Genomic DNA, 111,769 nt, shown 5'->3' with positions numbered 1-111,769 from the left:
TGACTGTCGGTAACGAGATATAATCAATTTTGACGCTAATTTACGTGCTTGTACATGCAGACTGTGGCATGAGCCGAGCATGGGCCGGCTTTGCCGGAGATTATGGTTGCAGGTTCGCCTGCCATAGCGCTGCGCCTCGGTTCGAGGGCTATGCGCCAAGACCGCGCCATCAGGGCGCGATGACGAAGGAGCTTATATGACACGTCGCTATTTCGGTACCGACGGCATCCGCGGACATTCCAATGTTTTCCCGATGACGCCCGATCTCGCCATGCGCGTGGGGATTGCCGTCGGCACGATCTTCAGGAACGGAAGTCATCGGCATCGGGTGGTGATCGGCAAGGATACCCGACTTTCGGGCTACATGCTCGAAAACGCCATGGTCGCGGGTTTTACCGCAGCCGGGCTCGATGTCTTCCTGCTGGGGCCGATCCCGACGCCGGCCGTCGCCATGCTCACCCGCTCGTTGCGCGCCGATGTGGGCGTGATGATCTCGGCCTCGCATAATCCATACGAGGATAACGGCATCAAGCTTTTCGGCCCGGACGGCTACAAGCTTTCCGACGAGCTGGAAATGCAGATCGAGGAACTGCTCGACAAGGATATGTACACCCAGCTTGCCAAATCCGCAGATATYGGCCGGGCGAAGCGCGTCGAGGGTGACATCTACCGCTACATCGAGCATGCCAAGCGCACGCTGCCGCGCGATGTCACCCTGCATGGGCTGAGGATCGCGATCGATTGCGCCAACGGCGCAGCCTACAAGGTGGCGCCGCTCGCTCTGTGGGAACTCGGAGCCGACGTGGTGACGATCGGCAACGAGCCGAACGGCACGAACATCAATCTCGATTGCGGTTCGACCAGCCCCTCGGCGCTRCAGAGGAAGGTGCATGAGGTGCGGGCCGATATCGGGATCGCCCTTGATGGAGATGCGGACCGCGTCATCATCGTTGACGAGCGCGGCGAGATCATCGATGGCGACCAGCTCATGGCGGCGATTGCCGAAAGCTGGGCCGAGGACGGCAAGCTGCGGGGCGACGGCATCGTGGCGACGATCATGTCCAATCTCGGCCTCGAGCGCTTCCTGGATGGGAAGGGGCTCCAGCTCGCCCGCACCAAGGTCGGTGACCGTTATGTCGTCGAGCATATGCGCAATCACGATTTCAACGTGGGTGGCGAGCAATCCGGGCATATCGTGCTGTCCGATTTCGGCACGACCGGCGACGGGCTCGTCGCGGCCCTGCAGATCCTTGCCCGCGTCAAGCGGCTCGACCTGCCGGTCAGCGAGGTCTGCCGGCGCTTCGAGCCGGTGCCGCAGATCCTGAAGAACGTGCGCTATGCGGGCGGCAAGCCGCTGGAGGACATCATCGTGCGGCAGGCGATCGCCGATGCGGAGCAGGAGCTTTCCGGCAAGGGCCGGCTGGTGATCCGTCCCTCCGGCACCGAGCCGCTGATCCGGGTGATGGCCGAGGGCGACGATCGCGACCAGATCGAGCGCATCGTCGGCGAACTCATCGGCGTTATCTCCAACGTGCGCAGCGCGGCCTGAATAACCTCAAGTCCTTTTGAGGAAAGCCGGCCGCAAGCGGCCGGCTTTCCTGTCTATCCTGCATTTTTACTGGTAAACGGACATGGTTAAGCGGGGCTTAACCTTTCTCCTTCATTATCCATGCCGGATAAACCCGTTGATAGGCGCGTCGCCGTTCAATGAGATGGATCTTGGAGATGGAACCATGAAGAAGAGTCTGATCGGCGCGGCCTTGCTGGCGCTGGCAGGAAGTGCAGCCTATTCCGCCGATTTATACGAGCCTCAGCCCGAGCCGATCATCGACGCGCCGGAAGTGGAAATTCAGGAAGCCAGCGGCTGGTATCTGCGCGGTGATGTGGGCTATTCCTTCAACCACATGCGCGGGGCCGAATATTTCCAGGGCTCCAACGCCTTCCTGGCCGATTTCGATCGCACGACCTTGAAGGACAGCTTCGTGGTCGGCGCCGGTGTCGGTTACCAGGTCAACAACTATCTTCGCACCGACCTCACCTTCGACTACCTGGGCAAGTCGGATTTCCGCGGCAGCACGACCGGCTGGTGCGGCTCGGTGATGTGCTCCTCCCGCGACGAGGCGGAGATGCGCGCCTATTCGCTGATGGCGAACGTCTATGTCGATCTCGGCACCTATGGCCGCGTCACGCCTTATGTCGGCGCCGGCATCGGCGGCAGCTACGTGAAATGGGGCAAGCTGCGCAACAGGATCTGCGACGATCCTTCCATGCCGGGCTGCTACGGCAGCGATCACGAAGGCAAGGGAAGCTGGCGCTTCAGCTACGCTCTCATGGCGGGTGCCACGATCGACCTTACCTGCAACCTCAAGGCCGATGTCGGTTACCGCTTCCGCCATATCTCTGGCGGCGACATGTTCGGTTATGTCGACAATGGCGGGCCGGGCCGCGACAAGGGCTTCGACATGCATGAGGCCCGGATCGGCGCCCGCTATGTCTTCAACGGTTGCGACACGCCGGTCGCCTACGAGCCGCCCCCCGAGCCGATCGTCTACAAATAATTCACGGACCGCCGGAGGCCGCCCATCGGGCGGCTTCTTTCTAAGGGCCTGTTTGCCGTTAACGATGGAACAGGTTTGCGCTTCAAGCCTGACCCCTCAGTTGGTATCGGAACGCCGCACATCGCGACAGGGCATTCGATGAAGCCGCAATTCAGGATTTCCGTTTTCCATGGCCTGGACGACGTCTCCGCCGACTGGCCGAGCGGCGCGACGGATTCCCATGGCGCCCGCTATCATCCGTTTCAGACGGTCACGTTTCTTCGCGTGTGGCTCGACAGTTTCGGCCGTTCGGGGAAGTGCAGCCTGCATTTCATTGAAGTGCGGAACGGGGAGGGCGTGCCCATCCTCTTCCTGCCGCTCTGTATTGCGCGCCGCAAGGGCGCGCGCATTTTGGAATTCATTGACGCCGAGGCCGCGGATTACAATGCGCCGGTGCTGTTTCCGACGGAGATCACCTGGGACCGCGAGATCGTGGACGCTCTTTGGCGGCAGATCGTCAGCGCATTGCCGCCCTTCGACTTCCTGTCGCTCAGCAAGATGCCGCGCGATATCGATGGCATTTCCAATCCGCTATCGCTTCTCGGTGACCGGCCGAACGAGATCTCCTGTCACGGAAACGATCTGCGGCGGCCTTGGGTCGAGGTGGAGGCCGGGGTGCCGCAGCGCAAGACGCTCATGCGCAAGATAAGGAATCTCGAAAAGCTGGCGCCGCTCGTCTTCGGGCTTGCGGAAGACGAGCCCGAGCGCCGGGAGGCGACGGCGGCCTTCATCCGCCAGAAGCAGTGGCGCTTCGAGCAGACGCTGGTTCCGGGCTTCGATGTCGACCTGGACAAGCGCGATTTCTTCGACAAGGGCACCGAGGTCTTCGCCCGCGAGGGAATGCTGAAGCTTTTCTATCTTAAATCGGGCGAAACGATCATCGCCACGATATGGGGGCTTACCGCCGGCAGGCGGTATTACGCCGTCATGCTTTCCTTCGAGGCGGGCGATTGGGCGAAATTCTCTCCCGGCAGCGTGCTTTACTACCGAACTTTGCAATGGCTGCACGAGCATGGTTTCGAGTGGCTGGACCTCGGGATCGGCGATGAGCCGTGGAAGCTCGAAAGTTGCGAGACGACGTTTCCGCTCACGGCCAGGCAATCCGCCATTACGGCAAGGGGCCGTCTCTTCGACGCAAGAACGCGGTTGATCGCGGCTCTGCGGGCGACGGCGTTGTGGCAGGCGCTGCGCCCGCTCAAGTGGAAAATCCTTCGGGGCGTGCGGTAAGGCGCCGGTTAGCGGCTGCGGCAAAGAATTATCTCAGAGCGACATAACCCGCTTGACTATGAAGCCGGACAGGAATACTCACGGCGGCGGGACACCTCTCCCCAACGAGAGGCTTTCTATCTGAGAGGATAGCTTATCATGACGAAGACCGTCACCCCGCCGGACGTGCGTCCGAACAATACCCATTTCTCTTCTGGCCCTTGCTCGAAGCGCCCCGGTTGGTCGCTCGAAGCGCTTTCCGATGCCCCGCTCGGTCGTTCGCACCGTGCCAAGATCGGCAAGGCGAAGCTCAAGCAAGCCATCGATCTTACCCGTGAAATTCTGAACGTGCCGGCGGATTACCGCATCGGCATCGTGCCGGCTTCCGATACCGGCGCCGTCGAAATGGCGCTCTGGTCGCTGCTCGGCGAGCGTGGCGTCGATATGCTCGCCTGGGAAAGCTTCGGCGCAGGCTGGGTCACCGACGTCGTCAAGCAGCTGAAGCTCAAGGACGTCCGCAAGTTCGAGGCCGATTACGGCCTTCTGCCGAACCTTGCCGAAGTCGATTTCGACCGCGACGTCGTCTTTACCTGGAACGGCACGACGTCCGGCGTGCGCGTGCCGAATGCCGATTTCATTCCGGCTGACCGCAAGGGCCTGACCATCTGCGATGCGACCTCCGCGGCCTTCGCCCAGGACATGGATTTCTCCAAGCTCGACGTCGTCACCTTCTCCTGGCAGAAGGTGCTGGGCGGCGAGGGCGGCCACGGCATGCTGATCCTTTCGCCTCGCGCCGTCGAGCGCCTGGAAAGCTATGTCCCGGCCTGGCCGCTGCCGAAGATCTTCCGCATGACCAAGGGCGGCAAGCTGATCGAAGGCATCTTCACCGGCGAGACCATCAATACGCCCTCCATGCTCTGCGTCGAGGACTATATCGATGCACTCAACTGGGCGAAGTCGGCCGGCGGCCTCAAGGCTCTGATCGCCCGTGCTGATGCGAACGCCAAGGTGATCTTCGATTTCGTTGCCGCTAACGACTGGATCGAGAACCTCGCGGTCGATCCGGCCACGCGTTCGAACACCTCCGTCTGCCTCAAGATCGTCGATCCGGCCGTCACCGCGCTCGATGCCGATGCGCAGGCCGCATTCGCCAAGGGCATCGTGTCGATCCTGGAGAAGGAAGGCGTTGCGCTCGATATCGGTGCCTATCGCGATGCCCCTTCGGGCCTGCGCATCTGGGCCGGCGCGACCATCGAGGAAGCCGACATGAAGGCTCTGATGCCGTGGCTCTCCTATGCCTTCGAGACGCAGAAGGCTGCGCTCGCCAAGGCGGCCGCCTGATTTGATTGCCGGTGCCGCGATGGCGGCACCGTTTCACCCGCTTTCAGTGATTACACCCTTTCAAGGAGCCCGTGACCAATGGCACCTCGCGTTCTCGTATCCGACGAACTTTCCGAAACCGCCGTCCAGATCTTTCGCGACCGCGGCGTTGAAGTCGATTTCCAGCCGAAACTCGGCAAGGACAAGGAAAAGCTCGCCGAGATCATCGGCAATTATGATGGCCTTGCCATCCGCTCGGCCACGAAGGCAACGGAAAAGCTGATCGCGGCCGCGACCAATCTCAAGGTCATCGGCCGCGCCGGCATCGGCGTCGACAATGTCGATATCCCGGCCGCATCACGCCGCGGCATCATCGTCATGAATACGCCCTTCGGCAACTCGATCACCACCGCCGAGCATGCGATCGCGCTGATGTTCGCGGTCGCCCGCCAGCTTCCGGCCGCTGACGTTTCCACCCAGTCGGGCAAGTGGGAGAAGTCGCGCTTCATGGGCGTCGAGATCACCGGCAAGACGCTCGGCGTCATCGGCGCCGGCAATATCGGCGGCATCGTTTGCAAGAAGGCGATCGGGCTGGGCATGCATGTGCTTGCCTATGACCCCTTCCTTTCCAAGGAGCGCGCCGAGGAGATGGGCGTGGTCAAGGTCGAACTCGATGAGCTGCTTGAGCGTGCCGACTTCATCACCCTGCACGTACCGCTGACCGATAAGACCCGCAACATCATCAGCAAGGAAGCGCTGGCCAAGACCAAGAAAGGCGTTCGCATCATCAACTGCGCCCGCGGCGGTCTGGTCGATGAAGCAGCCCTTGCCGAGGCCATCAAGTCCGGCCACGTCGCCGGAGCTGGCTTCGACGTCTTCGAGGTGGAGCCCGCCACCGAAAGCCCGCTGTTCGGCCTGGAAAACGTGGTCTGCACGCCACATCTCGGCGCTTCCACGACGGAAGCCCAGGAGAACGTGGCTCTGCAGGTTGCCGAGCAGATGTCTGACTATCTCATCAAGGGCGCCGTCTCCAACGCGATCAACATGCCCTCGATCACCGCCGAGGAAGCGCCGCGGCTGAAGCCCTTCATCCGCCTTGCCGACGTTCTCGGCTCCTTCGTGGGTCAGGTGCAGGAAAGCCCGACCAAGGAAATCGAGATCCTTTATGATGGCGCCACCGCCAACATGAACACCAAGGCCCTGACGAGCGCGCTTCTGGCCGGGTTGATCCGCAGCCAGGTTGCCGATGTCAACATGGTCTCGGCGCCGATCATGGTGAAGGAAAAGGGCATCATTCTTTCCGAGGTCAAGCGAGACAAGTCGGGCGTCTATGACGGCTACATCAAGCTGACAGTCAAGACCGAGAACCAGGTTCGGTCGGTGGCCGGCACGGTGTTCTCCGACGGCAAGCCGCGCTTCATCCAGATCAAGGGCATCAACATGGATGCGGATGTCGGCGCCCACATGATCTACATCACCAATACCGACGTGCCGGGCATGATCGGCTTCATGGGCACCACGCTCGGTAATGCCGGCGTCAACATTGCCAACTTCCAGCTCGGCCGCGAGAAGGAAGGCGGGGACGCGATCGCGCTGCTCTATGTGGACGGTCCGGTTTCCGAAGAGGTGCTGGACCAGCTTCGCGCCAACCCGGCGATCCGGCAGGCCAAGCCGCTCGTCTTCAACGTGGATTGAGAATCCGCGGCTTCAAATACTGCCCCTCACCCTAACCCTCTCCCCGCGCGCGGGGAGAGGAGACTTGCCTCGCTGGAGGCTGAAGATTGTCTCGACGGCACAGCATACCCCTTCTCCCCGCGAGCGGGGAGAAGGTCGCGGCAGCGGGATGAGGGGCAAACTCCAGGTTTTCAAGTTTCCGAACAAAGCCCGGTGCATCTCGCGCCGGGCTTTTTCAGTCGCCTGCGACCATTCGCACCATCATCTTTCCTTATAGGTTGTATTTTTGGCGCTTGGCTCCCGTTTCAAACTTCGATATCTACCACAACGTGAAAAATGCGATGGCGGGACTCAAATCATGAGCACCCCGTCGCTATATGAACCGGGAACGGCCGCATTCTGCGGCTCAAGAGGAGAAAGTTGATGTTTTCATCCCTTCGGCGTTTCAAGCACCTGTTCGCGGTTGCCGCGCTCGGGCTCGCGGTCTCGCTGACAGCTGTGGATTTCGCGGAAGCCCGTCGCGGCGGCGGTGGCTTCGGCAGCCGCGGCACCCGCACGTATTCAGCGCCTCCGGCTACGAACACCGCACCCGGTCCCGCAACCGGCATCGAGCGTTCCATGACGCCGCGCCCGCAGGGCACGACGCAGAACGCTGCGCGTCCCAACGCAACCCAGCAGCAGCGTCCCGGCGGCCTTTTCGGCGGTCTCGCAGGCGGCCTGATGGGCGGTCTCCTGATGGGCGGCCTGCTCGGCATGATGTTCGGCGGCGGTTTCGGCGGCATGGCCGGCTTCCTTGGCATGCTTCTGCAGATTGCGGTCATCGCCGGTCTCGCCATGCTCGCCTTCCGCTTCTTTGGTCGTCGGCAGCAGCAGCCGGCTGGTCCTTCCGGCAATTACGGCCAGCAGCGCAACGCCTATGAAGCGCCGCAGCAGGGCAATTCCGGCTTCCAGATCCCGAAGATCGGCTCGCTCGGCGGTGCCGCTGCGGGCGGGGCAGGCGGATATGCCGCTGCACCGCGCCAGGCGGGTCCTGAAACGGACGAGATCGGCATCACCAATCGCGACCTCGACCATTTCGAGAAGCTGCTGAAGGACGTCCAGGCGGCCTATGCCGAGGAGGACTACGGCAAGCTGCGCAATCTCACCACGCCGGAGGCGATGTCCTACCTCGCTGAAGAACTTGGCGAAAACGCCACCAACGGGCTCAAGAACGAGGTGAAGGACGTCCAGCTGCTGCAGGGTGACCTGGCGGAAGCCTGGCGCGAGAACGGTCAGGATTATGCGACGGTGGCGATGCGCTATTCCAGCATCGACTACATGCGCGACCGCAATACCGGCGCTGTGGCCGAGGGTGACCCCGACCATGCCTCGGAAACGGTCGAAGTCTGGACCTTCGTGCGCAAGCCCGCCAATGACTGGAAGCTTTCGGCCATTCAGTCGGCCGCCTGATTTTCCAGGAGCGCGATCGTTCTTTCATCGCGTTCGCCTGCGTAAAACTGCTCAAGGGCTCGCTCGAAAGGCGAGCCCTTTTCGCTGACGGCCGCAAACAGCGTCATCGAACTTCTGAATTTCATGTCGTCCGGCGAGCCGAGGATTTCGTGGGCCGAGCGGTCCTTGTGGGCCAGCATCGCCTCCACGCATTCGTTCAGCCGTGGGCCGAGAACCGGATGCGAAAGATAGGCGCGCGCCTCCGTTTTCGATCCGATCGCGTATTTCTGCGACATCGCCGAAAAGCCGAGGCCCTCCAGCTGAGGAAAGACGAACCACATCCAGTGCGAGCGCTTGCGGCCGCCGCGAAGCTCCCGCAGCGCCTGTTCGTATATCGGACCTTGCGCCTCCACGAAGCGTTCGAGATCGAGTTCGTTCCCGCTCGCCATAGTCTGGCTCCTCCACTCCATCCCTCTCAAGGGTAGGGCAGGGACCGGTTTTGGGGAGCATAGGCGGGCGAATTTCCCCTTTTGATCTTTACGCTGCTGCGATGCACCCTAGGTCAGGCCGCATGGAACGCTTCATCGAGGAATTCCGCAGCGACTTCGCCTGGCTGCCCGACTGGGCGGTTTCTATTGCGATGCTTGCCGCAGCCTTCGGACTCGGACTCTTCATCCAGCGCCTCGGCTTTCGCATCCTGACCCGGCTGGTGGAGAACAAGGATCTCTTCTGGCGCTCGCTCGTCGCCCGCACGCGCCGGCCGATGCGGCTTGCGATCCTGACCTGGGCGCTTTCCTTCGGAGCGGCCATAGCGCCGCTTACGGATTACCAGGCTTCGGCATTGCGCCACATTCTCCTCATCGGCTTCATCATCGTCGTCGGCTGGATGGCGAAGATCGCGCTGCACATCTGGATGACGGTCTATCTGCGCCGCTTCAAGCTCGACGCGGAAGACAACCTGCTTGCCCGCAAGCATGTCACGCAGTCCCGCATCATGGAGCGGATCGCCAGCATCGCCATCATCGCGATTACGCTTGCGGCCATCCTCATGACCTTTCCGGCCGTGCAGCAATATGGGGTGAGCCTGCTTGCCTCGGCCGGTGTCGCCGGCATCGTGCTCGGCCTTGCGCTGCAGCCGGTGCTGAAGAACCTGTTCGCCGGCATTCAGCTCGCAATCACGCAGCCGATCCGCATCGACGATGCGCTGATCGTCGAGGGCGAATGGGGGAATGTCGAGGAGATCACCTCCACCTATGTCGTGGTGAAACTCTGGGACTGGCGCCGGTTGGTCCTGCCGCTCAGCTATTTCATCGAAAAGCCCTTCCAGAACTGGACGCGCGAAGGTTCCGCCTTGATCGGCACGGTGATGATCTATCTCGATTACAGCGTGCCGGTGGCCGCCGTCCGCCGCAAGGTGGAGGAGATCGCTGCCGCCTCGAAGCTGTGGGATCGCAGGGTGGTCGCGGTGCAGGTCACGGATTTCCGGGAAAACGTCATGGAAATCCGCATTCTGGTTTCGGCCAACAATGCGCCGAAGACCTTCGATCTGCGCTGCGAGATGCGCGAAAAGATCATCGATTTCATCCAGCGGGAATATCCGTCCGCCCTGCCGCGTGTACGGGCGGAAGGGGCAGCCAATGGCAATGCGGCTGTCGCCGGCGAGGCGGCGCGGCACCAGTCGCTGCAGTCGTGATCGGCTCCTCCTTGCACCGAAGCCCAATCCTTTCTATATCCGGAGCCAATTGCCTGACGGGCGGCCGATACCGTCGCAGGCTCGAGGTTCCGCCTGAATGCGCTGCATCGGCGGCAGAGATATCGAGAGAGTTCCGTGAACACGCTGGATTTTGACAAGAGGCCGGAAGACACGCGCGTTGTCGTCGCCATGTCGGGGGGAGTGGATTCCTCCGTGGTGGCCGGCCTGCTCAAACGCCAGGGCTATGATGTGCTCGGCATCACGCTGCAGCTTTACGACCATGGCGCGGCCGTGCATCGCGCCGGTTCCTGCTGCGCGGGCCAGGACATCGAGGATGCGCGCCGCGTTTCCGAAACGCTCGGCATTCCGCATTACGTGCTCGATTACGAGAAGCGGTTCCGCGAAACGGTGATCAATCCGTTTGCGGAAGCCTATGCGATGGGCGAAACGCCGATCCCTTGCGTGGCCTGCAACCAGACCGTCAAGTTCGCAGATCTCCTGGCGACGGCCAGGGAACTCGGGGCGGACGCGCTGGCGACCGGCCACTACATCCGCTCGACTTCCAATCCGACGGCCGACAATCCGAACCGCCGCGCGCTGTTCCGTCCCGTCGATGCCGACCGCGACCAGAGCTGGTTCCTCTTCGCGACCACGCAGGAGCAGATCGATTACCTGCGCTTTCCGCTCGGCGGCATGTCCAAGGCGGAGGTGAGGGCGCTTGCGGAGGAAATGGGCCTCGTCGTCGCCAAGAAGGCCGACAGCCAGGACATCTGTTTCGTACCGCAGGGCAAATATACGGACATCATCAACAAGCTGAAGCCGAATGCGGCGCTTTCCGGCCAGATCGTGCATCTCGACGGGCGCGTGCTCGGCCGGCACGAAGGCATCGTCAATTACACGATCGGCCAGCGCAAGGGGCTGGGGGTCGCGACCGGCGAGCCGCTCTACGTCGTCTTTCTCGACGCCCGCTCACGCCGGGTGATCGTCGGGCCGAAGGAAGCTCTCGATACGCACCGCGTCTATCTGCGCGACATGAACTGGATCGGCGACAGCTCACTGGAAAACGACGCGAAAGACGGTTTTGCCTGCTTCGCCAAGGTGCGCTCGACCCGGCCGCCGACGCCCGCCACCCTCCATTGCGATGACCGCGGCGTCTATGTCGACCTGCTGGTCGGCGAGGCGGGCGTCGCTCCCGGCCAGGCCTGTGTTCTCTATTCGGCGGAGGGTGCGGATGCGCGCGTCTATGGCGGCGGCTTCATCGAGCGCTCGGAACGCGCGGCGGAGGCGGAAGCCTCGCTGAAGGCGCTTCTTTCGGCGCCGGTAGCGGCCTGAAACCAGCCGTTCCGGCAGGTTTCAGATAGGGGCGGTTTTTCTCCCATCATGTGCTTGACACAAAGCGGGGAGCGACCTTATAAGCCCCCCATCCCACGGGATCGACGCTTTGCGGACGACTCCGTTGACCCTGTGGCGGGGTAGCTCAGGTGGTTAGAGCAGCGGAATCATAATCCGCGTGTCGGGGGTTCAAGTCCCTCTCCCGCTACCATCCATCCCCCCGATTTGGGCGGGCGTTGACCAGTTTTCTTCCTCTGCGACATTTCCCAGAAAATCCATCCCGCAAGGCCTCACCCGAGGTCCGGATCCTCGAAGAGATTGATCCGCACCGTGCTTTCCGGTCCGCAGAAGATTCCGCGGTTGCGGGTCACCATGTAGAACACGCGGGCGGCACCCCAGAGCTTCTGGGATTTGAGAATCGGGCGGACCTTGGAATGATAGGGCCCGACGAGAAATTCGACGCCGTTGGCGATATCCTGCCGGGTCACGCGTTTCTCGTCCGCAAATTCGGTTCCCGGAATATTCCTGCCGCCGAGCCAAAGATCGTCATGGGCGACCCAGAGAAGCGTCACGACGTCGCCGGGGCGCATCGTCTCATAGGGCGGAACGACGATGCGCACCCCATCCTTGGCTCCATGGTAGCGCAGCCAGCCGCTGGTGTTTCTGGCCGGGAACTGGGCTTCCTGCAATACCCTGGAAAGATCGGTCGAGAGCCCTCTGTCGAACTGTCTCGCTCCAACGGCGGCGGCGGCTTCCGGGCGCGGCGCGCGCGAAAACCGCCTTCTCCACATTTCCCAGGCGATCTCCGCAAGGCCGCGCAATTTGGCATCGGCGGCATAGAAAGCACGTATCCGGTCCATGGACCGATCCTCCTCTTCGACAGGGTCGGGATATGTCGTTCACGGTGCCGACCAGGCGGCGCGAGCAATCGGCTGGGCTCCCGGCTACGCATTCTTGGCTTGCCGCGCCCGCCGCCATGGACATTCCTCCCTCGCGGGCCTGGTCGACAAGGGAAGGTTAGTTGCATTCAGATCGGATTGCAACAATAAATTGAATATTGCGGTGGTACGGCCAATGGTTGCGGTTGGGGGGCGAAGGCGCGCGCTTCCGGCGACTACCACAATATCGGCATCGGCGGGCAGATCGAGGTCGGCCGCCATATCGCCGGACCGGACAATTGGTTCTTCGAACCCTTCGCGCAGATCGCCGCCGTCAGGGCCGGTTCCAAGGACTACTGGCTGAGCAACGGCATGTATGGCGATGCCGACGCGATGAAGTCCTTCGTCGGACGTCTCGGGGTGAACATCGGCCTCAACCATGAACTGGCCGACGGCGGCGTGTTCCAGCCCTATCTGAAGCTGGTGGCGCACGAGTTCGCCAAGGACAATGTGGTGCATGTCAACGGAGAGCGGTTCAGCAATGACCTGTCGGGCCTGCGCTACGCGTTCTGATCTGCGCGTGAGAAAGCCCGGAGCTGCCGGAGGCCGCTCCGATCCGGGGCGCCTTTTTCGCGTGCGGGCGGTGCTATCCCTTCGGGCGTGGCGGACGGCGAGGGGATGGACCGTTCCCGTCCAAGCGATCGGAGGGCGAGGGGGCTGCCCTTTTCTCAGCCGAGGCAGGCCGTGAAGCCCCGCGCGCCGGAAGTCCAAGGACCCGACTCCACTCCTTTCGGCAGATCGCCTCCAATTTCTCCTCGACTGTCATGTTCCCGCTCTGTGTTTTGGTTTTCTAATTAGATACTGCTAATTCATTCCATTCAATTCACCCAAAGGATTGAGGTGGCTTCAATCGTCACGGAATTCGATGATGTGACGGCTGACGAGTTTCAGCGATCGGTCCGGCTGAATGATGTAGGTCTCCTCCGCCGGCCGGCCGAGCTCGTCGTTCAGCCGGTTGGTCACGGTGCTGCCGACCGGAGCCTTCGTGAGTTTCGTCCGCGGCTGCCCGCTATAGGTGATGCTGCCGGGAATCGGCTCCAGCTCCGCCTCACTCGCGGCGCAGCCGGCGAGAACGAGGATGAGGGATATACTCACGAAAATGCCGCGCATGTCTCCTCCATGGCTCCAAACTAGGGGCCGGATTGCGAACATCAATCTCCAAGGATGCCGGCAGTAGCCTATTTCATCGAAGCGCTGTTCCAAAAGTCACACTCCGGCCTATATCGATACCATCTGCCGGCGGAGGATTACGACTTGAAGAACGCCATCATCATAGCAGGCCTTGCAATTGCGCTTTCCGGCTGTACGGCCGGTGCGGTTACCTACGGAGCAGGGCCGGACTTGGAGCCGATCCCCGGCAGCATCACCTATGGCGGGCAGCCGCGCTCGCGCCTTATCCGGTCGCCGATCGGCAGCGTCGTCAACCACGAATTCCGCAACGAGTTCGGCCAGCGGGTCGAGGAGAGATATATCCTTCAGCCGGATCGCAGCCTCAGGCTCGTCAGCCGCCGGGTCTATCGCGGGCCGTTATGGGACGACGACTGAGGCCGGTCGCGGGCTCACGCCGGTTTGTGCTGATCCGGTTCGGCCATCTTGCGGTGCTGCTCGGCCAGCATCTCGGAGGGCGTGACGTTGGCGATCACCGATTGAAGCTTGTTTTTCCAGCCGCTCACGACGTCACCTTCCCCTTCCATCATGGCGTCGAAGCCGATGCGGGCTACGAATGCCGGGTCGTCCTTCTTCATCTCACCGAGCGGAGTGTCGGCGATGTCGGCGCGCTCGAAGAATTCGGTATCGGTCGGACCGGGCATCAGACAGGTGACCGTCACTCCGCTGTCCTTCAGCTCGTTGCGAAGCGCGAAGGAGAAGTTGTTCAGGAAGGCCTTCGATGCGTTGTAGACCGCCTGGAAGCTGCCGGGAACGAAGCCGGCGATCGAGCCGGTGATGAGGATGCGGCCGCGGCCTCGGGCACGCATCTGCATGCCGATCCTGTGAAGCACGTCGAGCGTGCCGGTGATGTTTGTATGGAGGACGTGCTCGATCTCCTTGAAGTCCCGGTCGAGAAATCCCTCGCCGAGACCGCTGCCGGCATTGGCAAACAGAAGTTCGACCGGTCGACTATCGGCATCGATCGCGGCCATCAACTTGTCGACACCGGATTTTTCCGCGAGATCGGCTTCGACTGCGGTGATGCGCGTGCCCTCGGCTGCGAGCTTTTCGGCCGCGGTGTGGATTTCCGGCTCGTTTGCCACCGTGATAATGTCATAGCCTTCGATGACGCAAAGCTTCGCCAGTTCGAAGCCTATGCCCGAGGAGGCGCCTGTCACCACAGCGAGTTCGCGGATTGTGTTCATTTCAGTCCTCCCCGTGCCGGGTCGGCGCTCCGTATCGATCTCCCTTCGTCGGGATTTCTCAAACGATGTACAGGGTTTGAACGGAGGGCGGTTAAAATGGTTCCAGGAAGTAGTTCCAGTGGGGAACCGGCGCGCCGCGGGCGCGGCAGAGTGAAGCATGGCCATGGAACCGCTTGCCGCCGAGGAGGATTGAGCGATATCGCGGGCATGAATTTATAACGTCGGGCACGAAAGGCGGACGTCATGGCAGATGAAGCGAAATGGGCGCCGCTCTCGCCCTACAGCACCGGCATGCGAGGACGCTGCCCGCGCTGTGGCCAGGGACATCTTTTCGACGGCTTCCTAAAGCTGCGCCCCCGGTGCGAAGCCTGCGGGCTCGACTATTCCTTCGCCGATCCCGCCGATGGGCCGGCCTTCTTCGTGCTGTGCTTCGCCTGCGTGCCGAGTATGGCGCTCGCGGTATGGCTGGAGCTGGCGTTTCAGCCGCCTTTCTGGGTTCATCTGCTGATCTCGGTGCCGTTCATGCTGGCGACCTGCATCCTGCCCTTGAGACCCTTGAAAGGATGGCTGGTGGCGAGCCAGTATTTCTACAAGGCCGAGCAGGGCAAGCTCGATCTCGGCCCGAAGGCCGCCGGCGACGAGACGCGTCCTCCGGCAAACCGTAGCTGACGGGAGCAGCGACCCGGCTGGAACATTCCCCGGTGCGAGAGGGTTGGTAAGCCATCCGTCAACACAGGAGGATGCCGCCATGGCGAACTATCCCAGCCCGCCCTTTCCCGAACAGCAGCAGCCGATGCCGGGCTTTACCGGTCGGATGGACCCGGTGCCGGACCACGGCGAGCTTTCCTATCGCGGATCGGGCAGGCTTGCCGGCAAGAAGGCGGTAATCACCGGCGGCGACAGCGGCATCGGTCGGGCGGTCGCGATCGCCTATGCGCGCGAGGGCGCGGATCTGCTGATCTCCTATCTTGATGAGGATGAGGACGCCGAGGATACCAAGCGTGTGGTCGAGGAGGCGGGCCGCAAGGCGGTGCTCGTACGGGGTGACATCCAAGACCCGGCCCATTGCCGCGCGATCGTTGACAAGGCCGTGAAGGAACTCGGCGGCATCGATGTCCTCGTCAACAACGCGGCCCATCAGGCGACATTCAAGTCGATCGGGGATATCAGCGACGAGGAGTGGGAGCTGACCTTCAAGGTGAACATCCATGCGATGTTCTATCTCACCAAGGCCGCCGTGCCGCACATGAAGCCCGGAGCCGCGATCATCAATACGGCGTCGATCAATTCCGACACTCCGAACCCGACGCTGCTTGCCTATGCGACCACCAAAGGCGCCATCCAGAACTTCACGGCGGGGCTTGCGCAGCTCCTGGCGGAGAAGGGCATCCGCGCCAATGCGGTCGCTCCCGGACCGATCTGGACGCCGCTCATCCCTTCCACAATGCCGGAAGACACGGTTACCAATTTCGGCAAGCAGGTGCCGATGAAGAGGCCGGGCCAGCCGGCGGAACTCGCAACCGCCTATGTGATGCTGGCTGATCCGCTGTCGAGCTACGTGTCCGGAGCGACCATCGCGGTCACTGGCGGGAAGCCGATCCTCTGAGACGAAATGGGTTCGCCGGCGTGAAAAAACCTTGCGCCGCCGTTACGTCCGCCGGCCGATTTCCCTCGCCAGAGGTTCGAACTGACAGTCGCCGCCCTTTTCCGCCATTTCGTTGGCGAGCATCAGGAAGCGTATCGGGAAGGCGACTGCCTTCTGGTGCGAGGCGGAGATGGTCAGTTGTCCGGCATCGGAAAGGACGGTCTGCTCCGCGCCCTGCAGCGCATGGTGAATATCCTGATGGGTGGCGAGCCCCTTTGCCACCAGCAGGCGGTTGATGGCGGCGACCGCGAGATAAAGGCCTTCGAGCTGCGGGTTTGCTGTGTTCATGTCTCGGTCCTTTGCGTGGAAGACGGCACGAAGGATGCGGCGTTTTCATCGATCAGACGGGCGCCGCGCTGGCGGCTGACATAGCGCCAGGCCCATTGAGTGCTGACGAGCAGGCGTTTTTCGAAATTGACCAGCAGATAGACGTGGACGAGCGCCCACAGATACCAGGCGATCCTTCCCTTGAGCCGCCAGGTTCCGAAGTCGAAGATCGCCGCCTTGTGGCCGACGACGGCAGTATTGCCGCGGTTGTTGAAGCGGAAGGGTGGACTGTCCTTCCGCTCGAGGAGCTTGCGCCGCAAAGCCTTGCCTATATAGCCTCCCTGCTGCTTGGCGACCTGGGCGAGCGCCGGCAGGGGCTTGCCGTCGTCGCTCAGGCCGAGGGCGGTATCGCCGATCGCATAGATTTCCGGGTGACCGGCAATGGATAGGTCGGGCTCGACGGGAATGCGCCCGCCAGCCTTCCCCTCTATGCCGAGCCAGCTCGCCGCAGGTGAGGCCTTCACGCCGGCGCCCCATATGACGCAGCCTGTGCGGATGCGGTGTGGACCGGCGAGCACCTCATCCTTCGCGATGGATTCGACGGGCGTGTTGGTCATTATCTCCACGCCCATTCCTTCAAGGGAACGCTGCGCATAATTCATAAGCCCTTCCGGAAAGGCAGAGAGAATACGCGGCCCGGCTTCGATCAGCAGAACCCGCAGATGGTCCGGCTCCAGCTTGCGGAAATCGCGCGTGATCATGAAGCGGCCCAGCTCGGCAATGGCACCGGCCATTTCGACACCGGTCGGGCCGCCGCCGATAATGACGCTGGTCAGAAGCGCCTTCTTCTCCTCCGGATCCTGGCTGAGTTCGGCCTTTTCGAAGGCGAGAAGCAAGCGTTGCCGGATCAGCCGCGCCTCGTGGATGGTCTTCAGCCCGGGTGCGGCGGCGCGCCAGTCCTCGTGGCCGAAATAGTTGTATTCCGAGCCGGTGGCGATGATGAGCCAGTCGTAGGGCACGTCGGCGCCGTAATCGAGATGAACCGTCTTGGCGGCGGTATCTATGCCCGTCACCTCGGCCAGCATGACCTTGATGTTGCGGAAGCGGCCGAGGGTGCGCCGGATAGGCTCGGAAATATCGGCCGGTGAAAGGGCGGCGGTCGCGACCTGATAGAGCAGCGGCTGAAAGAGATTGTGGTTGCGGCGGTCGATGACCGTGACGTCGATATTGGTATTGCCGAGCTCTCGGGCTGCGGCGAGCCCGCCGAAGCCCGCCCCGACGATCACTACCCGCGGGGCGCCGGTCTTTTCGTCCGGTTTATCGAGTGTCTCGATGGTCGCGATCTCGCCAGTCATCCTGTCCCCGCGTCGAGCACGGCATCGCCCGTGATGCCCTTTCAACATTCCACTCTGGCTAAAAGTTCCGTTCACCTCAAGCCCGGAACCTTTCGTTGGCCCCGCCGTTCATTCCCACAACAGGCAAGGAGAGAGAGATGAACAGTATCGTCTGGTTGGTTGGCGCGATCGTCATCGTCATTGCGATCCTGAACCTGGTCGGCTTCGCATGAGGCCGAAACCCGTAGGTGCCAGGTCCGTCGCCCACGAACCTTTTGGATAGAAAGGAGGCAGCCATGAACAGCATCATCTGGCTCGTCGGAGCCGTGGTTATCGTTCTCGCAGTTCTGTCGTTGCTTGGCTTCGGCTGATAGGCTGGCTGCCAGAGGAGGAAGATGGGGCGCCGGTTCCTCGATCGGCGCCTTTTTCATTCTGAATTCCCGTTTCATTTTGAATTTACTGGGCGGCGAGGATGGCGAATGGGTGCTGGCTGAAGGCAAGACCGATGGTGATCGGCACTGCGGCGGCAAATTCCTCGCCTGTGAATATCTCCCGGTAAGATCGGATCGTAAGCTGCGGAGGAAGCRCAATCTGCGTATCCGCCCAATAGCCGGGTTGCGGCAAACCCTCATGAAAGGCCGCAAAGATCAAATGGGGAAGGATCACGATCAGCGCGTCCGTTTCGTCCGCTCTCGCGAATGCGACGATGTTTGCCTCCCGCGCTCCGGATGGCCGCAGGGGCAGGTAAGCTCCCTCCAGGAAGAGCCGCGATTTCTCCTGTCGGAACCGCAGTAGCGTCGCAATGACATGCTGCTTGAGCCTGCCGTTTCGCCAATCGTCTTCCTCGGCGAAGCCTGGTGCGTCGTTCGCCGTCAACCAGGTTTCCAATCTCCGAAAATCCGGTTCGCGACGGTTGTCCGGATCGACGAGGCTGAAGTCCAGCCCTTCGCTTCCCTGATAGATATCCGGTACGCCGGGTGCGGTGAGCTTGATGATAGCCTGGCCGAGGCTATTCACAAGGCCGGCACGGATGAAGGGCTGCAGCGTGCCGGCGAAATCCGCAAGAAAAACCTTCGAGGTGAAAAGTCCCTGAGCGTAGCCGGTCACCACCTGCTCATATTCCGGATCGATATCGTTCCAGCTCGTACGCAGCTTTCCCTCGCGCAGGGCCTTTTCGACATAGGCGAGGAAGCGCTCCTCAAGTGCTTGCAATTGCTCGGATTCATCCATCGGCAGGTCCGCTGGCCAGACGCCGGCAAGCGCCTGATAGAGCATCCATTCCGTTTCCGGCTCGGGAGCGGGACCGCCCTTCATCTCCCGCACGAGATGCCGGTTCATGCCGCGCCATCGCTCTACGGCCTTGGCCCAGACCTCCGGTGCTTCGCTGATGGCATAGAGACGCGCGCGGGCGTCCTCTCCGCGCTTGGTGTCGTGCGTGGAGGTTGCCGAAAATGCATACGGCACTCGTTCCCGCGTGGTCTCCATGCGGCGGTGGAAGTGTTCGAGGCCGGAGGATCTGGGAAGCGGCTCGCTTCCCACCTCGTTCAGCGCCAGCAGCCGATGGTGGCGGAAGAAGAGCGTGTCTTCCACCGATTTCGCCATCAGCGGGCCGGTCAATTGCTGAAACCGGGTGCGGAAGAGAGCGGCCTTTCCGGCAAGCGGAGGCTCGACGTCGCCGATCAAAATGCGCTCCAGGAAGGCGAGCGCGTTACGGCAAGTGGTGATCGAGCGGGTCCTGACGCGATCCAGGACCTTCGCAAGCAGCTTGCGATCGGCCGGCGAGAGGCCGGCCTTCGTGCCATAGGTGCGATAGACGGGAAAGGCGACCAGAAGCTCGCGCAATGCAGTTTCCAAACTATCCTCGGCAAGCGGCGCTTCCCAGTCCTCTGCCCGCTGGATCTGTACGGCCATGCGCAGCAAAGAGGCAAATTCCCCGGCAAAATTGTGGTTCACCATCAGCAGTTTGGCTTGGYGAAGCTCCTCCGCCACATCAATGGACCGCCCTGCGGTGTGGGCATAGGCATCCGTCAGCTTTCCGGCCTTGCGGGTATCTACGAAAACATTGGCAAGGGCGGAAATGAATTCATATCCCGTCGCGCCGGATACCGGCCAGTCGTCGGGCAGATGTTCGCCTTCGCCGAGGATTTTTTCGACCGCGATATAGGTATCCGGCCCCACCTCGTGCCGCAGCCGTTCGAGATAGGCCTTGGGATCGGCAAGGCCGTCCACATGGTCGATGCGCAGGCCATCGACACGGCCGGTGCGGACGAGTTCCAGCACGGTGTGGTGCATGTCGTCGAACACGCGGCCATCCTCCACCCGCATGCCCACGAGGCCGGTGATCTCGAAGAAACGGCGATAGCTGAGTTCGCGCGGCGCATCGCGCCACGGAATGAGGCGCCAAGGCTGCAGATCGTGCAAAGCGGCGATGGCGGCGGGCGCGGTGCTCGCCAGCACTTCCGCCTCCCTGCCTTCGTAGCTCGACGGCGTCAGCGGATAGCAGGTGCCTTGATAGGCAAGCGCCGGCTTGCCCGTCCTCGGATCGGGCCTCACCGAGAGATCGCCCTTTTCCAGCACGGTTTCGAACGTCTCGGCCAGGAAGGGCAGCGTGAGCCGCCGGCTCCAGTCGATATCGAAATGGCGGGCATACGGGCTCGCCTCGCCGAATTCCAAGACACTGCGCCACCAGGGGTTTTCGAGCGAGGCGGCCATATGGTTCGGCACGATATCGAGGATGAGGCCGAGACCGGCGGCCTTCAGCGCATCCGAAAGCCGATCGAACCCATTGCGACTGCCGATGGCGGGATCGATCTCGTTCGCATCCGTCACGTCATAGCCGTGGGTCGAGCCGCCGATGGCCGAGAAGATGGGCGAGGCGTAGAGATGGCTGATGCCGAGGCGCTTCAGGTAAGGCACCAGGGCGGCCGCACGGTCGAAGGTCATACCGTTGCGAAACTGGATGCGGTAGGTGGCGAGCGGGATTTTCACGATCTGTCTCCGTCCGCTTCGAGGCGGACGAGCGTCGCGTTCGGCGGCACCGCTCCGCCATCGGCCGGTTCGCCCCATATGAGCTCACCCTTGAGGCCGGGTGCGGCGCGGGCCTCCTCACCGAGATTGAGCGCCATGTGCAGCCTGCCGGTCGGGAAGCTCCATGAGACGGCGACGAACCGGCTGGCGGTGGCGAGAATGCGGCCGCTATTGCCTGACGCCGAACCGATGAGCGGCAGGATAAACCTGCTGCGGGCGGAAAGGAGTTCGCGGGTGAATTTCAGCCACTCGCGGCCCTCGTCGCTTTCCGCCTTGCTCCAGTCGAGCCTGGAACTGAGAAAGGTCTTCTTCGCATTCGGGTCCGGAACGGTCTCTTCTCCATGGCCGTTCTGGCCCTCGAATTCCTTCTGCCTTCCTTCGCGCACGGCTTTGGCGAGATCGCCGTGGAAATCGGTGAAGAAGAGGAAAGGGGCCGTTTCGCCGTATTCCTCGCCCATGAACATGAGCGGGATGTGCGGCGAGAGGAGAAGGGTGGCCGTCAGCGCCTTCACCTTGTCCTTGCCGGCAAGGGAAAGAAGACGCTCGCCATGCGCCCGATTGCCGACCTGGTCGTGATTCTGGATGAAATCCACGAAAGCGGTCACCGGCTGCGCCGCACTCGGCACGCCGCGGGGTTTTCCGGTCCGGATCGTGACTTCGCCCTGGTAGGCGAAACCCTCGGCGAGCGCGCGTGCTGCGAGCTTTTCCGGGCTGTCGGCGAAATCGCGGTAATAGCCGTCCGTCTCGTCGGTCGCGAGCACGTGCATGGCGTTGTGGAAGTCGTCGTTCCACTCGCCCGTGAAGAGCTTCACGCGCCCTTGCTCATCCCGCTCATGGAGGAAGGTGAGATTGCGCGAATCTTCAGTGACCAAATGGATGTGGCGGTCTTCGCCGAACTCGTCGCGGACGTGTTCGGCGATCTCGACCAATATATGCTCCTCGGACGGGTCCTCGATCTGGTCGATCGCATCGAAGCGCAGCCCATCGAGGTGGAATTCTTCCAGCCAATAGAGGGCATTCTCCACGAAGAAGCGGCGCACCGGATCGTTCTCGTAGGCGATAGCCGCGCCCCAGGGCGTGTGCTTTTCGGGATGGAAGAAATCGGGAGCCAGAAGCGGCAGGAAATTTCCTTCCGGTCCGAAATGGTTATGGACGACGTCGAGCAGGACCATCAGCCCATGTCCGTGGGCGGCATCGACGAAAGCCTTGAAATCCTCCGGTGTGCCGTAAGCAGCATGCGGGGCATAGATGAGCGCGCCATCGTAACCCCAACCGCGCGCGCCGGCGAAATGGGCGACCGGCATCACTTCGATGGCGGTGATGCCGAGCGCGGCCAAGTGCGGCAGGCGCTCGATCGCCGCGCGGAAGGTGCCCTCCTGCGTAAAGGCGCCGACATGCAGTTCGTAGATCACCGCCTCTTCCCAGGGCCGACCCTGCCAGTCAAGGTTCCGCCATTGATAGGAGGTGGGGTCGATAACCAGGGACGGGCCGGTCACGCTCTCCTTCTGGCCGCGCGAGGCGGGGTCGGGAAGCGCCATTCCGCTGGGAAGCACATAGGCATATTCCGTTCCGGGCTCGATACCGGCCGCGAGCAGTTCGAACCAGCCGTCATCGCTGCGGGTCATCGGCGTTTCGCGGTCGTTGATGCGCAGATAGAGCGCTTCCTGACCGGGCGCCCATAGCCGGAAGGCGGCTTCGCCCGCGGCGACGAACTCGCAGCCCCATGTCTTCGGAAAGGCCCGGAATTCGCTGACGGTGCGTATTGCAGACATCATTGGCCAGCCCCATCGTCTCACGTGAGGGCCAAACGGCTCATGGCGGTTTGTGGTTCCATCTGCCTGAAGCGGCGATTCGGCATGCAAAAAGGGCAAAGAGGGATAGGCGAAAGAAAATTGCTCAACCGCGCAATTATTCGCAAGTAGACATCAGGCAAGCAAATTGCCGGAAAGCACAACCCGTCCTAGATTAAAAACAGGTGCTTTCGAGGAGTAAGCGCTTCATTTCATCGGTTCTTTGGGAGGAGAAACGCATGAGAGATGGACAGAGGCTCAGCCTGCATGTGCCGGAGCCGGAGGTGCGTCCGGGCGACAAGCCCGATTTTTCCAAGGTCACCATTCCAAAGGCCGGTTCGGTGCGTCGGCCAGAGGTCGATGCCGACCCGGAAACCATCCGCGATCTCGCCTTTTCCATCATCCGCGTGCTGAACCGGGAAGGGGAGGCTGTCGGCCCCTGGGCTGGCACGCTCACCACGGAGGAACTTCTGGAAGGGCTGAAGCATATGATGCTTTTGCGCGCCTTCGACGCGCGGATGCTGACGGCGCAGCGGCAGGGCAAGACCTCCTTCTACATGCAGCATCTGGGCGAAGAAGCGGTTTCCTGCGCCTTCCAGCGGGCGCTTCTTCCGGGGGACATGAATTTCCCGACCTATCGGCAAGCGGGGCTGCTGATTGCCGGCGGCTACCCGATGGTCGACATGATGAACCAGATCTATTCCAACGATGCCGACCCGCTGAAAGGGCGGCAGTTGCCGGTTCTCTATTCAGCCAGGGATCATGGTTTCTTCACCGTCTCGGGCAATCTCGCGACCCAATATATCCAGGCGGTTGGCTGGGCCATGGCATCCGCCATTAAGCAAGACACCAAGATCGCGGCCGGCTGGATCGGCGACGGCTCGACGGCCGAATCGGATTTCCACACCGCGCTGGTCTTCGCCTCCACTTACCGCGCGCCGGTCATCCTCAACGTGGTCAACAACCAATGGGCCATCTCCACTTTCCAGGGCGTGGCGCGTGGCGGTTCCGGCACCTTCGCCGCAAGAGGCCTCGGCTATGGTCTGCCTTCTCTGCGGGTGGATGGCAACGACTATCTCGCCGTGCACGCGGTCGCCAAATGGGCGGCGGAGCGGGCGCGGCAGAATATCGGCCCGACGCTGATCGAATACGTGACCTACCGCGTCGGGGCGCATTCCACCTCCGACGATCCCTCCGCCTACCGCCCCAAGGAGGAGTCGGAGGCCTGGCCGCTTGGCGATCCGGTCATCAGGCTCAAGAACCACCTGATCCGCATCGGCGCCTGGAGCGAAGAACGCCACAAACAGGCCGAGGCGGAAATTCGCGATACCGTTGTGGCCGCTCAGAAGGAGGCGGAGCGGCATGGCACGCTGCATTCCGGCGGCAGGCCCTCGATGCGCGACATGTTCGAGGGCGTCTATGCCGAAATGCCGGCGCACTTGAAGCGCCAGCGCCAGCAGGCGGGGGTGTGATTATGGTAAAGTTTGTTTTTGATTTCGGGCGGCGCCTCTTGCCGATCTCCCCCCTTGAGGGGGAGATGCCCGGCAGGGCAGAGGGGGGTATCCTCTCGTCTTACCAACCCTCTCCCTTGTCTCAACCTAGCCACCCCCCTCTGTCATCTTCGATGACATCTCCCCCTCAAGGGGGGAGATTGGAGGAGTTTGCCGCACCGCCTGCAGGCAGACGATGCCGGCAGGCCAGAAGGGGTCTTTCTTCTTCTCTTTTTGGCATCGACTTTTCCATGGAGGTCGCCCCATGCCGCGCATGACGATGATCGAGGCCATCCGCAGCGCTATCGACGTTTCGATGGGACGGGACGATAACGTGGTCGTGTTCGGAGAAGACGTCGGCTATTTCGGCGGGGTCTTCCGCTGCACACAGGGGCTCCAGCAGAAATACGGCAAGACCCGCTGCTTCGATGCGCCGATTTCCGAATCCGGCATTGTTGGCGCGGCGATCGGCATGGCGGCCTACGGGTTGAAGCCCTGTATCGAGATCCAGTTCGCCGACTACATGTATCCGGCCTATGACCAGCTCACCCAGGAGGCGGCGCGGCTGCGCTACCGCTCCAATGGCGAATTCACCTGCCCGATGGTGGTGCGCATGCCGACCGGCGGCGGCATTTTCGGCGGGCAGACGCACAGCCAGAGCCCGGAAGCGCTCTTCACCCACGTCTGCGGCCTGCAGGTGGTGGTGCCCTCCAATCCATACGACGCCAAGGGCCTGCTGATTTCGGCGATCGAGAACCCAGATCCGGTGATCTTCCTGGAGCCGAAGCGGCTCTATAACGGCCCGTTCGACGGGCACCACGACCGCCCCGTCACTTCCTGGGCCGGGCATCCGCTCGGCGAGGTGCCGGAGGACCACTATGCCGTGCCGCTCGGCAAGGCGGTGGTGCGGCGCGAGGGCTCGGCCGTCACCGTGCTCGCCTATGGAACCATGGTGCATGTGGCGCAGGCGACGGCTGAGGAGACGAGCATCGACGCCGAGGTGATCGATCTTCGGACCCTTCTGCCGCTCGATCTCGAAACCATCGTGCAATCGGTGAAGAAGACCGGGCGCTGCATGGTCGTGCACGAGGCGACGCTCACCTCCGGCTACGGTGCCGAACTGGTGTCGCTGGTGCAGGAGCACTGCTTCTTCCACCTGGAGGCGCCGGTCATCCGCGTCGCCGGCTGGGATACGCCTTACCCGCATGCGCAGGAATGGGATTATTTTCCGGGGCCGGCACGTGTGGGGCAGGCTCTTCGCGAAATGATGGAGGCCTGAGATATGGCTGAGAAAATCATCAAGCTGCCGGATGTCGGCGAAGGCGTGGCGGAAGCCGAACTCGTGGAGTGGCACGTCAACGTCGGTGACATCGTGCGCGAGGACATGGTTCTCGCCGCGGTCATGACCGGCAAGGCGACGGTCGAAATCCCCTCGCCGGTGGAAGGGGAGGTCACCTTCCGTCATGGTGAGATCGGCGATGTGATCGCAACCGGCACCGTGATCCTCAAGATCAGGACTTCGGGCGAGGCCGGAGAGGAGGGGGCGGAGCTTCCCTCGGCGGAATTGGCGCCGAAGGCCGAGCCGGAAAGAACATCTCCTCCGCCGGTGGAAAAGCCGAAGCCGGCAGCGGAGATCATTCCGCCCAGGCCGGTAGCAGGCGGAGCGGTGAAAAGCGCGAATGGCGGGCAAGCTGCGCCGCGGGCGGAGGGCGAAAGGCCTCTGGCGCCGCCGGCGGTCCGCCTGCGGGCGAAGGAAGCAGGCATCGATCTCAGACAGGTGCCGGGCAGCGGCCCCGCAGGCCGCATCACCCATGAGGATATCGACGCCTTCCTGAGCCGCGAGGGCGGCGCAGGTATCGCCCCCGGCTTGCAGCCCAACAAGAAGATCGAGGAGATCAAGGTCGTCGGCCTGCGACGCCGCATCGCCGAGAAGATGGCGCTCGCCAAGTCGCGCATCCCCCATATCACCTATGTGGAGGAGGTGGACATGACGGCACTGGAGGAGCTTCGCGGCCGCCTCAACGGCAATCTGAAACCGGGAAAGCCGAAGCTCACCATCCTGCCTTTCCTGATGCGTGCCATGGTGAAGGCGATTGCCGAACAGCCGGCCATCAACGCCCATTACGACGACGAAGCCGGCATTGTCCGCCAATATGGCGGCGTGCATATCGGCATTGCGGCACAGACGTCGGCCGGCCTCATGGTGCCCGTCGTGYGACATGCGGAGGCGCGCGATATCTTCGATTGCGCCCGCGAGGTGAGCCGCCTCAGCGATGCCRCCAAGAACGGCACGGCGCTGCGCGAGGAGCTTTCCGGCTCCACCATCACCATCAGCTCGCTCGGTGCCATGGGCGGTATCGTCTCTACGCCGGTCATCAACCATCCGGAAGTGGCGATCATCGGCGTCAACAAGATGGCAATCCGGCCCCACTGGGATGGAACGCAGTTCGTGCCGCGCAAGATGATGAACCTTTCGTCCAGCTTCGATCACCGGGTGATCGACGGCTGGGATGCGGCGACCTTCGTTCAGCGTCTCAAGGCGCTTCTGGAAACGCCTGCGCTGATCTTCGTCAGCGAATAGGCCCGAAAATCGGTTCCGATTTTCGGAAAGCACTATTCGCTGATTCAAAAGGTAGAGCGTCCTTTGTGCATCCGGAGGATGCACGGCGCTCTATGAATGAGGTGAGAGAATAAGATGAAGGAAATCACCTGCAAGCTCCTCGTCATCGGTGCCGGTCCGGGCGGTTACGTATGCGCCATCCGGGCCGGCCAGCTCGGGGTCGATACGGTCATCGTGGAAATGGCCAAGCCCGGCGGCACCTGCCTCAACATCGGCTGCATTCCCTCCAAGGCGATCATCCATGCGGCGGATGATTACGCACGGACTGTGGCCATGGCCGCCGGCCGGACCGCCATGGGTATCAAGGCGGAAAGCCCGTCGATCGATCTGGCGAAGACCATGGCCTGGAAGGACGGCATCACCGGCCGCCTGACCATGGGGGTTACGAACCTCTTGAAGAAGGCGGGTGTGAAGATCGTCATGGGCCGCGCGAAGTTCCGCGATGGCAAGACCGTGGAGGTGGAAACCGAAACCGGCCAGCAGGTCATCCGGGCTGAAAACATCGTGATCGCCACCGGTTCGGCGCCGGTCGAACTGCCGGCATTGCCTTTCGGCGGCAGGGTGATCTCGTCCACGGAGGCGCTGTCGCTCAGGGAGGTGCCGCAGAGGCTGGCGGTGGTCGGCGCCGGCTATATCGGCCTCGAACTCGGCATCGCCTTTGCCAAGCTCGGCGCGAAGGTGACGATCGTGGAGGCGCTCGACCGCATCCTGCCGCTTTATGATGCGCAGCTCACCCAGCCGGTCGCCAGGCGGCTTGCCGCCCTCGGCATCGAGGTTTTTACGGGCACGAAAGTGAAGGGGCTGTCTTCCAATGGAGAAGCCCTGCTGGCCGAGAACGGAGATGGGCAGGAAAAACGCATCGCGGCCGACAAGGTGCTTGTGACCGTGGGGCGCAAGCCGGTCACCGAAGGCTGGGGCCGCGAGGAGCTGGAACTCGATCTGGACGGCCGGTTCCTTAAGATCGACGATCAGTGCCGTACCTCCATGCGGGGCATTTACGCGATCGGCGACGTGACCGGCGAGCCGATGTTGGCGCACAGGGCCATGGCGCAGGGCGAGATGGTGGCGGAAATCGTCGCGGGCAATCGCCGGAGCTGGGATAAGCGGGCGATCCCCGCCGTCTGCTTCACCGATCCCGAAATCGTCTCGGTGGGGCTCTCGCCGGAGGCGGCGAGGGAGGATGGCCGCGAGGTCAAGATCGGTCAGTTCCCGTTCACCGCCAATGGTCGCGCCATGACGCTGGGCTCCGAGGACGGTTTCGTGCGCGTCGTGGCGCGGGCGGATAACCATCTGGTTCTCGGCATCCAGGCCGTGGGTGCCGGCGTTTCGGAACTTTCTGCGGCCTTCTCGCTGGCCATCGAGATGGGCGCGCGGCTGGAGGACATCGCCGGTACGATCCATGCGCATCCGACCCAATCGGAGGCATTTGCCGAGGCGGCGCTGAAGAGTTTGGGGCACGCGTTGCATATGTGACCCCCCTCATCCGGTCCTTTGGACCACCTTCTCCCTGAGGGGAGAAGGTAGGAGCATGCCGCACCGTCGCCGCTCTCCTCTTCCCTTGGGGAGAGGGCCGCCGAGCGAAGCGGAGGCGGGGTGAGGGGGCGTTAAGCGACAGCTACAACTCGATCAGCGCATAGGGCTTGCCGGTCGGTTTCTCCACATGCGAGGCGACGTTGTAGACGGGTGCTCCGCCAGGCGTCTTGCCGGCATATTTGCCGCGATGAGCATGGCCGTGCACCACGGCCGATACGGGGAACCGATCGATGGTTTCGGCAAGCCGCGAGGAACCTAGAAAGCAGTAGATTTCCTTGGGTTCGCCCTCCACCGTCTCGACGATCGGCGCGTAATGCAGAACCACCATGGCGCGCTCGGAGCGCACCTGCCGGAGCGCGTTTTCAAGTCGCATGGTCTCTTCGACGCTTTCCGCCACCATGGCCTTGATGGCCGGTTCGCCGAAGGACCCCAGCATGTGGCGGCCGAAGCCGCCGGCGAAACCCTTCACGCCGGCAAAGCCGACGCCGTTGATTTCCACGGCCTGTCCTTCGAGAAGGTGCATGCCGGCATCCTTGATGATCGCCGTCACTTCATCGACATGGCCGCATTCGTAATCGTGGTTGCCGAGCACGCCCACCACGGGGATCGAGCAGGAGCGCAGATCGGCGGCAAGCATTTCCGCCTCCTTCGGCTTGCCGAGATCGGTGAGATCGCCGGTCAGAACGAGAATGTCGGCGGCCTGCGAGATTTCGCTGAAGAGCTCCTTGTAGGAATTGCCGCCATGTTCCTTGATATGCAGGTCGCCCATGGCGGCGATCTTCAGCTTTCCGTTAGCCTTTTTCGTTCCGCTCGCTTCCGGTTTAGCGGTTTCGCTCTTGGTTTCCGTGGGGTTCTTCATGCGAGCGTTCCTTCCAGGTCTTCACGCAGGTCACCCTCGCCGCCGACATCGGCAAAACCCCATTCCTTCACGTCGATCTCGAAATCCACCCGGCTGAACATGCGGCCGCGGCATATCTTCATCTGCGGCAGGGGCAATTCGCGCTGTGCTTTCAGGCGGTCGAGGAGTTCGTCGAGCAGCCAGTCGGGCACCTTGTCGCGCTCGGTCGGGTAGATCCAGCGGAAGTTCAGGAGGTGGATGAGAAGCACTTCCCAATGCACTTCCATGTGGTTGAGCAGCCGCTCCCAGTCAATCTGGTCGTGCGCGCGCAAGATCATGTGCACCACGTCTCCGCCGTCATAGCGATGGCGAAGCTGCACGAAGCATTTCGACCAGATGAGCTCGGTCGGTGCGATAATGCGCACCTTGTGCCCGTTCATGTCGATCTGACGGGCGTTTTCGAACCAGGCGTCGCTGATCGGCATGGTGCCGTTGGAGCCGGCGAAGATCACGTCGAAGAAGTGGCGGCCCCGCTTGACCTTGCCGAGCCACCGGTCGTCCTCCACCTCGATCTCGTAGCCCTTCTCCTTGAAGTGGGCGAGGATGCGGGCGTAATCGCCCGCCTTGCAGAAGATATCGAGATCCTTGGTCTGCCGGGTGATGCCCGTATAGGCGCTGATCGCGAAAGTGCCGGCGAGCAGGAAGGGGATGTGGCAATTGGCCAAGTCCTCCACAGCCTGGGCCACGAAGGCCTCGGCTTCCGCGTCGATGAGGGTCGGCGCGGCCTTCACCTCCATGCCGGGCATGGTATCCACCGGATGCGTTACGCTCTCCCGAGGCAGGTTCTGTGCTGCGTTGACTTCGGCATTCATCGGCAATCTCCGAAACTTTGGCTCCGAAACTCTGGTCCGCGCAGATGAACACCTTGGGAAGGTCGGAGGTTCCGTGCCCGGCCGATTCCCTTTGACGCGAGGAAAGCCCAACGGCCTTCAATCCTTCGGGTTGTCGGCATTCGTCATCGGGCTTGGGCGGCCGTCTGGCTGGTCTTGGTCTTCCCGCTGATCCCGCTCATCGAGATCGGCCTCGACAAGATAGGTATCGCCGCCACCGAGTTCGGAAGCTTCCTTCTGCGCCTGGTGATTGGTCATGTCCGTCTGCGCGTGAAGCTCATCGTCCACCCGCTGACGATCCTTCTGCTCGAAGCGATTGTTCTCGCGATCATCGTTTGCCTTGCGTTCCATGATCCCATGCCTTTCTTCGGTTTCCTGCCGCGTTCCGGTGACCGCGACTATCACCAGAACCTTCCGCACTGGCGTGTGGTTCCGGCCATCCCGGAACCATCTGGCCGCTCGCCTGTTGGAATCCCTGCAAATTATCCGAGGAGGCAGACATGCCAGCGAAATCCAAGGCACAGCAGAAGGCGGCCGGTGCTGCGCTCGCCGCCAAACGCGGCGATATCAAGAAGAGCGAGCTCAAGGGCGCTTCGAAAGGCATGGAGAAATCCATGAGCGAAAAGGAGCTGCACGACATGGCTTCGACCAAGCGCAAGGGCAAGCCGGAACACAGCGCTCATCATTGAGCGCAGCCGGAACCTTCATGAAAGGGCGAGCGTTACGAAGGCGCTCGCCCTTTCCGTGTTCCAGGACTTAGCCATGCCCGCAAATTCAGGCGAAACGCCGCAAGTTCATGACCTCGAACCTCGCAAGGGAAGTCCGAGCCCCCGCCTCGACGAAGCCGAGTTCAAGCGCCGCTTTCTCAACCAGTTTCAGGACAAGGCCTATGATCCGCTCTCAGCGGAACTCGGGCGGATCGCGGATGCCGCCTGGGATGCCTACTACAATTCCCGCAAGAGCCCGAAGACCCGCAAAGCGGGTCCGGAATTCGCCGATCCCGATTACGATCTTGCCATCGACTGGCTAAATGCCCGCGATGCCATTCAGGCGGCCACGGCTCGACACGAGGATGCGAACGGACCTCGCCGTTTCCTTCTTGTCAGTGGTTCGTCGCGCAGCGAGCACACCTGTCCCGGCGAACTTTCGAAGACCTACCGCCTGGTGAAAGTGGCGGAGGAGGTCTTCAGACAGTCTGAGAACGTTTCGGTCGAAGTGCTTGATTTGAGCCGGCTTGCTTCCGAATATGGACGCCATATCCACCCCTGCAAGGCCTGTTTTTCAACTTCTCCGGCGCTCTGTCACTGGCCCTGTTCCTGCTACCCGAATCATTCGCTCGGGCAGGTGCACGACTGGATGAACGAGATCTATCCGCTCTGGGTGGAGGCGCACGGCATCATGGTCATCACCCCGGTCAACTGGTACCAGGTTTCCTCGCCGGTGAAGCTGATGATGGATCGGCTCGTCTGCGCCGACGGCGGCAATCCCGATCCCACGACCACGCATGGCAAGCATGCCAAGGAAGCCAAGGAAATCGAGATGCGCGGTTGGGATTATCCCCGGCATCTCGAAGGGAGGCTATATTCGGTCATCAGCCATGGAGACGTCGAAGGCGCGGAAAATGCCCGCCGCAGCCTTTCCGACTGGTTGCGTTTCATGCACCTGATGCCGGCGGGACCGCTTGCGGAACTGGACCGCTATATCGGATACTGGGAACCCTATGCCACCAGCCATGAGGCGCTCGACCGCGACAAGGCGGTGCAGGACGAGGTGCGCAACGCCGCGCATACGCTGCTGGAGGCGGTATTGGCCAAACAGGCGGGGCACAAGATCGGCGCCGGTACGGGGCTGAAGGAGCCGCGTTCGAAATAAACGAGGAGGGATTATCATGCCGCCGGATGAACTCGAAGCGACACTGACGGCGCTGCCCTTGCGGGTCGGCGTCTATATTCCCGACGATCTTCTCGAGGACTGGTTTGCGCCAGGGACCGGAATGAAACCCGTGAGCGAGAACGCACTCAAGGCGGCGGCAATCTATGGCCGGCGCTTCGAATGCGAGTTCAAATATTATCCGGATCGAATGGAAGGCGTCTTCTGGAAATGGGTGCCGGCGATCTGAGCAGAAGCGAAAAGCTCGCCGCGCCACTCAAGATCGCCTTCCTCGTTCGGCGCGGGGAGGGCGAACGTCCGCCAGTGGCGCGGCGGCATGGTTCAGGTTTTTCGGCCCAGGAGAAAAACGTCTTGGGCCGGTTCCTTTCAAAGCGTGGCGTAACGGTCGCGCAGGCCCTCGAACTTCGCAAGCTGTTCGGCGATCAGTTCGCGGTTCTCGTCGCGGCGGACGAAGACCTTGAACATGGCCGATCCCTTTTCGTTCATGAACCAGACGGAACAGGAGCGGCGGCCGTGGAAAGGCCGGTCCACGAAGGTCACCGAGGCGCAGTTGTCCTTCCTGATGTGGCCGCCGATCGGGCTGTCGCCGTGGATGTTGAACCAGCCATGGGCCTCGGAACCTGCCGGCAGGCTGCCTTCGGCTTCCAGTACGATATCGTCCGTATGGACGATGAAGAGCACTTCGCCCCAGTTGGTCAGTTCCGACCAGATGTCTACGAAAGCCTCCTTCGACGCGATCACGGCCGCGCCCTTGGGCAGGATCTCCAGAATCTCGGCCGGGGTGACTTCGGCTGCGGAGGCAATCGTCTCCACGACGCCGTCCGGCTTGGCGGCGAGGGCTTCGAGCGCACGGGCGCGCCGGTCGGGGTTGATAGGATCCGGTTTGATGTCAGCGACTGCGTTCATCTCTATCAACCTCAAGCGGCGTCGGCGCGGCGAACGCCCTTGCTGTCCTCGTGAATGATAACCTCGAAACCCTCGAAGTGCGGACCGGAGAGATATTCGACCTTGCCGCGGTTTTCACCCGCCTTGGCGTGGGCGGCGCGGAACTGCTCGGATTGCGTCCATGCGACGAAATGCTCGTAGGTTTCCCAAACCGTGTGGGATGCATAGAGGGTGTGATCCTCCGCCTTCGGGCCCTTCAGCATATGGAATTCGATATAGCCCGGAAGCTCGGCCAGCCGGCCTTCGCGGCTGCGCCAGATGGTTTCGAAGGCTTCCTCGTAACCCGGCACGACGCGGAAACGGTTCATGGCAATGTACATTGGATCGATCCCTCACATATGTTTCATTTTCGGCTCAAGATATCTGCGGCCGGTGCTCTTGAAAAGCCGAAAAAACTTGCGTAGTCAACTCAAGTTATTGGTGCCATCGCGGATGGCAAGCACGGCCGAACGTGCTTCGAACGGGTGAGAAAGGGGCAGAAATCATGAGGTCTTCCTTCGCATTTCGCGGGCTGTTCGCAGCCATCGTCCTGACRGGAGGCATGCTGTCCCATAACGCTTTTGCCGCGGAAAAGGGCAATCCGGAGGCCCGGCGCATCGTTTCCGTCGGCGGCACGGCAACCGAAATCCTCTATGCTCTCGGCGCGCAGGACCGCATCGTCGCGGTGGATTCGACGAGCCTCTATCCCCCCGAAGCAAGCTCCAAGCCGGATGTCGGCTACATGCGCGCCCTTTCCGCCGAAGGCATTCTCGGCCAGCAGCCGGATCTGCTCCTCATCGAGGAAGGCTCCGGTCCGCCGCCCGTCCTCGATATCCTCAAGGCCAGCGAAGTTGCGATGGTGACGATCCCAACGCCGCCGAAAGCCGAAGCCATTCCCCAGAAGATCAGGGATGTCGGCGCGGCGGTCGGCCTTTCCGACAAGGCGGAGGTCCTTGCGAGCGAGACGGAGGCAGGCCTGAAGAGGCTTGCGGAAGACGTCGCGAAGCTCGGCGCGGAGAAGAAGCGGGTGCTCTTCGTGCTCTCCGTCTCCAATGGCCGCATCATGGCCGGCGGCGCCGATACGGAGGCCGGGGCTATTATCGAAATGGCCGGCGGCATCAATGCCGCCCCGACGATCAACGGCTACAAGCCGCTTTCCGACGAGGCGGTGATCGCGGCAAAGCCGGATGTCATCCTCTCCATGTCCCGCGGCGACCATCAGCTCAAGCCGGAGGAAGTCTTCGCGCTGCCTTCGATGCAGACGACGCCGGCAGCCGCCAACAAGGCGCTGGTTTCCATGGATGGATTGCTGCTGCTGGGCTTCGGCCCGCGCACGCCCGAGGCCGCCCGCACGCTTGCCGCAAAGCTCTATCCGGGCGCGATAAACTGATGAAGACGCTGGCGATGCCCTTTCGGCTGGCTGCCGATGGAGACCGGACGCACCAGGGAGCGATCGTCCTCCTGCTGCTCGTCCTTCTGTTGATCGCCGCCTGCCTCATCTCGCTCGGCAGCGGCCCGACCGGAGTGGGCCTCTCCGAACTCTGGGCCTATCTCACCGGCAATACGGCGAGCCTTTCGGATCAGGAGCGGGTGGTGCTGGAGGCGGTGCGCCTGCCGCGCACCGCCCTCGGGCTTCTGGTCGGCGCAGGGCTTGCGGTCTCCGGCGCGATGATGCAGGGGCTCTTCCGCAACCCGCTCGCAGACCCCGGCATCGTCGGCGTCACTTCGGGAGCCGGGCTTTTCGCCGTCATCGCGATCGTCCTCGGCGGCACGCTTCTGGCCCCGCTTGCAGCTCTGTTCGGCAGCTATTTCCTGCCGCTGATGGCCTTTTTCGGCGGGCTTCTGAATACCTGGCTGCTTTATGTCATCGCAACTCGCGACGGGCAGACCTCCACCACCGCGCTCATTCTTTCCGGCATCGCGATCGGTGCCTTTGCCGCGGCCTTCATGGGGCTGCTGATCTTCATCGCCGACGATCGGCAATTGCGCGATATCACCTTCTGGAGCCTCGGTTCGCTCGGCGGGGCGACCTCCGGACGCGTGCTGTCCATCCTGCCATTCATCGTTCTGGTGATGGCGATCATTCCCTTCGTGGCGCGCGGTCTCGACGCGCTGGTGCTCGGCGATGCCGCCGCCTTCCACATGGGCATTCCCGTGCAGAGGCTGAAGAAGATCGTGATCGTGGCGGTCGCGGCCGCCTGCGGCTCTACGGTGGCGGTCGCCGGCTCGATCGGCTTCGTGGGCATCGTGGTGCCGCATCTGCTGCGTCTCGTGATGGGGCCGTCGCACCGTTTCCTGCTGCCGGGTTCGGCGCTTGGCGGCGGCGCGCTGCTGCTCATCGCTGACAGTGTTGCCAGAACCGTTGCCGCGCCGGCGGAATTGCCGATAGGCGTCATTACCGCGCTCTTTGGAGCGCCGGTCTTCCTCTTCCTGCTGCTCGGCAGGCGAGGTGGTCTCGGCACGAGGGATATGCCATGATTTCCGCGGAACACGTTACCGTCACGCGAGCCGGCCGCAAGCTGGTGGACAACATTAACCTCGAGCTGAAACCCGGCCAGTTCACCGTTGTGATCGGGCCGAACGGGGCCGGAAAATCCACGCTGATGAAGGTGGTTTCCGGCGAGATGGAGCCGGATCACGGGGGCGTCGCCTATCATGGAACCGATGTCCGTCTTCACAAGCCGGCCGATCTCGCCCGGCGAAGGGCGGTCCTACCGCAGGCGGTGCAGCTCGCATTTCCCTTCACGGCGCTTGAGATCGTCCGCATGGGGGCGGTGGCGCAAGGCTCGCTGAACCCGACCGAACAGGCACGGCAGGCGCTTTCCCGCGTCGGGCTGCGYGGCTTCGAGAGCCGACCCTATCCCTCGCTGTCCGGCGGCGAACAGCAGCGCGTTCAATTCGCAAGGGCGCTGGCGCAGGTGCCGCAGCCGGTCGTGGATGGTCTGCCGTGCGCACTCTTTCTCGACGAGCCTACCGCAAGCCTCGATATCGGCCATCAGATCGCGGTGCTGGAGATCGCCCGCGATTTCGCGAGCGCCGGAGGCATAGTCTTCGCGATCCTGCACGATCTCAACCTCGCGGCCGAGTTCGCCGATCATCTCGTGGTGCTGAACCACGGCCGGGTGGTGGCGGAAGGCCCGTGCCTTGAGACCGTCAACGATGACATCATCGCCAGCGTCTACGGCATTGCCGGCGCGGTCGGCCGGCTTCCGGCAAAACACATCCCCTACATCCTGCCGCAATCGCGGGAGCGCTAGTTACTCGGTTCCGGCCGCGTGACCACGAAGATTGCCGGAACGATCATTACGGCCGCGACCAGCATCGCCCGCCAGAGGGAAGGCGACGTGCCGAACCAGAAGAGCGCATAGCTTGCAGCCATCAGCGTGACCGTGGCGATCTTCGCCCTTCTGCTGATCGCGCCTTCCCTGCGCCAGTTCTTGAGGGGCGGGCCGAACTTCGGATGCTCCATCAGCCAAGCCTCCAGCCGCGGGGAGGAGCGTGCGAAGCAGGCGACCGCCAGAAGCAGGAAGGGCGTCGTCGGCAAAACGGGCAGGAACGCACCCACCACGCCGAGCGCGACGAAAAGCCAGCCGAGACAGAGAAACAGGAGGCGCATGAAGAACTCATCGAAAATCCTGAGCATGATAGACAGGTTCTAGAAAGTCGTCCTGCATAAAATTGCCGCTGGGTGCTCATGCGAGCGGTAGAGATTGGAGATCGCTCCGCACCGCAGCATCTGCCCTTCCCATTTGATCCCTGCTCGCTATAGTGCCGCCGACTTCAACAACCACAGGAGCGATGATGTCGAAGAAGAAAGTGCTCGTGGTCGGCGGGGCCGGCTATATCGGTTCCCACACGTGTCTGGTGCTGGCGGAACGGGGTTATGAACCCGTCGTCTTCGACAATCTCTCCAACGGTCATTCGGAATTCGTGCGGTGGGGGCCCTTCGAGCAGGGGGATATCCGCGATCGCGCGCGCCTCGACGAAGTCTTCGCCAAGCACAAGCCGGATGCGGTGCTGCATTTCGCGGCGCTGATCGAAGTCGGCGAGTCGGTCAAGAACCCCGTCGGTTTCTACGATAACAACGTTATCGGAGCGTTGACGCTTCTGGCCGCCGCGATCGATGCCGGCGTCGAAGCCTTCGTCTTCTCCTCGACTTGCGCCACCTATGGTCTGCCGGACCGGGTGCCGATGGACGAGACGCACAAGCAGGCGCCGATCAATCCTTACGGCCGCACCAAATGGGTCATCGAGCAGGCGCTCAAGGATTACGGCACCTACAAGGGCCTGCGCTCGGTGATGCTGCGCTATTTCAACGCCGCCGGCGCGGATTTCGAAGGCCGGATCGGCGAGTGGCACACGCCGGAAACCCATGCGATCCCGCTTGCGATCGAAGCTGCGCTCGGCCGCCGGCAGGGCTTCAAGGTGTTCGGCGACGATTACGACACGCGCGACGGCACCTGCGTGCGTGATTATATCCATGTGCTGGACCTCGCGGATGCGCATGTTCGTGCCGTCGATTACCTGCTCGATGGCGGGGAGACGGTTGAACTCAACCTCGGAACCGGAACAGGCACGACGGTCAAGGAGTTGCTGGCGGCAATCTCCGAGGTTTCGGGCAAGCCCTTCCCGGTGGAATATGTCGGCCGGCGCGATGGCGATTCCACCTCGCTCGTCGCCAACAACGACAAGGCGCGGGCGGTGCTTGGCTGGGAGCCGAAATATAACCTTAACGATATCATCCGCTCCGCCTGGGACTGGCATTCGCGCAGCAATCACATACTGGAATAAAGATTATCATGGCCAAAATGATCCACTCGATGATCCGCGTGTTGGAGGAGGCGCGGTCGGTTGAATTCTATCGACAGGCCTTCGGGCTCGAGGTGGCGCAGCGCGTTCCCTTCGACGGTTTCACGCTGATCTATCTTTCCAATCCGGAGACCGGTTTCGAACTGGAGCTGACGGTGAATGCCGGCCGGGGGGAGCCCTATGAACCCGGCAATGGCTATGGTCACCTAGCCGTTTCCGTTGAAGACCTCGATGCCGAACACGAGCGCTTTACCGGGCTTGGACTGCCGGTCGGAAAGCTTGTGGATATGCAGCACGGCGGGAAGCCTTTCGCGCGTTTCTTCTTCGTCACCGATCCGGATGGCTACAAGATCGAGGTGATACAAAGGGGCGGGCGGTTTCAGTAAGGGAGCGGAAAATGACGGAGGGTGTGAAGCTCGAGGAAAGCTGGAAGCGGGTGCTCGGACCGGAATTCGCAAACCCCTATATGAGCGAGCTCCGCCGCTTCCTGGTGGCCGAAAAGGAGGCGGGCAAGCACGTCTTTCCGAAGGGCTCGGAATATTTCCGGGCTCTCGACCTGACGCCGCTCGACAAGGTCAAGGTGGTGATCCTTGGGCAGGACCCCTATCATGGCTACGGGCAGGCGCACGGCCTCTGCTTCAGCGTGAGGCCTGGCGTGCGCATCCCGCCCTCGCTCGTCAACATCTACAAGGAAATGGAAGCCGATCTCGGCATTCCGCCCGCCAATCACGGTTTCCTCGAACACTGGGCGGAGCAGGGCGTGCTGCTTCTCAACAGCGTGCTGACAGTGGAGGAGGCGAGGGCGGCTTCGCATCAGGGTCGCGGCTGGGAACGCTTCACCGATGCCGTCATTCGAGCGGTCAACGAGGAATGCGACGGCGTCGTCTTCATGCTTTGGGGCTCCTATGCGCAGAAGAAAGCGGCCTTCGTGGACACGAAAAAGCATCTCGTGCTGCGCGCTCCGCATCCTTCGCCGCTTTCGGCCCATAGCGGCTTTTTCGGCTGCCGCCATTTCTCCAAGGCGAACGAATTCCTTGCCTCGCGCGGCAAGGAACAGGTGGCGTGGCAGCTTCCCGAACGCGTCTAATTCAGTAAACGATATTGCTGCAGTGATATCCGTTCAGTGAACAATGCGTTCGGGGTCGGGACCCTATCCAGTTAGGACCCAATCGACCACATTTGCCCCAGAAAGAAGGCTTTTAGAGCCGGAAAGGGGTTTCAAATGCTCGATCAGATCAAGGGTCTCCATCACGTCACCTCGATGGCGGCCAGCGCCAGCACCAACAACAGGTTCTTCACCGATACGCTCGGGCTTCGCCGGGTCAAGAAGACCGTCAATTTCGACGCACCGGATGTCTATCATCTCTATTACGGCGACGAAGTCGGCACGCCGGGGTCGGTGATGACCTATTTCCCGTTCCCGCATATCGCTCGCGGCCGCCCCGGCACGGGCGAAGTCGGAACCACGCTTTTCTCCGTGCCGCAAGGCTCCTTCGGCTTCTGGACCGACCGCCTGACGAAGGCCGGCGTCGAAGGCATCAAGGCCGATAGCGCCTTCGGCGAAAACCGGCTGCACTTCGCAGGCCCGGACGGCGACGGGTTCGCGCTCGTGGAGGTAAAGGACGATCCGCGCGCACCGTGGACCGGCAACGGCGTTTCCGAAGACCATGCGATCCGCGGCTTCCATTCCGCTTCGCTGAGACTTCGCGACGACGGCGCCACCGCCGAACTCCTGAAGTTCATGGGCTATGAACAGGTGGATGCGAAGGACGGCGTCACGAGGCTCGGTATTCCGGGCGGCAATGGTGCCGACGTCATCGACATCGAGACGATGCCGAACATCAGCGGCGCGCGCCTCGGGGCCGGTTCCGTGCATCACATCGCTTTCGCGGTCGAGAATCGCGAAAAGCAGCTCGAAGTCCGCAAGGCATTGATGGATACCGGCTATCAGGTAACGCCTGTCATCGACCGGGACTACTTCTGGGCGATCTATTTCCGCACGCCCGGCGGCGTGCTGTTCGAGGTCGCCACCAACGAGCCCGGCTTCGATCGCGACGAGGATACCGCCCATCTCGGCGAAGCGCTGAAGCTGCCGACGCAGCACGAACATCTGAGAAGCGCCCTCGAGCAGCATCTCGAACCGATCGCATAGCGGTTTCGGGATCAGGAGAACAGACATGAGTTACGACAGCTACGTGCACCGGGCGAGACCCGGTGCACCCGGAGCGCCGATCCTGTTCGTCTTTCACGGCACGGGCGGCGACGAGAACCAGTTCTTCGAGTTCGGCGGCCGGCTGCTGCCGAACGCCACGGTGATCTCGCCGCGCGGCGATGTTTCCGAACACGGCGCAGCGCGCTTCTTCCGGCGCAAGGCCGAAGGCGTCTATGATTTGGACGATCTTGTCAGGGCAACCGAGCGGATGGGCGAGTTCGTGGCGGCGAACCGCGGCCGCTACGCCTCCTCGACCGTGCTTGGCCTTGGCTTTTCGAACGGCGCGAACATTCTTGCCAACATGATGATCGAGAAGCCCGGCCTCTTTGATGCGGGCGTTTTGATGCACCCGCTGATCCCGTTTGCGCCGAAGGACCGCAAGACCAATGCCGAGGCGCGTGTGCTGATCACCGCCGGGCAATACGACCCGATCTGCGCGGTCTCCGAGACGCAGGCGCTTTCGGAGTATTTCCAGCGTCAGGGCGACCATGTGACGGTGGAATGGCATGGCGGCGGTCACGAAATCCGCCCCAACGAGATCGAGGCTGTGAGGACGTTCTTTGCGCCTTATGGTGGGTGAGTTCTGCTTGCAGCAGRCATGACCATGGCCGATAGTATCCGGGTCATGCCTGTTCGATCGGAGGTCTCCCATGAGCAACCATCTGAAATTCTTCATCGACGGCGCGTGGGTCGAGCCCGTAATCCCGGTCGCTCTCGATGTGATCGATCCCTCCACGGAAGAGGCTTACACGCAGATCGCCCTTGGCTCGAAGGAGGATGTGGACAAGGCGGTGGCGGCTGCGAAGGCTGCGTTCCCCGCCTTTTCTGTCTGGCCGAAAGAGGAGCGGCTGAAGCTCCTGCGACGCATCCTCGCCGAATACGAGAAACGCTACGAAGACATTGCCACAGCGGTCTCGCGGGAAATGGGGGCGCCGCTCAGCTTTGCCCGCAATTCGCAGGCTGCCGCCGGCAAGGGACACCTCATCGCTACGATCGAAGCCTTCGAGGCTTACGAGTTTATTGAAAAACGTGGGACGACCACCATCGTCAAGGAGCCGATTGGTGTTTGCGCCCTCATCACCCCGTGGAACTGGCCGCTCAACCAGATCGTCTGCAAGGTGGCGCCCGCGATCGCCGCTGGCTGCACCATGGTTCTGAAGCCTTCCGAGATCGCGCCGATCAGCGGCATCATCTTCGCCGAGGTGATGGAGGCGGCCGGCACACCTAAGGGCGTCTTCAATCTGGTGAACGGCACCGGTCCCGATGTCGGGCAGGTGATGRCCGGCCATCCGGATGTCGACATGGTCTCCTTCACCGGCTCGACGCGCGCCGGCATCATCGTCGCCAAGACGGCGGCCGATACGGTCAAACGGGTGGCGCAGGAGCTCGGCGGAAAGTCTCCCAACATCATCCTTCCCGGCGCCGATCTCGAACATGCGGTTTTCGAAGGGGTCACTTCCTGCTTCGGCAATTCCGGCCAGTCTTGCGATGCGCCGACACGCATGCTGGTGCCGGCCGGGCGGCACGACGAGGCGCTTATGATCGCCAGGGCAGCGGCTGAGAAACTGAAGACCGGCGATCCGCAGGCTGAGGATACCGATCTCGGCCCGGTCGTCAGCAAGGTACAGTTCGACAAGATCCAGCGGCTGATCCAGGCCGGCATCGAGGAGGGCGCAACGCTCGTCACCGGCGGGCCAGGCAGGCCGGAAAACCTTAACCGCGGCTACTATGTGCGGCCGACGGTGTTCGGCAACGTCACCAATGACATGACCATTGCCCGCGAGGAAATCTTCGGTCCGGTTCTGTCGATCCTGCCTTACAGGGACGAGGAACAGGCGATCGAGATCGCCAACGACACGCCCTATGGGCTGGCGGCCTATGTTCAGTCGGGCGATATCGACCATGCTCGAAGGGTGGCGGCGCGGCTGAGGGCCGGTTCGGTCTACATCAACTATCCGGATTGGGACACGAAGGCGCCCTTCGGCGGCTACAAGCAATCCGGCAACGGGCGCGAATACGCCGATTGGGCCATTCACGATTTTCTCGAAATCAAAGGCATCGTGGGGTATGGCGCTTAGGACTCTCAATCTTCCGTCCGTTCGCCGGCGAGCCTGGCGGCGGCGAAGGCGCTTTGAGGGCAAGGTCGAATTCGGGGCGGCCTAGAAATCGATTGCCGAGACAATCCGGCCGGGCTGCGCAGCCGTGATGCGAGGCGGGGCCGGCGCACGGAAGGCGCGGTCCTTCTCCTCGGGCGCTATGTCAGGAAAGGCCGCGTCGATTTCCGCGCGATGCTCATTCGAGATTTTGCCGCGAGCGCAGGCCCCCTGTTCATTCCAGACCCTCTTCGCGATCGCTCCGTTGACGGCCGATGTGATCGCATTGCCGGCGAGATCGTTGCGATCTACCTTGTTCTGGACGATCAGCGCCTGAATGGCTTCTCCCAGAATTTTCGCGGAGTCATCGAAAGTCACCTGGCGGAGGCCCTCGAAACGAGGATCGTCTTCATTGTCGACGAGGCAATGCCGCGCTTCGAACAGCCAGTCGTGGATCATGTAGGCCGGCGCATAACCCCAAGGCGAGAGGCCCTTGAATATCTGCGCGCCTCTCGGGACGGAGCCGCCGTCGGTGTACATGATGCCAGGCCTTATGACCGTGGCTGGCTGATTGCCATTCGGGCGGGTGAAGGTCAGCGGTGCATCCGGCCGCGGAACGAAGACGAATTTTCCATCGCCGCTCGGGCCGCCTTCGCCGACCCACATGACGACAAGGCTGCCGCTGAACCTGCCCGGCGGTTGATCGTGATAGTAGATCGAGCCGCAGCCGGCTAGCGCCAGTACCGATGCGATGATGCCCTTCAAGCGAGCCCTCATGACGTTCCCCCAGGCTCGACGGGAACTTAGGGGAGAGGAGACGGAATTCAATTATCGCCAGGGCGCGGTTCTTAGTATCCGCAGTTCCTCAATTGCGCCTCGTATTTCGATGCCATGGCGGCGGAGCGCTGGGCGGCCTTCCGGACGCCGGAACCGAACTGGCCCTTGGAATAGCCGGCATGGCCGGAATAATAGGCGAGATAGAGTCTGTACCCGTCGTTGAGCGGAATGCCGTTCCGCAAGTGGCTGCGGTTATGATACCAGCCGACGAAGTGGATCGCGTCGGTGAAATCGGTGCGGCTGGCGCTCCAGCGGCCGGTGGCGCGCTTGTATTCGAGCCAGGTGCCGTCGAGCGCCTGGGCATAGCCATAGGCAGAGGAGGGGYGCTTCCACGGAATGAAGCCGAGCAGCTTGGTGCGGGGCGGCCGTGCATTGGAGCGGAAGCCGGATTCCGTATAGATCGTCGCCATCATGATGGGTACCGGTACGCCGAATTCACGTTCGGCTGCCCTGGCATCGCGTGCCCAGTTGTTGAAAAGCCCATCCCGCTGCTCGAAGATCGCACAGGCATTCGTGATCCGGTTGGGAGCGGAAGCACAGGCGGAAAGCAGCAGCAGGAGAGCGATGGTGAACGCAATACGCATCGCCTAGTCTCTCTCGGTTTCGAGAGATTAATGACCGGTAAAATTTAAGGAAAAGTTTAGGAATTGGAATGTCGCGCCGGCAGCGTTCCCCAGGCGGCGTCCCATTGCGGGAAAAAGCGCGATTTCATTAAAATTGCAGATATCGGCTTAAGCGTACCGAAAACCTGCCGTCCTAGGCTGAGTTCATCGAGAAAAGAGACGGCGGGCTGGCCGTCCGAAGAAACAGGGTTCAGGCAATGGTCAAGAAGCTCCTCATCTCCGCGATCGTTCTGACGGTTCTCATCGCCGGCAAGGAAGCGGATGCTGCCGGACCGGCCGGCATCGTCCGCGATTTTGCCGCCTCGCCCTCGATGCAATTCGACGGCGCCGAAGGCGATCTCGGCACGCTGGATGCGCTGGACGGCTATTTCGACCTGTTTGCGGAAGACGCCGAGATGCCAGCCTGATCGCCGGCGGAGGCCGGTTTTCCGAGTTCGGCGATAGCGATGCCGCCGAGCGCCAGCGCGAGCGCGAGGATGTGGAAGAGCTGCAGGTCTTCGCCGAGGACGGCGACCGATAGCAGCGTGCCGAAGACGGGCACGAGGTTGATGAAGAGGCCGGCGCGGTTGGCGCCGATGCTTTCCACGCCCCTGATATAGAAGATCTGCGCGATGAGCGAAGCGAAGATCGCCGTATAAAGGCCGATGACCCAGCCTTCGGTATCCGGCCATACGAGGGCATCGCGGGAATATTCCCATGCGACCAGCGGCGCGGTGGCCAGCATCGCGAACAATGCCGGGAAGGCCATCAGCGTGCGCCAGTCGACGCGCGGCTTCCAGCGCAGCGCGATCGTATAGACGGCATAGACCACGACGGCGATGATCATGATCGCGTCGCCGAAATTGACCCCGAGATGGATGAGGCTTCCGAGGTCGCCATGGGCGGCGGTCAGCGCGACCCCCACCAGCGTCAGCGAAAAGCCGGCGATTTGCGCGAACGATACCCGCGTCCTGAACAGGAGGAAGTTGAGGACGAATATCAGCATCGGAATGCCGGCCTGTTCGATCGTCACATTGATCGCCGTCGTATAATTGACGGCGGTGTAGAGCGCGGCGTTGAAAACGGTGTAGCCGATGATGCCGTAGAAAATGAAGATCGGCAGGTTCTTCCTGACGATCGGCCAATCCCTGACGAGCTGCGGAACCGAAATCGTGAAGATGATGGCGGTTGCGAAGAACCAGCGCCAGAAGGTGAGCATCATCGGGCTCACATGGCCGATTGCGAGCTTGCCCGCCACCGCATTGCCGCCCCAGCAGAGCGCCGCCGTGGCGAGGTAGAAATAGGCCATCTTGCGCAAGATATTCTCCTTCGTCGGCGCAAAAGCCCTCGGACCTTTGGCGACAGGGCGAAATAGCGTGCGATCCGGTGATTTGTCACGCAAAAACCATGGCATGGCCACAAACAGGTCGCTTTCCTCCCGCCAAGGCAGTATAGATGCGGCCGTTTGCAGCGCGTTTGCCGTGTACGACAGACAAAACGCTGTGGGAATTCGGATCGGCGCATGTCCCTTCCATGGATCATTTCGATCTATGGGGTTATGCGCGTATGGACGTTTGGGCTTTGCCCGGAAAACAGGAAGCGAAAAATGACGAATGTCGTGGTGATCGGTTCGCAGTGGGGCGACGAAGGCAAGGGCAAGATTGTCGACTGGCTTTCGGAACGCGCCGATATCGTCGTGCGCTTCCAGGGCGGGCACAATGCCGGCCATACGCTGGTGATCGACGGCACGAGCTATAAGCTTTCCCTGCTGCCCTCCGGCGTCGTGCGTCCCGGCAAGCTGGCGGTCATCGGCAACGGCGTGGTGGTCGATCCGCATGCGCTGGTCGCCGAGATCGATAAGCTTGAAAAGCAGGGCGTCAAGATTGCGCCCGAGAACCTGCGCATCGCCGACAATGCGACGCTGATTCTCTCGCTGCACCGCGAACTGGACGGCATGCGCGAGGACGCGGCCTCCAACAGCGGCACCAAGATCGGCACGACACGGCGCGGCATCGGCCCGGCCTACGAGGACAAGGTTGGCCGGCGCGCCATCCGCGTCATGGACCTTGCCGATCCGGAAGCGCTTTCGGCCAAGGTCGACCGCATCCTCACCCATCACAACGCGCTGCGTCGCGGCTTCGGCGTTTCGGAAGTTTCGCATGAGACCATCATGCAGGAGCTCATGTCGGTTGCCGAGCGGGTCCTGCCTTACCGCGAAACCGTCTGGGAGCTTCTGGACAAGGAGCGCCGCAAGGGTTCGCGCATCCTGTTCGAAGGTGCCCAGGGTTCACTGCTCGATATCGATCACGGCACCTATCCCTTCGTCACCTCGTCCAACACGGTCGCCGGTCAGGCGGCCGCTGGTTCCGGCATGGGTCCCGGTGCGCTTGGCTATATCCTCGGCATCACCAAGGCCTACACGACCCGCGTCGGCGAGGGACCGTTCCCGACGGAACTCAACGACGAGATCGGCCAGTTCCTGGGCGAGCGTGGCCATGAGTTCGGCACGGTAACGGGCCGCAAGCGCCGCTGCGGCTGGTTCGATGCCGCGCTGGTGCGTCAGTCGGTGGCGACCAATGGAATCACCGGCATCGCGCTGACCAAGCTCGACGTGCTCGATGGTCTCGACGAGCTGAAAATCTGCGTCGGCTACATGCTCGATGGAGAGCGGATCGATCACCTGCCGGCAAGCCAGGGCGCCCAGGCTCGCGTCGAGCCGGTCTACATCACGCTCGAAGGCTGGAAGGAATCCACTGTCGGCGCCCGCAAATGGGCGGATCTGCCGGCTCAGGCGATCAAATATGTCCGCCAGGTGGAAGAATTGATCGGCGCGCCCGTCGCGCTACTTTCGACCAGTCCGGAGCGCGAGGACACCATACTTGTGACTGATCCGTTTGAAGACTAATGTCTCAAAATGGTTACCTTTCATCCGGCGTTAAGCCGATGAACGTGAGAAAGTGCTGATGGCTGATTTTGTAGCGGTTATCCGCCGCGCCGTGGACGGTCTGGCGAACAATACGCCCGAAATGCGGACGAAGGTCTACGACAAGGCTCGTAGCGCGGTCCAGCGGCAGCTAGAGAACATGAAGCCGCGTCCCTCGGACGACATGCTGCGCCGGCAGATGGAAAAGCTGGAAGCGGCGATCGTCGAGGTGGAGGGCGAGCACGCCGAGGCCCTGCCGCCGATCGAAGAGCCGGCGCTTGCCGAGGAGCCGGTCTCCTATCCGGCGGAGACCGAGGAGGCTCTTGCCGAGGAGCCGGCTGCCCAGGAGGAGCCGGATACCTACGAGGAGCAGGCCGAGCAGGAGACCGTTGCGGCCGAAGAGCCTGTCGCGGAGGAAGCCGAGGCGCATGAGCCGGAGCCGCAGGCTGAAAGCGAAGCCTATGCGGAAAGCACTCCCGCCTATCCGGAGGAGGAAGCGGAGCAGGTAGCGGCCGCGCCTGAAGAGCAGGAGCCCTCGGGCGAAGAACCCCAGCGTTACGGCGACTGGCGCGACGAGATACCGGAAGAGGATACGATTCGGGCTTCCGCTTCGCCGGACGAGGCGCCTTACGAGACGATCCCGCGCTTGGAGGATACCTCGGACAGGCTTGCCGAGGAACCGGCGCCGTCCTCCGAATATTCCGCCAACGGTTACCATCCCGCGCATGAGGAAGAGCCGGTTGCAGCCGGCCAGCCGCAGGAGCCCGCTTGGGAGCATGAATCGGCGGCCGCCGCGCAGCGTCCGGAAGAGGAGTGGGGCTGGAACGAGCCCGCCGAAACGCGGCAGGCCGCGGAAGCCGAATCGGCATGGAATGACGTTCCGGATCTTTCCTTGCCGACCCGCAAGGGGGAGGAGGCCGACAGCCACGCCGCCGCGGCGGAGCCGATCGACGCCCGTTTCGTTCAGGAAACGAATGTCGCGGCCGATTCGGTACGGATGCCTTCCGTCTCCGATCTTCCCGAGTTCGGGGCAAAGTCTTCGGCCGAGGATCGGCAGGCGGACGGTACCCGCAAGGAGGAAAGCGATCCCTGGGCCGACTTGGAAGAGCTGATCGGCTACAACAAGGACGCGCCCTTCACTGGCACGACGCGTGATCCGCTCGCGGCCGAAAGCGCGAAGGACGATGCGCCCGTCGCCAAGACCTATCGCGTCACTCCCGAAAAGAAGCGCAGCTATACCGGTGTGGTTCTCGGCTTGCTGGGCCTCGTCGTCGTTCTCGGCGGCGGCTATGGCCTCTGGCTGAACCGGGAGGCTTTGACGGAAATGGTCAGCGCCTTCGTGGAGCCAGGCCCGCCCGGAACGGAGACGCCTTCCGCGGAGACGACGCCCGCCACGCCGCAGACGCCTCCCGCGCAGCCGTCGAACGGCAATGGAAATGGTGCCGCAGCTCCGACCCCGGACGATGGGTCGGTCGCCGGCAGCAAGTTCACGCAGCGTCTGCTGCCGGACGGTACGGAAGTGGACGAGGGACCGGGCGGCGCGCCCGCCGGCGGTGCCGAAGGCCAGTCCGTCGCTTCGCTGAATTCGCCGCCGGCGCCTGCCGCTTCCGAGCCACCCGCTCAGGGAACGACGCCTGCCGCCACCGGCGAGCAGGGCGCAGAGGCCGCCGGCAATCAGCCCGCGCCGACCGCCAATCCGTCGGATGCGCCGGCGCTGGCAGGCGAGAAGATGTTCCTCTACGAGGAGCGGCTCGGCCAGACGGCTCCGACCGCGATCGAAGGAGCGGTTTCCTGGTCGCTCCAGCGCGAACCGGGCGAAAACGGCGCACAGGAGCCGGTAGTGCAGGGACGCATCGCCGTTCCGGGCCGCGGGCTGACCGCGCTCATCACCGTCAAGCGCAATGCCGACCCGTCGCTGCCGGCAAGCCATCTGATCGAGATCGTCTTCTCGGTTCCGCCGGATTTCGAGGGCGGAGCGATCGACAGCGTTCAGCGCATAGCGATGAAGCAGACTGAGCAGGATCGGGGCAATGCGCTGATCGCCGTTCCGGCGAAGATCACGGATGACTTCCACATGATCGCGCTGAACGACTTCCCCGATGCGCGGACCACCAATCTGGAGCTGTTGCGCAGCCGCGACTGGATGGATATTCCGGTGGCTTACCGGAATGGCCGCCGCGCCCTGCTCACGCTGCAGAAGGGCCCGGCCGGGGTGCAGGCGTTCAACGAGGCGATCCGGGAATGGGCCGCGCTCGGGAACTCCGCCAGCAGCCAGTAAGGCGAACTGAATTTCGCTGCGGCGCGTTGAAGGTCAACGTGCCGCAGTGACAAGCGGCGGCTTGCCGGGGCATGTGAAGTCATGCGCGACATCAGGCGGATTATCGGCGATGCAATGAGCGGCGGGGTTCTCGCCGCCCTGATTGCCGTCATGCTCACGCTGCAGGGCGCGATCGGCGCTTATGCGCAGGCATCGATGGCATCGGCTGAAACCGATCCGATGCTCGTTATCTGCGCGACCCACGGCACGGAGACGCTGCCGCAAAAGCATTCCCCCGACGCTTCATGGCCGGATTGCTGCTCGGCGGCGTGTCAGATCGCGTGTTCGATCGGGCATGGCTTTCCGCCGGAAAGCTTCGTTCTCAACGATCACCGACCGCATGCGGCACACCAATCCTTTGAGACAGTTTTCGCTGTTCTTGCTCCGCGCGCCCTCGGGCTTACGGGGGAAGCACGTGCTCCTCCTGCATTCTCCATCTGACGTTCGACCACTCGATCCGGCGTGAAGCGCACGCCGCCCATACGTCCTTGGAGGAAACCATGTTCAACCTTCCGCAGGCGCGGCTTGTCTTGCCGCCGGTTGCCTTGTCCGTTTCACCACCCTTGTCCGGTTCTCGGGCGGGCCTTTCCGCGAGGGGGGTGGCATGTCTATTGATGTGAACCCGCGTTCCGAAGCCCGCGATCAGGACGGAGCGATGAAGCTCTTCATCCTGAGACTGCATTTCTATGTCGGCCTCTTCGTCGGCCCCTTCATTCTCGCCGCGGCGTTTTCCGGCGTCCTCTACGTCGTGACGCCGCAGATCGAAACCTGGCTCTATCGCGACCAGCTCTACGCTGCGACGGCAGGCAGCCCTCAGCCGCTTGCCGCGCAGGCGGAGGCGGCGCGCGGGTTCATAGGCGAGGGGCCGAGGCTCTTCGCGATCCGTCCCGCGCCCGAAGAGGGCATGACCACGCAGGTGATGTTCAGCGAGCCCGGTCTCGGCGAATCCGAAAGCCGGGCCATCTTCGTCGATCCGGTATCCCTGAAAATTCAGGGGGATTTGGTGGTCTATGGGACCAGCGGCATCCTGCCGTTTCGAACGACCCTCGATTATCTTCACCGCAACCTGCTTCTCGGCGAACCCGGCCGCTATTACAGCGAGCTTGCCGCCTCCTGGCTCTGGTTGGCGGTGCTCGGCGGCGTTCTACTCTGGTTCTGGCGGCGCAAGGCCGTTCGGCCCACCGCCGAAAAGGCGCGCCAAGCCTTCGCGATGCGCCGTCTCCATAGCCTGATCGGCCTCTGGATCGCAGTGGGGCTTCTGTTCCTTTCGGCAACGGGGCTGACATGGTCCCGCTGGGCCGGAGATCGTATCGACCGGTTCCGGTCCGAGGTGGGCTGGGTCACGCCTTCGGTTTCGCTGGCGCTCGACGGCGCGTCTCCCTCGGCTCCGCAGGGGGAGCACACCCATCACGGCAGCGGGGAAGGGCATGGTCATATGGCCATGCATGAAGTGGCCGTCGATCCGGTGGCGCAACTCGATCGGGTTCTGGCCATATCGCGGGAGGCCGGAATCGATTCCGGCATGCTCGAACTCCGTCCGCCGCGGGCTGATGGCCAGGCCTGGCTGGTGCGTGAATATGATCGGCAATGGCCGACTCAGGTGGATACGATCGCCATCGATCCGCAAACCCTTCAGGTGACCAGTCGGGCCGATTTTGAGACCTTTCCGATCGTGGCGAAGCTGATCCGCTGGGGGATCGATGCGCATATGGGCATACTCTTCGGCGCCGCCAACCAGATCGTCATGGCGGCGCTCGGCACCGCGCTGATCGTGATGATCGTCTACGGCTACCGGATCTGGTGGACGAGGAGGCCGGCTCCCGGCGCTGTACCGCGTACGCTGACCCGCGCCTGGACCTATCTTTCCCCACCGGCGAAGATCGGCGCAATCCTCATTGCCGCCGCGCTCAGCTGGGCGCTGCCGGTAATGGGGGCAAGCCTGGTGGCGTTTCTGGCCGTGGATATCGTCCGATGGAAGCTCTCGGGCCGGAAGGGCGTGAGCGGCGTCAAGGCGCCGGCAGAGTAGTTGCCGGGTCTTCGGCGCGCAAAGAAAAGGGCTGCCGAGGCAGCCCTTTTTCATGTTCGGTTTTGCGCGGGTTCAGGCATCGACGACGCGCAGAGCCTGCGCCTGGGCGAGCGCTTCCTTGCGGACGGCTTCCTGCACTTTCTCGAAGGCGCGAACCTCGATCTGGCGCACGCGTTCGCGGCTGATGTCGAACTCGGCCGAAAGCTCTTCCAGGGTCACCGGTTCATCGGCAAGGCGGCGGGCTTCGAAAATGCGGCGCTCGCGCTCGTTCAGCACGCTCAGGGCCTTGGCAAGCATGCGGCGGCGAGTATCGAGCTCGTCCTGCTCGATCAGCACTTCTTCCTGGCTGTCGTTTTCGTCCACCAGCCAATCCTGCCACTGGCCGGCTTCGCCTTCCGCGGCACGGATCGGCGCATTCAGCGAAGCATCGCCGGAAAGGCGGCGGTTCATGGAAACCACTTCCTCTTCGGAGACGTTCAGCTTCGTGGCGATTTCCTTGACGTGCTCCGGCTTCAGGTCGCCGTCATCGATCGCCTGGATGCGGCCCTTGAGCCGGCGCAGGTTGAAGAACAGGCGCTTCTGGTTGGCGGTCGTGCCCATCTTCACGAGGGACCAGGACCGCAGGATGTATTCCTGGATGGAAGCCTTGATCCACCACATGGCATAGGTAGCCAGGCGGAAACCGCGCTCCGGATCGAACTTCTTGACGGCCTGCATGAGACCGACATTTCCTTCCGAGACGACTTCACCGATCGKCAGGCCGTAGCCGCGATAGCCCATGGCGATCTTCGCCACGAGACGCAGGTGGCTGGTCACGAGCTTGTGGGCCGCATCGCGGTCGCCATGTTCGGCATAGCGTTTCGCGAGCATGTATTCCTGCTGCGGCTCCAGCATCGGGAACTTACGGATTTCGTCGAGATATCGATTGAGACCGGCTTCGCCGGCGGTAATGGACGGCAATGTATTGCGGGCCATAGAGCACCCCCTTGTGATCGTATTTTCCGGCTCCCTCTTGGATTTAGCCCAACGGCCGAAGGCGAGCCGCGGATGCGGGTCATTTCCGACCCCGCACCAACCCAGCTAACAAATAAGTAGGGCGAAACGGTGATTCAAGTGTTCACAGAAGCGTTATATCATTACAGTTTGGTAATGTATGTTCATGGAGATTTACGCTCCAGAGCGTGAGAGGCATCTCGCCGGTAACGGCTGTATCCGCCATATGTTTCGCTTCTGGAAAGACCAATATCCTTCAACTGATCCTCGGTCAATTCTAGGAGCGCCAGCCGCGTGCGCCGCCGGCGAAACCTTTGCACGAGGAAGGCGAAAAGATGGCGAAACAGGCCCAGTGGCCCACGCTGTTCCGGAGCGTTGGTGAATGCTTCCTCTTCTTCTGCCAGCGGAATTGGCGGAAGCGGAAACTCGAAAGTGAGGTCGTGCTTTTCCGACCCTCGGTCGAAGACCGTTGGCGCTTCGTTCTTCATGGTGGTTCTCCGGGAAAGATGCCGGCTCACCGGAAGCCGGCATCATCGGGTGCTTAGGGGCTGTTACTTTCGGGATGCCAGGGCGGTGCGGGTCGCGGCTTCGGCTTCTCTCAGCACCTCGGCGCATTCCTCGCAGCAGACCTCGACCGTCTTGCCGCCGATCTTCACGGCAATCCGCGTCTCGTCGAGTTCGCAATCGCAGGCAGCACAGGTGTTCGCTTTCATGATTTCATCTCCCGAATGGATGGTTGCAGGCGAAGGAAAACACTTTTGCTATGGGCGGCGCTGTCAGAATCTTTAGCGATTTTTATCGCAGGCCGGCGAAGTGCTGGAATTCCGCGGGCGTTCGGCCATAAGCCTGGCGGAAGGCGGCCGAGAAATGGCTGTGGCTGGAAAAGCCGAGATCGAGCCCGAGCCGGGTCAGGTCGTCATAACTGCCGAGCAGGTCGAGTGCGCGGGCGAGCCGCAGACGGAGCTGATAGCGGTAGAGCGGCGTTCCCTCCACCTGCTGGAAAGCCTGGGTGAGATAGACGGGCGAAACGCCGGTCTCCCTGGCGATCTCCGCCAAGGTCCAGCGCTTCGCAAGATCGGAGGAGAGGGCGAGCTTTGCCCGGTCCACCAGCTTCTGCCGGCCGGCGCTGGAAGCAGCTGCATGCGCCGTGCGCTCTCCCACCGCCCTACGGATCAGGGTCATGGCAAGGGTTTCGCCCTCGAGCGTCTCGGCGCTGCCGCGGCTCAGGCTATGGCGCAGCAGCGCGACCAGCGCCTGCGCGCGGGCATCGATCCTCAGACGCTGTTTGTTGAAGACGAAGTGCGCGCCCTTGGGATTGCGGTGCGTTTGCGGAACGAGTTCTTCCAGCATCTCTTCCGGCACATCCACGCTGAGACAGGCATCGCCGCCCTCGACAGGATGGCTGATCCGGTAGCCCTGGTCACGGTTGAAGAACAGAACCTGGTTCGCCTCGGCAACCGCGTCGTCGTGGCCGACATGGCGCAGGAAGACGCCGCGATAGGGAAAGACGAGGCTCGTGGCATGGGCGCATTCCTCGTCGCTCCTATGCCGGCATTCGCCGCTGCATACGACATCGCGGGCGGTGACCAGTTCCGTGCAGAGAAGTTTCGTGACCGTAAACTGGCTCATGGAATGTCCCGGTAGGTTGAGCAGGTGCTTTATACGCCTGCCCGAGCCCACCTACCACCCGTTTCATGCCCGAAAGGCTTCCACCAGTTCCAGCATGTCGTCCGGCATGGGGGCCTCGAATTCCATCACCTCGCCGGTACGGGGATGTTCGAAGGCGAGCAGGAAGGCATGAAGCGCCTGGCGCGGGAAGCGGCCGACCACGCTCTTTGCCGGTTCGGGCAGGAGGTTCGCCTTGGTGCGAAAACCGGCGCTGTAATCGAGATCGCCGACGAGGGGATGGCCGATATGGGCCATGTGGACCCTGATCTGGTGCGTCCTGCCGGTTTCCAGCCGGCACTCCACCAGCGAGGCGAGCGCGGTCGCATCCGGCTTCTCATGGAAGCGTTCGAGAACCTCGTAGTGGGTGATCGCCTCGCGGGCATCCTCGCTGTCCTCGCGTTTGACGGCCCGCTTGGTGCGGTCGCCCGTCGCCCGGCCGAGCGGAGCGTCGATCGTGCCGTGGAGCTGTCCCGGACGGCCCCATACGATGGCCTGATATGCCCGCTCCAGCGAGCCCGTGCGGCCATGGTCTGCGAACTGGTCGGCAAGGTGGCGATGGGCGATGTCGTTCTTGGCGATCACCATGACGCCGCTCGTATCCTTGTCGAGGCGGTGGACGATGCCCGGCCGCCTCACGCCGCCGATGCCGGAAAGGCTGGCGCCGCAATGGTGGATCAGGGCATTGACGAGCGTGCCGGTCCAATTGCCGGCGCCGGGATGAACGACGAGGCCGGCGGGCTTGGCGATGACGATCAGATCATCATCCTCGTAGAGCACCTCGAGCGGGATGTTCTCGCCCTTCGGCTCCGGATCCTCCGGTTCGGGAAGAGCGATCTCGACCGTGTCGCCGGGGGCGATCTTCTTCTTCGGCTCGGTGCAGGCCTTCCCGTTCAGGTAGACCGCTCCCTGCTCGATCAGCGCCTTTATCCGGCTGCGGGAAAACTCCCCTTCCAGCACGGCGGTCAGCCAGGCGTCGAGGCGGCCTTCGGCTTCATCGGCGGCTTTCAGGACTTTCCTTGGCGGCTCGCCTTGTTTAAAGGGGTCGTTCATTCATTCATCCAATGGCATTTGCCGGCACAAGGACACCCCATGTCGCAACCCGAAATCGAGGAACAGGAAGAGCCGCTTGATCCGGCAATGGAGAGAATCCGCCGGAAAATGGTGCTTCTGCAACTGGTCTCGGGCGGGATCATGTTCGTCTGCTTTATGGCCGTCCTCGCTGCCGTTGTCTACAAGGTGTCGCAAAGCCCGGACGAAGCCCCGGCTGCCGCCAGCGGCGGCTTTGCTGTCCCCGCCGACCAGCCGCTTGCCGCGACAGCCGCGCTTCCGGCCGGCTTCACGGTGGAGTCCACCTCGCTCTCCGGCAGCCAGATACTCTTCTACGGATCGCTTGGAACCGAGCGGAAGGCCTTCGTCTTCGATCTTTCGGTCGGCCGCATCGTCGCCGATGTGACGGTCGGTGCTGCTCCGTGACACGGCGGCGGATATCGCCTCCGATCCGGATCGATGATCCGGACGATCCGCGCATAGCGGAGTTCCGGCATATCCGCGAACGCGACCTGACTGGGCGGGAAGGGCGCTTCATCGCCGAGGGCACCGTCGTGCTGCGGATGCTCGCCGCCGCCCATGGGACGGGGCGAGGTTTCAGCGCCGAAAAGGTACTGCTGCTCGAAAACCGCGTGCAGGGCGTCGAGGAAATGCTGGCCGAGTTTCCGGAAGACGTGCCGGTCTTCGTGGCTTCCGCCGCTGTTCTCGACGCGATCGCGGGCTTTCACCTGCATCGCGGCGTGCTGGCGCTCGGGCGCCGTGGAGAGAATAAAACCGCGGAAGGGCTGATCGCCGGCCTTCCGCGAAAGGCGCTCGTCGTCGCGGCCTTCGGGATCTCCAACCATGACAATATCGGGTCGATTTTCCGCAACGCGGCAGCCTTCGGGGCGGATGCGGTACTGCTCGACGCCACGTCATGCGACCCGCTCTACCGCAAGGCCCTGCGGGTTTCGGTGGGTTCCGTGCTTTCGGTGCCCTATGCGCGGGGCGGATCGGCGCTCGATATCATCGGTGCGCTGATGGAGGGGGACTTTTCCGTCTGGGGGCTTTCGCCGTCCGGCGAGGCCGAGATCCGGTCGATTGCCGCGGCCGGTCGCATGGCGCTGATAACAGGTACCGAGGGGGAAGGGCTGCCGCCCGAAATCCTGTCCAGGGTGCGCACCGCCCGGATCGCGCAGTCGCCCGGGCTCGACAGCCTCAACGCGGCGACGGCGACCGGAATTGCGCTTTACGAGATCGCGATGGCGCAGGGCAGGCTCTAACCCGAACGGCCTCGAAACCGCGGGGCATCAGTTGCCGTGCAGGCTTTCGAGCTTTTCCTTCGCTCTGGCCGCAAGGCTCCGGCGATCCTTCTTGCCGAGGCCGGACTTGCCGGACAGCATGGGATGGATCGGCGAGGCGGAGCCTTCGACATCGGCGGTCAGCGCCACCATGTCGGCGGCGATCGAGGCGATCTCCTCCCGCAGCGCTTCGTCGTTGGCGCTGGAGGCTGCATTCAGCAATCTTTCCGACACGGCCGTGGCATGGTTGCGGACATCTTCCGCGAGGGCCGCGGTTGCCGGATCGAGTTCGCCATCCTGCAGCCTTGCGGTCAAGGGTTGGAAGGAGCTTTCCATCGTCCGGTCCTCGCTGGTCTTGCGCTTCGGAGCAGGCGTCTTTCCTGGTTTCATCGGTGCGCCGTCACGCAATGCACGGTTCGCCTCGCGCGCTTCGGCATTGGCCGCCTTCACCTTTTCGCGAAGGCGGATGATTTCCTGGGAGCGGCGCTCTAGCGCATTTTCCTTGTCGGTGCGCTCGGAAATCTCGCGGGCGAGCTTGTCGTCCAGGCGCATCGACCGGCTTTCCTCCTGGGCGAGCCGCGTTTCGGCATCCTTGGCGCGGTTGGTCTGGAGCTTCACGTCGTTTCGCAGCGTATCACGCTCCTCGCGCAGAGCGTTTATCCGGAACTTGAGGTTTTCCACTTCGGTATCGCGAGTGGAAAGATCGATCTTCAGATTGTCGGCATCGGCCGCAAGCTTCGCCACCCGCTTCTGAAGCGTTTCGATCTCCAGCTCCTTGCCGATGCCTGCCTCCTCCGCTCCGTCCATTGCAGCCTTCAATTGCTGAATATGGCTTTCCTCGTGGCGCAGCTTCGATCGCGCCTCGGCGGCTTCGACGTCCAGATCGTTGATCTGCATATGCAGGTCGTGGTTCTCGCCGTGCAGGCGCTTGGCTTCCTCGGCGAGCGCGTCGTAGCGAAGCTGCAGGGCGGTCAGCCTGTCGCGCTCCTCCGTCAGCTCCTGTTTCGTGCGGGCATTTTCGGCGGCATAGACGGCGCGCGCCATATCGCGCTGGGCGCGCACTTCCTGCGGGCTGATCGGCAGCGTCGCCTTCAGCCGGTTCTCGGTATAGCGGACGATAYGGCCGTGAATGGCCGGCGCGATCAGCATCGCCAGAAGCGTTGCGCTCAGGAAACCCAGGCCGAACAGGAGAGCGAATTCGATCACGTCAGAGCCAAGCTGAAATCGTATAGGAGGTCTTTGCCTCCGTTAAAACATGGGGCGCGTCGCCCGGCAAGCATCGCTTGCAGTGGGGCAGGAATAATCGCCAGGCTCAGAAAGGGTTCCAGGTCGGAGAGCGGGTCAGCTTCAGATATCCGACATTGACGCCGAGGCGTGCGCCGAGGCCGGTGCGGATCGGCACCAGCAGCATATTGTTGTTCTTGAGCACCGTCATGCCGACGCCGGCGACCACGAAGGCGGAGCCGGAAACGCCGCCGAAGCGGGCATAGAGGCTGTCGACCGAAGGCAAGTCATAGACGAGCATCATGGCGCGGGTGCCCTGTCCGCCGTAATCGATACCGAGCGAAGGGCCCTGCCAGAAGACCGGGTGCTGGCCGGCATTCTTGGTATAGAGTTCGCCTTCGCCATAGGTGAGGCCGGCTATAAATGCACCGGAACCTTCCTGCCCGAGGATATAGCCGTTCGGGAGGCCATATTTTTGAAAGGCGTTCTCGACGACCTTCGCAAGCCCGCCGCTGGTGGAGCCGAAGAAGCTGTGGCCGGCGTCAACGATCTCCTGCGCCGTGTACTGGCTTTCGTTCTGTGCCTGCGCTCGGGCCGGCTGAACCGTGAGCCATGCCGCCGCCGTTACGGCAGCGAGAGTGGTCAGAAGGCGGGTGAGGGCGGAGATTTGAAGCAAGCGCATCGTCGGATCCGTCGATTGTGTCGTACAGGCGCCGATCATCGGCATACCCATTTTGCTTGGTTGGCCTTAATAATCGGTTTACCAAATATGGTGTCATTGTGGCTCATATCACGGCACCATCTCCACGCAACCTTGACATGGCCAGATGGCGCAGCGAACCCCATACAGGAGAAAAACATGCCGAAGAATCCAAATCTCACCCTCAGCGGGCCGGATCTTGCGGCTCTCCTGTGCAGCCGGGTGTGCCATGACGTGATTTCTCCGGTCGGCGCGATCAACAACGGCCTGGAACTGCTCGACGAGGGCGCGGCCGACAGCGATGCGCTGGACCTCATCCGCACCTCCGCCAACAATGCCTCCGTGCGTCTCAAATTCGCACGGCTCGCCTTCGGAGCCTCCGGGTCGGTCGGCGCCTCGATCGATACGGGAGAGGCTGAAAAAGCCGCCAAGGATTTCGCCAGCGCCGAAAGGAAGACTGAAGTCAGCTGGAGCGGCCCACGCGCGATCATCGCCAAGAACCGTGTCAAGCTGCTGCTCAACCTCTTCCTCGTCGCCTATGCCGGCATCCCGCGCGGCGGTTCGGTGGAAGTGGTGCTCGAGAACCCGGAATACGATGCCCGGTTCACGATTACCGTGAAGGGGAGAATGATGCGGGTGCCGCCGAAATTCACCGAAATCCTCTCCGGAACCCTGGAGGAGGCGATCGATGCCCACTCGATCCAGCCCTACTATACCGTATTGTTGGCGGAAGAGTGCGGCATGGACCTCAAGCATATCGTGACCGACGAGAAGATCGTCTTCATCGCCGAAGCCGCTGTAGCGTGAAAATGCCGATTCGCGATTGCCGCGTAACGATTCGTTAGCTGCAACCCGTTAATGATTGTGGGCTCGCTTCCATCTGCCGGAGGCGGGGGCGCCAGGGGGATCGCGATGCAGCGTTTGATGATTGCCGACAGCTCAGACATCGTGCGCAAGGTCGGCAAGCGCATCCTTTCGGAACTCGGGTTTCTCGTCGCCGAAGCAGGCAGCGCGCGTGAGGCGATCCTCGGCTGCCAGGCTGAACTCCCTGCCTTCCTCATCGTCGATTCGGCGCTCGAAGAGGCTGTCGATCTCATTGTCGCCGTTCGCGCCATGCCGAACGGCAATAATGTCCGCATCTTCTACTGCGTCATCGAAGCGGACTTGAAGAAGATGATGATCGGAAAACGCGCCGGGGCGGACGATTTTCTGCTGAAACCCTTCGACCGCAAGATTCTCACTTCAGTCTTTTCCGGCCTTTCGGCGGCCGCTTGATCCGAGTTTTTCAGCCACTTCCGACTGTCGGTGCCGTGCTTCAAGGCCTCCTCCCGGAATGTGGCGGGCATCATAAAGCAAAACGCCTGCGCGAAGGGTTTTCGCACAGGCGCTTCGAAAAGGGGAAGGCGCAGTCGTCAGGCTGTTTCGGCGTATTCGGCGCCGTCGGGCTCGCGCAGCACATAGCCGCGGCCCCAGACGGTTTCGATGTAGTTCGCACCGCCGGCCGCATTGGCGAGCTTCTTGCGCAGCTTGCAGATGAAGACGTCGATGATCTTCAGTTCCGGCTCGTCCATGCCGCCGTAAAGGTGGTTCAGGAACATTTCCTTGGTGAGGGTGGTGCCCTTGCGGAGCGAAAGCAGCTCCAGCATCTGGTATTCCTTGCCCGTCAGGTGGACGCGCTGGCCGCCGACTTCGACGGTCTTGGCATCGAGGTTCACGATCAGTTCGCCGGTGATGATGATCGACTGGGCATGGCCCTTGGAGCGACGGACGATTGCATGGATGCGGGCGACCAGCTCATCCTTGTGGAAGGGCTTCGTCATGTAGTCGTCGGCGCCGAAACCGAGGCCGCGAACCTTGTCTTCGATGCCGGCCATGCCGGACAGGATGAGGATCGGTGTCTTGACCTTGGAGAGCCGCAGCGTGCGGAGCACTTCATAACCCGACATGTCGGGCAGGTTAAGGTCGAGAAGGATGATGTCGTAATCGTAGAGTTTGCCGAGATCGACGCCCTCTTCACCGAGATCGGTGGTATAAACGTTGAAGCTTTCCGATTTCAGCATCAGCTCGATGCTCTGCGCTGTCGCGCTGTCATCTTCGATGAGTAGAACCCGCATATTTATCCCCTTTACCGCCGCCTAGGTAAATCTTGGCCCCCTACGCGTCACGGATCCAGACTRTGCCTGATTTGGAAGCTGCCACTAAATGGTTAACAAATTCTGATTCACTCTGGCAAGGTGTATCAGTTCATTAAACAAAATTAGTAGTAGCCTGTTTTCTTTTGAGGATTGGTCATCACCAGACTTGAACTAACGGATGAGGAAACTCCGCTAACTGATTCAAGCGACTCGCACATTGCCGCGTCGAAATCGACCTTGGTATTTACCGACCCTTAAATGATCGGGCTTATCATTAATGATGCCCGTAAATGAAAAGTTAATGCGGCCTGGATTTTATTAACGTCGCGGAAATTTTTTGATCCGGAGTGTAACACGCCGGGTATACGGGCCGGGGTCTCGCTATCCACGGGAGTATTGCGTATGAAGTCGCGTGACAGCCTTGTTCGCCTGAAGGAATTTCAGGTTAACGAAAAGCGCCGGCAGTTGCAGCAGTTGCAGCTGATGATGGCCGAATTCGAGCGGATGGCTAAGGAGCTCGAACACCAGATCACTCTGGAAGAGAAGAAATCTGGTATCGCCGATCCGAATCACTTCGCCTATCCGACCTTTGCCAAGGCCGCCCGGCAGCGTGCGGATAATCTTCAGGTCTCGATCCGCGAGTTGAGAGCTCAGCAGGAGAGCGCGGAAATGGCGCTCGAGGAAGCCCAGGCGGAGTTCGCCAAGGCTTCGGCGCTGGAGGAACGCGACGGCGCGATGCGCGTCCGCGCCTGACGAAGCCGGGAATTGCGGGACCATCGTGAGGGACGGGCCGAGGGTCCGTGCCTCATTTTCCGTTTCCGCAGCGCCGTTCGGGTTCGTCCCGATAATGTGTTTCAGCCCTTGATGACGTCGTTCCATTCGGGATGGCGTTGGACCTGGGCGCGGAAGAACGGGCAGAGCGGAATGATCTTCCAGCCGCCGCGGCGGGCTTCGTCCACCGCATGAACGGCCAAGGCCTGGCCGACACCCTTTCCGCGAAGTGCGTCCGGAACGCCGGTGTGATCGATGATGATGAGTTCGGCGGAGGTCCGCGAATAGGTCATCTCGCCTTCGTGACCTTCGATCACGGCAAGATACCGCCCGCCCGATTTGCTTTCTTCGTTCCTGATTTCCATCGTGTCCGCTCCTGTTTCCGCGCCGATCTAAGCAGAGGGCGGGTCTTGGGAAAATAGCCGGGCAGGCGGACGCTATGTCAATGGAAGCAGAACGGTGACCAAACGAAAGGTGCCGCTGCATTCGCAAACGGCACCTTTTCAAATCGTCGGCGCTGGTATCGCGGCTAGTGGCGATACTGCTGGATACGCGTCGTTCTGAGGCCGGCAAGGCCATGGTCGTTGATGGATGATTGCCAGGAGAGGAATTCCTCGACGGTGAGCGTGTAACGCTCGCAGGCTTCTTCCAAGCTCAACAGGCCACCGCGAACCGCGGCAACCACCTCGGCCTTACGCCGGATAACCCAGCGGCGCGTATTGGCCGGGGGGAGATCGGCAATAGTCAAAGGGCTGCCATCGGGGCCGATGACATATTTTACTCGGGGTCGGATCATTTCGGTCATTGGACACTCTACACAAACACAAGACCACGGAGGGCAGCCTAGGCCCGCAGTTTTAAGATTTGACTAAATGTGATGGCCGTTTTCTACCTAGAGGGAAAATAATCGTCCCGAAGTAGAGCGCGTTTTGGAACTGCTACCTGCGCCGCGCGGCAAGCCGGCCCTTCGGATGGACATTGATTCCAAAGGGCTGGCCCGGTCTGGATACGGCCGAACCTCAGGCCATCGCCAGCGAAAGCTCCGTTTTTCCGGGCCCGAGCTCCAGTTGCGCGGTTCCCGCGTGCCGGAGCGTCAGATAATCGCCTGCGGCCAGCGCGAAAAGTCCCGTACCGGATTGCGTCTGCGCGCCGCCGCTCGCGCCACTGAGCGAAAAGAGGACCTGCGAACCGTTCAGAACCAGGCTGGTCGTGTGGCCGGATGAGGTGAGTACCGCCACATTGAGGGCGACCAGATAAAGGCCGGTTGCCGGAACGATCAGGCGATTGCCGCCGCCGGCCACCGCCGCGCCGAGCGCAAACTCTCCCTGGTTGAGCGCCAGCACCGTGAAACCGCTCTCCTGATCGGCTGCCGGGGAAAAGCTCGTCCCGGTGCGATTGGCGCGGACCGTCGGTTGATTCGGCCGGGAGACGTGGCCGGCCTCGGAAACCGCAAGGCCGGTTCTCCAGGCGGTGCCGTCGCTCACCTTGATGGAGAAGGTATTGTCGCCTACCAGCCCCATTTCCGCATGGCCGGTCCAGTTGGTCTGGAAAAGAAGGGAGGCTGTGTCGCCGGAAGCGGCCTTGTTTATCTTGACCTGATGGTCTTTGCCCGCGTGATTGAAGAGGCTCGCCGGTGAGGAGAGCGCGAGCCGGTTGGTGGCGTCCGGCGTCGCGTTGATCCCGAGCTGCTCAAGCCCTTCGATGCCGGCGGAAAGGTCTCGCCATGAGCCGCCAGAGAAAATTCTGAATGTTCTGGAGGGCGTGAACCAGGCCCGCCATCCCTCGCGCGGCCGGGCGAAATTCCAGGCGTCGTCCTGCCGGATGGCAATCTGCCCGTCCTTGCCTATCCAGGGGCCGCTTGCGGGGGCGGCGACCAGATAGCAGGCGCCATCGGCGGGCTCCTCCGGCGGAGCAACGAGTTCCGCAGCGATCGTCAGATGCACGATCGTGTCGAGCCGCAGCAACGCCTCGTTATGAGTGACATGCTTTTGCGCCTGCGCCGGCAGGATGAAGGGCATTTCGAGATTCGTCGTGGTATCCGCCATGGTTCTGCTCCGGGTTCGATCGAGGCAATTCTAGTCCGGCAGGCAGGGGCGGGGAGGCGGAGCGAGCTAAGCCATTGGCGAGGTTGGGCCGGGCCGCGTTTTCCTCCCCGGTCCGCGGGGCGAGATGCTTCGCAATCTTCGGAAGTTCAGCGCGGGTTCTCTTGGAGTTTCCGTGCGGCTGGACGGACGAGAGCAGCGCTTTTATTGCGCCGTRGGAGGGTTGTGAGAACCGCTGCAGGCATCGCTGGGCGTCAATCGCGAGGAAAGCCCGATATTCCGTTTCGCGAACTGTCTCGTCCGGCTAATTTTTGGACAAGGAGCGCCGAATTTTTGAAATTCCTGATCTTTTCGACGTCACATTGTTAAGAACCGGCTCATTTCGGGCCGACTCTCGGCTTTTTGTCTTCACATTTCTTTTGAAACCGGTATGGAATCCGCCCTGAGCTTAAGTACCCGCTTGGGACAAAGAACAAAGAGATGCAACCCTTCGGGGAATCGCATCCGGGGGAATCTATATGGAGTATTTTATCCAGCAGCTCATTAATGGGCTGACTCTTGGGTCCATCTACGGCCTTGTCGCCATCGGCTATACGATGGTTTATGGCATTATCGGTATGATCAACTTCGCCCATGGCGATATTTTCATGCTTGGCGGTTTCGCCGCTCTCATCATCTTCCTGATCCTGACATCCTTCTTCGCGGGCATTCCGGTGGCATTGCTGCTCTTGGTGATGCTTGTCGTCGGCATGCTGATGACCGGGTTGTGGAACTGGGTGATCGAGCGGGTCGCCTACCGGCCGCTGCGGGGCTCCTTCCGCCTGGCGCCGCTGATCACCGCTATCGGCATGTCGATCGTGCTGTCGAACTTCATCCAGGTGACGCAGGGTCCGCGCAACAAGCCGATCCCACAACTCGTCAGCGATACGTACCATTTCGGCGCGATCACCATTTCGCTAAAGCAGATCATCATCGTCCTGCTGACGGTCGTGCTGCTTGCCGCCTTCTGGTACATCGTGAACAGAACACCGCTCGGACGTGCTCAGCGTGCCACGGAGCAGGACCGCAAGATGGCGGCGCTGCTGGGCGTGGATGTCGACCGGACGATCTCCATAACGTTCATCATGGGCGCGGCGCTCGCAGCGGTCGCCGGCACGATGTACCTCATGTATTACGGCGTGGCGTCGTTCAACGACGGCTTCATTCCGGGGGTCAAGGCCTTTACAGCGGCCGTTCTCGGCGGCATCGGCTCGCTTCCCGGCGCAGTGCTCGGCGGGCTGCTGATCGGCCTCATCGAATCCCTGTGGTCGGCCTATTTCACCATCGCCTACAAGGATGTCGCGACCTTCGCGATCCTCGCCTTCGTGCTGATCTTCAAGCCGACGGGCATTCTCGGCCGTCCGGAAGTGGAGAAGGTCTGACATGGCGAATTCTCCCGATACCGGAAACCCCAACCTGATAGCCAAGGCCATCAAGGAGGGTATCTTCGCCGGCCTCCTCGCGCTCGGCATGTTCATCCTGTTCGTCGGCATCGAGACCTATCAGGACATCAGCAATGCGCTGGTGTGGCGCACCCGCTGGGGGTTGCTTGCGATTTTCGTGGCGGTAGCCGCCATCGGCCGCTTCCTCGTGGTCGGTTTCATCAAGCCGCATATCGACCGCCGCAAGCTCGCCAAGGCGAAGAGCGGAGTACTGGAGATCTCCGAGGAGAAGGGTTTTCTGCGCACCCATTTCCTCAAGATAGCGCTCGTCGCTCTGGTGCTTTACCCGATCGTCGCCGTCATGCTTGCCGGAACTCAAGGGTCGCTGAAATACGTCGATAATTTCGGCATCCAGATCCTCATCTACGTGATGCTGGCCTGGGGGCTGAACATCGTCGTCGGGCTGGCCGGCCTGCTGGATCTCGGCTACGTGGCCTTCTACGCTGTCGGCGCCTATTCCTACGCGCTGCTCTCGGAGCATTTCGGCCTGTCGTTCTGGATACTCCTGCCGCTTGCGGGCATCCTGGCGGCCATGTGGGGCATCATCCTGGGCTTTCCGGTCCTGAGGCTCCGGGGCGATTACCTTGCAATCGTGACGCTCGCCTTCGGTGAGATCATCCGTCTCGTGCTCATCAACTGGACGGACGTGACCAAGGGCACTTTCGGCATTTCCGGCATCCCGAAGGCCAGCGTCTTCGGCATCTGGTCCTTCGATGTCGGAGCGGCGAACAACTTCACCAAGGCCTTCGGCCTGCCGATGTCGTCGGCCTATTACAAGATCTTCCTCTTCTACGTGATCCTGGCACTCTGCCTGCTGACGGCCTATGTGACGATCCGGCTGCGCCGGATGCCGATCGGCCGTGCATGGGAGGCGCTCAGAGAAGACGAGATCGCCTGCCGCTCGCTCGGCATCAATACGGTGACGACGAAGCTGACGGCCTTTGCGATCGGCGCCATGTTCGGCGGTTTCGCGGGCTCCTTCTTCGCCACCCGCCAGGGCTTCGTCTCGCCGGAAAGCTTCGTCTTCCTCGAATCGGCGGTGATCCTGGCGATCGTCGTCCTCGGCGGCATGGGCTCTCTCACAGGCATCGCGATCGCCGCGGTGGTCATGGTCGGCGGTACGGAACTGCTGCGTGAAATGTCGTTCCTGAAGCTCGTCTTCGGGCCTGATTTCACGCCGGAACTCTACCGCATGCTGCTCTTCGGTCTCGCGATGATCATCGTGATGCTGTTCAAGCCTCGCGGCTTCGTCGGCAGCAGAGAACCGACGGCCTTCCTGAAGGAACGAAAGGCCATTGCCGGCAGCTTCACCAAGGAGGGTCACGGCTGATGACCCCCCAAGTGGATACCCAGACGAATACCATGACTTCCACGATAACTGGCGATACCATTCTCAAGGTCGAGCATCTGTCGATGAGGTTCGGCGGCCTGATGGCCATCAACGACTTCTCGTTCGAGGCGCGGCGCGGTGAGATCACCGCGCTGATCGGTCCGAACGGTGCGGGCAAGACGACCGTCTTCAACTGCATCACCGGCTTCTACAAGCCGACCATGGGCATGATCACGCTCAACCAGAAGGACGGCGCCTCGCACCTCCTGGAGCGGCTGCGGGATTTCGAAATCACCAAGATCGCCAAGGTGGCGCGAACCTTCCAGAACATCAGGCTGTTTTCCGGTCTCACGGTTCTGGAAAACCTGCTGGTGGCGCAGCACAACGTGCTGATGAAGGCTTCGGGCTATACGATCCTCGGATTGCTTGGCCTTCCGGCCTACCGGAACGCCTCCAGGGCGGCGATCGAAAAGGCGCGGTACTGGCTGGAAAAGGCGGAGCTGATCGACAGGGCCGACGATCCGGCCGGCGATCTGCCCTACGGCGCCCAGCGGCGTCTGGAAATCGCCCGCGCCATGTGCACCGGGCCCGAACTCCTCTGCCTGGATGAGCCGGCCGCCGGCCTCAACCCGCGCGAATCTGCGGCCCTCAACACGCTGCTGCATACGATCCGGGACGAGGGCGTCTCGATCCTGCTCATCGAGCACGACATGTCCGTGGTCATGGAAATCTCGGACCATGTGGTGGTGCTGGAATACGGCCAGAAGATATCGGATGGTACTCCGGACGAGGTGAAGAACGACCCGAAGGTGATTGCCGCCTATCTCGGCGTTGAAGATGACGAGGTGGAAGAGGTGATTGCGGAAGAACTCGACGGAGGGGCGAACTGATGGCCGGCGAACCCCTTCTGAACGTCCAGGGTGTCGAAACCTATTACGGCAATATCCGCGCCCTCGCAGGCGTTGATGTCGTGGTCAACAGGGGCGAGATCGTCAGCCTCATCGGCGCCAACGGCGCCGGCAAGTCGACCCTGATGATGACCATTTGCGGCAGCCCGCAGGCACGCAGCGGCTCGGTCATCTTCGACGGCGAGGACATCACCCGCCAGCCGACCCATCTGATCGCGCGCCGGCGCATATCCCAGTCTCCCGAGGGGCGGCGCATCTTTCCGCGCATGACCGTTCTGGAAAACCTGCAGATGGGTGCGGGCCTCGACAATCTGAAATACTTCAAGGAGGACGTGGAGAAGATCTTCACGCTCTTCCCGCGGCTGAAGGAACGTCAGAGCCAGCGTGGCGGCACGCTTTCGGGCGGCGAGCAGCAGATGCTCTCTATCGGCCGCGCGCTGATGGCGAGGCCCAAGCTCCTGCTTCTCGACGAGCCTTCGCTGGGGCTTGCCCCGCTCATAGTCAAGAGCATTTTCGAGGCTATCAAGAAGCTCAACCAGGAGGAGGGACTGACGGTCTTCCTAGTCGAGCAGAATGCCTTCGCCGCGCTGAAGCTCTCCGACAGGGGCTATGTCATGGTCAACGGCAAGGTGACGATGGCGGGCACCGGCAAGGAACTGCTTGCCAATCCGGAAGTGCGCGCCGCCTATCTCGAAGGCGGACGGCATTGAGAACGGTGAGAGGGAGAGTTTGACATGCAAGGGCTTTTCTTCGAGAGCGACACCGGCGTTCGCTACGTTCTGCGCTTCTTGGTGATGCTGATCGGCTTCTGGACCGCCTGGCGCACCGGCAAGGCGGTGGCCGAGGGCTGGAGCGGCTATCCGACCGTGGTGATCTATACGCTGCTGCTCGGCGTGGTGATGCGTTTCATGCACTATGCCCTGTTCCAGGGACCGTTCATCAGCCCGTTCTACTACATCATCGACACGGTGCTTCTGCTCGTCTTTTCGAGCGCCGGTTTCCGCATGCGGCGCACCCGCCAAATGGTGCAGAACTATTATTGGCTGTACGAGCCGACCTCAGCTTTCTCATGGAAGAAGAAAGATTGACAGGCAGAGTTTTCTGCCATCAGATTGACTTGGGTAAAAACCTCAAGTGGAAACCCAGAGTGGAACAACTTCCGGCGCAGTATTGGTGGGGATTGCGCTGGCTATAACCCGACCCGCTTAAGAAACTGGGAGTACATCAATGAAGAAGTCTCTTCTTTCCGCGGTTGCGCTGACGGCCATGGTCGCCTTCAGCGGCAGCGCATGGGCCGACGTCATCGTCGGGGTAGGCGCCCCGATCACCGGCCCGAACGCGGCTTTCGGCGCACAGATCCTGAAGGGCGCCGAGCAGGCTGCCGCCGATATCAACGCGGCTGGCGGCATCAACGGCGAGCAGATTAAGATCGTGGTCGGCGACGACGTTTCCGATCCGAAGCAGGGCGTCTCCGTAGCCAACAAGTTCGCAGCCGATGGCGTCCAGTTCGTGGTCGGCCACTTCAACTCGGGCGTATCTATCCCAGCATCGGAAGTCTATGCCGAAAACGGCATCCTGGAAATCACGCCGGCTGCAACCAACCCGGTCTTCACCGAACGCGATCTGTGGAACACCTTCCGCACCTGCGGCCGCGACGACCAGCAGGGCACCATTGCCGGCGCCTATCTCGCTGAAAAGTTCAAGGATGCCAAGATTGCCGTCATCGACGACAAGACCCCTTATGGTCAGGGCCTTGCCGAAGAAACCAAGAAGGCGATGAATGCCGCCGGCCTGAAGGAAGTCGTCCGTGAAGGCGTCAATGTCGGCGACAAGGATTTCTCCGCGCTGATCGCGAAGATGAAAGAAGCGGGCGTCACCATCATCTATTGGGGTGGGCTGCATACGGAAGCCGGCCTCATCATCCGCCAGGCAAAGGATCAGGGCCTGCAGGCAACGCTCGTTTCCGGTGACGGCATCGTCTCCAACGAACTTGCCTCGATCGCCGGCGATGCCGTCGAGGGCACTCTGAACACCTTCGGTCCGGACCCGACGCTGCGTCCGGAAAACAAGGAGCTGGTCGAGAAGTTCAAGGCTGCCGGCTTCAATCCGGAAGCTTATACGCTCTACTCCTATGCCGCCATGCAGACGATCGCGGCAGCCGCGAAGGCTGCAAATTCCACCGATCCGCAGGCGGTCGCAGAGGCCATGAAGGCGGGCAAGTTCCCGACGGTTCTGGGTGAAATCTCCTTCGACGAGAAGGGCGACCCCAAGCTTCCCGGCTACGTCATGTACGAGTGGAAGAAGGGCGCGGACGGCAAGTACACCTACGTCCAGCAGGGCAGCTAAGCCCTGCATCGATCGCATCTCGAAAGCCCGGCATTGCCGGGCTTTCTCTGTTTTACGGAAGGTGGAACCGGCGCGCCGGTTCGATCGCGAGGGCAAGAGGCAAAATGAACCAGCAACTGGCGCTGATCGCCATCGTCGTTCGTGACTACGATGAAGCGATCGATTTCTATGTGAACAGGCTCGGCTTCCTACTGGTGGAAGACACCTACCAGCCGGAACAGGACAAGCGCTGGGTCGTCGTCAAACCGGCCGGGGATGGCGGCGCTTCATTGCTTCTGGCGCGCGCTTCCACTCCTCATCAGCAAGAATATATCGGCGATCAGGCCGGCGGCCGGGTCTTCCTGTTCCTGCGCACGGACGATTTCTGGCGGGACTACAACAGTTTGCTTGGCCGAGGCGTCGAGTTCGTCAGGGAGCCCAAAGAGGCCGATTACGGGATCGTGGCGGTCTTCAAGGACCTCTACGGCAATCTCTGGGATCTCGTCGAGTTTACAGACGGAAGACCTTGAGCGGAATGCTCCGCTACGCGGACCGCTCGTTGAGCCCTTCGCTTTGGCTCAGGGCGTTCGTCGCTGCAATCGATTCACTGGATCGATTGCTCCACTACGCGGACCGCTCCTCACCATGCAGCGCATGGGCGGCCTTGACGGCAGCCGAAGCGCGGTTCTCGACGCCGAGCTTCACGTAGATCTGCTCCAGATGCTTGTTCACCGTGCGGGCGGAAAGGCCGAGGATATCGCCGATGTCGCGGTTCGACTTGCCTTTGGCGATCCATTGCAGCACTTCCGACTCGCGCTGGGTGAGGGAAAAATGCTGGCGCAGCACTTCGTCATCGGAACGGTTGCTGGCCGCGGTCAGCCGGAAGAGATGTTCGTCTGCGCCGATGGCGCCCAGATAGGCGAATTGCAGGTTCGTCTCGCCGCTGCGGGGCATGGAGAACGTGGCGTCGCGGGCAAAGCCGGGCTTGTCGCGGCCCGCCAGCCAGGCCGCGATATGACGGGCGGCAAGGTCTAGCCCGTCTTCGGTGCCGGTGGCGGCCCTAATGAGCCGCGTTGCCTGCGGCGTCGACCAATGGAGGCCGCCGTCGCCTCTCACGGCCAGCAGGTGCCGGCCGGCGGCATCGAGCGCCACGCGGGCGCTCTGGGCGGAGCGGGCGTTCGAAAGGTGCACGCGGATGCGGGCTCGCAACTCGTCGATGTTGATCGGCTTGGTGAGGTAATCGACGCCGCCGGACTCGAGCGCGTGCACCACGTGCTCGGTCTCCGTCAGCCCGGTCATGAAGATCACCGGCACCTGCGCCACGGCCGCGTTGGTCTTCAGCATCCGGCAGGTAGCAAAACCATCCATGTTCGGCATGACCGCATCGAGCAGGATGAGATCCGGTGTGATGCGCTCGACGATGTTGAGCGCCGATTGACCCGAGGTGGCGATCAGCACCGAGAAGCCGGATTGCTCGAGCGCCTCCGTCAGGAAACCCAGCGCCTCGGGGCTGTCGTCAACCAGGAGCACGATATCGCGGGGCAGGGCCGTCTCAGCCATCGGTGGCCCTTTCTTCACCGAAGCGCCCTTCTTCGCCGAAGCGATTGAGGAAAGTCATATAGCCCGCCATGTCGAAAGCCTGCACATAGGCGCCAAGCTCTTCGGCGAAAGGCCGGTTTTCCTCCATCCGGGCAATATCGGCGAGCTTGGCTTCGATGCCGCGGACGTAGCCTATTTCGCCAAGGCGCAAAAGGTCCTGCACATGGTTTTTCCCCGGGCTCCTGACCGGCCCCTTCGCCATCGGCGGTGGAGAGAAGGCAGGATCGCCTTCATAGATCCATTCGAGGCCGAGGTGCGCCGCCAATCGATCGCTCAGGCGGCGGATATCGACCGGTTTCGAGATGGTGTCGTTCGGTCCCTCGTCTCCCAGATTGGCCGCGACCCCGTCATTGATATTGGCGGACAGCATGACGATGGGGGCCGTCTGGCCGATCTCTCTCAGCCTGGCGAGCAGCTGCCAGCCGCTCATGCCGGGCATCAGGATATCGATCAGGAAGAGGTCCGGCTTCACGCCCTCGATCAGGGTCAGGCAGTCCGGGCCGCTGTTTGCGGTCAGCACCACGAAGTCCATCGGCACCAGCACTTCCCGCATCAGGTCGCGGTGGTCCTCGTTGTCGTCCACAACGACGATGGTGCGGCGCGGGCCGGTATAGGAAACGATCTTCTTTTCCGCAGCCGGCGCAGTATTGGGCCGGTCGACGGCGGACAGCATAAGCCGCACGCGGAAGGTCGAACCTTCGTCCTTCCTGCTTTCCACTTTGATCTCACCGCCGAGCGTGTTGGTGAGAAGCTGGGTGATGGTGAGCCCGAGGCCAAGGCCCGGCATGGGTTTGACGCTGTCGGCCTCGCCGCGCTGGAAAGGCTCGTAGATGCGGCCGAGGTCTTTTTCCGCTATGCCCCGGCCGGTATCCGAAACCGTGAAACTCGCCACCTGGCTGCGATAGGCGACTTCGAAACGCACCTTGCCGTGGTCGGTGAACTTGATCGCATTCGACAGCAGGTTGACGAGGATCTGGCGCAAGCGCTTCTCGTCGGTGCGGACATATTGCGGAAGCGAGGGAGCGCGCTCGTGCTCGAAAGCAAGACCCTTGGCGTGGGCCTGCAGGGAAAACATCTCGACGATCTGGTCGAGGAAATCCTGGATGTTTATCTCGTTGGAATAGACCTGCAGCCGGCCGGCCTCGATCTTCGATATATCGAGGAGGCCATCGATCAGTCCGGAAAGGTRATCGGCGGAGCGCTTGATGACCTTGATCGCCGAATGCCGGGGAGCGGGTATGGTCTCGTCGCGTTCGAGGATCTGGGCGTAGCCGAGCACGGCATTCAGCGGTGTGCGCAGCTCGTGGGAAAGCCCCACGACATAGCGGCTCTTGGCGCGGTTGGCGGCCTCGGCGGTCTCCTTGGCGTCCTGGAGCGCCGCATCGGTCTTCTTATGCGCCGATATTTCTTTGAGGAGCAGGGTGTTCTGGCGGGAAGATTCCTCCTCGGCCACCATGCGGCTGTCATGGGCGAGCACGTAGAACCAGGAAACGATGCCGGCGATCAGCGCAAAGACGAAGAAGACGATCAGGATCGTACCGTAGACGATTTCGGCATTGGCGGGATAGGCGTGCCCGATCTGATAGGCGATCATGGCGAGGATCGCCCCGATCAGGGAGATTGCGACAGCGGCGGTGATGGAATAGCGGCCGAGCCGCGAGCGTAGCCGCTCGACGATCGTTTCCGGCAGCACCGCGCGCGCCACGGCACCCACCTGGGCGTTCACCCGCGCCTGCGGCTTGCACATATCATGGCAGCGGCTGTCGAGCGAGCAGCAGAGCGAGCAGATCGGCGCGGCATAGGCCGGGCACCAGGCCATATCCTCATGCTCGAACGGGTGTTCGCAGATCGAGCATGTGATCGAGCCGAGGCTTTTCCAGCTCTGGCGCGGCTTGCGGGCGAGATAGTATTTTCCGCCTGTGGCGAAGGCGATCGCCGGCGAGATCAGGAAGGCGATCAGCGTCACATAGGTGGACATCGAAGCCATCAGGCTGCCGAACAGCCCGAAATGGGCGGCAAGCGCCACGCCCGCCGAACCGAACATGGCGCCGAGCCCTACCGGGTTCAGGTCGTAGAGATGGGCGCGCTTGAACTCGACGCCGGGCGGCGAGAGGCCGAGCTTCTTGTTGATGAACAGGTCCGCCGAAATGGTGCAGAGCCAGGCCATGGCGATGATGGAGAAGATGCCGAGCGTCGCCTCCAGCAGCCGGTAGATGCCGAGTTCCATCAAAAGCAGGGCGATCGCCACGTTGAAGACCAGCCAGACCACCCGGCCTGGATGGCTGTGCGTCAGCCGCGAAAAGAAGTTCGACCAGGCGAGCGAGCCCGCATAGGCGTTCATAACGTTGATCTTGAGCTGCGAGACCGCCACGAAGGCGGCCATCAGCAGGAGTGCCGCCGTCTCGTTGGGGATCATGTAGCCGAAGGCGGCGAGATACATATGGGCCGGATCGGCGGCTTCGCCCACGGGCACGCCGGTCGAAAGCGTCAGCACGGCGAGGAAGGAGCCGGCGAGCAGCTTCGGCACGCCAACCACGACCCAGCCGGAGCCCGCAAGAAACACCGCCACCTTGTGGCGGAACTTGCGCAGTCCTTCCGGCGGCAGGAAACGAAGGAAATCCACCTGTTCGCCGATCTGCGGCATCAGCGCGAGGATGACGGCGGAGGCTGCGCCGAATTCGAAGAGATCGAAAGGCGCTGCTCCGCCGACCTCGGCATTGGAGTGATTGATGCCTGCGAAGGCGCGCCAGAGGTCGAATTTTTCCCAGTCCAGGAAGGCGATGAAGACGAAGGGCAGGATATTCAGCACGATCCAGAAAGGCTGGGTCGCGAGCTGGAAGCGCGAGATCATCTGCACCCCGTAGATGACGAGCGGGATCACCACCACGGCGCTGATCATGTAGCCGATCCAGGGCGGAATACCGAAGGCAAGGTGAAGCGCGCCGGTCATGATCGAGGCTTCGATCGCAAACAGCATGAAAGTGAAGCCCGCATAGATCAGCGAGGTGATGGTAGAGCCGATATAGCCGAAGCTCGCGCCGCGCGTCAGAAGGTCGATATCCACCCCGTGGCGGATCGCATAGCGGCTGATCGGCAGGCCGACGAGCAGCATGACGATTGCGGCGGCGATGATGGCGAAGAAGGCATTCGTCGTGCCGTAGGAGAGCGTTATCGCGCCACCGATCGCTTCCAGCGCAAGAAAGGAGATCGCGCCGATCGCGGTCTGCGAAATGCGCTCGGAGGAAAAGCGCCGGGCGCTCTTTGCCGTGAAGCGCAGAGCATAGTCTTCCAGCGTCTGGTTGGCGACCCACCGATTGTATTCTCGCCTGACGGGAATGATGCGTTGCCGCGCTGCCATGCCTAAAATCTAGCCTACGAGGTGTAAAGCTTGTTGATTAGGCACTTTCGAACGCTACGCGATGTTTTGCAAGCGCGCTTTTGCGGTCGCGAAGACTTTCCGCAGTCTTCCTAGAGATGGTGGACCTTCAGCGCCCCCTCCCATTTTTCGTTCAGGTACTCGCAAACCAGCCGCCGGTGGCAGTGATGCGGCGTATCCTCCGAGCAGAGCAGGCAGGCGTTGCGAAACATCTCCGGCTTCAGTTTCGTCTCGATCTTCCGTTCCGCCATGAGATCGAGGAAGTTGCGCTGGAAGACATCCCACGGGCCCTTCTCTTTCTTGAATGCGCTCATGATTTCTTCGGTCGGCGCCAGCAGCGGCTCGTGCACATATTCGGCGCCGCATAGCTCGTTCAGGAAATAGGGGAGGTCTTCCGCCTTGGCGAAGCCGGCGAGCTGCGAACTGTTGTGAAGGCGCACGTCGATCAGCCGTTTGACGCCGGCTTCCTTCAGGCGGTTGAAGAAGCCTTCCGCCGAAGTTTTCGTAAATCCGATGGTGGTGACATTCATGGCGGGCTCCTCATCCGCCTCCTATCTTTCGCAGGCCTTAGGGCGTGTCAATCAGGGCCGCTTGCACGGTCGCTCCGCACCGGATGCCAAATTGAGATGTCGCGCGGGCTTGCGAGAAACTCCGGTAGCGCCGCATGCCAGGCTTCCCGGTAGGGGCGCTTCACCTGCACCTCCAGCACGTCCTCATGATCTTCCCAGGTTTCGTAGAGCATCATGCGGTTCTCATTGTCGGGATCGGCATGGAGCACCGCTTCATGGAACATGGGCTCGTGCCGCATGGCGTCCAGCACGCCATTGAGCAATGACATGAATCTCTGGCGCTGCTCCGGGCGAATGTCGAACTTGATGAGATAGGTGACCGGCATGGTATTTCTCCTTGCGAGATTCATGGCGATGGACCTGACGTAATCCCCATCCGCTGTCAGGTCGATTACCTTGGAGGTCATAAATCCCCGCCCGCCGACGGCTTCCCGTTTCTCCCCCGCCGGTACGTCATATGACGTATGTGGTTTTGCGATGCAGCACCCGATAGTTCCGGAAGCAGCGGCCAAGTCGTTGCAGATGAACGAGAAGAGGGGATCGAACCAATGAATTTCAAACCATCGATTGGGGCAAAGCTTGGCGGCGCGCTGCTCGCTGCCGCCCTGTCCACGACCGCCTTCCACGGCGCGTTCGCCCAGGAAGACACGATCAAGATCGGCGTCCTGCACTCGCTGTCGGGCACGATGGCGATTTCCGAGACGACATTGAAGGACGCCATGCTTATGCTCGTGGAAGAGCAGAACAAGAAGGGCGGCGTACTCGGCAAGAAGCTCGAGGCCGTCGTCGTCGATCCGGCTTCCGACTGGCCGCTGTTTGCCGAAAAGGCCCGCCAGCTGATCTCCCAGGACAAGGTCGCCGCCGTCTTCGGCTGCTGGACCTCGTCCTCGCGCAAGTCCGTCCTGCCGGTCTTCGAAGAGCTGAACTCGATCCTCTTCTATCCCGTCCAGTACGAGGGTGAGGAATCCTCGCGCAACATCTTCTATACCGGTGCCGCCCCGAACCAGCAGGCCATTCCGGCCGTCGACTATCTGATGAACACCGAGGGCGTCGAGCGCTGGGTGCTCGCCGGCACCGACTACGTCTATCCGCAGACGACCAACAAGATCCTCAAGGCCTACCTGATGTCCAAGGGTGTGGCCGAAGAGGATATCATGATCAACTACACGCCATTCGGTCATTCCGACTGGCAGACGATCGTGACTGACATCAAGAATTTCGGCTCCGCCGGCAAGAAGACCGCCGTGGTCTCCACCATCAACGGCGATGCCAACGTTCCCTTCTACAAGGAGCTCGCCAACCAGGGCGTGAAGGCCGAGGATATCCCGGTCGTCGCCTTCTCGGTCGGTGAAGAGGAGCTTGCCGGTCTCGACACCGCTCCGCTCGTCGGCCATCTTGCCGCCTGGAACTACTTCCAGTCGGTCGAAAGCGAAGCGAATGCCGAGTTTATCGAGCAGTGGCACGCCTTTACCAAGAACGACAAGCGCGTCACGAACGACCCGATGGAAGCGGCCTATATCGGCTTCAATGCCTGGGTGAAGGCCGTCGAAGCCGCCGGCACCACCGATACGGATGCCGTGCTCGACTCGATCATCGGCGTATCGATCCCGAACCTTTCGGGCGGCACCTCCACCGTCATGCCGAACCATCACATCACCAAGCCGGTGCTGATCGGTGAAATCCAGGCGGACGGCCAGTTCGAGATCGTCCAGGAGACGCCGGCCGTCGTCGGCGACGAATGGTCCGATTACCTGCCGGATTCGAAGGACCTGATCGCCGATTGGCGCAAGCCTATGGAGTGCGGCAACTTCAACGTCGCCACCGGCAAATGCGGCGGCAAGGGTAGCTGATTTCTCGTGAACTTCAGTGGGGGATTGCCCCTCACCCTAACCCTCTCCCCGTTTTAACGGGGAGAGGGGACGTGCCCATCTCGGCGCCTGAGAGATCCGGCGCGGTTGCGGCAAATGTCCTTCTCCCCGTAGGCGGGGAGAAGGTGCCGGCAGGCGGATGAGGGGCAGCCAAGCCCTCCAACTGTCCGGCCATCCGGGGGACAACAGCATGCTTATCCGTTTTTTCAGTCTGGTTTTTCTACTCCTCTCCCTGGCCGCACCCTCCTTGGCGCAGAGCGATCCGAAACCGTTGATCGATGCGCTGGGCAAGGCTGATTTCAAGCAAGCTGAAGCGCTGATCGGCCAGATTGCCGCCACCGGCGATCCGCGCGTCGTCCCGGCGCTCGAAGCCTTTGCGGAAGGCGATCTCTATGTCCGCAAATCGGACAATCTCGTCTTCATCGCCAAGCCGGCAGGGGCCCAGTTCACGCTGGTCGATCCAATGACCAGTGAGGAGGCGGGGCAGGTGGCGAAGGCGGCCGTTACCAAAATCCGCGTCAACAATAACCTGCGCCGCGTCATCCGCTCCGCCCTCGGCGGCCTGACGCTTCTGAGCCCCGATCGCGCCGTGCGCCTCTCGGCGGCCGATGCGGTGCTGCGCTCGCCGAGCCCGGAAAATCTCGAACTCGTGGAAGCCGCGCTCGCCAAGGAAACCGATGCCGAGGTGAAAACCCGCATGGAGGAGGCGCGCGCCGTCTCGCTGCTCTCCTCCGACCGCTCGGTCGAAGAAAAGCGGGCCGCGATCGAGACCATTCGCAACTATGGCGGCCGCGACGCGATCGGCATCCTGCGCGCGGCTTACGGCTCGGTCGATGCCAGCCTGCAACCCGATATCGACGATGCCGTTGCGTCGATCGAGGGCGAGCTGGCGCTCTGGGACATGGCGCAGAACGTCTGGTACGGGCTGTCGCTTGGCTCGGTCCTGCTGCTTGCGGCGATCGGCCTTGCCATCACCTTCGGCGTGATGGGCATCATCAACATGGCGCATGGCGAAATGGTCATGCTCGGCGCCTATTCCACATTCGTCGTGCAGGAGGTGATCCGCACCAATGCGCCCGGGCTTTTCGACTGGTCGCTGGCGATCGCGCTGCCGGTCGCCTTCCTCGTCACCGGTGCCGTCGGTCTTGTGCTGGAGCGGGGCGTCATCCGCTTCCTCTATGGCCGGCCGCTCGAAACCCTGCTTGCCACCTGGGGCGTCTCGCTCATCCTGCAGCAGGCGATCCGCTCGATCTTCGGGCCGACCAACCGGGAAGTCGGCAATCCGTCCTGGATGTCCGGTTCCTTCGGCTTCGGCGGCATGACGATTACCTGGAACCGGCTCTGGATCATCGCCTTTTCGCTTTCGATCTTCGTGGCGCTGCTGGTGCTTTTGAAGCGCTCCGCCTTCGGCCTGCAGATGCGCGCCGTCACCCAGAACCGCCGTATGGCCTCCTCCATGGGCATCCGCACGCCCTGGATCGACGCCTTCACCTTCGCGCTCGGCTCGGGCATTGCCGGCATCGCCGGTGTCGCGCTTTCCCAGATCGACAACGTCTCGCCGAACCTCGGCCAGAGCTACATCATCGACAGCTTCATGGTGGTGGTCTTCGGCGGTGTGGGCAATCTCTGGGGCACGCTGGTCGGCGCCATGTCGCTCGGCATCCTCAACAAGTTCCTAGAGCCCTCGGTGGGCGCCGTTCTCGGCAAGATCCTCGTGCTGGTGCTCATCATCCTCTTCATCCAGAAACGTCCGCGCGGGCTCTTCGCGCTCAAGGGAAGGGCGGTGGAAGCATGATTTCGGGCTTCATCCTGCGCGCGCTCGAAGGCAAGATCGTCGTCGCCATCGCAATCCTGCTCGGTGTCGCCATCCTCGTGCCGGCGCTGAACCTGCTCGTTCCCGCCGGCAGCGCCTTCCACATTCCCACCTATGTCATGGCGCTGATGGGCAAGTATCTCTGCTACGCGCTCTTGGCGCTGGCGCTCGATCTCGTCTGGGGCTATTGCGGCATCCTTTCGCTCGGCCACGGCGCCTTCTTCGCGCTCGGCGGCTATGCCATGGGCATGTATCTGATGCGGCAGATCGGCAGCCGCGGTGTCTACGGCAATCCGGAACTGCCGGATTTCATGGTGTTCCTCAACTGGCAGGAGCTTCCCTGGTTCTGGCACGGCTTCGACATGTTCTGGTTCGCCATGCTGATGGTGCTCGTTGTGCCGGGCCTGCTCGCCTTCGTCTTCGGCTGGTTCGCCTTCCGCTCTCGCGTCAACGGCGTCTATCTCTCCATCATCACCCAGGCGATGACCTATGCACTGATGCTTGCCTTCTTCCGCAACGACATGGGCTTTGGCGGCAATAACGGGCTCACCGACTATAAGGACATTCTCGGCTTCCCCGTACAGGCGGACGGCACGCGCGCCGTGCTTTTCGCAATGTCGGCAATCATGCTGGCGCTCTGCCTGCTGATTGCCTCGGGCATCGTGCGCTCCAAGTTCGGCAAGGTGCTGGTGGGCGTGCGCGATGCCGAAAGCCGGGTGCGTTTCCTCGGCTTCCGCGTCGAGCATATCAAGCTCTTCACCTTCGTCGTTTCGGCGATGATGGCGGGGATTGCCGGCGCGCTCTTCGTGCCGCAGGTCGGCATCATCAACCCCGGCGAATTCGCGCCGGCCAATTCCATCGAAGTCGTCGTCTGGACGGCGGTCGGCGGGCGCGGCACGCTGATCGGCCCGATCATCGGCGCGGTTCTGGTCAATGCCGGCAAGAGCTTCTTCACCGGTGCCTTCCCGGAATTCTGGCTCTATGCGCTCGGCGGGCTCTTCATCGCCGTCACGCTTTTCCTGCCGAAGGGCATCGTCGGGACGATCCAGCACGGTTTCAGCGCCCGCAAGGCCATGAAGGCCGCTCGCGAAGCGGAAAAGGGAAGGGACATCGGTACCCCGATGGCGCAGGCAGCGGAGTGAGACGATGAATACGATCGCCGAAACCAGAACCAAGAGCCTGCTCTATCTCGATGGCGTCTCCGTCTCCTTCGACGGCTTCAAGGCGCTCAACTCGCTGTCCTTCGTGGTGGAACCCGGCGAGCTTCGCGCCATCATCGGCCCGAACGGGGCCGGCAAGACGACGATGATGGACATCATCACCGGCAAGACGAGGCCGGACACCGGCACGGTGCTCTTCGAGGATTCCATCGACCTTACGAAAAAGGACGAGGCGGACATCGCTCAGCTCGGCATCGGCCGCAAATTCCAGAAGCCGACCGTCTTCGAAAGCCACACGGTCTGGGACAATCTGGAGCTTGCGCTGAACCGCTCGCGCGGCGTCTTCGCAACGTTGTTCTACAAGCTCTCGCCGGACGACAAGGCACGCATCGAGGAAATCCTGACGACAATCCGGTTGACGCATCGGAAAGACGAGCTGGCGGCCAATCTCTCGCATGGCCAGAAGCAATGGCTGGAGATCGGCATGCTGCTGGCCCAGGAACCGAAGCTTCTGCTGGTCGATGAGCCTGTCGCCGGGATGACGGATGCGGAAACGGCGGAGACGGCGGTGTTGCTCAAGGAAATCGCCAGGACGCGATCCGTCGTGGTTGTCGAGCATGACATGGGCTTCATCCGCGAACTCGGAGTGAAAGTGACGTGCCTTGCGGAAGGCTCGGTGCTGGCCGAGGGATCGATCGATTTCGTGTCGAACGATCCGAAGGTGATCGAGAACTATCTGGGGCGGTGAGGGTGAACGCTGTGCCACTTGTTGAAGAAAGTCCCCTCCCCAACCCCTCCCCACAAGGGGGAGGGGCTTCAACGCCACGCTCCCCGGCCTCACTGGAGGCAAGGCAGTGCCACGAGTCCTCTCCCCCCTTGTGGGGGAGATGGCCGGCAGACCAGAGGGGGACTATTCTCACGCTCGATGCTTCATTCGCCCAGCGGAGCCAACCATGCTGACAGTCAACAACGTCAACCTCCACTACGGCGCTGCGCAGGCGCTGCGCGGCGTCTCGATCACCGCCGAGATGGGCAAGATCACCTGCGTGCTGGGGCGGAACGGCGTGGGGAAGAGTTCTCTTCTCCGCGCCGTTACCGGCCAGCATGCGGTGAGCGGCGGCGTCATCAGCTTCCAGGGCGAGGTGCTGAACGGGCTCGCTCCCTATGCTCGCGCCAAGCACGGCATCGGCTACGTGCCGCAGGGGCGGGAAATCTTTCCGCTGCTGACGGTTCAGGAGAACCTCGAAAGCGGCTATGCACCGCTTGCCCGCAAGGACAAGTTCATTCCCGATGAGATATTCTCGCTGTTTCCGGTTCTTAAGAGCATGCTCGGCCGGCGCGGCGGGGACTTGTCCGGCGGACAGCAGCAGCAGCTCGCGATCGGCCGCGCCATGGTTACCCGTCCCAAGATCCTGGTGCTGGACGAGCCGACCGAAGGCATCCAGCCGTCGATCATCAAGGATATCGGCCGGGCGATCCGTTACCTGCGGGACTCGACCGGCATGGCCATTCTCCTAGTCGAACAGTATCTCGATTTCTGCCGGGAGCTTGCCGATCAGGTCTACATCATGGATCGCGGCGAGATCGTCCACGAAGGTCTGGCTGAGACTTTGGATACGCCGGAAGCAAGGCGGCACCTCACCGTATAAACCCAGTATTTTACCGATGAAGGTTTATATCCCGGCGCAGTATTTCGTGCATTTCATCATGGTCTAATATGTGTTATCTAGGCGGCGTTTAGGGCAGCCCCGCACATTGTCGATACTGCTCGTGCACTCATGATGAGGCGCTGATGGATTTTGTTTGCGTTCCCGGTACCTTTTCCAGGCCCGCTCTTACTCGCATTATCGCAGTAGGGGCTTTTTTATTGGGAGCAAGTTCGGGGCAGGCCTGGGCCGGATGCGGACAGCCGATGGAACCCGGACGCCACCCCATGACGATACGCTCGACGGATGCGGTGCGGTCCGGTGTCTATTTCGTCCCGTCCTCTTATACCGGCGCTCAGAAAGTGCCGGTCGTTTTCGATTTCCACGGCAGCAACAGCAATCCGACGGGCCAGCTCATCCGCAGCTCCTGGGACAAGGTCGCCGAGCGGGAAGGCTTCATCGTCGTGGCGCTGCAGGGAAGCCTGACCGGCAAGCTCTCGGGCACCCATGCCTGGAACGTCCCCTATGTGACGACGCAGACCGGCGGACTGGACGAGATCGGCTTCATCAAGTCCGCGCTCGGGCAGGTGAAGCAGGAGTTCTGCGTCGATCCGTCCCGCATCTATGCATCGGGCTATTCCGGCGGCGGGCGCATGCTCTCGGCCTATATCTGCGGCGGCAATGACGACTTTGCCGCGGCCGGTTTCGTGCATTCGCTCCGGGCAGGGCGTCCGGTCCAGATCGAAGGCACGTGGGGTCCGGATACCGAAGGCTGCAAGCCGGCAAAGCCGGTCTCGATCATGGCTTTTGCCGGCGAGAAGGATACCGCCAATCCCTATACGGGCGGGGGAAAACCCTATTGGCAATATGGTTTCAAGGCGGCGGTGAAGCGCTGGACGGAGCTCGACGGCTGCACCGGCAACGGCAAGACCGAGACGATCGGCGGCATTACCTATAGTCTCCACGATACCTGCAAGGCGGGCGCACGGATCGCTTCCTACGTCTTCGCCAACGGCACGCATGATTGGCCGAGGCCCAGCGCTACCGAGAAGGTGATCGCCGCGGCAGCGGAAACGGAAGCGGGCGTCGTCAAGGTTTCCTCCGCCAGGAAGCCGAGCTTCGATCCCAATATTGATCCGGCCTCGAGAATGTGGGAGTTCTTCCGCAAGGCCGACAGCACGGACGTCATCGCCACCGCGGCGCCGGCCAAGGGCAAGTCTGGCACGGCTGTTGCATCGGATTGCCCGGCAGGAGCCGAACTTCAGGGGACGACGTGCAGCAGCAGCCGGACAGTGGATATGCGCCACAGCGCGCAAGGGGGGCGGGGCGCCTTGTAACCAAGACGTTCGACGGCCGCACGAGGCTCGCCGAGTTCTTTCAGGAAGGCTGCGCAAAAATTCGCCTTCCCGAGACGTTTTCGCCCGAAATGGAGGCGATCCTCATCAATACCTCGGGAGGGCTGACCGGCGGCGATGTGGTCGAATGGTCCGTTACCGCAGGGGCTTCCACGAGCCTTTCTATCACCACCCAGGCCAATGAGAAGATCTACAAGGCCGCCGCCGATACGGCATCGCTCACCACGCGCATTTCGGTCGGCGAAAATGCTTCCGTCCACTGGCTTCCCCAGGAAACCATCCTGTTCGATCGGGCCTCGCTGACGCGTCGGCTGGAGGTCGATTTGCATGAGACGGCCGAGTTCCTCGCGGTCGAAGCCGTGATCCTCGGCCGTCAGGCTATGGGCGAAGCGGTGGAGCAGGGCTTTTTCCACGACCGCTGGCGGATACGCCGATCCGGCAAGCTCCTTCACGCCGAAGAAATGCGCTTCGAAGGCGAGATCGAGCGCCTGGCGCGGCAGGCAACCATCCTTTCCGGCCAGGTAGCCTATGCCACGCTCTTTTATTCGGGGCCGCTTGCGGAGGCTTTCCTCCCGAAACTGCATCAGTGTCTGGAAGGGACTACCGGCGGGGCCAGCCATTGGAACGGCAAGCTCGTGGCGCGGCTGGTGGCGCCGAGCGGGTTCGAGTTGAGAAAAATTCTGGTACCGGCAATTACCGTATTGCGAAACGGCGCGGCGGTGCCAAAAGTCTGGAACATCTGATTTGCCACATCCGAATTTGCCCTATCGGAATTTGATCGCGGGACGCCCATGAACCTGACGCCGAGAGAAAAAGACAAACTGCTGATCGCCATGGCCGCGATCGTCGCGCGCCGGCGGCTGGAGCGTGGGGTGAAACTCAACTATCCGGAAGCGATCGCGCTGATTACCGATTTCGTCGTGGAAGGCGCTCGCGATGGCCGCTCGGTGGCCGACCTCATGGAGGCCGGCGCGCATGTCATCACCCGCGACCAGGTCATGGAAGGCATCGCCGAGATGATCCACGACGTGCAGGTGGAAGCGACCTTCCCGGACGGGACGAAGCTCGTCACCGTTCATGAACCGATACGTTAAGACCGTGGGAGATTGATTCATGATTCCGGGCGAAGTGATTGCTGCAAAAGGCGAAATCGAGCTGAATGCCGGTGCGCCGACCGTAACCCTGGAGGTCTCCAATATCGGCGACCGGCCTATCCAGGTGGGCAGCCATTACCATTTCTTCGAGACAAATAACGGCCTTTCCTTCGACCGGGAAAAGGCACGCGGCATGCGCCTCGACATCCCCGCCGGCACGGCGGTGCGCTTCGAACCCGGCCAGACCCGCTCCGTGACGCTGATCCCGCTTTCGGGCAAGCGCACCGTCTACGGTTTCCAGCAGAAGGTCATGGGCGCGCTGTGATGGCATGCCCACATCCTTCATCCTTCGGGCTTATCCCGAGGACCTGCCATAAGAAGAAATAGTTCCATCGGTCGTGACAGAGACACAAGCGTACCGCCCCACGTTTTTCAGTTTTAGATCCTCGGGACAAGTCCGAGGATGACGAAGCAGGTGAGATAGAGCCATGCCCTACAAGATGCCCCGCGCCGCCTATGCCAGCATGTTCGGCCCGACCGTGGGCGACAAGGTGCGGCTTGCCGATACCGAACTCTTCATCGAGGTGGAGAAGGATTTCACCACCTATGGCGAGGAGGTGAAGTTCGGCGGCGGCAAGGTCATCCGCGATGGCATGGGCCAGAGCCAGGCCACACGCGCGGAAGGCGCCGTCGATACGGTTATCACCAATGCGCTGATCGTCGATCATTCCGGCATCTACAAGGCCGATGTGGGCCTCAAGAACGGCCGCATCCATGCGATCGGCAAGGCGGGCAATCCGGATACGCAGCCCGGCGTGACGATCATCGTCGGTCCGTCCACGGAGGCGATCGCCGGCGAAGGCAAGATCCTGACCGCCGGCGGTATGGACGCGCATATCCATTACATCTGCCCGCAGCAGATCGAGGAAGCGCTGATGAGCGGCGTCACGACCATGCTCGGCGGCGGCTCCGGTCCGGCGCATGGTACGCTCGCCACCACCTGCACCGGCGCATGGCACATCGAGCGGATGATCGAGAGTTTCGATGCCTTCCCGATGAACCTCGCGCTCGCCGGCAAGGGCAATGCCTCGCTTCCCGCGCCGATCGAAGAGATGATCCTTGCGGGAGCTTCCAGCCTCAAGCTGCACGAGGACTGGGGCACGACGCCGGCTGCTATCGACAACTGCCTGACCGTCGCCGATCAATACGACGTGCAGGTGATGATCCACACCGATACGCTGAACGAGAGCGGCTTCGTGGAGGATACTGTCGCCGCGATCAAAGGCCGCACGATCCATGCCTTCCACACGGAAGGGGCGGGCGGGGGACATGCGCCGGACATCATCAAGGTCTGCGGGCAGCCGAACGTCATCCCGTCTTCCACCAATCCGACCCGGCCCTATACGGTCAATACGCTCGCCGAACATCTCGACATGCTGATGGTCTGCCATCACCTGTCGCCGTCGATCCCRGAAGATATCGCGTTTGCCGAAAGCCGCATCCGCAAGGAAACGATCGCGGCCGAAGACATCCTGCACGATATCGGCGCCTTCTCGATCATCTCCTCCGACAGCCAGGCCATGGGCCGCGTCGGCGAGGTGGCGATCCGCACCTGGCAGACAGCCGACAAGATGAAACGCCAGCGCGGCCAGTTGAAGGAAGAGACGGGCGACAACGACAATTTCCGCGTTCGCCGCTACATCGCAAAATACACGATCAACCCGGCGATCGCGCATGGCGTCTCTCACGAGATCGGCTCGGTGGAAGTGGGCAAGCGYGCCGACCTCGTGCTCTGGAAACCGGCCTTTTTCGGCGTGAAGCCGGAAATGGTGCTGCTCGGCGGCTCGATCGCGGCCGCTCCGATGGGCGATCCGAATGCCTCCATCCCGACGCCGCAGCCGATGCACTACCGGCCGATGTTCGCGGCCTATGGCAAGCTGCGCACGAATTCGTCCGTCACCTTCGTCTCCCAGGCTTCGCTCGATGCCGGCCTTGCCCACAAGCTCGGCGTTGCCAAGAAGCTGGTGGCGGTGAAGAATGTGCGCGGCGGCATTTCCAAGGCTTCGATGATCCACAATTCGGCGACGCCGCATGTAGAGGTCGATCCGGAGACCTATGAAGTCCGCGCCGATGGGGAACTGCTCACCTGCGAGCCGGCGACCGTGTTGCCGATGGCGCAGCGGTATTTTCTGTTCTAACACTATGCGGGCGGCTCCCACGGCCGCGTCACCTCCAAGGGGAGTTCGTCATGATCGCATGGTCGATTTTCGTTCCCGCCTGCTTCGCGCTCAATTGCGCGCCGGGCCCGAACAACATGCTGGCGTTTTCCAATGCAGCGAGGCTTGGCGCCGCACCGGCCCTGCTTGGCGGTCTGGGACGCATGCCGGCCTTCGCCTTCCTCATCCTCATCACCATTCTCGGTCTCGGCGCGGTGCTGGCGGCATCGAGCGTCGCTTTCACCATCATCAAGTTCGCGGGCGCCATCTACCTCGTCTATGTCGGCATCCAGTTCTGGCGGAAGGCGCGGGAGCTGGCTTCGATGCGGTCCGCCGATGTCAGCGTGAAAGCACTGATGCGTCGCGATTTCACGCTCGCCATCAGCAATCCCAAGGCGATTGCCATCTTCACGGCCTTCTTCCCGCAGTTCATCGATGCCTCTGAGCCGGCCTGGAGCCAGCTTGCGGAGATGGGGATCGTGTTTCTCCTGCTCGAAGTGGGTGCCGTGGCGGTTTACGTGATGGCCGGCGTGCTGCTGCGCAAGGCGCTCCGTTCGGAACGCATCTTCGTCCATCTCAACCGGGTGGTTGGGGGCGTCCTGATCGCCTCCGGCGGCTCCATGGCGCTTTCCAGCCGCTGAACATTTCCGAATCATTCCAGGGATTTTCGACGTGCAGCATATCCACTCCTACCGCGCCGCGGGCGAGATCACCGATCCGCCGATCGATACCGTCACCCTCCCGCATGACCTGCGGCACCTGCGCCGCAAGCTGCTGCATCTCTCGAACGGCGACATGGTGATGCTCGATCTCAAGGAGGCGGTGCTCTTCCATCACGGGGACCGGCTGGTATTGGAAAGCGGCGATACGATCGAGGTGCGGGCAGCACCTGAAAAGCTGTTCGAGGTGAAGGCGCGCGATACGCTTCATCTCATCGAGCTCGCCTGGCATCTCGGTAACCGGCACCTTTCGGCGCAGATCGAAGAGGGGCGCATCCTCATCCTGCGCGACCACGTGATCCGGGCCATGCTCGAAGGGCTCGGAGCGACTGTCGCCGAGGTGGAGGAGCCGTTTCAGCCGGCGCGTGGCGCCTATCATTCGCATGGAGGCCATTCGCATGGTCACGACCATCATCATGGCCACCATCATCACGATTGAGCCTCGATGAGCGGCGTGCTCGATACGCAGGCTCTGCTCCGGCTGATGGCCTGGCTTTCCCCGGCCTTTCCGATCGGAGGCTTCGCCTGGTCGGGCGGACTGGAGCGGGCGGTACATGACGATCTGGTCGAGACGGCCGGCGATCTTTCCGACTGGCTGGCCACGCTTCTGACCCACGGCAGCCTGTGGAACGATGCCGTGCTGTTCTGCGAAGCCTCCCGGCAGTTCGAGAGTGGAGCGGGCCTGAAGGAGGTAGCGGAGCTTGGTCTTGCGCTTGCCGGATCGGCAGAGCGCCATGCGGAAACCCTGGCGCTCGGACGGGCGTTCGTGACGGCGGCATCGGCCTGGCCGGCGGAGGTATTCGATCTCTTGCCTGCCGATGTGCCGTTTCCGGTTGCGGTCGGCGCGGTCGCGGCGGCACACGGCGTACCGGTGGAAAATGCGCTGGCTGCCTATCTGCATGCGGCGGTCTCGCAATCGGTTTCGGCGGCGATCCGGCTCGGCGTCTGCGGCCAAAGCGAGGGGGTGGCGGTGCTCGCCCGCCTGGAAACGCAGATTGGGGAGCCGGCGGAGCACGCGGCGGATTCGACGCTGGATGATCTCGGAAGTGCCGTCGTACAGGCGGATATCGCCTCGCTCCGGCACGAGAGGCAGAATTCACGACTTTTCCGCTCCTAGAGCGGTTTGGTTATGTGGACGATTTGAAAGGAAATACACGATGAAATCGGCGAATGGACCCTTGCGGGTGGGCATCGGGGGACCGGTAGGTTCGGGCAAGACCGCGCTCACCGAAAGGCTCTGCAAGGCGATGCGGGATGATTACTCGGTCGCGGTCGTCACCAACGACATCTACACCAAGGAGGATGCCGAGGCTTTGGTGCGGATGCAGGCGCTTTCCTCCGACCGCATCGTTGGTGTGGAAACGGGGGGCTGCCCGCATACCGCCATCCGCGAGGATGCGACGATCAACCTGCAGGCGATCGCCGGGCTGACCGAGCGCATTCCCGATCTCGACGTGGTCTTCATCGAATCCGGCGGTGACAATCTCGCGGCGACCTTCTCGCCCGATCTCGCGGATATCACCATCTATGTGATCTCCACCTGCCAGGGCGAGGAAATCCCGCGAAAGGGCGGGCCGGGCATCACCCGCTCCGATCTCCTCGTCATCAACAAGAAGGACCTCGCGCCCTATGTCGGGGCCGATCTCGACGTGATGGACCGCGATGCGAGCCGCATGCGGGAGGCGAAGCCGCATGTCTTCACGGATTTGAAGCGCGGCGAAGGCGTCGACCACATCGTCCGCTTCCTGCGGGAAAATGGCGGGCTCTAACCGCCTTCTGACATCTGGAAACGAAAACGCCGGGCAAAGCCCGGCGTTTTTTTTGTAGGGTGCGGCCGATCATTCCGCCGCGAGCGGCGGCAGGCGCAGCACATTGCTGCCTCCGGGCGAACGGTCGTCGTTGGCGCTGGTCTGCTGCCGCTCGATATGGGCAAGCCTTTCTTCGATCGCGGTAATGGAGGCCGCGTTCTTCCGGGCAACCTTGTCGAGCTCCTCGGTCGAGAGAGGGACGTCCTCCGCATCCTTCTTGCCCACCATGCGGCCGAAGACTTTGGCGAGCAGGCGGGAGAGATCGTCCATGATCAGGAAGAAGGAGGGGACGACCACCAGCGACAGCACCGTGGAGACGATGATGCCGCCGATCACGGCGATCGCCATCGGCGCACGGAAGGAGCCGCCTTCGCCGATGCCGAGCGCGGAAGGCAGCATGCCCGCCGACATGGCGATCGAGGTCATGATGATCGGGCGTGCCCGCTTGCGGCCGGCCTCGACCATGGCATGGACGCGCTCCATGCCATGACGCCGCATCTCGATGGCGAAATCCACCAGCAGGATGGCGTTCTTCGTGACGATGCCCATCAGCATCAGAATGCCGATGAGGACCGGCATGGACATGGCGTTCTGCGTCGCGATCAGCGCCACGGCCACGCCGCCGATCGCCAGCGGCAACGAGAACAGGATGGTGAAGGGCTGGATCACGTCCTTGAAGAGCAGGATCAGCACCACCAGAACCAGCATCAAGCCGAGCAGCATGGCGTTGCCGAAGCTCTGGGTCATCTCCGCCTGGATCTTCGCGTCGCCGCTTTCCGCCAGCCGCACGGTCGATGGAAGCTCGGTCGCCTCCACGATGCGCTTGAACTCGGCGGTCGAAGTGTCGAGCGCGGTGCCGAAGGGCACGTCCGAGCCGATCGAGACGACGCGGCTGCGGTCGTTGCGCTTGATCGAGCTCGGGCCTTCCGCGTAGTCGATGTCGGCCACGCTGTAGAGCGGCACGCTCTGGCCGGCGGCGGTCTTGACCTTCAGCGCGCGGATCGCCGCGAGATCGCGGCGCACGTCGAGCGACGCCTGCACGCGGATCGGAATCTGCCGGTCATCGAGCGATATCTTCGCGAGGTTGGCGTCGATGTCGCCGATGGTGGCGACGCGGATGGTCTCCGAAATCTGCTGCGGCGTGATGCCGAGCCGCGAGGCCTGGTCCATGCGTGGGCGGATCTGCAGTTCGGGCCGGGGCAGGGCGCCTTCGGAGCTGACATTGACGAGGATCGGCGAGGCGCGCAGGCGCGATTCAAGCAGGCTCACCGCCTCGTTCAGGTCCGCCTCGTTCGTGGAGAGGAAGTTGAAGGAGAGATCGCGCTCGGCACGGTCGTTGAGCTTGGCGATGCGGACATCCGCGATCGGCTGCACCTTTGCCAGGATTTCCTTTTCGATATCCCATTGCGGACGCGTGCGGCCGTGAACTTCCATCTTCGGCAGGTATTGGCCGATGAACGGTATAGAGCCGAGGCCCTTGTTGACGAGCGTTTTCAGGAGCGAGTGCTCGATATTGCCGAGAATGAGGCGCACGGTGGCGCGGCGCAGCTCGAGGTCGCCCTTGGGAGACGCGCCGCCGAGCACGAAGATGCTTTCGACCCCATCGACATTGCGGATGGCATCGTAGATTTCCGTCGTCTTGGCGTCGGTTTCCTCAAGCGTTGCGTTCGGCGGCAGTTCCACCGAGAGCACGATGCGCGAGGAATCTTCCGGCGGGATGAAGCTGCCGGGAACCTGGGTAAGCAGCATTACCGAGCCGATCAGGAAGCCGATCGCCGCCAGCAGCGTCGTATAGCGCCAATACCATTTGCGAGTCGTGCCGCTCACGAGCCGGGTATAGGCCTTCATCAGGCGGCTGTCGTTGTCGTGATGGTCGTCCATCGCGTCTTCGGCGCGCATCAGATAGGCGGCCATCAGCGGCGTGATGAGGCGCGCCACCATCAGCGAGAAGAACACCGAGAAGGCGACGGTCAGGCCGAACTGGATGAAATACTGGCCCGGAATGCCCGGCATGAAGGAGACCGGCACGAAGACCGCGATAATGGTGAAGCTGGTCGCGATCACCGCCAGGCCGATTTCGTCGGCGGCATCGAGAGCCGCCCGGTAGGGCGTCTTGCCCATCTTGATGTGCCGGGCGATGTTCTCGATCTCGACGATCGCGTCATCCACCAGGATGCCGGTCGCAAGCGTCAGCGCCAGGAAGCTCACGAGGTTCAGCGAGAACCCCATGATATCCATGATCCAGAAGGTCGGGATGGCCGAAAGCGGCAGGGCGACCGCGGCGATCAACGTCGCCCGCCAGTTGCGCAGGAAGAGCAGCACGACGACGATGGCGAGGATCGAGCCTTCCATCAGCGTGTGGAGCGCCGCCTCGTAGTTGCCGTGGGTGTAATAGACCGAGTCGTCGACCATCTCGATGGTGACGTTCGGGTTCGCCTTGCGCACCTCGTCGAGGCTTTCCGCCACGGTATCGGCGACCGAAACCTCGCTGGCGCCCTTGGCGCGGAACACCGCGAAGGTTACCGATGGCGTACCGTTGAAGCGCGAGAAGGACTTCGGTTCCTCATAGGTGTCGGTGATCGTACCGAGCTGCGAGAGCCTCACGAAGCGGCCGTTCGGCAGCGCGATCGTGGTATCGGTAAGCTGCGCCACGTCTCCCGCGTCGCCGAGCGTGCGGATCGTCTGCTCGTTGCCGGCCACCTGGCCTCGCCCGGAGCCGAGATTAACGTTGGTGCCGCGAAGCTGCTGGTTCACTTCCGCCGCGGTGATGCCGTAGGCATCGAGCTTGGCGGGATTGAGCGCGATGCGGATTTCGYGGTCGGCGCCGCCGTAGCGGTCGATACGGCCGATGCCGGGCTGGCCCTGCAGGGCGCGCTTGATAGTGWCGTCAACGAACCAGGAGAGCTCCTCCAGCGTCATGTTCGGAGAGGAGACGGCGAAGGTCTGGATTGCCTGGCCCTCGACATCCACCTTGGTGACGACGGGCTCCTCGATACCCGCCGGCAGGTCGCTGCGGATCTTGTCGATCGCGTCCTTGGTGTCCTGCACGGCCTCTTCGGTGGGCTTTTCGATGCGGAACAGCACGACGGTCTGCGACTGCCCGTCGGTCACGGTCGACTGGATCTCGTCGATGCCGCTGATCGAGGCGACGGCATCCTCGACCTCCTTGGTCACCTGCGCCTCGAGTTCGGCAGGCGATGCGCCGCTCTGGGTAACGGTGATCGAGACGACGGGAACGTCGATGTTCGGGAAACGGGTGATCGGCAGCGAAAAGAACGACTGCATGCCGAGATAGAGCAGCAGCGCAAAACCGAGCAGCGGGGCGATCGGATTGCGGATCGACCAGGCAGAGAAGTTCATGGCACGACCTCGGTCAGTTCGAGGCTGCGGATTCGTCCGCAACCGGGGCGATCTTGTCGCCGTCGCGCACGAACGCGCCGGCCTTGGAAACAACCATGTCGCCGGCTTCGAGCCCGCTGACGACCTCAACGAAACCGTTGTCCTGGATGCCGGTCTCGATCTTCACCTGCTTGACGACGTTATCCTCGACCTTGCGGGCGGACGAGCCGTCGCGGTTGGTGATAACCGCCGAAAGCGGCAAGGCGAGGGCATTGGCCTCGCTGACGATGATGTCTGCCTTGGCATACATGCCGGCGCGCGCGCCGCTCTCGTCGTCGATGACGATATGCACCAGGCCGAGACGGGTGGTGGGATCGACGGTCGGCGAAACGAGCCGCACCTTGCCTTCAATCGTGGTCCTGCCGCCGGCGATGGTGACGATCGCCTTCTGGCCGGCCTTGATCTTCTGGATATCGGTTTCGGAAAGGTCGGCAACGAGCTCTATCGCGCCGTCCTTGATGACGGAGAAGAGCGGTTCGCCGCTTCCGTTGGCGATCGCGCCGATCTTGGCGTTCTTGGCGGAAACCACGCCGTCCACGGGAGTCTTGACGCCGGTGCGGGCGAGCCTGAGGTCGATATCCTCGATCTGGGCGTCCACGACCTTGATGTCGGATTCACCAACGGCAACCGCCTGCTTCGACGCGTTCAGCTGCGCCTGGCGTACCTCGACAAGGGCTTCCGCCTGCTCGAGCTGCGAGATCGTGCTCGTTCCGCTGCGGCTGAGCCGCCTGGTGCGATCCCGCTGGCGGGTCGCGTCATCCAGATTGGCCTGCGCCTCTATGACCTGCGCCTTGTATTGCGCAAGACCGGCCTCGGCCTTGGCCTTGTTGGCTTCGAGCTGGCTCTTCTGGAGAAGAAGGGCGTCGTCGTTGAGCGTCGCGAGCACGCCGTTCGCCTTCACCTCGTCGCCGATGTCGACGTTGAGGGCGCGGATCGACAGGCCGTCCACCAAGGGCTGGATGAAGACTTCCTCGACCGGGCGAATGGTGCCGGTCGCGATGACGCGATCGGTGAGCGCCCTGGTGACCGTCTCGGTCACGACGATGGCCGGCAGCTTGGGCTCAGCGGCGGCGGGAGCTGCAGCCTCCTGCGCAAGCGAGGAGCTTGCGGCGAGCGCGATCAGAAGGGCCGGAAAGACGCCGGCAACGTTCGAAGACTTGCGAAGCATGCGATCTTTTCCGTCTGGTCAGGGGGGCGCCACATCCGCTGTCATCCCGGCACGGCACCGCGCCCCTCACACGTTGACACCCTGCCTGAGGTGGTAACCGGAATTAACGGTTACAAGCCCTCGTGAGCAAAGTTCGTCGGCTTGCCCTTTTAAAGTTCGTCGGCTTGCCCTTTTAAGGATTTGCTTTGCACAAATCAATCCATGCCGGTTATCGAAGGAATGACTTTTGGTTATGTTTTACGTAAGTATCTTTTGAGAAACGCGCGGCCGATGGTCGCGCGTTCCATTTTCGGGACTGCAAGGAGATTATTGTTTCGCGGCGGCGTCGGTAATCTCCGTCGTGAAGGCTCCCTGCGGCTCCTTGGTGATGATCTTCTGGTCGAGAAGCGCCTTGGTGGTGCGCTCGTAAAGTTCGGGCTTCAGAACGCCCGATCCGTCGCCGATCAGCTTGGCTACTTCGCCCATCATGCGTTTCTGGTGGTTCTCGTCCTGGCCGCCGTTGTCCAGCACGATCTCGGCGGCTTCCTCCGGATTGTCGATCGCGTATTTCCAGCCCTTCATGGAGGCGCGGACGAACTTCACCATGGTTTCCTTGAAGGCCGGGTCCTTCAACTTGTCTTCCATCACGTAGAGGCCGTCTTCAAGCAGGTCGTTGCCCATTTCGGTATAGTTGAAGACGGTGAGATCCTCCGGCTTGAAGCCGGCGTCGATCGCCTGCCAGTATTCGTTATAGGTCATGACCGAAATGCAGTCGGCCTGCTTCTGGACGAGCGGCTGCACGTCGAAGCTCTGCTTCAGCACGGTGACGCCGTCCGTGCCGCCTTCGGTCGAGAGGCCGAGCTTGTTCATCCAGGCGAAGAAGGGATATTCGTTTCCGAAGAACCAAACGCCCAGCGTATGGCCCTTGAAATCGGCTTCGCTCTTCACCGGCCCGTCCTTCGGACAAATCAGCTGAAGACCGGATTTCTGGAAAGGCTGGGCGATGTTGACGAGCGGCACGCCCTTTTCGCGCGCGACCATGGCCGCCGCCATCCAGGTCACCACGACATCGGCGCCGCCGCCGGCGATCACCTGTTCCGGCGCGATATCCGGGCCGCCCGGCTTGATTTCGACATCCAGGTCTTCCTCTTCGTAGAACCCCTTGTCCTTGGCGACGTAATAGCCGCCGAACTGGCCCTGGGCGACCCATTTGAGCTGCAGGGTGACCTTCTCGGCGGCCATGGCCTGAACCGCGGCCAGCGACATGGCGCCGGCCATCAATGCGATCATCATGTTTTTCATCGCTGTTCCCTCTTGTTATTGACGGCTTCCGGCTTGCGGAAGCTGATGCGCCTAGCCACCACGGATAGACGGATGCCAGAAGGTCGTCGCCCTTTCCGCAAGCGCCACGACACCATAGAAAACCGAACCGATGAGCGCTGCAACCGCGATTTCGGCCCACACCATGTCGACATTCATGCGGCCGATCTCGGTGGAGATGCGGAAACCCATGCCGACGATCGGCGTACCGAAGAACTCGGCCACGATCGCGCCGATCAGCGCAAGAGTCGAGTTGATCTTCAGCGCGTTGAAGATGAAGGGCATGGCGGCCGGCAGGCGCAGTTTTACAAGCGTCTGCCAGTAGTCCGAGGCATAGGAGCGCATCAGGTCGCGCTCCATGCTGCCTGCGGCGGAAAGCCCCGCGACCGTGTTCACCAGCATGGGGAAGAAGGTCATGATGATGACGACGGCCGCCTTGGACTGCCAGTCGAAGCCGAACCACATGACCATGATGGGCGCTACCCCGATGATCGGCAGCGCCGAGACCATGTTGCCGACCGGGATGAGGCCCCGGCGCAGAAAGGCGAAACGATCGGCGAGGATCGCAACGACGAAACCCGCCGCGCAGCCGATCACATAGCCGATCAGCACGGCCTTGAAGATGGTCTGCCGCACGTCCGCCCAGAGGATCGGGAGGGAGCCGGCGATGCGCGCCGCAATGGCCGAGGGTGGCGGCAGCAGGATGAAGGGGATGCCGGCGCCCCGCGTGGCTGCTTCCCAGATAACGAGGATCCAGGCGCCGAATATCGCGGGGATGAGGAGGCGCAGGAACCAGCTTGCGGCTGTGGATCTGGGCTCGATTTGCGAGAGTTCGGAGACACAGGCCCAGGCGAGAAGCCAGCTTGCCGCGATCATCAGGAAGAAGGCGGTCGACATCTGCCCCTCGTTTCCGCTGAGGCCGGCAAGCAGAAGGCCGGCGGGAAGATGTGCGCCGACGAAGAGGACGGCAGCCCGCGGTATCGGGCCTTCGAGCGTCAGCATCAGAGTGACCGCTGCAAGCAACACGAGCGCGATCATCATGCCGCCTTGAACGGGGTTTGCAGCTTCGGGCAGGGTAAGGGGCAGTCTGGCGGCGGCAATGGCGGTGATTACGCCGGCCAGGAGGGGCTGCCAGTTGTGCTGCAATCGCTTCATGCCGGCCTCCCGCCCATCGAGCGTTCCACGATCCTGCCGGCCACGCCGACAATGGTCACGAGGATCGCGGCAAGCACCGAGCCGGCGATCAGCGCCGCCCAGATGTCGATCGTCTGGCTGTAATAGGAGCCGGCGAGCAGCTTGGAGCCGATGCCGGCGACGGCGCCCGTCGGCAGCTCACCGACGATCGCGCCGACGAGGCTTGCGGCGATCGCCACCTTCATGGAGGTGAAGAGGAAGGGGATGGAAGCGGGCACTCTGAGCTTCCAGAAGGTCTGGGCTCGACTGGCATTATAGGTGCGCATCAGGTCGAGCTGGATGGGTTCGGGCGAACGCAGGCCCTTCACCATGCCCACCGCCACGGGAAAGAAGGAGAGGTAGGTGGAGATCAGCGCCTTCGGCAGCAGGCCGGTGACGTTGATGGCGGCGAGCACCACCACCACCATGGGCGCGATCGCCAGGATCGGTACGGTCTGCGAGGCGATGATCCAGGGCATGAGGCTGCGGTCGAGCGCCTTTACATGCACGATGCCGACGGCGATCAGGATGCCGAGCAGGGTTCCGAGCGTGAAGCCGACGATCGTGGAAGAGAGCGTCACCCAGGAATGATAGACGAGGCTGCGGTTCGAGGTGACCCGGCGCAGGAAGGTGTTCTCGTAGACATTTTGCGCTACCTGATGCGGCGCGGGCAGCACCGGCTTCGGCTGCGAGAACGTGGCGCTTACGAACTCGGCCGTGGTGCGCGTGACATTGCCGCGCCGGTCGAGATCGCGCTGGAAGGGCGCGTTCATAAATACGGCCGCGACATACCAGATCGACACGATGGCAACGAGGATGGTGAGAACGGGGAGAAGGCGACCTCGATAGGAGCTGGGGTGCTTCATTGTTTGACACCCCCCTCTGCCCTGCCGGGCATCTCCCCCTCAAGGGGGGAGATCGGCAAGCGGCACCAGTTTTGCCAAACAGAGGTCACCTTGGAGTGCGGCTCGGCAAAATGAATCTCCGAGTTGATGAGGGACTTCGCTACTGCCCAATCTCCCCCCTTGAGGGGGAGATGCCCGGCAGGGCAGAGGGGGGTGTTTATTACAAGCGCGAAACTACTCCTCATAGCTGTGCCCCGCTCTCAGCCCCTCACGCACCCGATGGGCGATTTCCAGAAACTCCGGCGTCTCGCGGATTTCGAGCGGCCGTTCCGCCGGCAAAGTGGATTCGATCACATCTGTCACCCTTCCAGGCCGGGGCGACATGACGACGATCTTCGTGGAAAGATAGACAGCCTCCGGAATGGAATGCGTCACGAAACAGATGGTCTTCTCCGTCCTTGCCCAGAGTTTCAGAAGCTGCGCGTTCAGGTGATCGCGGACGATCTCGTCCAGTGCGCCGAATGGCTCGTCCATCAGCAGAAGGTCTGCATCGAAGGCGAGCGCCCGCGCGATGGAGGCGCGTTGCTGCATGCCGCCGGAAAGCTGCCACGGATACTTCTTGCCGAAGCCGGTGAGGTTCACGAGGTCGAGTGTACGCTCGATGCGGCGCCTGCGCTCCTCCGCCGAATGGCCCATGATTTCCAGCGGAAGCGCGATATTCTTCTCGATCGTGCGCCAGGGATAGAGTGCCGGCGCCTGGAAGACATAGCCGTAGGAACGGGATTTGCGCGCTTCCTCCGGCGTCATGCCGTTCACCGAAATCTCCCCAGCGGTCGCCTTTTCCAGGTCGGCGATGACCCGCAGAAAGGTCGTCTTGCCGCAGCCCGAAGGACCGATGAAGGATACGAAGTCGCCCTTCCTCACTTCCAGATCGACGTCGGAAAGCGCATGCACAGGCCCGTCATTGGTCTCGAAGGTGAGCCCGAGCTTCCTGGCGGAGACGACGGAGGACGAGGAAGCGGTCATGGAACCATCACATGTTCAAGGAATACGGGGCGGGGCCGGTGTGGTATGATGCCAGCAATGGGCGCCGTTGCAGGCGTCCGGGGTCTTCGACGGAGGAAGGACCATGGATGCATCAACGAAACCCACCTGCCGGCTGGTGAAGCCCAGCGCCGCCTATGACGGCAAGCAGGGGCTCAGCTACTTCCAGGGGATTGCCGCCGAGACGGTGGGCTCCAAGGGCATCTGCATGCACCTGCTCACCATACCGCCCGGCACGCGCGCCAAGGCGCATCTGCATGAGAACCACGAGACGGCGATCTACATGCTCTCCGGTTCGGCGCACACCTGGTATGGCGACCGACTGGAGGAGCACGTCGTGGTGCATGCGGGCGAGCTGTTCTACATTCCGGCGGGCGTGCCGCACCTGCCGGCGAACCTTTCCAACACGCCCTGCACGGCCATCATCGCCCGGACAGATCCCAACGAGCAGGAAAGCGTCGTGCTGCTGCCGGAGCTGGACAGGCTGGTGAAGGGGTGAGGCCTCGTGATTTCCCCCTCTGGCCTGCCGGCCATCTCCCCCACAAGGGGGGAGAAAACCTGCGGAGCACTCTCGACCATTTGCAGGCTGAATTGTGCATAGACGGCGGTGCCGCAGGCTAAGCCCTCCCCCCTTGTGGGGAGGGGTTGGGGAGGGGAGTAGCTCAGCGCGGTGGCGGTAAGGCGCGATTTCCATCACACCCCGCTTGCCGGGATGCCGGTACGTTCCACCTTGCGCGGCGCGGTCAGCTCCTTCCAGGTCGAGAGCGCCTTGTTCACCGCCTGGAACGGCTCGCGGCGCACGAATTCGCCGTGTCCCTCACGGGTCTTCACCGCCGACTCCTCGATCGCCACGACACCGCGGGTCAGCGTGTAGCGCGGCAGGCCGGTGACCTGCTTGCCCTCGAACACGTTGTAATCGATCGCCGACTGCTGGGTCTTGGCCGAAATCGTCTTGGAACGCTTCGGGTCCCAGACCACGATATCGGCATCGGCGCCGACCAGGATCGCGCCCTTTTTCGGATAGACGTTCAATATCTTGGCGATGTTTGTTGAAGTCACGGCCACGAACTCGTTCATGGTGATGCGCCCGGTCGCCACGCCATAGGTCCATAGCATCGGCATGCGGTCTTCCAACCCGCCGGTGCCGTTCGGGATTTTCCGGAAATCGCCGGCGCCGGTGCGCTTCTGGTCGGTGGTGAAGGCGCAGTGGTCGGTCGCGACCACCTGCAGCGAGCCCGAGGCAAGGCCCGCCCAGAGGCTGTCCTGATGCTGCTTGTTGCGGAAAGGCGGGGACATGACCCGGCGGGCGGCATGGTCCCAGTCCTTGTTGAAATATTCGCTCTCATCGAGCGTCAGGTGCTGGATCAGCGGCTCGCCGTAGACGCGCATGCCGTTCTGCCGCGCGCGCCGTATCGCCTCGTGCGCCTGCTCGCAGGATGTGTGGACGACGTAGAGCGGCACGCCCGCCATGTCGGCGATGATAATGGCGCGGTTGGTTGCCTCGCCCTCGACGGAAGCGGGCCGCGAATAGGCATGTGCCTCGGGGCCGTTATTGCCCTCGTCCATCAGTTTCTGCTGCATGGCGGCGACGACATCGCCGTTTTCCGCATGGACGAGCGGCAGCGCTCCGAGTTCGGCGCAGCGCTGGAAGGAGGCGAACATCTCGTCGTCATTCACCATCAGCGCGCCCTTGTAGGCCATGAAATGCTTGAAGGTGTTGATGCCCTTCTCCTGCACCACGGTCTTCATGTCGTTGAAGACCTGCTCGCCCCACCAGGTGACGGACATATGGAAGGAATAGTCGCAATTGGCGCGCGTCGACTTGTTGTCCCAGCGCTTCAGCGCGTCGAGCAGCGACTGGCCGGGATCAGGCAGGCAGAAATCCACCACCATGGTCGTGCCGCCGGCAAGCGCCGCGCGCGTGCCGCTTTCGAAATCGTCGGAGGAATAGGTGCCCATGAAAGGCATTTCGAGATGCACATGCGGATCGATGCCGCCGGGCATCACATAACAGCCCGTTGCATCCAGCACCTCGTCGCCCGAGAGATTGGGGCCGATCTCGATGATTTTTCCACCGTCGATCTTCACGTCCGCCTTGTAGGTAAGATCGGCGGTGACGACGGTTCCACCCTTGATGACTGTGGTCATTGTTGTTCCCCTGTCTTGTCAATGTCGGTGAGAAGCGATGGATAGAAGCGAACTACCTCACAGCGTTCGACCATTGTGCCGTTCAATGCCGGATACGGCCATCGGCCTACTCCGCGATCTCAGCCGTCTCCAGCACGGCATGGAAGAGCACGTCGGCGCCGGCTGCGGCCCATTCCTTGGAGATATCCTCCGCTTCGTTGTGGGAAAGCCCGCCCACACAGGGGCACATGATCATGGTTGTCGGCGCGACCTTGGCTGCCCAGCAGGCATCGTGACCGGCGCCGGAAATGATGTTCATGTGGCTGTAGCCGAGCTTTTCGGCAGCCTCGCGTACGCGTCCCACAAGGACCGGGTCGAAGGTGACCGGATCAAAATGGCCGACGGCTTCCACCGAACAGCCGACGCCCAGCGCCTCGCAGATCTTCGTCGCTTCCGCCTCGATTTTCGCGCGCATGCGGTCGAGCTTTTCCTGGGAGGGGGTGCGGATATCGACGGTGAAGGTCACCGTGCCCGGCAGCACGTTGCGGGAGTTAGGCGAGAAGAACACCTGTCCGACGCCGCCGACGGCGCCCGGCTGCTCGCTCGTCGCTACCTCCTGCACCATTTCGAAGATGCGGCTCATGGCGAGCCCGGCATTGACGCGCATGTTCATCGGCGTCGAGCCGGTATGGGCCTCGCGGCCCGTCAGCGTGAATTCCAGCCACCACAGGCCCTGACAATGGGTGACGACGCCGATCTGCTTCTCCTCGGCCTCGAGGATCGGTCCCTGCTCGATGTGGTATTCGAAATAGGCGTGCATCTTGCGCGCGCCGACTTCTTCATCGCCCACCCAGCCGATACGGCTCAATTCGTCCCCGAAGGTTTTTCCCTCCGGGTCCTTGCGGGCATAGGCATAGTCGAGGTCATGGACGCCGGCGAAGACGCCGGAGGCCAGCATGGCGGGCGCGAAGCGCGCGCCTTCCTCGTTCGTCCAGTTGGTAACGACGATCGGATGCTTCGTTTTGATGCCGAGGTCGTTCAGGGTGCGAACCACTTCGAGGCCGCTCAAAACGCCCAGCACGCCGTCATACTTGCCGCCGGTGGGCTGGGTATCGAGATGGCTGCCGACATAGACGGGCAGCGCCTCCGGATCGGTGCCGGGGCGGGTCGCGAACATGGTGCCCATCTTGTCGACGCCCATTTCGAGGCCGGCCGCATCGCACCAGCTCTTGAAGAGTTCGCGGCCCTGCTTGTCGGAATCCGTCAATGTCTGGCGATTGTTGCCGCCGGCGACGCCGGGGCCGATCTTCGCCATCTCCATCAGGGAATCCCAAAGGCGATCGCCGTTTATGCGCAAGTTCTCGCCGGGTGCTGCCACCATGAAAATGCCCTCACCGTTTCAAGGCGCCCGTTTTCAGGCGCTATATTTGTTCCCGTCGGTTCCTCGCGCGCCGAAGGCGCTTGAAGATCGGCATTGCCTTTGTTGTGCTTGTCGCCGATAATTTGACCGATTGGTAAAACATTACAATTTCCGTGCCGTCACTCAAGACGTAAAACGCGAAAAATGTACGCCGAAAATTCAGGCATATGCCGTGGTTATGGGCGTGCCATATGCCACGGGCGCGAAATGGTTGCAGGAAGAGCAGGGGAGCGGAAATGACCATCCCGAGGGCGGCGAAAACGCTTAGGCGCACGCGCATCCAAGAGGAAAAGGAAGAGCGCATCCTGGAGGCGGCCCTCGACGTTTTTTCCGTCAGCGGTTTTCGCGGGTCGACCATCGACCAGATCGCCGAAGCCGCGGGCATGTCGAAGCCCAACCTTCTCTATTATTTCCGCACCAAGGAAGCCATGCACCGGGCGTTGATCGATCGGGTGCTGTTTACGTGGCTCGAGCCGCTGCGCGCCTTCGACGCGGAGGGCAATCCCGAAGCGGAGATCCGCTCCTATATCCGCCGCAAGCTGGAAATGGCGCGGGATTTCCCCCGCGAAAGCCGGCTTTTCGCCAATGAAATCCTTCAAGGCGCGCCGCATATCGAGGACGAATTGAAAGGGCCGCTGAAGGAACTGGTGGATGAAAAGGCGGAGGTGATCCGCGCCTGGGTGCGCGCCGGCAAGATAGCCAAGTGCGATCCCTACCACCTGATCTTCTCGATATGGGCCACCACCCAGCACTATGCCGACTTCGACGTGCAGGTGCGCGCCGTGCTTGGTCAGAATCACGCCGGCGAAGGGCGCTTCGAAGATGCCGCCCGGTTCCTGGAGCAGCTTTTCATGAACGGGCTGCGGCCGAGGCAGGCGAGCTCTGCTCCTTGAAATTGGCGACCAAAGGTATATGCTTTTGGTATATACCTTTCGAGGAGGCCAGCATGAATACTGCAAAGATCTTCTGGTCCGGGCGATCACAAGCAGTGCGTCTGCCGAAAGATTTTCGGTTCGAAGCCGACGAGGTTCGAATCCGCCGGCATGGCAATGCCGTGATCCTCGAGCCGATCGCTAACGATTGGAGCTGGCTCGACGAGGTCGTGGGCGATGTCGACAGTGATTTCGCCGAGGCTGCGACCGAGCGACCGGCAGATCAGCAGCGTTCCGGCTTGGATGTTTTCGAGTGAAGTTCTTGCTGGACATCAACGCCGTCATCGCCCTTCTCAAGGGAGATCAAAGCTTTATCCGGCGCATGAAAGAACATCGTCCGGAGGACTTCGGCCTGTCGGCCATCGTCCTGCACGAATTGTTCTACGGAGCGTTCAAAAGCCAGCGGGTGGCCGCCAACCTCGGACGCGTCGAAGAACTGCGTTTCGAAACGGTCGAATTCGACCGGGAGGACGCGCGTTCAGCAGGTGAAATCCGCGCCCAACTCGCCAGAGCGGGTTGCCGATCGGGCCTTATGACGTGCTGATCGCCGGTCAGGCCCGAGCCCGTGATCTGGTGCTGATAACCCATAATGTCAGGGAGTTTCAGCGTGTGGCGGAGCTTCGGGTCGAAAGCTGGTAAAAACCCTCAAAATCCGAACAGCCGCAGCATTGCAAAGCCGAAAGCCGAGATGAACAGCCAGCCGAAGGCGCCGAGCGCCAGCGGCCGCCAGCCTTCGGCCTTCAGTTTGCGGATATCGGTCTGCAGGCCCATCGCGGCAAGTGCCATCGACAGCAGGAAGGTATTCGCGAGAGCAAGCGTGGCGTTTACATCCCTCGGAATGTCGAATGCGCTGTTCACCAGCATCATGGCGATGAAGCCGAGCACGAACCAGGGCATGGGAGCGGACGCCTTGGAGGCGCCGCCTTGACGGGCGCGCACAGCGACTGCGAGAACCATGACGAGCGGCGCCAGCATGGCGACCCGCGCCAGCTTGGATATCGTGCCGAACGTGCCGGCTGCATCTCCGGCCTGGAAGGAGGCCGCCACTACCTGCGCCACCTCGTGGATGGTCGCGCCGCTCCAGAGACCGTAGGCGCGCGCGTCGAGCGAAAGCGGTGCTGTGAGCAGCGGGTAGGTGAACATCGAAAGGCAGCCGAACAGCGTCACGCAGGCGATCGCATAGGCGACGTGCTCCTGGCGCCCGCGCACGACGGTATTGGTGGCGATCACCGCGGAAGCGCCGCAGACGGAGGTGCCGGCGGCGATCAGATCCACAAGCTCCCTCTCGACGCCCAGCGCACGCCCGGCCGCGCGGATGGCGACAAAGGTGACGGCGAGGGTGAGGGCCACCATTGCGAGCCCCGCGCCCCCGAGCGAAAGCACCTGGCCGACCGTCACCTGAAGGCCGAGCAGAACGATGCCGAGCCGCAGCAGGCGGCGCAGCGAAAACGCGATCCCCGATTCCAAAGTGGCCGACACGGTGAAGAGATTGCGGGTCGCCATTCCGAGGATGATGGACAGGATGAGCGGGCTGAGCGCTGCCCAACCTGTCAGGTTTCGCGTAATGACGGCCGCCGTTGCGATGGCGGCGGTAAGGGCGAGACCTGGTAGAAGCTCGGGAATTCCGGCGAGAAGGGAAGGGGAGGAAGCTTTTGCCTTTTCTGCTGAAGGGGTGATATGCGTCATGATCGTTCTTTGAAATGCGTTATCTGTCGAAAATCATCCTCCATTTTCCAGAACAACAAATCCAATTCATAAGTTTTGTGGTATCGTTCGATTCACTCGAACGATGGGATCGTGGCATGACCCTGGAACAATTGCGCATTTTCCTGGAGGTCGCCGAACGCCAGCACGTCACGAAGGCGGCGCAGGCGCTCAACCTCACGCAATCGGCCGTTAGCGCGGCGATTTCGACGCTGGAGGCGCGCCACGCAGTGACCCTCTTCGACCGGATCGGGCGGAGGATCGAGCTGACGGAAACGGGCAAGCTCTTCGTGCCGGAAGCCAAGGCCATCCTGGAGCGGGCGCGCGCGGCCGAGGGCCTGCTTGCCGATCTCGGCGGCTCGGCCTCCGGGCTTTTAAGGGTCTATGCCAGCCAGACGGTCGCAAGCTATTGGCTCCCTTCGCGCCTCGTCACCTATCATGAGCGATTTCCGCGCGTGGATGTGCGGCTGACGGTCGGCAATACCCAGAGTGCCGCGCAGGCCGTTCTGTCGGGCGAAGCCGAACTTGCCGTGGTGGAGGGCGAGGTGTTCCTGGCGGGGCTCAAGCGCCGCAAGGTGGCAGAGGACCGATTGGTGCTGGTGGTCGGCAGCCGCCATCCATGGGCGGACGGTCGCCGGATAGTTTCCAGCAATCTCGCCGAGACGAGCTGGATCATGCGCGAGAAGGGCTCCGGTACGCGCGCTGCCTTCGAGGCGGAGCTTTCGATGCTGGGCATCGATCCCTTAGAGCTTTCGGTGGTTCTGGAAATGCCTTCCAACGAGGCGGCGATCGCCGCGGTCGAAGCGGGCCTCAGCGCGACCGTCCTCTCCAGCCGGGCTACCCAGTTCCACTCACTTGCGGGCAAGCTGCATGTGGCGGATTTCCCCATGCCGTCGCGCGAGTTTTCGACGCTCCATCACGCGGAACGGCATGTCACTCGCGCACTGAGGGCAATGCTGGATCTCCTGGGCGAGCCGGAGAACGAGACCTGACCGGTTCTTAGTCGCTTGCGTTGTGAACGAGAAAATTAAATTCGTTCATTTTTATTGAACGTTGCGTGCGCAACTCATGGTCTATGACCGGCCGCTGAGATGACCCATTTTGTCTCTCGAAAGCACGGTAACGCGCTTCAGAACTCAATATCAAGCACACGAAGGGAGCCTTCGAACGCGGGGCTCCGCTACCTGAAAGGACCAGACCAATGACCAGGATCACTTCCGCTCTCGCCGCAGCCTTCATCGCTTCGGTTTCCTTCGCCACCGCAGCCCTCGCCGAAGGTGACTACTATGAAGGCGTTTCCAATGCTCCCGCCGCCTCTGTTTCGATCGACCGGATGAGCACAGCCGGCATCGTCCATGAGGCAGACGCTTCGAAGACGCAGGTCACGATCGATCGAGGCGATTTCTTCGACGGCGCAAATCGCCCGAACTAAAAACGCATGGCATCAAGAACGAAGAAGGCCCGGCGTCGCCGGGCCTCTTTGTTCTGATCCTTATTCCATAAGGGGCGGGAGTTCCTTCGCCAGCGTATCGATCGCCAGCCGCACCTTCGGCAGCATGACGGGCGATTTCGGCCAGACGGCGTAGGCCTCGAAGATGTTCGCGGGAATATCGGTAAGCACGCGCACCAGTTCGCCGGATGCGACCCGATCCCGGGCAAGCCAGCATGTCAGCCAGGCGAGCCCTCTTCCGGCGACGGCTGCATCGGCGATTGAGGCGAGGTCATCGAGGCGCAGCCGGGATGTTGGAAAGATCTCGCGCGCCGAACCGGATTCGGTCGGAAAAATCCACGGTCTGTCCTGATTGCCGCGCCGGTAGACGATCGCCTCATGATGAGCCAGGTCTTCCAGCGTTTGTGGAACGCCATGCTTTTCCAGATAGGCGGGTGAGGCGCAGACGGTCATGCGCTGACGGGCGATCACGCGTGCCGTCAGGTCCGGATTGTCCTTCAATGGCCCGTTGCGAATGGCGAAGTCGAAACCGTCTTCGACAAGATCGACAATGCGGTCGTTGAAGGCAAGGTCGAGTTCGAGGCCTGGATGTTCATCGAGGAGAGCGGTGAGAATGGGAGCGGCGCAATGGCGGCCGAAGAGTACAGGCATGGTGACGCGCAGCTTGCCGCGCACCTCACGGCGGCCCGACTCCAGAAGTGCCTCGCCGAGCCGTATCTCCTCCACCGCGCGCAGGCATCGTTCATAGAAGAAGCGGCCTTCTTCCGTCAGGCTCTGGCTGCGCGTTGTACGGTGGAAAAGCCGCACTCCCAGCCTCTCTTCGAGCCGGGCGATCGTTTTGCCCACCGCCGAACGCGTCAGGTTCAGCTTCTTGGCGGCGGCGGAGAAGCCACCTGCCTCGACCGTTTCCACGAAGATCGCAATGCCCTTCAACTGCTCCATTTTGTATCCGCCAAGGAACCAAATTGGAGAAATCATATCGCAACTGCGGAATGATGTTCAACGATATGTTGGCCTCGTCGATTTCCTCTCAAGGAGCAAGAGATGAGAACAGCAAGACAGTGGAGCATCGCCGCGACCGGGCCGGAAGATTTCCGCATCCGCGAGGCCGAGATTGCCGAACTTTCGAGCAACGAAATCCTGGTGCGGACCGAGGCCGTATCGCTGAACTACCGCGACAAGCTGGTGCTGGAAACCGGCATGGGCCTGCCGCTGAAATTCCCGTTTGTGCCGGCTTCGGACATGACGGGCGTGGTGGAAGCGGTCGGGCCGGGTGTCACGCGCTTCAAGCCGGGCGACCGGGTCATTACGACCTTCTCTCCTGGGCGCATCGAGGGCGGCGGATTGGGGGACGCGCGCAATCCGCCCTACAAAACGCTCGGCGGCTATTATCCCGGCGTGCTTTCGGAATATGTCACGTTTCCGCAGGATTGGTTCGTTGCCGCGCCCAGCTCGCTCGATGCGGCGGAGGCGAGCACGCTGCCCTGCGCCGGCCTGACAGCCTGGTTCGCCCTGATCGAGCAAGGCAAGCTGAAGGCCGGCGACAAGGTCGTCGTCCAGGGCACGGGAGGCGTCGCGCTTTTCGGCCTGCAGATCGCCAGGGCACATGGCGCGGAAGTCTTCATCACCTCGTCGAGCGCCGAGAAGCTGGAGCGCGCCCGCAGGCTGGGTGCGGATCATCTTCTTCCTCGGGAAGGCTGGGTGGAGCGTCTCCTTGACCTGACGGGCGATCACGGGGCCGACCATATTCTCGAAATCGCCGGCGGGCCGGCGTTCGCGCAGTCGCTGGATGCGGTCGCCGTCGGTGGGCGGGTATCGGTGATCGGCGTGCTGGAAGGGCTCGAGATATCCGCTCCGACGGTGCCGCTTCTTCTCAAATCTCCCACGGTTCAGGGAATCTCCGTCGGGCATCGACGGGCGCTCGAGGATTTCGTTCGTGCTGTCGATGCGATCGGACTCAAGCCGGTGATCGACAGGCGTTATCGTTTCGATGAGGTCCGCGAGGCCTTCGCGCATCTCGAGCGCGGCGCCTTCGGCAAGATCGTGATCGAGTTCTGAGCCGCAGGAAACCGCTCCTGCCGTTGCCGGCGGGAGCGGAGATCGTCATTCGGCGGCAACGGCCGCGCTTTCGAAGGCGAAGCCTTCATCTGCCCAGCCGGTCATGCCGCCGATCATGACCTTCACGGAAAGGCCGAGACGCGCGAGCCGCAAGGCCGCCTTGTCGGTGCCGTTGCAATGGGGGCCGGCGCAATAGACGACGAAGAGCGTATCGGCCGGCCATTCCGACATGCGGTGCGCGGTCATCTTTCCATGCGGCAGGTTGAGGGCGCCCGGAATGTGAGAGGCTGCAAACAGCGCCGGCGAACGAACGTCGAGAAGCACGAAATCCGAATGGCCAGCCTGCAAGGATGCGTGAACGTCCCAGCAATCGGTCTCGAAGGCGAGCTTCCTTGCGTAATGTTCGGCAACGGCTTCGGGGGAGGCGGATATCTCGGCAACAGGGCTCGGCATCGGTGGTTTCCTTTCCGGTTTGATGTTGCCGGTGACCGTGCCTCATGTTAGTTCGAAGCGAAATTGGCCATAATGACGATTATCGTAAAGATCATGCCAAAAGCTTCAAATCCTTCCGGTCCCCGTGTCGCGGTGCTGGCCTATGACGGGCTCTGTACCTTCGAATTCGGCATCGCCTACGAGGTCTTCGGCCTGCCGCGCCCGGAAATGGGGGAGGGCTGGTATCGCTATACCGTTTGCGGCATCGAGCCAGGTCCCTTGAGGGCCGCGGGCGGGCTCAGCGTCCTGGTCGATCATGGACTTGAAGCGATGACCGAAGCAGATCTGATCGTCGTTCCGGGGTGGCGGGCGATCGACGCGGAGGTTCCCGAAACCCTGATCGCCGCCTTGCAATCAGCCCATGAGCGCGGCGCGCGCATCATGTCGCTGTGTTCGGGGGCCGCCGTGCTTGCCGCTTCCGGCCTTCTTCGCAATCGCCGGGCGACGACGCATTGGCGCTATGTCGCCTCGCTTGCGGAGCGCTATCCGGATATCRCCTTCGATGCGAGCGTCCTCTACATGGACGAGGRCAGCATTCTGACTGCGGCGGGCAGCGCCGCGGGCATCGATCTCTGCCTGCATGTGGTCCGCAGCGATTTCGGCACGGAGGCCGCCAACAGCGTCGCCCGGCGCCTCGTGCTGCCGCCGCACCGGGAGGGCGGGCAGGCGCAATTCATCCACGCGCCGGTTCCCGTCGAGCGCGAGGGGGCGCGGCTCGGGCCGTTACTCGAATGGATGCGCCAGAACCTTGATGCCGATCAGCCCATCAGCGAGCTCGCGCAGAAGGCGGGCATGAGCATGCGCACGTTCCAGCGACGGTTCGAGCAGACGACCGGCGAAAGCGTCGGCGTGTGGCTCATGAACGAACGCCTTCGGCATGCGCGCGGGTTGCTGGAGAATGATGAGGCCTCGCTCGAGGATATTGCCGTTGCGAGCGGCTTCGGCACGCCGGCGACGATGCGGCACCACTTCCGCAAGCAGTTGGGAACCAGCCCGAGCGCATATAGGCGGTCGTTCGGTGCGTGAGGCGGTTTAATGAGGAAGGGTTCTGCGGTGGGATTGCCCCTCACCCTAGCCCTCTCCCCGTAAACGGGGCGAGGGGACTTGCCATGCGCAATCTTGCGAGAGACGGAGACGTTGCGGCATATTCCCTTCTCCCCGCGGGCGGGGAGAAGGTGCCGGCAGGCGGATGAGGGGCAGCGCCGGCCGCCTTCTACTCCGCGGCTTGTCGGGCCATGGGATTGTTCGGATGGGTCGTCCAGTTGGCATAGGTGGGATCGACAACCTTGCCGGTGCGCTTGTCGAGGCTGCCTGCCGCGAGCGGCACCATGGTAATGCAGTTCTCGACGGGACAGACGTTGACGCAGAGATTGCAGCCGACGCATTCCTCTTCCATAACCTCGAAATGGCGAACCCCGTCGACAAACTGTGTGATCGCCTGGTGCGAGGTGTCTTCGCAGGCGATGTGACAGCGGCCGCACTTGATGCAGGCATCCTGGTCGATATGCGCCTTGGCGATGTAATTGAGGTTGAGATACTGCCAATCGGTGACGTTCGGCACGGCGCGGCCGATGATGTCGTCGAGGTCGCGATGCCCCTTGGCGTCCATCCAGTCGGAGAGGCCGGTGATCATCTCCTGCACGATCTTGAAGCCATAGGTCATGGCCGCGGTGCAGACCTGCACATTGCCGGCGCCGAGCGCCAGGAATTCGGCGGCATCCCGCCAGGTGGTGATGCCGCCGATGCCGGAGATCGGCAGGCCGTAGGTCTGCGGATCGCGGGCGATCTCGGCCACCATGTTGAGCGCGATCGGCTTCACCGCCGGGCCGCAATAGCCACCATGCGAGCCCTTGCCGCCAACCGTCGGGGTCGGTGCGAAATTGTCGAGATCGACAGAGACGATCGAGTTGATTGTGTTGATCAGCGAGACGGCGTCGGTACCGCCTGCCTTCGCGGCGCGCGCGGGCTTGCGGATATCGGTGATGTTGGGGGTGAGCTTGGTGATGACCGGCATGCGCGTATATTGCTTGCACCAGCGCACCACCATCTCGATATATTCCGGCACCTGGCCGACGGCCGAGCCCATGCCGCGCTCGGACATGCCGTGCGGACAGCCGAAATTCAGCTCGATGCCGTCCACTTCCGTTTCTTCCACCAGCGGCAGGATCGCCTTCCAGGCCTCTTCGGTGCAGGGCACCATGATGGAGGCGACGATCGCGCGGTCCGGCCAGTTCTTCTTCACCTGCTTCATCTCGGTGAGATTGGTGTAGAGGTCGCGGTCGGTGATGAGTTCGATATTGTTGAGGCCGAGCAGGCGGCGGTCGGCGCCCCAGATCGCGCCGTAGCGCGGACCGTTGACGTTGACGACGGGAGGGCCTTCCTCGCCGAGTGTCTTCCAGACGACGCCGCCCCAGCCCGCCTTGAAGGCGCGTTCCACGTTATAGGCCTTGTCGGTCGGCGGCGCGGAGGCGAGCCAGAAGGGATTGGGAGATTTGATGCCGACGAAGTTGTTGCGGATATCAGCCATGGTCCTCTCCTCCCTCAAGCCACTGCCGTAGCCGGCTGTATGCCGGCCGCCAGCACGCGGTTGATGCTTTCGGCTGCGTCTCGGCCTTGCGCGACCGCCGAGACGGTCAGGTCCTCTCCAACGCCGACGCAGTCTCCCCCGGCCCAGACGCGCTCGACCGAGGTGCGGCCTTCCGCATCGACCGCGATCTTGCCGCGTTCCATGGTAAGTGCGCCGAGCCCGGAGGCGAGGAAGCTCTGGCCGATCGCCTTCATGATCTGGTCGGCGGCGATCATGCCCGTCTCGCCGGTGCCGACGAGCTTGCCGTCGCGCATCGCGGTATATTCGACCTCTATGCCGGCAACGCTGCCCTCCCTGCCGAGAATGCGCTTCGGCGCCAGCCAGTGGCGGATGATGACGCCGTTGGCGGTGGCCAGATCCTGCTCGTAGCCGGAGGCGTTCATGTGCTCCTTGCCACGGCGATAGCAGATCGTCACCTCCTCGGCGCCGAGCAGCTTTGCCTGGATTGCGGCGTCGATCGCGGTCATGCCGCCGCCGAGCACGACGATCCGCCGGCCGATCGGCACGGTCGCCTTGTCCCTGGCCTGGCGAAGTGCTGCGATGAAATCCACCGCGTCGTCCACGCCGGCGAGATCCTCACCCTCGATGCCGAGGCCGTTGACGCCGGCAAGCCCCATGGCGAGGAAGACCGCATCATATTGTCCGGTAAGATCGGAGAGTGAGAAATCGCGGCCGAGCGCCTGGCCGTTCCTGATCTCGATACCGCCGATCGCGGTGACATACTCCACCTCGCGGCTGGCGAACTCGTCCACCGCCTTGTAGGTGGCGATGCCGTATTCGTTGAGACCGCCCGCCTTCTCGCGGGCGTCGAAGATCACCACCGAATGTCCGTGCATGGAGAGCCTGTGCGCGGCCGCCAGTCCGGCCGGACCGGCGCCAACCACGGCGACCGTCTTTCCGGTCGGGGCAGGGCGGGTATAAAACTGCCGACCCGTCTCCATGGCGATATCTGTCGCATAGCGCTGCAGCCTGCCGATCTCGACCGGACGCTCCTCGGCCGTGTTGCGCACGCAGGCTTCCTCACACAGCGTTTCGGTCGGACAGACGCGGGCGCACATGCCGCCCAATATGTTCTGGTCGAAAATGGTCTTGGCCGATCCGAGAGGATTTCCTGTCGATATCTGCCGGATGAACATCGGGATATCGATGGAGGTGGGACAGGCCGTCATGCACGGCGCGTCGTAACAGAAATAACAGCGGTCGGCTGCGACCAGCGCCTCGTGCTTGTCGAGGCGCGGATGAAGATCGGCGAAATTCGTCTCATATTCCGCCGGCGTGAGGCGCCCAGCCTCGATCCCGGCCACATGTCCCGTTTGGGGGCCGTTTCCCAGTCGTTCCATCTTCTGTTCCCTTATTGTGGATTCATGGACAACTATTGGGCAAAGCGTAACACAGGCTAAAAATTTATCAAACGGTAAATTTTTGGTACGAAGCAGGCACAGCGGGCACCCAAAAAATTCATGATAAAAAGAGTCCACTTTAATCTTTACTCTGAAAATCAACTTTACTATGGTGCCGCTCATCCAAACGGAATCGACTGCCAGACGGGGACCTCATGGCGAAGAAGCAGAAGCGGAAGAACGGCAATGGCGGCCAGGCGGAAAGCCCCAAAAGCCCTGCCGGCAACGCGATGGATATTCGCAGCTTCCTTTATGTCGGCGGGCGCGATTGCCAAGTGGCGCWTCTGAGGGAAATCGCCAGCACCTACGGCGCGGAACTCATCCATCACGACGGCGGGTTGCGGGAGGCGGTCTCGCGCATCGATACCGTCCTGCCTTCGGTCGACTGCGTCTTCTGCCCTATCGACTGTATCAGCCACGATGCGTGTCTGAGGGTCAAGACCGGCTGCAAGAAGTTCGGCAAGACCTTCATTCCGCTGCGCAACGGCTCGAAATCCAGTCTGGAGCGGGCGCTTCAGACCATGAAGGAACGCAATGATGAACGAAGAACGTCCTGACGCCGGCCTGTTCATCGGGCTCCACAAGCTGGCCCAGCAGAACGGCGACGGGCTGGTGCCCGAACTTTATGAATTGCTGACGCGCCGCGCGGAAGCGCAGGCCGACATGACCAATGTGGTTGCCTTTCCCGCAGGCTCGAGATCGCATTACTCCGATGTGCCGGCCGCCGAAGCGGGGCGCGTGCTGGCGTTCAGGCGGTAGGCAAAGTCTCGTCCGCATCGCACTTGAAAACCCCTCCCGCCTGCCGGCCACCCTCCCCACAAGGGGGAGGGTTAGAGATGCCGGACCGCCTCACGTTTCATAGGCGATCACGCACTCAAAAGGGGAGGGCTAATGGATGTGGCAAGGCCGTGCCACGAGTATTCTCCCCCTATGGG

The 111,769-nt window shown here is 62.2% G+C and carries 113 protein-coding genes, 1 tRNA gene and 1 pseudogene; 70 read left to right on the top strand and 45 right to left on the bottom strand.

Annotation, left to right across the window (positions count from 1 at the left end; translation table 11 throughout):
• The first annotated feature begins 196 nt into the window (after window positions 1-196).
• The 6 genes from glmM (at window position 197) to LCM4573_RS02575 (ending at window position 8,246) form a co-directional block, all read left to right on the top strand.
• Window positions 197-1,549 carry a phosphoglucosamine mutase gene (glmM, locus tag LCM4573_RS02600; RefSeq protein WP_071004260.1) on the top strand — a complete coding sequence of 451 codons (1,353 nt, stop codon included), beginning with the start codon at window positions 197-199 and terminating at the stop codon, window positions 1,547-1,549.
• 184 nt (window positions 1,550-1,733) lie between these two features.
• On the top strand, window positions 1,734-2,558 hold the full coding sequence (locus tag LCM4573_RS02595) for an outer membrane protein (RefSeq protein ID WP_071004259.1): 825 nt from the start codon (window positions 1,734-1,736) through the stop codon (window positions 2,556-2,558).
• Between the two features lie 138 nt (window positions 2,559-2,696).
• Window positions 2,697-3,824, top strand: coding sequence for a GNAT family N-acetyltransferase (locus LCM4573_RS02590; RefSeq protein ID WP_071004258.1), 1,128 nt, complete (start codon window positions 2,697-2,699; stop codon window positions 3,822-3,824).
• Between the two features lie 138 nt (window positions 3,825-3,962).
• Window positions 3,963-5,144, top strand: a complete 1,182-nt coding sequence (locus tag LCM4573_RS02585; protein WP_071004257.1) for a phosphoserine transaminase — start codon at window positions 3,963-3,965, stop codon at window positions 5,142-5,144.
• A 78-nt stretch (window positions 5,145-5,222) separates the two neighbouring features.
• Window positions 5,223-6,818: a phosphoglycerate dehydrogenase gene (serA, locus tag LCM4573_RS02580; protein ID WP_071004256.1), complete on the top strand. Its 1,596-nt coding sequence runs from the start codon at window positions 5,223-5,225 to the stop codon at window positions 6,816-6,818.
• Window positions 6,819-7,220: 402 nt separating this feature from the next.
• Window positions 7,221-8,246, top strand: coding sequence for a Tim44 domain-containing protein (locus tag LCM4573_RS02575; protein WP_071004255.1), 1,026 nt, complete (start codon window positions 7,221-7,223; stop codon window positions 8,244-8,246).
• Here LCM4573_RS02575 and LCM4573_RS02570 read toward each other — a convergent pair.
• On the bottom strand, window positions 8,231-8,674 hold the full coding sequence (locus LCM4573_RS02570) for a DUF1810 domain-containing protein (protein ID WP_071004254.1): 444 nt from the start codon (window positions 8,672-8,674) through the stop codon (window positions 8,231-8,233). The genes LCM4573_RS02575 and LCM4573_RS02570 overlap by 16 nt on opposite strands.
• A gap of 122 nt (window positions 8,675-8,796) precedes the next feature.
• Here LCM4573_RS02570 and LCM4573_RS02565 point away from each other — a divergent pair, with 122 nt between their 5' ends.
• From LCM4573_RS02565 to LCM4573_RS02555, 3 genes are all read left to right on the top strand, one after another.
• Window positions 8,797-9,918, top strand: coding sequence for a mechanosensitive ion channel family protein (locus LCM4573_RS02565; RefSeq protein WP_071004253.1), 1,122 nt, complete (start codon window positions 8,797-8,799; stop codon window positions 9,916-9,918).
• Between the two features lie 135 nt (window positions 9,919-10,053).
• Window positions 10,054-11,250, top strand: coding sequence for a tRNA 2-thiouridine(34) synthase MnmA (gene mnmA / locus LCM4573_RS02560; protein WP_071004252.1), 1,197 nt, complete (start codon window positions 10,054-10,056; stop codon window positions 11,248-11,250).
• 134 nt (window positions 11,251-11,384) lie between these two features.
• A tRNA-Met gene (locus tag LCM4573_RS02555) sits at window positions 11,385-11,461 on the top strand.
• A gap of 79 nt (window positions 11,462-11,540) precedes the next feature.
• Here LCM4573_RS02555 and LCM4573_RS02550 read toward each other — a convergent pair.
• Window positions 11,541-12,110: a hypothetical protein gene (locus tag LCM4573_RS02550; protein WP_071004251.1), complete on the bottom strand. Its 570-nt coding sequence runs from the start codon at window positions 12,108-12,110 to the stop codon at window positions 11,541-11,543.
• A gap of 189 nt (window positions 12,111-12,299) precedes the next feature.
• Here LCM4573_RS02550 and LCM4573_RS27085 point away from each other — a divergent pair, with 189 nt between their 5' ends.
• Complete coding sequence (locus LCM4573_RS27085) at window positions 12,300-12,701, top strand: autotransporter outer membrane beta-barrel domain-containing protein (RefSeq protein ID WP_083347280.1); 402 nt, start codon at window positions 12,300-12,302, stop codon at window positions 12,699-12,701.
• Between the two features lie 333 nt (window positions 12,702-13,034).
• Here LCM4573_RS27085 and LCM4573_RS02540 read toward each other — a convergent pair whose 3' ends face one another.
• Complete coding sequence (locus LCM4573_RS02540) at window positions 13,035-13,298, bottom strand: hypothetical protein (RefSeq protein ID WP_071004249.1); 264 nt, start codon at window positions 13,296-13,298, stop codon at window positions 13,035-13,037.
• 144 nt (window positions 13,299-13,442) lie between these two features.
• Here LCM4573_RS02540 and LCM4573_RS02535 point away from each other — a divergent pair, with 144 nt between their 5' ends.
• On the top strand, window positions 13,443-13,733 hold the full coding sequence (locus LCM4573_RS02535) for a hypothetical protein (RefSeq protein ID WP_071005143.1): 291 nt from the start codon (window positions 13,443-13,445) through the stop codon (window positions 13,731-13,733).
• A 14-nt stretch (window positions 13,734-13,747) separates the two neighbouring features.
• Here LCM4573_RS02535 and LCM4573_RS02530 read toward each other — a convergent pair whose 3' ends face one another.
• Entirely contained in the window at window positions 13,748-14,542 is a 795-nt protein-coding gene (locus LCM4573_RS02530) for an SDR family oxidoreductase (protein ID WP_071004248.1), read from the bottom strand.
• A 243-nt stretch (window positions 14,543-14,785) separates the two neighbouring features.
• On the opposite strand from LCM4573_RS02530, the gene LCM4573_RS02525 reads away from it, so the two are divergent.
• Together LCM4573_RS02525 and LCM4573_RS02520 are read left to right on the top strand one after the other, a co-directional pair.
• Window positions 14,786-15,211: a DUF983 domain-containing protein gene (locus tag LCM4573_RS02525; RefSeq protein ID WP_071004247.1), complete on the top strand. Its 426-nt coding sequence runs from the start codon at window positions 14,786-14,788 to the stop codon at window positions 15,209-15,211.
• Window positions 15,212-15,290: 79 nt separating this feature from the next.
• Window positions 15,291-16,148, top strand: a complete 858-nt coding sequence (locus LCM4573_RS02520; protein ID WP_071004246.1) for an SDR family oxidoreductase — start codon at window positions 15,291-15,293, stop codon at window positions 16,146-16,148.
• A gap of 42 nt (window positions 16,149-16,190) precedes the next feature.
• Here the strand turns inward: LCM4573_RS02520 and LCM4573_RS02515 are convergent, their stop codons facing one another.
• The 4 genes from LCM4573_RS02515 to treZ form a co-directional block, all read right to left on the bottom strand.
• Window positions 16,191-16,475, bottom strand: a complete 285-nt coding sequence (locus LCM4573_RS02515) for a hypothetical protein (RefSeq protein ID WP_071004245.1) — start codon at window positions 16,473-16,475, stop codon at window positions 16,191-16,193.
• Window positions 16,472-17,809, bottom strand: a complete 1,338-nt coding sequence (locus LCM4573_RS02510) for an NAD(P)/FAD-dependent oxidoreductase (protein WP_071004244.1) — start codon at window positions 17,807-17,809, stop codon at window positions 16,472-16,474. Before LCM4573_RS02510 ends, LCM4573_RS02515 begins: the two co-directional genes overlap by 4 nt.
• Before the next feature lie 435 nt (window positions 17,810-18,244).
• Entirely contained in the window at window positions 18,245-20,776 is a 2,532-nt protein-coding gene (gene treY / locus LCM4573_RS02500) for a malto-oligosyltrehalose synthase (protein ID WP_071004242.1), read from the bottom strand.
• On the bottom strand, window positions 20,773-22,590 hold the full coding sequence (treZ, locus tag LCM4573_RS02495; protein WP_244505209.1) for a malto-oligosyltrehalose trehalohydrolase: 1,818 nt from the start codon (window positions 22,588-22,590) through the stop codon (window positions 20,773-20,775). Before treZ ends, treY begins: the two co-directional genes overlap by 4 nt.
• Before the next feature lie 254 nt (window positions 22,591-22,844).
• Between treZ and LCM4573_RS02490 the strand changes: the two genes are divergently transcribed.
• The 4 genes from LCM4573_RS02490 (at window position 22,845) to lpdA (ending at window position 28,188) form a co-directional block, all read left to right on the top strand.
• The gene (locus LCM4573_RS02490; protein ID WP_071004241.1) at window positions 22,845-24,077 is read left to right on the top strand and encodes a 3-methyl-2-oxobutanoate dehydrogenase (2-methylpropanoyl-transferring) subunit alpha; all 1,233 of its coding nucleotides are present in this window, start codon (window positions 22,845-22,847) and stop codon (window positions 24,075-24,077) included.
• Between the two features lie 283 nt (window positions 24,078-24,360).
• Window positions 24,361-25,374 carry an alpha-ketoacid dehydrogenase subunit beta gene (locus tag LCM4573_RS02485; RefSeq protein WP_071004240.1) on the top strand — a complete coding sequence of 338 codons (1,014 nt, stop codon included), beginning with the start codon at window positions 24,361-24,363 and terminating at the stop codon, window positions 25,372-25,374.
• Window positions 25,375-25,377: 3 nt separating this feature from the next.
• Window positions 25,378-26,676: a dihydrolipoamide acetyltransferase family protein gene (locus tag LCM4573_RS02480; RefSeq protein WP_071004239.1), complete on the top strand. Its 1,299-nt coding sequence runs from the start codon at window positions 25,378-25,380 to the stop codon at window positions 26,674-26,676.
• Window positions 26,677-26,790: 114 nt separating this feature from the next.
• The gene (gene lpdA / locus LCM4573_RS02475) at window positions 26,791-28,188 is read left to right on the top strand and encodes a dihydrolipoyl dehydrogenase (RefSeq protein ID WP_071004238.1); all 1,398 of its coding nucleotides are present in this window, start codon (window positions 26,791-26,793) and stop codon (window positions 28,186-28,188) included.
• A gap of 142 nt (window positions 28,189-28,330) precedes the next feature.
• On the opposite strand, the gene LCM4573_RS02470 is transcribed toward lpdA, so the two are convergent.
• From LCM4573_RS02470 to LCM4573_RS02460, 3 genes are all read right to left on the bottom strand, one after another.
• Window positions 28,331-29,107 carry a metallophosphoesterase gene (locus tag LCM4573_RS02470; protein ID WP_083347279.1) on the bottom strand — a complete coding sequence of 259 codons (777 nt, stop codon included), beginning with the start codon at window positions 29,105-29,107 and terminating at the stop codon, window positions 28,331-28,333.
• Window positions 29,104-29,883 (bottom strand): nucleotidyltransferase family protein, encoded by a 780-nt coding sequence (locus LCM4573_RS02465; protein ID WP_071005140.1) that lies wholly within the window; start codon window positions 29,881-29,883, stop codon window positions 29,104-29,106. The genes LCM4573_RS02470 and LCM4573_RS02465 overlap by 4 nt, the downstream gene beginning before the upstream one ends.
• Before the next feature lie 192 nt (window positions 29,884-30,075).
• Window positions 30,076-30,327, bottom strand: coding sequence for a hypothetical protein (locus LCM4573_RS02460; protein ID WP_131818927.1), 252 nt, complete (start codon window positions 30,325-30,327; stop codon window positions 30,076-30,078).
• A 149-nt stretch (window positions 30,328-30,476) separates the two neighbouring features.
• On the opposite strand from LCM4573_RS02460, the gene LCM4573_RS02455 reads away from it, so the two are divergent.
• The 3 genes from LCM4573_RS02455 (at window position 30,477) to LCM4573_RS02445 (ending at window position 32,095) form a co-directional block, all read left to right on the top strand.
• A complete protein-coding gene (locus LCM4573_RS02455) occupies window positions 30,477-30,665 on the top strand; it encodes a DUF3008 family protein (RefSeq protein ID WP_071004236.1) in 189 nt (62 codons plus the stop codon).
• Window positions 30,666-30,738: 73 nt separating this feature from the next.
• Complete coding sequence (locus tag LCM4573_RS02450) at window positions 30,739-31,848, top strand: flavodoxin family protein (protein ID WP_071004235.1); 1,110 nt, start codon at window positions 30,739-30,741, stop codon at window positions 31,846-31,848.
• 16 nt (window positions 31,849-31,864) lie between these two features.
• Window positions 31,865-32,095 carry a hypothetical protein gene (locus LCM4573_RS02445; RefSeq protein WP_046794559.1) on the top strand — a complete coding sequence of 77 codons (231 nt, stop codon included), beginning with the start codon at window positions 31,865-31,867 and terminating at the stop codon, window positions 32,093-32,095.
• Between the two features lie 137 nt (window positions 32,096-32,232).
• Here the strand turns inward: LCM4573_RS02445 and hutX are convergent, their stop codons facing one another.
• The gene (hutX, locus tag LCM4573_RS02440; RefSeq protein WP_071004234.1) at window positions 32,233-32,772 is read right to left on the bottom strand and encodes a heme utilization cystosolic carrier protein HutX; all 540 of its coding nucleotides are present in this window, start codon (window positions 32,770-32,772) and stop codon (window positions 32,233-32,235) included.
• 11 nt (window positions 32,773-32,783) lie between these two features.
• Window positions 32,784-33,131, bottom strand: a complete 348-nt coding sequence (locus tag LCM4573_RS02435) for an antibiotic biosynthesis monooxygenase (RefSeq protein WP_071004233.1) — start codon at window positions 33,129-33,131, stop codon at window positions 32,784-32,786.
• A gap of 164 nt (window positions 33,132-33,295) precedes the next feature.
• Here LCM4573_RS02435 and LCM4573_RS02430 point away from each other — a divergent pair, with 164 nt between their 5' ends.
• Genes LCM4573_RS02430 through LCM4573_RS02420 form a run of 3 tightly spaced genes read left to right on the top strand, consistent with a single transcriptional unit; the run spans window position 33,296 to window position 36,047 of the window.
• The gene (locus LCM4573_RS02430) at window positions 33,296-34,180 is read left to right on the top strand and encodes a hemin ABC transporter substrate-binding protein (RefSeq protein WP_071004232.1); all 885 of its coding nucleotides are present in this window, start codon (window positions 33,296-33,298) and stop codon (window positions 34,178-34,180) included.
• Complete coding sequence (locus tag LCM4573_RS02425) at window positions 34,180-35,268, top strand: iron ABC transporter permease (RefSeq protein ID WP_071004231.1); 1,089 nt, start codon at window positions 34,180-34,182, stop codon at window positions 35,266-35,268. The genes LCM4573_RS02430 and LCM4573_RS02425 overlap by 1 nt, the downstream gene beginning before the upstream one ends.
• Entirely contained in the window at window positions 35,265-36,047 is a 783-nt protein-coding gene (locus tag LCM4573_RS02420) for a heme ABC transporter ATP-binding protein (protein ID WP_071004230.1), read from the top strand. The genes LCM4573_RS02425 and LCM4573_RS02420 overlap by 4 nt, the downstream gene beginning before the upstream one ends.
• Here LCM4573_RS02420 and LCM4573_RS02415 read toward each other — a convergent pair.
• The gene (locus LCM4573_RS02415; protein WP_071005139.1) at window positions 36,044-36,406 is read right to left on the bottom strand and encodes a YbaN family protein; all 363 of its coding nucleotides are present in this window, start codon (window positions 36,404-36,406) and stop codon (window positions 36,044-36,046) included. The genes LCM4573_RS02420 and LCM4573_RS02415 overlap by 4 nt on opposite strands.
• 185 nt (window positions 36,407-36,591) lie before the next feature.
• On the opposite strand from LCM4573_RS02415, the gene galE reads away from it, so the two are divergent.
• The 6 genes from galE (at window position 36,592) to LCM4573_RS02385 (ending at window position 41,889) form a co-directional block, all read left to right on the top strand.
• A complete protein-coding gene (gene galE, locus LCM4573_RS02410; RefSeq protein ID WP_071004229.1) occupies window positions 36,592-37,581 on the top strand; it encodes a UDP-glucose 4-epimerase GalE in 990 nt (329 codons plus the stop codon).
• A gap of 8 nt (window positions 37,582-37,589) precedes the next feature.
• On the top strand, window positions 37,590-37,985 hold the full coding sequence (locus LCM4573_RS02405; protein ID WP_071004228.1) for a VOC family protein: 396 nt from the start codon (window positions 37,590-37,592) through the stop codon (window positions 37,983-37,985).
• Between the two features lie 11 nt (window positions 37,986-37,996).
• Complete coding sequence (gene ung, locus LCM4573_RS02400) at window positions 37,997-38,686, top strand: uracil-DNA glycosylase (protein ID WP_071004227.1); 690 nt, start codon at window positions 37,997-37,999, stop codon at window positions 38,684-38,686.
• Window positions 38,687-38,821: 135 nt separating this feature from the next.
• Window positions 38,822-39,751, top strand: coding sequence for a VOC family protein (locus LCM4573_RS02395; protein ID WP_071004226.1), 930 nt, complete (start codon window positions 38,822-38,824; stop codon window positions 39,749-39,751).
• Window positions 39,752-39,776: 25 nt separating this feature from the next.
• On the top strand, window positions 39,777-40,391 hold the full coding sequence (locus LCM4573_RS02390) for an alpha/beta hydrolase (RefSeq protein ID WP_071004225.1): 615 nt from the start codon (window positions 39,777-39,779) through the stop codon (window positions 40,389-40,391).
• Window positions 40,392-40,461: 70 nt separating this feature from the next.
• Entirely contained in the window at window positions 40,462-41,889 is a 1,428-nt protein-coding gene (locus tag LCM4573_RS02385; protein WP_071004224.1) for an aldehyde dehydrogenase family protein, read from the top strand.
• An 81-nt stretch (window positions 41,890-41,970) separates the two neighbouring features.
• Here LCM4573_RS02385 and LCM4573_RS02380 read toward each other — a convergent pair whose 3' ends face one another.
• Together LCM4573_RS02380 and LCM4573_RS02375 are read right to left on the bottom strand one after the other, a co-directional pair.
• Window positions 41,971-42,681 carry a hypothetical protein gene (locus LCM4573_RS02380; RefSeq protein ID WP_131818926.1) on the bottom strand — a complete coding sequence of 237 codons (711 nt, stop codon included), beginning with the start codon at window positions 42,679-42,681 and terminating at the stop codon, window positions 41,971-41,973.
• Window positions 42,682-42,752: 71 nt separating this feature from the next.
• Window positions 42,753-43,325, bottom strand: coding sequence for a hypothetical protein (locus LCM4573_RS02375; RefSeq protein ID WP_071004222.1), 573 nt, complete (start codon window positions 43,323-43,325; stop codon window positions 42,753-42,755).
• Between the two features lie 236 nt (window positions 43,326-43,561).
• Between LCM4573_RS02375 and LCM4573_RS02370 the strand changes: the two genes are divergently transcribed.
• Window positions 43,562-43,771, top strand: a complete 210-nt coding sequence (locus LCM4573_RS02370; protein ID WP_071004221.1) for a hypothetical protein — start codon at window positions 43,562-43,564, stop codon at window positions 43,769-43,771.
• On the opposite strand, the gene LCM4573_RS02365 is transcribed toward LCM4573_RS02370, so the two are convergent.
• On the bottom strand, window positions 43,729-44,661 hold the full coding sequence (locus tag LCM4573_RS02365; protein ID WP_071004220.1) for a DMT family transporter: 933 nt from the start codon (window positions 44,659-44,661) through the stop codon (window positions 43,729-43,731). The genes LCM4573_RS02370 and LCM4573_RS02365 overlap by 43 nt on opposite strands.
• A gap of 288 nt (window positions 44,662-44,949) precedes the next feature.
• Between LCM4573_RS02365 and LCM4573_RS02360 the strand changes: the two genes are divergently transcribed.
• The 4 genes from LCM4573_RS02360 (at window position 44,950) to LCM4573_RS02345 (ending at window position 50,609) form a co-directional block, all read left to right on the top strand.
• Window positions 44,950-46,248 (top strand): adenylosuccinate synthase, encoded by a 1,299-nt coding sequence (locus LCM4573_RS02360; RefSeq protein ID WP_071004219.1) that lies wholly within the window; start codon window positions 44,950-44,952, stop codon window positions 46,246-46,248.
• A 58-nt stretch (window positions 46,249-46,306) separates the two neighbouring features.
• The gene (locus LCM4573_RS02355; RefSeq protein ID WP_071004218.1) at window positions 46,307-48,544 is read left to right on the top strand and encodes a hypothetical protein; all 2,238 of its coding nucleotides are present in this window, start codon (window positions 46,307-46,309) and stop codon (window positions 48,542-48,544) included.
• 81 nt (window positions 48,545-48,625) lie between these two features.
• Window positions 48,626-49,024: a hypothetical protein gene (locus tag LCM4573_RS02350; protein WP_071004217.1), complete on the top strand. Its 399-nt coding sequence runs from the start codon at window positions 48,626-48,628 to the stop codon at window positions 49,022-49,024.
• 163 nt (window positions 49,025-49,187) lie between these two features.
• On the top strand, window positions 49,188-50,609 hold the full coding sequence (locus LCM4573_RS02345; RefSeq protein WP_071004216.1) for a PepSY domain-containing protein: 1,422 nt from the start codon (window positions 49,188-49,190) through the stop codon (window positions 50,607-50,609).
• A 72-nt stretch (window positions 50,610-50,681) separates the two neighbouring features.
• On the opposite strand, the gene rpoH is transcribed toward LCM4573_RS02345, so the two are convergent.
• The 5 genes from rpoH to LCM4573_RS02325 form a co-directional block, all read right to left on the bottom strand.
• Window positions 50,682-51,584, bottom strand: coding sequence for an RNA polymerase sigma factor RpoH (gene rpoH / locus LCM4573_RS02340; RefSeq protein WP_071004215.1), 903 nt, complete (start codon window positions 51,582-51,584; stop codon window positions 50,682-50,684).
• Between the two features lie 182 nt (window positions 51,585-51,766).
• Window positions 51,767-52,090, bottom strand: a complete 324-nt coding sequence (locus tag LCM4573_RS02335; RefSeq protein ID WP_071004214.1) for a DUF1127 domain-containing protein — start codon at window positions 52,088-52,090, stop codon at window positions 51,767-51,769.
• Between the two features lie 63 nt (window positions 52,091-52,153).
• Window positions 52,154-52,315, bottom strand: coding sequence for a hypothetical protein (locus tag LCM4573_RS28225; RefSeq protein ID WP_198539674.1), 162 nt, complete (start codon window positions 52,313-52,315; stop codon window positions 52,154-52,156).
• 82 nt (window positions 52,316-52,397) lie between these two features.
• Complete coding sequence (locus LCM4573_RS02330; RefSeq protein WP_071004213.1) at window positions 52,398-53,231, bottom strand: AraC family transcriptional regulator; 834 nt, start codon at window positions 53,229-53,231, stop codon at window positions 52,398-52,400.
• A 63-nt stretch (window positions 53,232-53,294) separates the two neighbouring features.
• A complete protein-coding gene (locus tag LCM4573_RS02325; RefSeq protein ID WP_071004212.1) occupies window positions 53,295-54,320 on the bottom strand; it encodes an RluA family pseudouridine synthase in 1,026 nt (341 codons plus the stop codon).
• A 39-nt stretch (window positions 54,321-54,359) separates the two neighbouring features.
• Here LCM4573_RS02325 and LCM4573_RS02320 point away from each other — a divergent pair, with 39 nt between their 5' ends.
• Together LCM4573_RS02320 and LCM4573_RS02315 are read left to right on the top strand one after the other, a co-directional pair.
• The gene (locus tag LCM4573_RS02320; RefSeq protein WP_071004211.1) at window positions 54,360-54,743 is read left to right on the top strand and encodes a hypothetical protein; all 384 of its coding nucleotides are present in this window, start codon (window positions 54,360-54,362) and stop codon (window positions 54,741-54,743) included.
• Window positions 54,740-55,579 (top strand): RNA methyltransferase, encoded by an 840-nt coding sequence (locus LCM4573_RS02315; protein ID WP_244505208.1) that lies wholly within the window; start codon window positions 54,740-54,742, stop codon window positions 55,577-55,579. The genes LCM4573_RS02320 and LCM4573_RS02315 overlap by 4 nt, the downstream gene beginning before the upstream one ends.
• A gap of 27 nt (window positions 55,580-55,606) precedes the next feature.
• Here the strand turns inward: LCM4573_RS02315 and LCM4573_RS02310 are convergent, their stop codons facing one another.
• Both LCM4573_RS02310 and LCM4573_RS02305 read right to left on the bottom strand, forming a co-directional pair.
• A complete protein-coding gene (locus tag LCM4573_RS02310) occupies window positions 55,607-56,803 on the bottom strand; it encodes a hypothetical protein (protein ID WP_071004210.1) in 1,197 nt (398 codons plus the stop codon).
• A gap of 106 nt (window positions 56,804-56,909) precedes the next feature.
• Complete coding sequence (locus LCM4573_RS02305) at window positions 56,910-57,503, bottom strand: DUF1134 domain-containing protein (protein ID WP_071005137.1); 594 nt, start codon at window positions 57,501-57,503, stop codon at window positions 56,910-56,912.
• A gap of 177 nt (window positions 57,504-57,680) precedes the next feature.
• On the opposite strand from LCM4573_RS02305, the gene chpT reads away from it, so the two are divergent.
• Window positions 57,681-58,328, top strand: coding sequence for a histidine phosphotransferase ChpT (gene chpT, locus LCM4573_RS02300; protein WP_071004209.1), 648 nt, complete (start codon window positions 57,681-57,683; stop codon window positions 58,326-58,328).
• A 105-nt stretch (window positions 58,329-58,433) separates the two neighbouring features.
• Complete coding sequence (locus tag LCM4573_RS02295) at window positions 58,434-58,796, top strand: PleD family two-component system response regulator (RefSeq protein ID WP_071004208.1); 363 nt, start codon at window positions 58,434-58,436, stop codon at window positions 58,794-58,796.
• 137 nt (window positions 58,797-58,933) lie between these two features.
• Here the strand turns inward: LCM4573_RS02295 and ctrA are convergent, their stop codons facing one another.
• Window positions 58,934-59,635, bottom strand: a complete 702-nt coding sequence (gene ctrA / locus LCM4573_RS02290; protein WP_046794530.1) for a response regulator transcription factor CtrA — start codon at window positions 59,633-59,635, stop codon at window positions 58,934-58,936.
• Between the two features lie 423 nt (window positions 59,636-60,058).
• Between ctrA and LCM4573_RS02285 the strand changes: the two genes are divergently transcribed.
• On the top strand, window positions 60,059-60,409 hold the full coding sequence (locus LCM4573_RS02285; protein ID WP_071004207.1) for a flagellar export protein FliJ: 351 nt from the start codon (window positions 60,059-60,061) through the stop codon (window positions 60,407-60,409).
• Window positions 60,410-60,510: 101 nt separating this feature from the next.
• Here LCM4573_RS02285 and LCM4573_RS02280 read toward each other — a convergent pair whose 3' ends face one another.
• The 3 genes from LCM4573_RS02280 to LCM4573_RS02270 all read right to left on the bottom strand — a co-directional run bounded on the left by LCM4573_RS02280 (window position 60,511) and on the right by LCM4573_RS02270 (window position 62,472).
• Window positions 60,511-60,792 (bottom strand): GNAT family N-acetyltransferase, encoded by a 282-nt coding sequence (locus tag LCM4573_RS02280; RefSeq protein ID WP_071004206.1) that lies wholly within the window; start codon window positions 60,790-60,792, stop codon window positions 60,511-60,513.
• Window positions 60,793-60,956: 164 nt separating this feature from the next.
• Window positions 60,957-61,232: a DUF1153 domain-containing protein gene (locus tag LCM4573_RS02275; RefSeq protein WP_018327815.1), complete on the bottom strand. Its 276-nt coding sequence runs from the start codon at window positions 61,230-61,232 to the stop codon at window positions 60,957-60,959.
• A 214-nt stretch (window positions 61,233-61,446) separates the two neighbouring features.
• A complete protein-coding gene (locus tag LCM4573_RS02270) occupies window positions 61,447-62,472 on the bottom strand; it encodes a DUF2793 domain-containing protein (protein ID WP_071004205.1) in 1,026 nt (341 codons plus the stop codon).
• Window positions 62,473-62,987: 515 nt separating this feature from the next.
• Between LCM4573_RS02270 and LCM4573_RS02265 the strand changes: the two genes are divergently transcribed.
• From LCM4573_RS02265 to LCM4573_RS02235, 7 genes are all read left to right on the top strand, one after another.
• Entirely contained in the window at window positions 62,988-63,890 is a 903-nt protein-coding gene (locus LCM4573_RS02265; RefSeq protein WP_071004204.1) for a branched-chain amino acid ABC transporter permease, read from the top strand.
• A 1-nt stretch (window position 63,891) separates the two neighbouring features.
• Entirely contained in the window at window positions 63,892-65,280 is a 1,389-nt protein-coding gene (gene livM / locus LCM4573_RS02260) for a high-affinity branched-chain amino acid ABC transporter permease LivM (protein WP_071004203.1), read from the top strand.
• A 32-nt stretch (window positions 65,281-65,312) separates the two neighbouring features.
• Entirely contained in the window at window positions 65,313-66,170 is an 858-nt protein-coding gene (locus LCM4573_RS02255; RefSeq protein WP_198539682.1) for an ABC transporter ATP-binding protein, read from the top strand.
• A complete protein-coding gene (locus LCM4573_RS02250; protein WP_071004201.1) occupies window positions 66,170-66,898 on the top strand; it encodes an ABC transporter ATP-binding protein in 729 nt (242 codons plus the stop codon). The genes LCM4573_RS02255 and LCM4573_RS02250 overlap by 1 nt, the downstream gene beginning before the upstream one ends.
• A gap of 24 nt (window positions 66,899-66,922) precedes the next feature.
• The gene (locus tag LCM4573_RS02245) at window positions 66,923-67,276 is read left to right on the top strand and encodes a DUF6867 family protein (protein ID WP_071004200.1); all 354 of its coding nucleotides are present in this window, start codon (window positions 66,923-66,925) and stop codon (window positions 67,274-67,276) included.
• 139 nt (window positions 67,277-67,415) lie between these two features.
• On the top strand, window positions 67,416-68,534 hold the full coding sequence (locus LCM4573_RS02240) for a branched-chain amino acid ABC transporter substrate-binding protein (RefSeq protein WP_071004199.1): 1,119 nt from the start codon (window positions 67,416-67,418) through the stop codon (window positions 68,532-68,534).
• Window positions 68,535-68,638: 104 nt separating this feature from the next.
• A complete protein-coding gene (locus LCM4573_RS02235) occupies window positions 68,639-69,043 on the top strand; it encodes a VOC family protein (protein WP_071004198.1) in 405 nt (134 codons plus the stop codon).
• Window positions 69,044-69,137: 94 nt separating this feature from the next.
• Here LCM4573_RS02235 and LCM4573_RS02230 read toward each other — a convergent pair whose 3' ends face one another.
• From LCM4573_RS02230 to LCM4573_RS02215, 4 genes are all read right to left on the bottom strand, one after another.
• Window positions 69,138-70,073 carry a response regulator gene (locus tag LCM4573_RS02230; protein ID WP_071004197.1) on the bottom strand — a complete coding sequence of 312 codons (936 nt, stop codon included), beginning with the start codon at window positions 70,071-70,073 and terminating at the stop codon, window positions 69,138-69,140.
• A complete protein-coding gene (locus LCM4573_RS02225; protein ID WP_071004196.1) occupies window positions 70,066-73,470 on the bottom strand; it encodes an ATP-binding protein in 3,405 nt (1,134 codons plus the stop codon). Before LCM4573_RS02225 ends, LCM4573_RS02230 begins: the two co-directional genes overlap by 8 nt.
• Window positions 73,471-73,580: 110 nt before the next feature.
• On the bottom strand, window positions 73,581-74,018 hold the full coding sequence (locus LCM4573_RS02220) for a DUF488 family protein (RefSeq protein WP_071004195.1): 438 nt from the start codon (window positions 74,016-74,018) through the stop codon (window positions 73,581-73,583).
• A 47-nt stretch (window positions 74,019-74,065) separates the two neighbouring features.
• Window positions 74,066-74,383, bottom strand: a complete 318-nt coding sequence (locus LCM4573_RS02215) for a putative quinol monooxygenase (protein ID WP_071005136.1) — start codon at window positions 74,381-74,383, stop codon at window positions 74,066-74,068.
• A 222-nt stretch (window positions 74,384-74,605) separates the two neighbouring features.
• On the opposite strand from LCM4573_RS02215, the gene urtA reads away from it, so the two are divergent.
• The 14 genes from urtA (at window position 74,606) to ureG (ending at window position 87,697) form a co-directional block, all read left to right on the top strand.
• Window positions 74,606-75,907 carry an urea ABC transporter substrate-binding protein gene (urtA, locus tag LCM4573_RS02210; RefSeq protein ID WP_071004194.1) on the top strand — a complete coding sequence of 434 codons (1,302 nt, stop codon included), beginning with the start codon at window positions 74,606-74,608 and terminating at the stop codon, window positions 75,905-75,907.
• 208 nt (window positions 75,908-76,115) lie between these two features.
• Window positions 76,116-77,720 (top strand): urea ABC transporter permease subunit UrtB, encoded by a 1,605-nt coding sequence (urtB, locus tag LCM4573_RS02205; RefSeq protein ID WP_071005135.1) that lies wholly within the window; start codon window positions 76,116-76,118, stop codon window positions 77,718-77,720.
• Window positions 77,717-78,880, top strand: coding sequence for an urea ABC transporter permease subunit UrtC (urtC, locus tag LCM4573_RS02200; protein WP_071004193.1), 1,164 nt, complete (start codon window positions 77,717-77,719; stop codon window positions 78,878-78,880). Before urtB ends, urtC begins: the two co-directional genes overlap by 4 nt.
• Before the next feature lie 4 nt (window positions 78,881-78,884).
• Entirely contained in the window at window positions 78,885-79,646 is a 762-nt protein-coding gene (urtD, locus tag LCM4573_RS02195; protein WP_071004192.1) for an urea ABC transporter ATP-binding protein UrtD, read from the top strand.
• Between the two features lie 205 nt (window positions 79,647-79,851).
• Entirely contained in the window at window positions 79,852-80,547 is a 696-nt protein-coding gene (urtE, locus tag LCM4573_RS02190; protein WP_071004191.1) for an urea ABC transporter ATP-binding subunit UrtE, read from the top strand.
• Between the two features lie 284 nt (window positions 80,548-80,831).
• A complete protein-coding gene (locus tag LCM4573_RS02185) occupies window positions 80,832-81,881 on the top strand; it encodes a PHB depolymerase family esterase (protein ID WP_071004190.1) in 1,050 nt (349 codons plus the stop codon).
• Window positions 81,818-82,642 carry an urease accessory protein UreD gene (locus LCM4573_RS02180; RefSeq protein ID WP_071004189.1) on the top strand — a complete coding sequence of 275 codons (825 nt, stop codon included), beginning with the start codon at window positions 81,818-81,820 and terminating at the stop codon, window positions 82,640-82,642. Before LCM4573_RS02185 ends, LCM4573_RS02180 begins: the two co-directional genes overlap by 64 nt.
• A 48-nt stretch (window positions 82,643-82,690) precedes the next feature.
• Window positions 82,691-82,993, top strand: a complete 303-nt coding sequence (locus tag LCM4573_RS02175; protein ID WP_071004188.1) for an urease subunit gamma — start codon at window positions 82,691-82,693, stop codon at window positions 82,991-82,993.
• A 19-nt stretch (window positions 82,994-83,012) separates the two neighbouring features.
• The gene (locus LCM4573_RS02170) at window positions 83,013-83,318 is read left to right on the top strand and encodes an urease subunit beta (RefSeq protein WP_071004187.1); all 306 of its coding nucleotides are present in this window, start codon (window positions 83,013-83,015) and stop codon (window positions 83,316-83,318) included.
• A 163-nt stretch (window positions 83,319-83,481) separates the two neighbouring features.
• Window positions 83,482-85,191, top strand: coding sequence for an urease subunit alpha (ureC, locus tag LCM4573_RS02165; RefSeq protein ID WP_071004186.1), 1,710 nt, complete (start codon window positions 83,482-83,484; stop codon window positions 85,189-85,191).
• 50 nt (window positions 85,192-85,241) lie between these two features.
• A complete protein-coding gene (locus LCM4573_RS02160; protein WP_071004185.1) occupies window positions 85,242-85,850 on the top strand; it encodes a LysE family translocator in 609 nt (202 codons plus the stop codon).
• A gap of 31 nt (window positions 85,851-85,881) precedes the next feature.
• Window positions 85,882-86,367, top strand: coding sequence for an urease accessory protein UreE (gene ureE, locus LCM4573_RS02155; protein ID WP_071004184.1), 486 nt, complete (start codon window positions 85,882-85,884; stop codon window positions 86,365-86,367).
• Between the two features lie 6 nt (window positions 86,368-86,373).
• The gene (locus LCM4573_RS02150) at window positions 86,374-87,045 is read left to right on the top strand and encodes an urease accessory protein UreF (protein WP_071004183.1); all 672 of its coding nucleotides are present in this window, start codon (window positions 86,374-86,376) and stop codon (window positions 87,043-87,045) included.
• 40 nt (window positions 87,046-87,085) lie between these two features.
• Window positions 87,086-87,697 carry an urease accessory protein UreG gene (gene ureG / locus LCM4573_RS02145; RefSeq protein ID WP_071004182.1) on the top strand — a complete coding sequence of 204 codons (612 nt, stop codon included), beginning with the start codon at window positions 87,086-87,088 and terminating at the stop codon, window positions 87,695-87,697.
• Window positions 87,698-87,766: 69 nt separating this feature from the next.
• Here ureG and LCM4573_RS02140 read toward each other — a convergent pair whose 3' ends face one another.
• The 6 genes from LCM4573_RS02140 to LCM4573_RS02110 form a co-directional block, all read right to left on the bottom strand.
• Window positions 87,767-91,096, bottom strand: coding sequence for an efflux RND transporter permease subunit (locus tag LCM4573_RS02140; RefSeq protein ID WP_071004181.1), 3,330 nt, complete (start codon window positions 91,094-91,096; stop codon window positions 87,767-87,769).
• A gap of 13 nt (window positions 91,097-91,109) precedes the next feature.
• Window positions 91,110-92,303, bottom strand: a complete 1,194-nt coding sequence (locus LCM4573_RS02135) for an efflux RND transporter periplasmic adaptor subunit (RefSeq protein WP_071004180.1) — start codon at window positions 92,301-92,303, stop codon at window positions 91,110-91,112.
• A 306-nt stretch (window positions 92,304-92,609) separates the two neighbouring features.
• Entirely contained in the window at window positions 92,610-93,584 is a 975-nt protein-coding gene (locus LCM4573_RS02130; RefSeq protein ID WP_071004179.1) for an ABC transporter substrate-binding protein, read from the bottom strand.
• 51 nt (window positions 93,585-93,635) lie between these two features.
• On the bottom strand, window positions 93,636-94,757 hold the full coding sequence (locus LCM4573_RS02125; protein ID WP_071004178.1) for an ABC transporter permease: 1,122 nt from the start codon (window positions 94,755-94,757) through the stop codon (window positions 93,636-93,638).
• A complete protein-coding gene (locus LCM4573_RS02120) occupies window positions 94,754-95,641 on the bottom strand; it encodes an ABC transporter permease (protein WP_071004177.1) in 888 nt (295 codons plus the stop codon). Before LCM4573_RS02120 ends, LCM4573_RS02125 begins: the two co-directional genes overlap by 4 nt.
• Before the next feature lie 213 nt (window positions 95,642-95,854).
• Window positions 95,855-96,646, bottom strand: coding sequence for an ABC transporter ATP-binding protein (locus LCM4573_RS02110; RefSeq protein ID WP_071004175.1), 792 nt, complete (start codon window positions 96,644-96,646; stop codon window positions 95,855-95,857).
• 103 nt (window positions 96,647-96,749) lie between these two features.
• On the opposite strand from LCM4573_RS02110, the gene LCM4573_RS02105 reads away from it, so the two are divergent.
• Complete coding sequence (locus LCM4573_RS02105) at window positions 96,750-97,163, top strand: cupin domain-containing protein (RefSeq protein WP_071004174.1); 414 nt, start codon at window positions 96,750-96,752, stop codon at window positions 97,161-97,163.
• A 194-nt stretch (window positions 97,164-97,357) separates the two neighbouring features.
• On the opposite strand, the gene hydA is transcribed toward LCM4573_RS02105, so the two are convergent.
• Both hydA and LCM4573_RS02095 read right to left on the bottom strand, forming a co-directional pair.
• Window positions 97,358-98,812: a dihydropyrimidinase gene (hydA, locus tag LCM4573_RS02100; protein WP_071004173.1), complete on the bottom strand. Its 1,455-nt coding sequence runs from the start codon at window positions 98,810-98,812 to the stop codon at window positions 97,358-97,360.
• Between the two features lie 106 nt (window positions 98,813-98,918).
• Complete coding sequence (locus LCM4573_RS02095) at window positions 98,919-100,172, bottom strand: Zn-dependent hydrolase (RefSeq protein ID WP_071004172.1); 1,254 nt, start codon at window positions 100,170-100,172, stop codon at window positions 98,919-98,921.
• Between the two features lie 275 nt (window positions 100,173-100,447).
• Here LCM4573_RS02095 and LCM4573_RS02090 point away from each other — a divergent pair, with 275 nt between their 5' ends.
• From LCM4573_RS02090 to LCM4573_RS02080, 3 genes and pseudogenes are all read left to right on the top strand, one after another.
• Complete coding sequence (locus LCM4573_RS02090; protein ID WP_071004171.1) at window positions 100,448-101,104, top strand: TetR family transcriptional regulator C-terminal domain-containing protein; 657 nt, start codon at window positions 100,448-100,450, stop codon at window positions 101,102-101,104.
• Window positions 101,105-101,157: 53 nt separating this feature from the next.
• A complete protein-coding gene (locus LCM4573_RS02085; protein WP_071004170.1) occupies window positions 101,158-101,400 on the top strand; it encodes an antitoxin in 243 nt (80 codons plus the stop codon).
• A pseudogene (locus LCM4573_RS02080) lies at window positions 101,397-101,782 on the top strand (type II toxin-antitoxin system VapC family toxin). The gene LCM4573_RS02085 and the pseudogene LCM4573_RS02080 overlap by 4 nt, the downstream one beginning before the upstream one ends.
• A gap of 6 nt (window positions 101,783-101,788) precedes the next feature.
• Here LCM4573_RS02080 and LCM4573_RS02075 read toward each other — a convergent pair.
• Window positions 101,789-102,829, bottom strand: coding sequence for a YeiH family protein (locus tag LCM4573_RS02075; protein ID WP_071004169.1), 1,041 nt, complete (start codon window positions 102,827-102,829; stop codon window positions 101,789-101,791).
• Between the two features lie 116 nt (window positions 102,830-102,945).
• Between LCM4573_RS02075 and LCM4573_RS02070 the strand changes: the two genes are divergently transcribed.
• Window positions 102,946-103,839, top strand: coding sequence for a LysR family transcriptional regulator (locus LCM4573_RS02070; RefSeq protein WP_071005134.1), 894 nt, complete (start codon window positions 102,946-102,948; stop codon window positions 103,837-103,839).
• A 209-nt stretch (window positions 103,840-104,048) separates the two neighbouring features.
• Entirely contained in the window at window positions 104,049-104,279 is a 231-nt protein-coding gene (locus tag LCM4573_RS02065) for a hypothetical protein (RefSeq protein WP_071004168.1), read from the top strand.
• A gap of 60 nt (window positions 104,280-104,339) precedes the next feature.
• Here the strand turns inward: LCM4573_RS02065 and LCM4573_RS02060 are convergent, their stop codons facing one another.
• On the bottom strand, window positions 104,340-105,239 hold the full coding sequence (locus LCM4573_RS02060; protein ID WP_071004167.1) for a LysR family transcriptional regulator: 900 nt from the start codon (window positions 105,237-105,239) through the stop codon (window positions 104,340-104,342).
• Window positions 105,240-105,341: 102 nt separating this feature from the next.
• On the opposite strand from LCM4573_RS02060, the gene LCM4573_RS02055 reads away from it, so the two are divergent.
• Window positions 105,342-106,355 carry an NAD(P)-dependent alcohol dehydrogenase gene (locus LCM4573_RS02055; RefSeq protein ID WP_071004166.1) on the top strand — a complete coding sequence of 338 codons (1,014 nt, stop codon included), beginning with the start codon at window positions 105,342-105,344 and terminating at the stop codon, window positions 106,353-106,355.
• Between the two features lie 45 nt (window positions 106,356-106,400).
• Here LCM4573_RS02055 and LCM4573_RS02050 read toward each other — a convergent pair whose 3' ends face one another.
• Window positions 106,401-106,808, bottom strand: coding sequence for a rhodanese-like domain-containing protein (locus LCM4573_RS02050; RefSeq protein ID WP_071004165.1), 408 nt, complete (start codon window positions 106,806-106,808; stop codon window positions 106,401-106,403).
• A 72-nt stretch (window positions 106,809-106,880) separates the two neighbouring features.
• Here LCM4573_RS02050 and ftrA point away from each other — a divergent pair, with 72 nt between their 5' ends.
• Complete coding sequence (ftrA, locus tag LCM4573_RS02045; RefSeq protein ID WP_071004164.1) at window positions 106,881-107,873, top strand: transcriptional regulator FtrA; 993 nt, start codon at window positions 106,881-106,883, stop codon at window positions 107,871-107,873.
• A 187-nt stretch (window positions 107,874-108,060) separates the two neighbouring features.
• Here the strand turns inward: ftrA and preA are convergent, their stop codons facing one another.
• Together preA and LCM4573_RS02035 are read right to left on the bottom strand one after the other, a co-directional pair.
• Window positions 108,061-109,374 carry an NAD-dependent dihydropyrimidine dehydrogenase subunit PreA gene (gene preA / locus LCM4573_RS02040; protein WP_071004163.1) on the bottom strand — a complete coding sequence of 438 codons (1,314 nt, stop codon included), beginning with the start codon at window positions 109,372-109,374 and terminating at the stop codon, window positions 108,061-108,063.
• A gap of 14 nt (window positions 109,375-109,388) precedes the next feature.
• The gene (locus tag LCM4573_RS02035) at window positions 109,389-110,774 is read right to left on the bottom strand and encodes an NAD(P)-dependent oxidoreductase (protein WP_071004162.1); all 1,386 of its coding nucleotides are present in this window, start codon (window positions 110,772-110,774) and stop codon (window positions 109,389-109,391) included.
• A 215-nt stretch (window positions 110,775-110,989) separates the two neighbouring features.
• Here LCM4573_RS02035 and LCM4573_RS02030 point away from each other — a divergent pair, with 215 nt between their 5' ends.
• A complete protein-coding gene (locus LCM4573_RS02030) occupies window positions 110,990-111,391 on the top strand; it encodes a DUF2325 domain-containing protein (RefSeq protein ID WP_071004161.1) in 402 nt (133 codons plus the stop codon).
• On the top strand, window positions 111,372-111,593 hold the full coding sequence (locus tag LCM4573_RS02025; RefSeq protein ID WP_071005133.1) for a hypothetical protein: 222 nt from the start codon (window positions 111,372-111,374) through the stop codon (window positions 111,591-111,593). The genes LCM4573_RS02030 and LCM4573_RS02025 overlap by 20 nt, the downstream gene beginning before the upstream one ends.
• Window positions 111,594-111,769 lie beyond the last annotated feature (176 nt).

This window comes from Rhizobium sp. LCM 4573, assembly GCF_001854865.1.
In the GTDB taxonomy this organism is placed as follows: Bacteria; Pseudomonadota; Alphaproteobacteria; order Rhizobiales; family Rhizobiaceae; genus Neorhizobium.
This window is presented reverse-complemented; position numbering and strand designations above follow the sequence as displayed.

Bases quoted from the DNA above. Each gene is read 5' to 3' on its own strand.
- LCM4573_RS02595 (WP_071004259.1), top strand. From the start codon at position 1,734: ATGAAGAAGAGTCTGATCGGCGCGGCCTTGCTGGCGCTGGCAGGAAGT.
- LCM4573_RS02590 (WP_071004258.1), top strand. From the start codon at position 2,697: ATGAAGCCGCAATTCAGGATTTCCGTTTTCCATGGCCTGGACGACGTC.
- LCM4573_RS02585 (WP_071004257.1), top strand. From the start codon at position 3,963: ATGACGAAGACCGTCACCCCGCCGGACGTGCGTCCGAACAATACCCAT.
- serA (WP_071004256.1), top strand. From the start codon at position 5,223: ATGGCACCTCGCGTTCTCGTATCCGACGAACTTTCCGAAACCGCCGTC.
- LCM4573_RS02575 (WP_071004255.1), top strand. From the start codon at position 7,221: ATGTTTTCATCCCTTCGGCGTTTCAAGCACCTGTTCGCGGTTGCCGCG.
- LCM4573_RS02570 (WP_071004254.1), bottom strand. From the start codon at position 8,674: ATGGCGAGCGGGAACGAACTCGATCTCGAACGCTTCGTGGAGGCGCAA.
- LCM4573_RS02565 (WP_071004253.1), top strand. From the start codon at position 8,797: ATGGAACGCTTCATCGAGGAATTCCGCAGCGACTTCGCCTGGCTGCCC.
- LCM4573_RS02550 (WP_071004251.1), bottom strand. From the start codon at position 12,110: ATGGACCGGATACGTGCTTTCTATGCCGCCGATGCCAAATTGCGCGGC.
- LCM4573_RS02540 (WP_071004249.1), bottom strand. From the start codon at position 13,298: ATGCGCGGCATTTTCGTGAGTATATCCCTCATCCTCGTTCTCGCCGGC.
- LCM4573_RS02530 (WP_071004248.1), bottom strand. From the start codon at position 14,542: ATGAACACAATCCGCGAACTCGCTGTGGTGACAGGCGCCTCCTCGGGC.
- LCM4573_RS02525 (WP_071004247.1), top strand. From the start codon at position 14,786: ATGGCAGATGAAGCGAAATGGGCGCCGCTCTCGCCCTACAGCACCGGC.
- LCM4573_RS02520 (WP_071004246.1), top strand. From the start codon at position 15,291: ATGGCGAACTATCCCAGCCCGCCCTTTCCCGAACAGCAGCAGCCGATG.
- LCM4573_RS02515 (WP_071004245.1), bottom strand. From the start codon at position 16,475: ATGAACACAGCAAACCCGCAGCTCGAAGGCCTTTATCTCGCGGTCGCC.
- LCM4573_RS02510 (WP_071004244.1), bottom strand. From the start codon at position 17,809: ATGACTGGCGAGATCGCGACCATCGAGACACTCGATAAACCGGACGAA.
- treZ (WP_244505209.1), bottom strand. From the start codon at position 22,590: ATGATGTCTGCAATACGCACCGTCAGCGAATTCCGGGCCTTTCCGAAG.
- LCM4573_RS02490 (WP_071004241.1), top strand. From the start codon at position 22,845: ATGAGAGATGGACAGAGGCTCAGCCTGCATGTGCCGGAGCCGGAGGTG.
- LCM4573_RS02485 (WP_071004240.1), top strand. From the start codon at position 24,361: ATGCCGCGCATGACGATGATCGAGGCCATCCGCAGCGCTATCGACGTT.
- lpdA (WP_071004238.1), top strand. From the start codon at position 26,791: ATGAAGGAAATCACCTGCAAGCTCCTCGTCATCGGTGCCGGTCCGGGC.
- LCM4573_RS02470 (WP_083347279.1), bottom strand. From the start codon at position 29,107: ATGAAGAACCCCACGGAAACCAAGAGCGAAACCGCTAAACCGGAAGCG.
- LCM4573_RS02465 (WP_071005140.1), bottom strand. From the start codon at position 29,883: ATGGAGGTGAAGGCCGCGCCGACCCTCATCGACGCGGAAGCCGAGGCC.
- LCM4573_RS02460 (WP_131818927.1), bottom strand. From the start codon at position 30,327: ATGGAACGCAAGGCAAACGATGATCGCGAGAACAATCGCTTCGAGCAG.
- LCM4573_RS02455 (WP_071004236.1), top strand. From the start codon at position 30,477: ATGCCAGCGAAATCCAAGGCACAGCAGAAGGCGGCCGGTGCTGCGCTC.
- LCM4573_RS02450 (WP_071004235.1), top strand. From the start codon at position 30,739: ATGCCCGCAAATTCAGGCGAAACGCCGCAAGTTCATGACCTCGAACCT.
- LCM4573_RS02445 (WP_046794559.1), top strand. From the start codon at position 31,865: ATGCCGCCGGATGAACTCGAAGCGACACTGACGGCGCTGCCCTTGCGG.
- hutX (WP_071004234.1), bottom strand. From the start codon at position 32,772: ATGAACGCAGTCGCTGACATCAAACCGGATCCTATCAACCCCGACCGG.
- LCM4573_RS02435 (WP_071004233.1), bottom strand. From the start codon at position 33,131: ATGTACATTGCCATGAACCGTTTCCGCGTCGTGCCGGGTTACGAGGAA.
- LCM4573_RS02425 (WP_071004231.1), top strand. From the start codon at position 34,180: ATGAAGACGCTGGCGATGCCCTTTCGGCTGGCTGCCGATGGAGACCGG.
- LCM4573_RS02415 (WP_071005139.1), bottom strand. From the start codon at position 36,406: ATGCGCCTCCTGTTTCTCTGTCTCGGCTGGCTTTTCGTCGCGCTCGGC.
- galE (WP_071004229.1), top strand. From the start codon at position 36,592: ATGTCGAAGAAGAAAGTGCTCGTGGTCGGCGGGGCCGGCTATATCGGT.
- LCM4573_RS02405 (WP_071004228.1), top strand. From the start codon at position 37,590: ATGGCCAAAATGATCCACTCGATGATCCGCGTGTTGGAGGAGGCGCGG.
- ung (WP_071004227.1), top strand. From the start codon at position 37,997: ATGACGGAGGGTGTGAAGCTCGAGGAAAGCTGGAAGCGGGTGCTCGGA.
- LCM4573_RS02395 (WP_071004226.1), top strand. From the start codon at position 38,822: ATGCTCGATCAGATCAAGGGTCTCCATCACGTCACCTCGATGGCGGCC.
- LCM4573_RS02390 (WP_071004225.1), top strand. From the start codon at position 39,777: ATGAGTTACGACAGCTACGTGCACCGGGCGAGACCCGGTGCACCCGGA.
- LCM4573_RS02380 (WP_131818926.1), bottom strand. From the start codon at position 42,681: ATGAGGGCTCGCTTGAAGGGCATCATCGCATCGGTACTGGCGCTAGCC.
- LCM4573_RS02370 (WP_071004221.1), top strand. From the start codon at position 43,562: ATGGTCAAGAAGCTCCTCATCTCCGCGATCGTTCTGACGGTTCTCATC.
- LCM4573_RS02360 (WP_071004219.1), top strand. From the start codon at position 44,950: ATGACGAATGTCGTGGTGATCGGTTCGCAGTGGGGCGACGAAGGCAAG.
- LCM4573_RS02355 (WP_071004218.1), top strand. From the start codon at position 46,307: ATGGCTGATTTTGTAGCGGTTATCCGCCGCGCCGTGGACGGTCTGGCG.
- LCM4573_RS02350 (WP_071004217.1), top strand. From the start codon at position 48,626: ATGCGCGACATCAGGCGGATTATCGGCGATGCAATGAGCGGCGGGGTT.
- LCM4573_RS02345 (WP_071004216.1), top strand. From the start codon at position 49,188: ATGTCTATTGATGTGAACCCGCGTTCCGAAGCCCGCGATCAGGACGGA.
- LCM4573_RS02335 (WP_071004214.1), bottom strand. From the start codon at position 52,090: ATGAAGAACGAAGCGCCAACGGTCTTCGACCGAGGGTCGGAAAAGCAC.
- LCM4573_RS28225 (WP_198539674.1), bottom strand. From the start codon at position 52,315: ATGAAAGCGAACACCTGTGCTGCCTGCGATTGCGAACTCGACGAGACG.
- LCM4573_RS02330 (WP_071004213.1), bottom strand. From the start codon at position 53,231: ATGAGCCAGTTTACGGTCACGAAACTTCTCTGCACGGAACTGGTCACC.
- LCM4573_RS02325 (WP_071004212.1), bottom strand. From the start codon at position 54,320: ATGAACGACCCCTTTAAACAAGGCGAGCCGCCAAGGAAAGTCCTGAAA.
- LCM4573_RS02320 (WP_071004211.1), top strand. From the start codon at position 54,360: ATGTCGCAACCCGAAATCGAGGAACAGGAAGAGCCGCTTGATCCGGCA.
- LCM4573_RS02305 (WP_071005137.1), bottom strand. From the start codon at position 57,503: ATGCGCTTGCTTCAAATCTCCGCCCTCACCCGCCTTCTGACCACTCTC.
- chpT (WP_071004209.1), top strand. From the start codon at position 57,681: ATGCCGAAGAATCCAAATCTCACCCTCAGCGGGCCGGATCTTGCGGCT.
- LCM4573_RS02295 (WP_071004208.1), top strand. From the start codon at position 58,434: ATGCAGCGTTTGATGATTGCCGACAGCTCAGACATCGTGCGCAAGGTC.
- ctrA (WP_046794530.1), bottom strand. From the start codon at position 59,635: ATGCGGGTTCTACTCATCGAAGATGACAGCGCGACAGCGCAGAGCATC.
- LCM4573_RS02285 (WP_071004207.1), top strand. From the start codon at position 60,059: ATGAAGTCGCGTGACAGCCTTGTTCGCCTGAAGGAATTTCAGGTTAAC.
- LCM4573_RS02280 (WP_071004206.1), bottom strand. From the start codon at position 60,792: ATGGAAATCAGGAACGAAGAAAGCAAATCGGGCGGGCGGTATCTTGCC.
- LCM4573_RS02275 (WP_018327815.1), bottom strand. From the start codon at position 61,232: ATGACCGAAATGATCCGACCCCGAGTAAAATATGTCATCGGCCCCGAT.
- LCM4573_RS02270 (WP_071004205.1), bottom strand. From the start codon at position 62,472: ATGGCGGATACCACGACGAATCTCGAAATGCCCTTCATCCTGCCGGCG.
- LCM4573_RS02265 (WP_071004204.1), top strand. From the start codon at position 62,988: ATGGAGTATTTTATCCAGCAGCTCATTAATGGGCTGACTCTTGGGTCC.
- livM (WP_071004203.1), top strand. From the start codon at position 63,892: ATGGCGAATTCTCCCGATACCGGAAACCCCAACCTGATAGCCAAGGCC.
- LCM4573_RS02255 (WP_198539682.1), top strand. From the start codon at position 65,313: ATGACTTCCACGATAACTGGCGATACCATTCTCAAGGTCGAGCATCTG.
- LCM4573_RS02250 (WP_071004201.1), top strand. From the start codon at position 66,170: ATGGCCGGCGAACCCCTTCTGAACGTCCAGGGTGTCGAAACCTATTAC.
- LCM4573_RS02245 (WP_071004200.1), top strand. From the start codon at position 66,923: ATGCAAGGGCTTTTCTTCGAGAGCGACACCGGCGTTCGCTACGTTCTG.
- LCM4573_RS02240 (WP_071004199.1), top strand. From the start codon at position 67,416: ATGAAGAAGTCTCTTCTTTCCGCGGTTGCGCTGACGGCCATGGTCGCC.
- LCM4573_RS02235 (WP_071004198.1), top strand. From the start codon at position 68,639: ATGAACCAGCAACTGGCGCTGATCGCCATCGTCGTTCGTGACTACGAT.
- LCM4573_RS02230 (WP_071004197.1), bottom strand. From the start codon at position 70,073: ATGGCTGAGACGGCCCTGCCCCGCGATATCGTGCTCCTGGTTGACGAC.
- LCM4573_RS02220 (WP_071004195.1), bottom strand. From the start codon at position 74,018: ATGAATGTCACCACCATCGGATTTACGAAAACTTCGGCGGAAGGCTTC.
- LCM4573_RS02215 (WP_071005136.1), bottom strand. From the start codon at position 74,383: ATGCCGGTCACCTATCTCATCAAGTTCGACATTCGCCCGGAGCAGCGC.
- urtA (WP_071004194.1), top strand. From the start codon at position 74,606: ATGAATTTCAAACCATCGATTGGGGCAAAGCTTGGCGGCGCGCTGCTC.
- urtB (WP_071005135.1), top strand. From the start codon at position 76,116: ATGCTTATCCGTTTTTTCAGTCTGGTTTTTCTACTCCTCTCCCTGGCC.
- urtC (WP_071004193.1), top strand. From the start codon at position 77,717: ATGATTTCGGGCTTCATCCTGCGCGCGCTCGAAGGCAAGATCGTCGTC.
- urtD (WP_071004192.1), top strand. From the start codon at position 78,885: ATGAATACGATCGCCGAAACCAGAACCAAGAGCCTGCTCTATCTCGAT.
- urtE (WP_071004191.1), top strand. From the start codon at position 79,852: ATGCTGACAGTCAACAACGTCAACCTCCACTACGGCGCTGCGCAGGCG.
- LCM4573_RS02185 (WP_071004190.1), top strand. From the start codon at position 80,832: ATGACGATACGCTCGACGGATGCGGTGCGGTCCGGTGTCTATTTCGTC.
- LCM4573_RS02175 (WP_071004188.1), top strand. From the start codon at position 82,691: ATGAACCTGACGCCGAGAGAAAAAGACAAACTGCTGATCGCCATGGCC.
- LCM4573_RS02170 (WP_071004187.1), top strand. From the start codon at position 83,013: ATGATTCCGGGCGAAGTGATTGCTGCAAAAGGCGAAATCGAGCTGAAT.
- LCM4573_RS02160 (WP_071004185.1), top strand. From the start codon at position 85,242: ATGATCGCATGGTCGATTTTCGTTCCCGCCTGCTTCGCGCTCAATTGC.
- LCM4573_RS02150 (WP_071004183.1), top strand. From the start codon at position 86,374: ATGAGCGGCGTGCTCGATACGCAGGCTCTGCTCCGGCTGATGGCCTGG.
- ureG (WP_071004182.1), top strand. From the start codon at position 87,086: ATGAAATCGGCGAATGGACCCTTGCGGGTGGGCATCGGGGGACCGGTA.
- LCM4573_RS02135 (WP_071004180.1), bottom strand. From the start codon at position 92,303: ATGCTTCGCAAGTCTTCGAACGTTGCCGGCGTCTTTCCGGCCCTTCTG.
- LCM4573_RS02130 (WP_071004179.1), bottom strand. From the start codon at position 93,584: ATGAAAAACATGATGATCGCATTGATGGCCGGCGCCATGTCGCTGGCC.
- LCM4573_RS02125 (WP_071004178.1), bottom strand. From the start codon at position 94,757: ATGAAGCGATTGCAGCACAACTGGCAGCCCCTCCTGGCCGGCGTAATC.
- LCM4573_RS02120 (WP_071004177.1), bottom strand. From the start codon at position 95,641: ATGAAGCACCCCAGCTCCTATCGAGGTCGCCTTCTCCCCGTTCTCACC.
- LCM4573_RS02110 (WP_071004175.1), bottom strand. From the start codon at position 96,646: ATGACCGCTTCCTCGTCCTCCGTCGTCTCCGCCAGGAAGCTCGGGCTC.
- LCM4573_RS02105 (WP_071004174.1), top strand. From the start codon at position 96,750: ATGGATGCATCAACGAAACCCACCTGCCGGCTGGTGAAGCCCAGCGCC.
- hydA (WP_071004173.1), bottom strand. From the start codon at position 98,812: ATGACCACAGTCATCAAGGGTGGAACCGTCGTCACCGCCGATCTTACC.
- LCM4573_RS02095 (WP_071004172.1), bottom strand. From the start codon at position 100,172: ATGGTGGCAGCACCCGGCGAGAACTTGCGCATAAACGGCGATCGCCTT.
- LCM4573_RS02090 (WP_071004171.1), top strand. From the start codon at position 100,448: ATGACCATCCCGAGGGCGGCGAAAACGCTTAGGCGCACGCGCATCCAA.
- LCM4573_RS02085 (WP_071004170.1), top strand. From the start codon at position 101,158: ATGAATACTGCAAAGATCTTCTGGTCCGGGCGATCACAAGCAGTGCGT.
- LCM4573_RS02075 (WP_071004169.1), bottom strand. From the start codon at position 102,829: ATGACGCATATCACCCCTTCAGCAGAAAAGGCAAAAGCTTCCTCCCCT.
- LCM4573_RS02070 (WP_071005134.1), top strand. From the start codon at position 102,946: ATGACCCTGGAACAATTGCGCATTTTCCTGGAGGTCGCCGAACGCCAG.
- LCM4573_RS02065 (WP_071004168.1), top strand. From the start codon at position 104,049: ATGACCAGGATCACTTCCGCTCTCGCCGCAGCCTTCATCGCTTCGGTT.
- LCM4573_RS02060 (WP_071004167.1), bottom strand. From the start codon at position 105,239: ATGGAGCAGTTGAAGGGCATTGCGATCTTCGTGGAAACGGTCGAGGCA.
- LCM4573_RS02055 (WP_071004166.1), top strand. From the start codon at position 105,342: ATGAGAACAGCAAGACAGTGGAGCATCGCCGCGACCGGGCCGGAAGAT.
- LCM4573_RS02050 (WP_071004165.1), bottom strand. From the start codon at position 106,808: ATGCCGAGCCCTGTTGCCGAGATATCCGCCTCCCCCGAAGCCGTTGCC.
- preA (WP_071004163.1), bottom strand. From the start codon at position 109,374: ATGGCTGATATCCGCAACAACTTCGTCGGCATCAAATCTCCCAATCCC.
- LCM4573_RS02035 (WP_071004162.1), bottom strand. From the start codon at position 110,774: ATGGAACGACTGGGAAACGGCCCCCAAACGGGACATGTGGCCGGGATC.
- LCM4573_RS02025 (WP_071005133.1), top strand. From the start codon at position 111,372: ATGAACGAAGAACGTCCTGACGCCGGCCTGTTCATCGGGCTCCACAAG.